Source organism: Xylanimonas protaetiae, assembly GCF_004135385.1.
Taxonomy (GTDB): domain Bacteria; phylum Actinomycetota; class Actinomycetes; order Actinomycetales; family Cellulomonadaceae; genus Xylanimonas; species Xylanimonas protaetiae.
The window spans coordinates 2,461,240-2,574,901 of record NZ_CP035493.1 but is presented as its reverse complement, the minus strand read 5'-3'; the positions used below and the strand labels follow the sequence as shown (position 1 = coordinate 2,574,901).

The window sequence follows — 113,662 nt, the reverse complement described above, 5'->3', positions numbered from 1 at the left end:
AACAGGCCGAGCTCCTCGCCGATGATGGCGTAGATGAAGTCGTTGTGCGCCTCGGGCAGGTAGCGCCACTTCTCGCGGCTGGCCCCGAGCCCGACGCCGAACAGGCCGCCCGTGCCGAGCGCGAAGAGGCCGTGCTGCGTCTGGTAGCAGATGCTCGTGACGTCGCAGTTCGGGTCGTAGGCAGCCAGGATGCGGCTGACGCGGTTGCTGGAGCCCAGGACGAACACGTAGCCGACGATCACCGCGGCCATGCCACCACCGAGGGCAAGCAGGCGGGCCGGTGCGCCCGCCACCCAGAACGCCCCGAGCACGAGCCCGCAGACGACGAGCGCCGTGCCGAGGTCGTGCCCGAGCAGGACGAGCCCGATGACGAGCACGGCGCCCGGGGCGGCGGGGAGCAGCGTGTGGCTCCACTTGCCGAGCATCCGCTGCTTGCGCCCCAGGACGTGGCCGAGCCAGATCGTGAGGGCGAGCTTGCCCACCTCGGCGGGCTGCATGGTGAAGCCGCCCAGGGAGATCCAGCCGGAGTTGCCGCCCTGCGTGCGGGCCAGCGCGGGGATCAGGGTCAGGGACTGCAGGCCGAGCGCCACGAGGAGCGCGGGCCAGGCGAACCGCTTGTACCAGCGCACGGGCAGCCGGGCCGCGACGATCATCACGGGCAGCCCCATGAGGAAGAACTGCCCCTGGCGCACGAACTCGGCGTACGGCGAGTGGCCCGCGGCGATCGAGGTGATGGTCGAGCTCGACAGCACCATGATCAGGCCGACGACGAGCAGCAGCCCCGTCGCGCCGGTCAGCGAGTAGTAGGACGTGACGGCGGAGTTCCACTGGCCGAGCCACTGCCGCTCGTGGGTGCCGGAGCCCGTGCTCGTGGTGACCGCCATGCTGACCTCTCCCGCTACCGCATCGCCTCCACCGCCGCGGCGAAGGCGTCGCCCCGCTGCGCGTACGAGCGGAACTGGTCCTGCGAGGCGCCGGCCGGGGCGAGGAGCACGGTGTCGCCCGGCTGGGCGAGGGACCGTGCCGCCTCGACGGCGCGGCGCATCACGGAGTCAGTCTCTCCGGGGTCGACCACGACCACGGGGATCTCGGGCGCGTGTCGGCCGAGCGCGTCTGTGAACGGCTCCGGGTCGACGCCGATGACGACGGCGGCGCGCAGCCGGTCCGCGCGCGAGGCGACGAGCTCGTCGAACCGTGACCCCTTGGCCAGGCCGCCCGCGACCCACACGACCGACCCCGCGGGGAAGCCCGCGAGCGAGGCCGCGGCGGAGTGCGCGTTCGTGGCCTTCGAGTCGTCGACGTACGTGACGCCGTCGATCGCGCCGACCTGCTGGATGCGGTGCCCGCCGGGGCGGAACGCGCGCAGGCCGTCGCGCACGGCGGCGGCGGGCACGCCGTGCGCCCGGGCGAGCGCCGCGGCGGCGAGCGCGTTGGCCACGACGTGCGGCGGCAGCGCCCCGCCGGGGGCCAGGTGCTCGAGGTCGGCGAACGTGCCGAGCTCGGCGGCATAGGTCAGCCGGTCGACGGCGTCGGCGGGCGCGTGGAACGCGCGGTCCACCAGCACGTCCTCGACGACGCCGAGCTGCCCGGGCGCGGGGGCGCCGAGCGAGAACCCGACCGCCCGGGTGCCGTCGGCGACGTCGGCCTCGCGGACCTCGTGCTCGGTGGCGGCGTCGGCGGCGTTGTAGACGCACGCGACGGTCGCCCGCTCGAAGATGCGGCCCTTGTCGGCGCCGTAGGCGGCCATGGTGCCGTGCCAGTCGAGGTGGTCGTCCGCGAGGTTGAGGATCGCCCCCGCCTCGACGGCCATGGTGTGCGCGAAGTGCAGCTGGAAGCTCGACAGCTCGACCGCGAGGACGTCCAGCGTCGGGTCGAGGGCCGCCTCGACGAGCGGGGTGCCGACGTTCCCGACCGCGCGCGTGCTCAGCCCGGCGGCGTCGAGGATCGCGGCCAGCATCTCGACCGTGGTCGTCTTGCCGTTGGTGCCGGTGACGGCGAGCCACGGGGCGGGGCCCCGGCCGTCGGCGCGGTCGACGCGCAGGCGCCAGGCCAGCTCGACCTCGCTCCACACCGGCACGCCCGCCGCGCCCGCCGCCACGAGCAGCGGGTCGCTCGGCTTGAACCCCGGCGACGTGACGAGCACGTCGACGTCGGCCAGCAGCGCGGCACGCCCGGCGTCGTCCGCGGGGAGCGGGACGTCGGGCTCGCCGCCACCCGGTCCGGACGGGGCGGTGGTGACCACGGACGCGACGTGCCCCGGGAGCGCGCCGGCCACGGCGCGCCCCGTGACGCCCAGCCCGGCGACCAGGACGCGCGCCTGCGCCAGAGGCACGCGCGGCTCGACGGCGCCGTGCTGCTCGAACGCCATTACGAGACCACCCACTCGGCGTAGAAGATGCCCATGCCGAGGGCCGCGAACAGCCCGGCGATGAGCCAGAACCGGATCACGATCGTGACCTCGCCCCACCCCGAGAGCTCGAAGTGGTGATGCAGGGGCGCCATCTTGAACACCCGCCTGCGGGTCATCTTGAAGAAGCCGATCTGGATGATGTCGCTCATCACGATGATGACGAACATGCCGCCGATGATCGCCGCGAGGATCTGCGTGCGCGACAGGATCGACAGCGCGGCAAGCGCGCCGCCCAGGGCGAGGGCGCCCGTGTCGCCCATGAAGATCTTCGCCGGGCTCGCGTTCCACCACAGGAACCCGAAGCACGCGCCGACGACGGCGGCCGCGACGATCGCGATGTCCTGCGGGTCGCGCACCTCGTAGCAGCGTGGCCCCGCCACGGCGAAGCGCTGGCACGACTGGTTGAGCTGCCAGATGCCCACGAGCACGTAGCCGAGGAACACCACGAGGGAGACGCCGGTGGCCAGACCGTCGAGGCCGTCCGTGAGGTTGACGGCGTTCGACCAGGCGGTGATGAGGAAGTTCGCCCAGATCACGAAGAGGATCAGGCCCACCGTGGCGCCCGCGAACGCGAGGTCCAGGTTGGTGTCGCGCAGGAACGAGATGCGTGTCGACGCGGGCGTGCGCCAGTTCGAGTTCGGGAACTGCAGCGCGAGGATCGCGAACGTGACGCCCACGAACCCCTGGCCGATGATCTTGGCCCGCGGCGTCAGGCCCAGGGAGCGCTGCTTGCGGATCTTGGTGAAGTCGTCGGCGAAGCCCACCAGGCCCAGGCCGGTCATGAGGTAGAGCGAGAGCCACACGGTCGCGCTCGGCCACCTGTCGCTCACCGCCATGGCCGCGCCGACGCCGATGAGCGTCGCCCCGATGATGACGACACCGCCCATGGTGGGCGTGCCGCGCTTGGTGAAGTGGGCCGTCGGGCCGTCCTGCCGGACGAACTGCCCGTAGTTCTTGCGGACCAGGAACCGGATGAACAGCGGCGTGCCGAACAGGGCCACGACGAGCGAGACGCCCGTGGCGACGAGGATCGCGATCACTGGGCGGCGCCCAGCGTGCCGGCGGCCAGCTCGTCGCCCAGGCGCCACAGCCCCGAGCCGTTGGACGCCTTGACCAGCACGACGTCGCCCGGTCGGACGAGCTCGTCGAGCGCGGTGCGCGCGGCGTCGAGGTCCGGCACGAACACGGTCTCCTCCCCCCAGGAGCCCTCCTGCGTGGCCCCCTCGTGGATGTGGTACGCCCCGTCGCCGACGACGACGAGCAGCTTGATGTTCAGTCGGACCGCGAGGAGCCCGATCTCATGGTGCGCCACGCGGGCGTTCGCGCCCAGCTCACGCATCTCCCCCAGCACCGCCACGGAGCGGCGCTCGCGCCCGGCCATGACGGCCAGGGAGCGCAGCGCGGCCCGCATCGACTCGGGGTTGGCGTTGTAGGCGTCGTCGACGACCGTGACGCCGTCGGGCCGCTCCGTGACCGCCATGCGGTGCGGGCTGCCCGGCTCGGCGGCCGAGAGCCGCTCGGCGACGACGGCGGGCGACGTCCCGGCGAGGATCGCGGCCGTGGCGGCGGCGAGCGCGTTGGAGACGTGGTGCTCGCCGACGAGGCGCAGCGAGACGGGCAGACGCAGGTCGTCGGCCACCTCGCCCGCCGCGGCGACGCGGGCGCGCACGCGCAGCGTGAACGAGGCGCGGCCCGTGGCGTCCACGGTGACGTCCTCGGCGCGGACGTCGGCGGCGGGCACGCGGCCGAACGTGACGACGCGGTGCCCCGCGGCGGTCGCACGCGGGGCGAGGCCCAGCACACGCTCGTCGTCCGCGTTGAGGACGGCGACGCCTCCCGGGACGAGCCCCTCCAGCACCTCCGCCTTGGCGTTCGCGATGGCGTCCTGGCTGCCGAAGAACTCGATGTGCGCCGTGCCGACCATGAGGATGACCGCGACCTGCGGCCGCACGATCGACGCGAGGTAGCCGATGTCGCCGGGCTTGTCCGCGCCGAGCTCCAGGACGAGCTTGCGCGTCGCCGCGGTGCCGCGCAGCACCGTGAGCGGCAGCCCGACCTCGCTGTTGTACGACCCGACGGGCGCGACCGTGTCGCCGTCCTGCTCCGCCACGAGCCTGCCCAGCAGGTCCTTCGTGGTGGTCTTGCCGGCGGATCCCGTGATGCTGAAGACCTTGACGGCCGGGTTCGCGGCCCGCAGGCGCTCCAGCACCACACGGGCCAGGTCACCGAGCGCCCGGGGCACGTCGTCGACGACGACGACCGGCAGGCCCCCGACCTCGCGCGACGCGAGCACCAGGGCGGCGCCGTCGGCGACCGCGCCGGCGGCGAAGTCCGCGCCGTCGACGTGCTCGCCCGGGATGGCCACGAAGAGCGCGCCGGGCTCCACCTGCCGCGAGTCGGCGACCACAGGCCCGGTCACCCGGACGTCGGGGTCGGCGGCCAGGCGGCCGCCCGTCGCCTGCGCCACCTCGGACGCGGTCAGCTGGATCATGCGGTCCTCTCGTTCAGTGCGGCACGGGCCTCGACCCGGTCGTCGAGCAGGACGTCCACGCCTGCCACGTCCTGGATGGTCTCGTGGCCCCGTCCCGCGATGAGCACGGTGTCCCCCGCGGCCGCCTCGGCGACCACCTGCCGGATCGCGTCGGCCCGCGGTGCCTGCTCGCGGACCTCCACGGTACGGGTCGCGGCCTCCCGCTCGGCGGCGGCACGCGCGCCGGCGAGCACCTCGGCGCGGACGGCGGCCGGGTCCTCGCCGTGCGGGTCGTCGTCCGTCACGACGACGACGTCGGCGCCCGCGACGGCGGCCGCCCCCATGGCGGGGCGCTTGCCCTTGTCCCGGTCGCCCGTGGCGCCGAAGACGACGACGAGCCTGCCCGGCGTGGTGGCGCGCAGCGCGCCGAGCGCAAGCTCGAGCGCCTCGGTGTTGTGCGCGAAGTCGACGACGACGCGCGGGTCGGTCTCGCTGCCCGCCCCGACGACCTCCATGCGCCCCGGCACGACGCCCGCCAGGCCGCCGCCCGTCGCGAGCGCCTCGGCCACGTCCTCCAGGTGCGCGCCGCCCTCGACCACCATGACGAGCGCGAGCGCCGCGTTGGCGACGTTGAAGTGGCCCGGGAGCGTGGTCGAGGTGCGCAGCGTGCGGCCGTCCGTGTGCGTGACGGTGAACGCGGAGCCGGTGCCGTGCGGCGCGACGTCGGAGACCGTCCAGTCGGCGTCCGGGCCGTCCGGGACCGTCCGCAGGGTGGCGACGGGCACCTGAGCGGCGTCGGCCATGCGCACGCCCCAGGCGTCGTCGACGACGACGACGGCGCGGCGCGAGTGCTCGGGCGTGAACAGGAGCGCCTTGGCCTCGAAGTACGACTGCATGTCGCCGTGGAAGTCCAGGTGGTCCTGGCTCAGGTTGGTGAACCCGGCGACGCCGTAGCGGACGCCGTCGACGCGGTGCAGCGCCAGGGCGTGCGAGCTGACCTCCATCGCGAGCGTGCGGACGCCGTCCTCGCGCATCGCGGCGAGGAGCGCCTGGAGGTCGGCGGCCTCGGGCGTCGTGAGGCGCGAGGGCAGCACGCGGTCCCCCGAGCGCATCTCGACGGTGCCGATGAGGCCGCTCGTGAAGCCGAGCGAGCGCAGCAGGTGGTCGAGCTGGTAGGCCGTGGTCGTCTTCCCGTTCGTGCCCGTGACCGCGAACGTGGTCAGGTGCTCGGCGGGCGAGCCGTAGACCCACGCGGCGACGAGGCCGAGGATCGCGCGCGGGTCGTCGGCGACGAGCACCGGCACGGTCATGTCGGCCAGGAGGGCGGCGCCGGCGTCGTCGGTCAGGACGGCCGTGGCGCCGCGCGCGACCGCGTCGGCGGCGAACCGGGCGCCGTGCGCGTTGGCGCCCGGCAGGGCCACGAACAGGTCGCCGATGGAGACCACGCGGTTGTCGGAGGCGACCGACGTGACGGTCTCCTCCCCCCACGGGCCCGTGGCCCGGAGGTCGAACGTGTGGGCGAGGTCCCGTACCCGGCGGGCCGCGGTGGCAGCGGGCCGGATCCGTTCGAGCGGGGTTGTCACGGAGTAGACCCTAACGGTTCCCGGAGCCGCCTCCGAGGCCCTCGACGTACCGCGCCACGCGGGGCGGCCAGGGCAGACGCGCGGGCCGTCACCAGGTCAGCGGGAGCGGGTCCGGGGCCGGCGCGCTCGGCGGGACGCCCTCCTTCTGGAGGACGAAGCTCATCACGTCGCGGAACACCGGCGCGGCGACGACGCCGCCGTAGATCGAGGTCCGCGGGCTCTTGAGGAACACGCCGACGGCGAACCGCGGGGCGTCCGCCGGCGCGACGCCGACGAACGACGACATGTACGTCGTCGCCTTGCCCGGCATGATGATCTGCGCCGTGCCTGTCTTGCCCGCGACGCGGTAGCCGGGGATCTGGGCGCTCGCCGCCGTGCCGTCCTCGCCCGTGACCTCCTCCATCATGTGCAGCAGCGTCGTGGAGGTCTCCGCGGAGATGACGCGCGTGCCGGCGGCCCGCGCCGTCGGCACGAGCTCGCCGCCGGGGACGCGCGTGCCCTTGACCAGCACCGGGGGCACGTTCACGCCGCCGTTGCCGACGGTCGAGAACACGTCCAGCGCCTGGACTGCGTTGACGGAGACGCCCTGGCCGAACGTGACGGCGTAGCGCGTGCGCCCGTCCCAGCGGTCCACGGGGTGCAGGATGCCGTTCGACTCGCCCGGCAGGTTGAGCCCCGTGGGCTGGCCGAAGCCGAACTTGTGCATGAAGTCGTACTGGACCTGCGGCGGGATCTTCTCGGCGACCTGCACGGTGCCCGTGTTGGACGACCGCGCCAGGATGCCCGCGAGCGTGAGGTTCCACGTCGGGTGGTCGTGCGAGTCGCGGAAGGACTGGCCGTTCGGCGTCGTGAACCGGAACGGCACGGTGAACTGGCTGTCGACCGCCCACGCGCCCGTCTCGAGCGCCGCGGCCATCGTGATCACCTTGGCCGTGGAGCCCGGGTCGAAGATGTCCTGCACCGCGCGGGAGCCGCGGGCGACGTCGGCGTTGCTGCGGTCGTTCGGGTCGACCGACCCGGAGTCCGCGATCGCCAGCATCTCCCCGGTCTGGAGGTCCACGACGAGCGCGATGCCGAACGCGGCCCCCGACCTGCGGACCATGTCGTCCAGCGACGACTGCGCCTTCCACTGGACCTCGCTGTCGATCGTCAGCTGGACGTCGCCGCCGGGCACGGCGGGGGTCGACATCGACTGGCCGCCCGGGATGCGGACGCCGTCGAGCGAGCGCTCGAAGGTCTCCGACCCGGCCTGGCCCGCGAGCAGGTCGTCGAAGGCGCGCTCGAGGCCGCCCTGGCCCACCTGGTCGGCGTCGACGAAGCCGAGGAGCGGGCCCGCGATGGTCTTCTGCGGGTAGACCCGCTGGGAGACGAGCTCGGTGCGGATCACCGCCGCCAGGCGCAGCGCGCTGATCTCGCGCTGCTTGTCCGGCTCCACGTTGCGGGCCAGCACCACGTACCGGCTGTCGCCGTTGATCTGCGCCGCGAGCTCGGCCCGGTCGCGCCCCAGCACGGGCGCGAGCAGCTGGGCGACGCCGAGCGCGCCGTCGGCCACGGGGCTGCCGGCCGCGTCGGTGCGGCTGCCGCCCCGGAACTTCTGGATCGCCCACGGGTCCGCCGAGATCGTGTACCGGTCCACGGACGTCGCGAGCACGACGCCGTTGCGGTCCGTGATGTCGCCGCGGTGCGCGGGCACGTTCACCGTGGTCATGCGCCCGTCACGGGCCTGCGCGGCGAGGCCCGGCGCCTCGAAGACCTGCACCTGGACCAGCCGGCCGACGAAGATCGTCACGACGACCGCCGCGAGGACGGTCAGCCAGCGCTGCCGCCGGACGGGGTTGGCCGGGGCCGGGACCCGGCGCGGCGGGCGCGGTGCCCGGGTCCGCTCGAGCGTGCCGGTGGACCGGGAGACGGCCGTCGCGCGCCCGGGGGTGCGGGCCTGCCGCGTCCGCCCGGTGGCCGCGGCGTCGCGAGCGGACGCCGGACGCGCGCCCTGTCGCAGCTGGCCTGCGGCGGCGCGGGCCGGTGCTGCGGCCTGCCGTGGGGGCGCGGCCTGGCGCTGCCGGGCAGCACCTGTCGCGGGGCGCGCCGACGAGGGCGTCGCCCGTCCGCTGCCTGCGCTCACCCCACGAGTCTGCGGGGCGCTCCCCTGCGTCGGGCGCGAGGCGCGCCCGCGTGTCGCGGGTGCCTCGCGCCCCGTCACTGCCCCGCCCCGCGTCCGGCTGCCCGGCGTCCGTGAGCGGCTGCCCGGCGTCCGTGAGCGGTGCGGCCGCGGCGAGCGCGCCCGTGACGTCGAGCATCTGGGTGCCCTCGCTCGGCACCATGCCGAGCCGTCGCGCCCGCGCGTCCAGGCCGTTCTCGGCGGTCCGGAGCGCCTGCTGCTTGACCTGGATGTCCTGCGCGACCCGGTTCGACTCGCCCCGCAGGCGCGACATCTCGAACGACCCGTACGCCATCGACGTGTTGAGCACGAGCACCGTGAGCAGGGCACCGGCCAGGAGCGCGCCGCACATGACCAGGAACGGGGTCGCCGAACGCGCCTGCAGGGGCGCGCGGACGGCGGCGAACCGCCGCCCCTCGACGCGCCCGCCGTCGAGGGCGGTCAGCCGGGTGCGGCGCGCCGGCGCTGCCGGACGGCTCGGAGCGTAGGCGGGGGCTCGCAGAGCGCTCATCGTCGGTCCTCCTGGCGGGTGGTGCGGGTGGAACGGGTCCTGCTGGTCGGGGTGGTGCGCAGGTGGTCGGGCGTCGGCCGCAGCCGGGCGGCGGCGCGCAGGCGCACGGACGCGGAGCGGGGGTTGCGGGCCAGCTCCTCGGCGTCGGCCTCCTCGGCGCCGCGCGTGAGCGGCTCCAGGTAGGCCTTGTGCGTCTCCGGCTCGACGGGCAGGCCCGCCGGTGCCGACGACGTCGTGCCGCGCGTGATGGCGCGCTTGACGATGCGGTCCTCGAGCGAGTGGTAGGACTCGACGACGATCCGGCCGCCCACGGCGAGCGCCTCGATCGCGGCCGGCACGGCCCGCTCGAGCACCTCGAGCTCGCCGTTGACCTCGATCCGCAGCGCCTGGAAGGTCCGCTTGGACGGGTTGCCGCCCGTCTTGCGCGTGGCCGCCGGGATACAGGCCCGCACAAGATCCGCGAGCTCGTACGTGCGCTCCCACGGCTTGTCGACCCGCCGCCGCACGATCGAGCGTGCGATCTTGCCCGCGAACCGCTCCTCGCCGTACTCGCGCAGGATGCGGGTCAGCTCGTGCTCGTCGTACGTGTTGAGCACGTCCGCCGCCGTCAGGCCCGTGGTCTGGTCCATGCGCATGTCGAGCGGGGCGTCCTGGGCGTACGCGAAGCCGCGCCCGGCCTCGTCGAGCTGGAGGCTCGAGACCCCGAGGTCCATGAGCACGCCCTGGACGCCGTCGGCGTACCCGAGGCGCGCGACGACGTCGCCGATCTCGTCGTAGACCGCGTGCACGGGCGTGAACCGGTCGCCGAACCGCGCCAGGCGCTCGCTCGCGAGCCGCAGCGCCTGCGGGTCGCGGTCGATGCCCACCACGCGGGCGTGCGGCAGCTGCTCCAGCACGCCCTCCGTGTGGCCGCCCATGCCGAGCGTGCAGTCGACGAGCACGCTACCCGGTGCGGACAGCGCCGGGGCGAGCAGGTCGATGCAGCGCTGGAGGAGCACGGGCAGGTGGCGGTCGGCCGTGCTGCGCTCGTCGTCGTCGGACATGTGCTCCTCCGTCTCTGTCCGGGTGCCTGCTGGTGGATGGCGCTAGGTGGCGCGAGGACCCCGTACCGCCAGGTCTCCCTCCGCGTCGTTCTGGCGTCGGGGAAGTACGCCAGACCCTCGCGGCTGGAGGCCTCGTGGTGCGGGGCCCTTGCGCGTCTCGTGCTGTGCAGCTGTCATGCGGGCTCAGAACGCCAGGTCCGGGAAGATCTGCTCGGCCGTGTCGGAGTACGCGGACTCCTGCTCGGCCAGGTAGGCCTCCCAGGCCGTCCTGTCCCAGATCTCGACGCGGGTGCCGGCGCCGATCACGGCGACGTCCCGGTCGAGACCGGCGTACTCGCGCAGGACCGGCGGGATCGAGACCCGGCCCTGCTTGTCCGGCACCTCGTCGCTCGCCCCCGACAGGAGCACGCGCAGGTAGTCGCGTGCCTGACGGGAGGTCACGGGCGCCTGCCGGACCTGCTCGTACATGCGGCTGAACTCGTCCATCGGCATGAGGAAGAGACAGCGCTCCTGCCCTCGCGTCATGACCAGCCCAGCAGCGAGTCGGGCCCTGAACTTCGCGGGAAGGATGAGACGGCCCTTCTCGTCCAGCCGCGGGGTGTACGTGCCCAGCAGAAGGCCTGTCCCGACGAACGAGTCCACCCCTGCCACGGCCTGCACCTCCCTGAGCGCTCCCGCGCGCTCCACGCTACTCCACTTCCCTCCACCGCTCCTGGCGAAATGACGCTGGACGCTCCACCAGCCCCGGCGCGAGCCCCCGTCGGCGCAGGTCAGGGCGGTCACGGGTGAAGTGGAGGGAGGTGGAGCGCCCGGCGTCCACGCAGGGACGTGTCATCACGGCCACGTCGCCTGTCCACTAGGCTCGAAGCACGCGCTCTCTAGGGCGCGACAGGCTGTCGTCCTCGACGTGGAGGTCCTCGTGCACCCCGAACCCGCCATCCCCACGCTGGCCGAGCCCGCCCACGCCGCACCGGACGACGGGCGGGCGGAACCCGGCGCGCTGCGCGCGGGCATCGGCGAGCTCGTGGAGGTGACCACGCGGGTCCGCGCGGCCGTCGAGTCGGTCGTCTCCGGCCGCCCGTCGCTGGCCTGGCTGACGGTCGCGGTGCTGCTCGCCGAGGGCCACCTGCTGGTCGAGGACGTGCCCGGCGTCGGCAAGACGACGCTCGCCAAGGCGCTCGCCCGCTCGATCGACTGCCAGGTGGGGCGCATCCAGTTCACGCCCGACCTGCTGCCGAGCGACCTGACGGGCGTCAACATCTTCCGCGCCCAGACGCACGAGTTCGAGTTCCGCCCGGGCCCCGTGTTCAACAACATCGTCATCGGCGACGAGATCAACCGCGCCTCCCCCAAGACGCAGTCCGCGCTGCTCGAGTGCATGGAGGAGGGCACGACGACGGTCGACGGCACCTCGCACCGCCTCCCGCACCCGTTCCTCGTCGTCGCGACGCAGAACCCGGTCGAGATGGAGGGCACGTACCCGCTGCCCGAGGCCCAGCGCGACCGCTTCATGGCACGGCTGACGGTCGGCTACCCGGACAACGCGGCCGAGATGCTCATGCTCGACCGCCAGGAGGCGTCCTCCCCGCTGGCCCACCTGGCCCCCGTGACCACCGGGGCGACGATGCTGCGCCTCGCGGAGCTCGTGCGGCACGTGCACGCCTCGCCCGCGGTCAAGCAGTACGTCCTCGACGTCGTCGGCGCCACGCGCACGCACCCGTCGCTGCGGCTCGGCGGCTCGCCGCGCGCCTCGCTCCAGCTGCTCAAGGTGGCCAAGGCGAGCGCCGCGATGGCGGGGCGCGAGCACGTGCTGCCCGACGACGTGCAGCAACTCGCCGTGCACGTCGTCGCGCACCGGCTCATCCTCACCACCGAGGCCCGCCTGGCCGGCATCACGACGCAGGACATCGTCGCGCAGGTCGTCGAGCGCACGCCCGTCCCGGCGGCGTCCCCGGGCTGGCGCTGATGCGCGCGGCGCTGCGCCGCATCGCGCGCGTGCGTGCCACGCGCCGGGGCCTCGCGCTGGTCGTGGCCGGCGCCGGGCTCGTCGCGCTGGGCGTCACGCTCGGCCTGCCCGACATCCTCGGGCTCGGCGCGGCGGCGGTCGCGGCGGTCGCCGTCGCCTGGGTCTCCCAGGGCCTCCAGCGGCTCGACGTCGGCCGTGGCGCGCTGAGCGTCTCCCGGCACGTCACGCCCGACCCCGTCGTGCGCGGCGAGCAGGCGTCGGTCCAGCTGCTCGTCGGGCCGGAGCGCCCGTCCCCCGTCGCGTTCGAGCGGCTCGCCCGCATCCGGCTGTCCGAGCAGGCGTCCCACGAGCTCGCCGGCCAGCACGGCGTGCGCGCCCGCGTGACCACGCAGCCCGACCGGATCCAGGTGCGCTACGGCGTCCAGCCGAGCCGGCGCGGGCGCTGGCCGCTGGGCCCGCTGCTGACCACGCGCTCCGACGCGTTCGGGCTCGTGCGCACCACGCAGCCGCTCGGCGAGCCCACGCTCGTCTCCGTGTGGCCGCGCACCACGGAGCTGTCGGTGCGCACCGGCCTGCTGGGCGACCTCGAGCACGCGGGCACGGGCGCGCGGCTCACCGCCCCCGACGACGCCGTGCTGCGCGAGTACGTGCCCGGCGACGACCCGCGCCGGGTCCACTGGCCGACCGCCGCGCGCCAGGGCCGCCTCATGGTCCGCACCGACGAGGCGGCCGGCGTCCGGCCCGTGACCGTGCTCCTCGACCGCGCCCTGCTGCCCGCCCCCGGGGAGCCGCGCGCCGTCGCCGGCACCGTGACCGCCGACGGCGAGTGGGCCGTCGAGCACGTCGCCTCGCTCGCCTGCTCGTTCCTGGACGCGGGCCACCCCGTCCGGCTCGTCGCGACGACCCGCGGCAGCCTCGGCGAGACCGCCGGGTTCGTCACGGGTGCGCGGACCGGGCGTGCTGCCCTGCTGGACGCGACGATCGACCTCGCCGGGCACCGCACGGAGGCGGACGCCGACGCCGCGACGACCGCCACGGCCAAGGCCCTGCGGGTCGGCCGGGCGCCCGGCGAGATCACCGTCGCCGTGCTGCGCCCCCAGCCGCCCGCCGTGCTGCGCGAGCTGGCCGCCCTGTCCACCGAGTCCGCCTCGTGCTGGGCGCTCGTGGTGTGCCGCCTGGCGTCGGACGCCGAGGCGACCGTCGCAGCCCTGGGCGCCGCCGGCTGGCGCGTCGCCACCGCGCAGGCGCGGGCGCCCCACGACCGCACCTGGGCCGCGCTCGCGGAGCGTGTCGCATGATCCCGGCCCGCACCCCCGCGACCGCGCGCCTCGCGCTCGCGACGGGGCTCGTCGTCGTCGCCGTCCTCGCCTCGATGCTCGCGCTGCGCAGCGTCGTGGCGCCGCCGTGGCCCGCGGCCGGCGTCCTGGGCGTGCTGCTCGTCGGCGCCGCGCTCGTCGTCACGCGCGGCATCATCGGCGGCCGCCGCGCGCGGGTCGCCGCCGCCGCTCGCGCGGGCGCCACCGTCAGCCGGCTCTCCGCCGACGACGGCGGCACGTCGTCCGCGTGGCCGACGGTCGTCGGCGCCGCGGTCGCGTCCTGGTACCTCCTCGCCCGGTTCGGCGGGCTCGGCGGCACGACCGACTGGATCGTCAGCCCGTCGTCCGTCGGTCACCTCGTCGACCAGCTCGGCCTCGCGGGCGAGATCATCCGTCAGGAGGTCGCCCCCGTCGCGGGGACGCCGCCCATCGCGCTGCTGTGCGTCGGCGGGTCGCTGCTCGTGCTGCTGGTCGCGGACGCGCTCGCCGTCGGCGCGCGCCACCCGCTGCTCGCCTCGGCCGCGGTGCTCGTGCTGTGGTTCCCGCCGCTCGTGCTGACCTACCAGATGCCGTGGACGAGCTTCGCCGTCACCGTCGTCGCGCTGCTGCTGGGGCTCACGCTCGACGGGGCGCCCGGGGGCCGGCGCGCCGTGCGCGACGCCGTCGTCGGCGCGCAGGTGCGGCGCGCGGAGCGGCGCCGGGCGGTCCGCACGACGGCGACCGCCGCGGGCATCACCGCGATCGCGCTCGTCGCCTCCACGGCGGCGGCCGGCGTCGAGGGCGTCGGCGGCGGCTGGACCAGCCTGTTCACCACGGCGTCCAAGGCCGCGCGGCTGGCCGACAACCTCGACATGTACCGGTCGCTGAGCACCCGCTCGGGCGCGACGGTGCTCACCTACACGACGTCGACCGGCTCGGACGTCGGCCCCCTGCGGCTCCTGACGCTCTCCCGGTTCGACGGGCGCAAGTGGGACCACGGACGCCCGCAGGGCGGCGACGGCTTCGGGCCGGACGAGGTCCTGTTCCCCTCCGGCGCCGAGCTCACCGCGGAGCCGACGCGTGTCGAGCTCACCGTCGGGTCGATGCGCGAGAAGGAGCTGCCCGTGGCGGTCGAGCCGCGCTCGATCGCCGACGCCGGCGACGGCTGGCGCTACGTCGCCGACCGTGACGAGGTGGTGGGCGACGACACGACGCAGGAGGGCGACACCTTCACGATGCTCGTCCGCCCGCGCGAGCTGTCGGCCGAGGTCCTGCGCGCGGCTCCCCCGGGCCGCAGCGAGGTCGACGACGCGTTCCTCGACGTCCCGCGGACCGCGCACGCGGACGACATCGCCGCGCTCGCCCGCCAGATCGTCGGGAACGCGGCCACCGACTACGACCGCGCCGTCGCGCTCCAGGCCTACCTGCGCTCGCCGTCGCGCTTCACGTACGACCCGCAGGTCCCGCCGGGCCAGACCGGCGACGCCGTGTGGGACTTCCTCCAGCAGCGTCAGGGCTACTGCGTGCAGTTCGCCACGACGATGATGGTGCTCGCGCGCACGCTCGGGATCCCCGCGCGGTTCGCGATCGGATACCTCCCCGGCACCGGGAGCGGCGACCCGAATACCTTCACGATCACTGGCCGCGACTCCCACGCGTGGCCGGAGCTCTACTTCACCGGCGTCGGCTGGGTGCGGTTCGAGCCGACGCCCGCCGTCCAGACCGGCGCCGTCCCCGCGTACGCGAACCCGCTGCTGGGCGGGCCCGGGCCGACGGTCGCGCCGACGCCGGAGGACGAGCTCCCCCGGCCGGGCGCCACCGGGGCCGCCGCCGCCCCGAGCGCGTCGCCCACGACCGGCACGACAGCCGGTCCGGGCGAGGACGACGTGACGCAGCGCTGGCTCGTCGGCACCGTGGTGCTCCTCGTGCTCGCGGCCGGCGCCGCGGTCCTCCTGCTGCGCCGCCGTGGCGCGCGGCCACCGCGCGACGCCGAGGAGGCGTGGTACCGGGTGGTCGGCGCGCTGACGAGGTCCGGCGTGACGCTGCCGACGGCGACGACGCCGCGGCGGGCGCCCAGCGAGACCGCGACGGCGTGGGAGGAACGCACGGGCGCCGAGCTGCCGTGGCCGGTGCGTGACGGCCTCACGGCCCTCGCCGGCGAGCTCGAGTCCGAGCGCTATGCCGCGCCGGCCGAGGTCGGCGACGAGGAACGGGCCGAGCGTCTCGAGCGGCTCGCGGACCTCACGCGCGCGGTCACGACGGGGCTGGCGACGGCGGGGAAGGCCGCGGGGCGGCACTGACCGCCCGTACCTGTCGGACCTGGACACGCACCGACACGCAGCAGAGCCGCAGCGGCTGCTTGTCGCTGCGGCTCTGACGTTCTCTGTTCTCGCCGTTCCCGGTTCGGGCTCAGGCTCCGCTGCGCCGCGCTCCCGGCGGACGCGTTGGCGCGGGTCCTCAGCGCCCCTGGTCGCGGCGGCGGTCCCAGCGGGCCTCGAGGCGGGACATGAGGCCCGGCCCGCCCGACGCGCCCTTGGTCCTGCCGCCGGCGGGACGGTGGCCCACGCGGCCGTCCGGTCGGACGACGCCCCCGGGTCCGCGCTTGGCGCGCGGCGCGAAGGCGAAGGCCCAGCCGACGGCGCCGAACATCACGGCGAAGCCGACGACTCCCAGCCACACGTTCGAGCTCGCCGCGCCCAGGACGAGCACGAGCAGGCCGACGGCGAGGCCGACCCCGGCGATGACGTAACGCACCACGGGTCGCCGACCCGACGACTGGAGCGTGTTGGCCAGACGGGGATCGTCACTCGTGAGCGCACGCTCCATCTGCTCCAGGACGCGCTGCTCGTACTCGGACAGAGGCATCGAGACCCCCTCGTCTGGTGAAGTTCTTCTTCCCTCCAGGATAGGCCCGCTCTTCGGCAATGGGGTAGTCGAGGCGATCGCGTCGCGCCGCTCACCCCGCCGGAGCGTGCCGCGAGTCGCGCAGCCGGTCGGCGTCCTCGAAGGCGCGCTGGCGCGCGGCGGCCATGCCGCCCGCCCCGAGGCCGATCGCGCTCGACCCGAACCGCTCGCGCACGGCGTCGAGCGCGAGCTCGGCCTCGCGCCGGGCCGACGGCCTCGCGGAGCTTGCCTCGTCCAGCGTGAGCTGCTCCGCGAAGCCGGCCCGGTCCTGGAGGTTCTCGGCGCGCACGCCCACGAGCCGCACGGGCAGGCCCCGCAGGTCGACCGCGGCGAGCAGCTCGCGCGCCACGCGGTACAGGTCGCGGGCGACGTCGGTCGGCCCGTCGAGGGTGCGCGACCGCGTCAGGGTGCGGAAGTCGTTGGTGCGCACCTTGAGCGCGACGGTGCGCGTCACCACGCCCGCCTCGCGGCACCGCCCTGCGACCTGGTCGCACAGCTCGAGGAGGCGCGCCTCGACGGCGACCAGGTCGTCCTGGTCGGAGCCGAAGGTGGTCTCGTTGCCGATGGACCGCTCCCGGTTCGTCGGGACGACGGGCCGGGGGTCGCGGCCCCAGGCGAGGTCGTGCAGGTGGGCCCCGGACACCCGCCCGACGGCCGCCTGGAGCGTCGCCACGTCGGTGTCGGCGAGCTGGGCGACCGTCGTGACACCCCAGCGGGCGAGCACGGCCTCGGTCTTCTCCCCCACACCCCACAGCGCCCCGACGGGCAGGGTGCGCAGGAACGGCACCGACGACTCGTCCGGCACGAGGAGCATCCCGTCGGGCTTGGCGTGCGTGGAGGCGAGCTTGGCCAGGAACTTGTTCTTGGCGATGCCGACCGAGCACGTCACGCCGTGCACCTTCTGGACGTGCGCCCGCAGCCGCGCCCCGATCGCGGTGGGCGGGCCGAGCCGGCGCCGGGCGCCCGAGACGTCGAGGAAGGCCTCGTCGATGCTGATCTGCTCCACGATGGGCGTGATCTCCGCCATCGTCGCCATCACGGAGCGCGAGACGTCCGTGTAGCGCCGGTGGTCGGGCGGGACGATCACCGCCTGCGGGCACAGCCGGACGGCCGAGACCATGGGCATCGCGGACCGGACGCCGAACGCGCGCGCCTCGTACGTGGCCGCGAGGACCACCCCGCGGCCCCGGCCCCCGACGATGACCGGCAGCCCGCGCAGCTCCGGTCGCCGGGCGAGCTCGCACGCCGCGAAGAAGGCGTCCATGTCGACGTGCATGATCGACGTCCGCGACTCGTCGGAGCCCCAGTCGCGGTACGCCGTCGCGGACCGCGGCGCCTTGCTCATGACGCCGCCGTCGCGGCCCAGCGCAGCGGCCGGGAGAACCCGGCGTCCGGGTCGACGAGCATCGCGACCTCGTCGCGGAAGTCCTCGGCGCAGGCGACCAGCTCCGCGGCGCGCGACGGGTCGACGACCTCGCCGTGCCCGGCGTCGACGGCGGCCCGCAGCCGCGCCCCCGCGGCGAAGTACACCGACCAGGCGGCCAGGGCAGGCTCGACCTTGGCGAGCATCTCCCAGACCGTCCGGGCGCCGGACCGCGGGCCGGGGCGGCCGCGCAGCTCGACGACGGCGGCGGCGCTGCGCAGCGCCGCCAGGTGCGCGTGCAGGAACCGGTCGGCCGGGTCGGCGGCGCCGGCCGCCTCGGCGAGCTCGGCGTCCGCCCGCGCGAGGAGGCGCTCGACGGCCGCCGGGACGACGGTGGTCGGGAGGCCCGCGGTGGGTGGCGCTGCGACGGCAGGCAACGCCGTCCGGCGTCGTGCCGTGTGCTTGAGAGTCATCTCGCACCTCCCGTCCGCGGGGTCCTCCCGCATCACCAGTGTCGAACACGTGTTCGAGTCGTGTCAACCGCGGCCGCCGTAGACTCCCGCCATGGCCCGCCGCAGCGTGCGCTCCTCGAAGCGACCCTCATCCTCCGCCGAGCCACCGACACTCCCCGTGGGGCCCGTGCCCATCGACACCGGCACCGCCGAGGTGGTCCCGGACCTCGACCACTCCGGCCGCGTGACGCTGCAGGTCAACGGCGTCCCGAGCTCCTACCTCGACCTCGACGACCCCGGCTTCCTCGCGTTCGAGTACATGCAGCAGATGGACGCCGTCGTCGCCGCGACCACCGACGGGCCGCTGCGCGCCCTCCACCTGGGCGCCGCGGGCTGCGCGCTCGCGCGACGCTGGGACGTGGAGCGACCGGGCTCGCGGCAGCTCGCGATCGACGTCGACGCGCGCCTCGTGACGCTCGTGCGCGCGTGGTTCGACCTGCCGCGCGCCCCGCGGCTGCGCCTGCGCGCCGACGACGCCGCGGCCGCCGTCGCGACCGCTCCCCCGGCGTCGTACGACGTCGTCGTGCGGGACGTGTTCGCGGGGGACGCGACGCCGGAGCACCTCGTGACGCGGCAGGTGGCCGAGCGCGTGGCGGCCGCGCTGCGGCCCGGGGGGCTGTACCTCGTCAACTGCGCGGACCGGCCGCCGCTCGACCGGGCGCGGCGCGAGCTCGCGACGCTCGCCGCCGCCTTCGGCCCGGACGCCGTCGCGAGCGGCCGGCTCGCGCTCGTCGCGGAGCCGGGCATCCTCAAGGGCCGCCGCTACGGCAACCTCGTGCTCGCCGCGGTCCGCCCGCTTCCCGAGGACGCCGCGGACACTGATGACGCCGACAACGCCGCACCCGATCTCGGCGCGCCCGCCCTGGCGCGGGCGCTGCGCGCCCTCCCGGTCCCGGCCCAGGTGCTCACCGCCGACGAGCTGGCCCGGTTCGTGGGTACGGCCCGCCCGTACTGAACGGGACGACCGGGGCCTGCACGGCCGTGGCCCGGTCTCGCAGACGAGACCGGGCCACGAGCCTGGGTAGATCAGAGCGGGACGACCTGCTCCGCCTGAGGGCCCTTGGGACCCTGCGTGATCTCGAACTCGACCCGCTGGGCCTCCTCGAGCGTGCGGTACCCGTTCGACACGATCGCCGAGTAGTGGACGAAGACGTCGGCGCCGCCGCCGTCCTGGGCGATGAACCCGTAGCCCTTCTCAGCGTTGAACCACTTCACAGAACCCTGCGCCATGCTGTTCCTTCGACCTTCCCTGCAGCCTTCAGGCGGACCTGCTGGTGCGCCGTCGGACCAGAGTGTTGCACGTCACAGCCTGGCACGTCACGGATTCTCCACAGACGCGCGGGCGTGTCTCAGTCGTCGTCCTGCTGGGCCAGGTAGCGCTCGAACTCGGCTCCCAGCTCGTCGGCCGTCGGGATCGGGGCCTCCTGGGCGAGCAGGCTCGGGCGGCCCAGGCGGCTGGCGAACCGGTCGTACTGCTCCTCGAGCGCCCGCACGACGGCGAGCACCTCGCCGGACTCGGCGACCTGCTTCTCCACCTCGATCGTGGCGTCGGCGGCGGCCGCTGCCAGCCGCCCCGTGAGCAGGTCCAGCCCGGTCGCCCGCTCGACGTGCTGCAGCGCGACGACGGCGGCCGGCGTGTACTGCGACTGCGCCAGGTAGTGCGGCACGTGCACCACGAAGCCGAGCGCGTCGTGCCCGGCCTCGCCGAGCCGGTACTCGAGCAGCGCGGAGATCGAGGACGGCACCTGGACCGAGCCGAAGAACGACGTGTAGTCCTCCGTGAGCCCGGCGCGCGTCCCGTGCGCGGTGAGCGTGATCGGGCGGGTGTGCGGCACCCCCATGGGGATGCCGTGGAAGCCGATCGTCAGCGAGACGCGGAACCGCTCGACCAGCCCGCGCACCGCGGCGATCACGCGTTCCCACTGCAGGTCCGGCTCGGAGCCGTGCAGCAGCAGGAACCCGGCGCCGTCGGCGTCGCGCACGTGGTCCAGCGCGAGGAACGGCTCGTCGTAGGCCGTCCACCGGTCCGTCTCGAAGGTCATGAGCGACCTCTTGGACCGGTAGTCGAGGAGCTGGTCGACGTCGAAGGTCGCCAGCCGCGTCGTGGCGAGGCTCTGGACCAGGTGCGCCGTCGCGATCTCGCCGGTGCTCCCGGCGTCGACGAACCCGCGCAGCGCGTGCAGCAGCACGGGGCCGCCGGCCTCGGAGGCCGGGCCCTCGGCGGTCAGGATCGGGCCGAGCGTGGCTGCCACGGCCGCCTCGTCGACGGTCACGATGCCCTGCGGGTCGAGCACTCCGGCTCCTCTCGGTCTGGCGGCGCGTCTCGCCGTCGTACCGCGTCAACCCGGACGGGACGCGAATGCTTCCCAGGCCCGCAGGCGCGTCAGCCCCGCAGGCGCGTCAGCGGGCGGGGAGCCGCACCACCGAGACGAAGAAGTCGTCGATCTTGCGGACGACCTCGACGAACTGGTCGAAGTCGACCGGCTTGGTCACGTAGGCGTTCGCGTGCAGCGAGTACGAGGCGACGATGTCGTCCTCGGCGTCCGACGTGGTCAGGACGACGACCGGGATGCGGGCGAGCGCCGGGTCGCCCTTGATCGCGCCGAGCACCTCGTGGCCGTGCATGCGGGGCAGGTTGAGGTCCAGCAGCACCAGGTCCGGCGTGGGGGCGCCCGCGTAGGCGCCCTGCTTGCGCAGGAAGTCGATGGCCGCGACGCCGTCGGGCACCACGTGGAGCTGGTTGGGCACGTGGTGGTCGTCGAGCGCCTCGCGCGTCATGAGGACGTCGCCCGGGTCGTCCTCGACCAGCAGGACCTGCACGACGCCCCGGTCGTCACCGCGTCTCACGATGGCCCCGCCCTCCCGACCCCTCCCGGCACGGCGAGCATCGCCGCAGGTCAGGGCCAACACAGGCCAGACTAACCGATCGACCCCGCCGCCCGGGAGTCGCCTGCGCGGCGTCTCACGCGCCGGTGCGGGAGCGTCCACGCCACGGTCGTCCCGCCGTCGGCGGCGGGCGCCACCCAGGCGCGGCCGCCGTGGTACTCGACGATGCGCTGCACCAGGGCCAGCCCGATGCCCGTGCCCGGATAGACCTCCTTGGGGTGCAGCCGCTGGAAGATCACGAAGACGCGGTCGGCGTACCGCGGGTCGATGCCGATGCCGTTGTCCGTGACGCTCAGGTGCCAGGCGTCGCCCGTGTCGCGGGTCCCCACGTGCACACGCGCCGGGACGTCCGCCCGCCGGAACTTCAGCGCGTTGCCCACGACGTTGGCCAGGACCAGGCGCAGCAGCGTGGGGTCGCCCTGCACGGTGGGCAGCGGGTCGTGCGTGACGGTCGCGTCCGCGGCGTCGACGCGCTCCGCGAGCTCGCCGAGCACCTCGGTCAGCACCTGCTCGAGGTCCACCGCGACGTCGCGGACCTCGGCGCGCCCCACGCGCGAGAAGAGCAGGAGGTCCTGGATGAGCTGCTGCATGCGCTTGGCGCCGTCGACGGCGAAGTCGATGTACTGGTCGGCGTTCTCGTCGAGCCGGCCGCGGTACCGCTTGCCGAGCAGCTGCGTGAAGCTCGCGACCTTGCGCAGCGGCTCCTGGAGGTCGTGCGAGGCCACGTAGGCGAACTGCTCCAGGTCGCGGTTGGACCGCTCCAGCTCGGCCGCCTGGGCGGTGAGCTGCTCGTGCGCCTCGGCCGTCTCCTCGTGCAGCGCGCGGAGCTCTTCCAGCTGCGTGGCCAGCTCCGCGCGCATGTGCTCGACGTCGGCCGCGAGCGCCGCGATCTCGCCCATGCCGACGCGCGGCACGGGCCGGCGCAGGTCGCCCTCGGCGGCCGCGCGCGCGGTGGCGGCCAGGGCGGCCAAGGGGGCGAGCACGTCGCGCTCGAGGGCCTTCCACACGAACGTCCCGAGCAGCACGGCCACGCCGGCGAGCACGGCCAGGACGACGATCAGGAGCCGCAGACCGCCGACGGCGTCGTCGTAGTGGGAGGTCTCGGCGGAGGAGCCCGGGTCCGGCCGGACGCCGTCGAGGAAGGCGTCGGCGCGGACCAGGACGAGCACGGCGACGGCGTAGACGACGGCCAGCAGGACGGCGCTGAGCGTGAGCAGGCGGGCGACGCGGCCGCGCAGCGAGGCGCCGAGCAGCGTGTGGTGGCCGAGCACGGACCGGCGGCGGGCGACGCCGTCGGGCGGCGTCATCGCGCCCACTCGACCGAGTCGGCGAGCGTGGAGGAGCGCTCCCCGGCGACGGCGTCGTCGGCGGTCCAGCCGACCGACAGCACGGCGGCGTCGTCGACGAGCGGGCCACCGTGCAGCTCGCGGACGCGACGCAGGACGCGCTCGACGACGCCGGTGACCTCGTTCGCGAGCTCCGCCTCGAACACGCGGAGCAGCCCCTCGACCCCGAGGCGCGGTACGCCGCGGCGCGGGAGGACGGGCGCGGCGTCGGGCGTGACCTCGGCCTCGACGAGGCCGTCGGTGTACAGCACGACGGAGAACGGGCCCTCGAGCTCGAGCCGCTGCGGCTGCCAGCCGCCCTCGACCGGGATGCCGAGCGCCCGCCCGCGCGCGCTCGGCACTACCGGCGCGCACCGCGCCCCGCCTGCCGGGCCGGTGATGAGCAGGGGTGCCAGGTGGCCCGCGAGGTACACGTCGACCGCGGTGCGGCCGGGCTCGATCACGAGCATGCACAGGGTCACGAAGACGTCGGGGCCCGCGCGCTCGGTCAGCAGCACCCGCTCGAGCAGCGGCAGGATCCGGGCGGCGGGGGTGTCGGTGAGCACGAGCGTGCGCCACGCCGTGCGCAGCGTGGCGCCGAGCGCCGCCTCGTCCGGGCCGTGCCCCGAGACGTCGCCGATGACCGACAGCACGGTGCCGTCCGCCCGCTCGACCGTGTCGAAGAAGTCGCCGCCGAGCAGGCCGTCACGTCCCGGCAGGTAGCCGACCATGACCGACACGTGCTCGTCGGCGACGAGCGGCGTCGGGAGCAGGGCCCGCTCGAGGCGCGCGGTCTCGGCCGCCCGCACCTCGCTGCGGAACAGGGCGCGGCGCTGCGTGACCACGTGGCGGCGCTGGAGGGCGTAGCGCAGGGACCGGCCCAGCAGGGCCGGGTCGGTCTCGCCCTTGACGAGGTAGTCGTCAGCACCCGCGGCGACCGCGCGCACGCCCTGGTCCACGTCGGCGTTGCCCGTCAGGACGACGAGCGCAGGCGGGTCGGCGCGCGCCGCGGCCAGGGCGCGCAGCCGTTCCACGGCGGTGAGGCCGACGGCGTCCGGCAGGCCGAGGTCGATCAGCAGGCACTCGACGTCGTCGCGGGCCAGCTCCGCCTCGGCCTCCTCGACGGAACGCGCCCGGCGCAGGTCGACGTCGATCGCCGCGTCGACGAGGAGCTCCGTGACCAGGAGCGCGTCGCCGTCGTCGTCCTCCACGAGCAGCACCACGGGAACCCCCTGACCCGCCACGCCGCTGACCATGGCAGGGATGGTAGACCGGCGCCCGGACCGCGGGCAGGGTCGCGGGGCGTGTCGCAGCCGGTGGCCCGCGCCCCGCGTGCCCACCCCTCGGCGAGACCGGGTCGTGCCCACCCCTCGGCGAGACCGGGTCGTGCCCACCCCTCGGCGGAACCGGGTCAGGACGGTCCCGCGGACCCTCAGGTTCGGCAATAATGGTCGGCCGACCCGTCCCGACGGGTCGCAGGTCGACGAAGGGCAGGGAGATCCGGTGGCGGGCAGGCAGGACGAGCTGGCGCACGAGCAGTCCGTCGTCGACGATCTCTACGCCCGCCTCGACGAGCTGCGGCGGCGGGCGCGGGGCCGGCTGACGGCGGTGCGACGCGAGGGACCGTCCGGGTCGCCGCAGAACCGCTCCGAGCGCGACGCCTTCGCGACCCTCTACGAGGACCGCGCGGCGCAGCTCGACGCCGTCGAGGACCGGCTGGCGTTCGGCCGCCTCGACCTCGACGACGCGGGCGTCCGCTACGTGGGACGCATCGGCCTGACCGACGACGAGCAGCGCTCGCTCCTGACGGACTGGCGCGCCCCGGCGGCCGAGGCGTTCTACCGCGCGACCGCCCTGCGCCCCGCCGGCGTGCGCCGTCGTCGGCACCTGGTCACGACCGGCCGCAAGGTGACCGGCCTCGAGGACGAGCTCCTCGACCTGTCCGGCGCCGACGACGACGGCGAGCTCGACGCGTCGGCGCTCTCGGGCGAGGGCGCGCTGCTCGCGGCGCTGGCGTCACGCCGCACGGGCCGCATGTCCGACATCGTGGCGACCATCCAGGCCGAGCAGGACCGCATCATCCGCTCCGAGCTCGCCGGCGCCCTCGTGGTGCAGGGCGGGCCGGGCACGGGCAAGACGGCCGTCGCGCTGCACCGCGCCGCGTACCTGCTCTACGCGCACCGCCGCACGCTCGAGAAGTCGGGCGTGCTGCTGGTCGGGCCGTCGCGCTCGTTCCTGCGCTACATCGACCAGGTGCTCCCCTCGCTGGGCGAGACCGGCGTCGTCTCGACGACGCTGGGCGACCTCGTCCCCGGCATCAGCGCCGCGGCCGTCGACGACGGCGTGGCCGCCGAGGTCAAGGGTCGCCTGCTGTGGGCCGACGTCGTCCGCCGTGCCGTGCGCGCCCGCGAGCGCGTCCCCGAGCGTGAGGTGCGCTTCCGCCTCGACGGGCACAGCCTCGTGATCCGCCCGCGCGACGTGCGCGACGCCATCGGGCGTGCCCGCCGCACCCACAAGCCGCACAACGAAGCCCGTGTGGGCTTCGTCCGCGACATGCTGGCCCGGCTGGTCGAGCAGTACCAGCGGGCCGACGGCGGCGACCTGACGCCCGAGGACCGCGCCATCGTCCTCGAGGACCTTCGCTCGCTGCGCGAGGTGCGTGTCGCGCTCAACCTGGCCTGGTTCCCCATCTCGCCCAAGAAGCTCGTCGACGACCTGCTCTCGCGCCCGCACCGCCTCGCGGAGGCCGCCCCGGAGCTCACCGACACCGAGCGCGCCGCGGTGCTGCGCGCGCCCTGGGCGCCGTGGACCGAGTCCGACGTGCCGCTGCTCGACGAGGCCGCAGAGCTGCTCGGTGAGGACGACGCCGTCGCGCGCGCCGAGGCCAAGGCCGAGGCCGCCGAGCGCGCCGAGGCGCTCGCGCACGCCCGGTCGGTGCTCGCCTCGGGCGCCGCGGCCGGGTCGATGATCCAGGTCGACGCCGAGACCCTCGCGGAGCGCTTCGCGACCTCCGGCCCGCGCCTGACGACGGCCGAGCGCGCCGCCGGGGACCGCGCCTGGACGTACGGGCACGTCGTGGTCGACGAGGCGCAGGAGCTCTCCCCCATGGCGTGGCGCATGCTCGCCCGCCGCGTGCCGACGCGGTCGATGACCATCGTCGGCGACGTCGCACAGACGTCCTCGCACGCCGGGGCGCGCTCCTGGGCGACCGCCCTGACACCCGTGCTGGGTGACGGGTGGCGGCTCGAGGAGCTCACCGTGTCCTACCGCACGCCGGCCGAGGTGGCCGACGCCGCGCAGCGCGTCGCCAAGGCGGCAGGCCTGCCGGCGTCGCCGCTCACGGCGGCACGCGAGGTGCCGGGCGCCATCGTCGACGTCCCGGTCGGCTCGCCCGCCGACGTCGCGGCAGCGGTGGCGTCGCACGCCGCGGCCTTGGCCGTCGAGTTCGTCGGGCCGGACGACGCGGGCCGTGTCGCCGTCATCGCGCCGGCGGCGTCCGTGGCGGCGCTGCGGGCGGCGCTCGACGCCGCGCTGCCGGGCGCGCTCGGCACCGCCGAGGCCGAGCGCCTCGCGGCGCAGCGCCTCGAGGACCAGCAGGTCACGGTGCTCGCACCGCGCGAGGTCAAGGGCCTCGAGTACGACGCCGTCGTGCTCGTCGAGCCCGCGGGCGTCGCGCGCGGGGCGGGCGGGTGGTCCGACCTGTACGTCGCGATGACGCGCCCGACGCAGCGCCTCGTCGTCGTGCACACGGAACCGCTGCCGGACGGGTTCTCCGGCTGAGCCGGCGTCGACACGTCCTGAGCCGGAGGTGCGGCGGAGTCCCGCCGGCGTGGTCTGACCATCGCGGCCCGGGGACCGTCCACGGCGAGCCAGGCGTGAGACGAGTTTGTCCGTGGCTCGGCATCGGGCGCACCATGGGGGCGTGCTGCGAGTCCTCCTCCTCGAGAACGTCCACCCTGTCGCCGTCGAGATCCTGCGCAACGCGGGCCTCGAGGTCGAGCTGCGCTCCGGCGCCCTCGACGAGGCCGAGCTGATCGAGGCGCTCGAGGGCGTCCACGTGCTCGGCATCCGGTCCAAGACCAACGTGACCCGCAAGGTCATCGAGTCGTCCCCCGAGCTCCAGGCCGTCGGGACCTTCTCGATCGGCACCAACCAGATCGACCTGGCCGCCGCCGCGTCGCACGGCGTCGCCGTGTTCAACGCGCCGTACTCGAACACCCGCTCGGTGGTCGAGCTCGCGCTGGCCGAGATCATCTCGCTGACCCGCCGCCTGCCCGTGCGCGACAAGGCGCTGCACGACGGCGTCTGGGACAAGACGGCCGACGGCGCGCACGAGGTGCGCGGCCGCACGCTCGGCATCATCGGCTACGGCAACATCGGCTCGCAGCTGTCCGTGCTCGCCGAGAACCTCGGCATGCGCGTCGTGTTCTTCGACGTGCAGGAGCGCCTCTCGCTCGGCAACGCGCACCGCGCGAAGTCGCTCGACGAGCTCCTCGCGATGTCCGACGCCGTCACGATCCACGTGGACGGCCGCCCGGGCAACGCCGGCTTCTTCGGGGCCGACCTGTTCGAGAAGATGAAGCCCGGCGCCATCTTCCTCAACCTGTCGCGCGGCTTCGTCGTCGACGTCGAGGCCCTGCGCGCCCACATCGAGTCGGGCCACATCGCCGGTGCCGCCGTCGACGTGTTCCCCACCGAGCCGAAGAAGCGCGGCGACCACTTCGACTCGCCGCTGCGCGGCCTGCCGAACGTGATCCTGACCCCGCACGTGGGCGGGTCGACCGAGGAGGCGCAGGAGGCGATCGGCGAGTTCGTGGCCGGCAAGCTGCGCGACTACCTCAGCACGGGGTCCACGATGCTCTCGGTGAACCTGCCGAACCTCCAGCTCGCCCCCACGGGCGTGGGCCGCATCATGGTCCTGCACCGCAACGTGCCCGGCGTGCTCGCGGCGATCAACCAGGTGTTCGCGGAGCACGGCGCCAACATCGAGGGCCAGATGCTCGCCACGCGTGGCGACATCGGCTACGTGGTCACGGACATCTCGGACGTCACCCAGCGCGGCTCGTCGGCCAAGCTCATGGAGATGGCGACGACGGTGCGCCTGCGCATCCACGACGCGTTCGACCGTCCCGAGTTCCCCCCGGGGCCGGCCGCCGGCGCCTGACCCCGACATGACACGAGCCCCGCTGCACCGATCTCGGTGCAGCGGGGCTCGTGTCATGTCGCGGCCGTCGGCCCTGCACGCGCCTTGTGTCCTACTCGTGCGGGTCCTACTCGTGCGGGCCCTACTCCTGCGCGCTCTCTGCGTCGTCCGGCACCCGGCCGGCGTGCTCGGCCCGCAGCGACGTGATGGCGGACTCGAAGTCCTCCAGCGACTCGAACGCCTGGTAGACGCTCGCGAAGCGCAGGTACGCGACCTCGTCGAGATCGCGGAGCGGGCCGAGGATCGCCAGCCCGATCTCGTAGGCGTCGATCTCGGCGCTCCCCTGCTGGCGGAGCGTCTCCTCGACCTTCTGCGCCAGGATCGCGAGGTCGTCCTCGCTGACGGGCCGCCCTTGGCACGCCTTGCGGACGCCCGCGACGATCTTGTCGCGTGAGAACGGCTCCGTGGACCCGGAGCGCTTGACCACCGAGAGCGTCGCTGTCTCGAGCGTGGTGAACCGGCGCCCGCAGGACGGGCACTGGCGGCGTCGGCGGATCGACGAGCCGTCGTCGGCCGTGCGGGAGTCGACCACCCGCGAGTCAGGGTGACGGCAGAACGGGCAGTACATGCCCGTGAGACTACCGGGCGCGAGCCATGGCGAGGGGACGTCCGTCCCGGTCAGGCCCGCGGGATGAGGATGGTCTGGCCCACGCGCAGCGCGCCCGAGGCCAGCTCGTTGAGGTCGCGCAGCTCCTCGACGACGTCGCGCACGTCCTGGCCGGGCGCGGCGATCTGCCGCGCGAAGCCCCACAGGGTCTCCCCCGGCGCCACGGTGTGGACGGTGACCTCGAGCGCCGCGCCGGGTTCACCCGCCACCGCGCGACCGCCCAGGCCCGCGAGCGGGAGGGCCACGAGCAGCGAGAGCACGACGAGGACGACGCGGCCGCGACGCGTCAGGCGGAGCCCGCCCAGACCGAGCAGGCCGTGCGGCTCGCTGCGCGCGGCACGGCCGGCGGGCGCACCGAGCACGGCGGGACGAGCACCCAGCACGGCGGGACGAGCGACGACGGCGGCGCGGTCGACCACGGCCGGGCGGACGAGCGTGAGCGTGGGGCTGGCGAGCGTGGCGGCCATGACATCCTCCGTGGTCGATCCCTGGGGACAGAACAGGCGTTCGTTAGAACAGTTGTTCGTTCGAACATCTGTAGCATGCCACGAGCCGCCGACAATGTCGAGACACGCGTCGAACACGTGTTTGATACTACGCCCGATCTGGCCTAGGGTGGGCCTACGACCAGGGAGAACGGTCGCACCACGGCACGGCGCCGGGCGCGGCGGACGACGACGGACGGAGGGGCCATGACGGGTCGCACGACGGGCAACGGCGACGAACCCGGGCTGGCGACGGTGAGCGAGCTCCCGGACCACGCCGGCGGCCCCGGCCTGACCCCGCGGCAGCGCCGGGTCCTCGAGACCATCCGCACGTCGGTCGAGACGCGCGGCTACCCGCCCACGATGCGCGAGATCGGCGAGGTCGTCGGGCTCGCCAGCCCGTCCTCCGTCAAGCACCAGCTCATGACGCTCGAGCGCAAGGGATACCTGCGCCGCGACCCGAACCGCCCCCGCGCGATGGAGGTCGTCGACCCCGGCGGTGCCGCTCCGACGGCGCCCGACGCCGCCGCGCCGGTGACGCCCGAGCCCGCCGTGCGAGCGGTCCCCGGGATCGACAACGAGCAGCTCGCGGCGCCGTCGTACGTCCCGGTCGTCGGGCGCATCGCCGCCGGCGGCCCGATCCTCGCCGAGCAGCTCGTCGAGGACGTCTTCCCGCTCCCCCGGCAGCTGGTCGGCGACGGCGAGCTGTTCCTGCTCAAGGTGCAGGGCGACTCGATGGTCGACGCCGCGATCTGCGACGGCGACTGGGTCGTGGTGCGGCGCCAGCCCGTCGCGGAGAACGGCGAGATCGTCGCCGCGATGATCGACGGCGAGGCGACCGTCAAGACGTTCAAGCGCGACCACGGCCACGTGTGGCTGCTGCCGCAGAACCCGAGCTACGCCCCCATCCCCGGCGACGAGGCCCAGGTCCTCGGGCGCGTCGTCGCGGTGCTGCGCGCTCTCTGAGCCCGCGACCGCCGGCCCCACATCGTCGGCCCCACGTCATCGGCCGCGACGTCATCGGCCGCAGGGCACCAGCAGTGCGTCGGCGGTGCACCGATCGGGTGCACCGCCGACGTCGTCAGGTGTCCCGCACGGCCCCCAGCGGGCCCCGCGGCGTCAGAGCCCGAAGCGCTTCTGCACCGCGCGCATCGAGTCGGCGGAGGCCCTCAGCCCGGCGAGCTCCTCGTCGGAGAGCGGCACGCCGAGCACGCCCGCCACGCCACGCCGGTCGATGACCGACGGCACCGACAGGCACACGTCGCTGATGCCGTAGTAGTCCTCGAGCTTGGACGACACGGTGAGCACCCGGTGCTCGTCCTTGAGCACCGCCTCGATGATGCGCGTCGCCGCGAGCCCGACGGCGTAGTTGGTCGCGCCCTTGCCGGCGATGATCCGGTAGGCCGAGTCGACGACCTCGTGGGCGATGCGCGTGCGGGCCGCCTCGTCGAGCGGGGGCTGCCCCGCGATGCTCTTCCAGTCGAGCAGCGGCACGCCGCCGATCGTGGCCGAGCTCCACAGCGGCAGCTCCGAGTCGCCGTGCTCACCGGCGATGTAGGCGTGCACGTTGCCGACCGCCACGCCGCAGTGCACGGCGAGGGCCGCCCGCAGGCGCGAGGAGTCGAGCACCGTGCCGGAGCCGAAGAGCCGCCCGGCGGGCAGGCCCGAGATCTTCTGCGCCGCGTAGGTCACGATGTCGACCGGGTTGGTCACCATGATGTACACGGCGTTCGGCGCGACCTCGAGCAGGCCCGGCAGGATCCGCTTCGTCAGCCCGATGGTCGCCTCGGCCAGGTCGATGCGCGTCTGTCCCGGCTGTTGCTTCGCCCCCGCGGTGACGACCACGACGTCGGCGTCGCGGCAGACCTCGACGTCGTCGCCGCCCGTGATCTCGGCCGGCGGGATGAACATCATGCCGTGCTGGAGGTCGAGCACCTCCGCCTCGACCTTCTGCTTGTTGACGTCGAGCAGCGCGACGGAGCGGGCGGTGCCGCGCGTCAGGGCGGCGTAGGCGAGCGTCGAACCGACAGCACCCGCCCCGACGATGGCCAGCTTGGTCGTGCCGCGGCGAAGCGGTGCGTTCACGGTGTTCTCCAGGGTCTGTCTCGAGGCGTCGTGGCAGGTAACAGGCTAGGCGGCCGTCCCGGACGTGGCGAGACGGCGTAGCGCCTCGCGCACGATACGCCCGTCCGTCGTCGGCCAGAAGTCGGGCATCGAGCGTGTGAGGAACGTCCCGTACCGGGCGGTCGCCAGCCGGGGGTCCAGGACGGCGACGACGCCACGGTCGGCGTCCGTGCGGATGAGGCGCCCGGCACCCTGGGCGAGGAGCAGCGCCGCGTGCGTGGCGGAGACGGACATGAAGCCGTTGCCGCCCGCCTTCTCGACGGCCCGCGCGCGAGCGGCCTTGACGGGGTCGTCCGGGCGGGGGAACGGGATGCGGTCGATGAGCACGAGCGTGCACGACGACCCGGGCACGTCGACGCCCTGCCACAGCGACAGCGTCCCGAACAGGCACGTGCCCGGGTCCTGCGCGAACTCCCTGACGAGCGTCGGCAGCTGGTCGTCGCCCTGCGCGAGGACGGGCACGTCGAGCCGTTCGCGCATGGCCTCGGCGACGGCGGTCGCCGCACGGCGCGACGAGAACAGCCCCAGCGTGCGGCCGCCGGCGGCCTCGATGAGCCCGGCGATCTCGTCGAGCTGCGCCTCCGTCGCGGGCTCGCGCCCGGGCGCGGGCAGGTGCCGGGCGACGTAGAGGATGCCCTGCCTCGGGTAGTCGAACGGGCTCCCGACGTCGACGCCGTGCCACGCGCCGCCGCCGTCGTCGGGGCGGCCGAGGCCGAGCGAGCCGGCGACGGCGTCGAACCGGCCGCCGAGCGACAGCGTCGCCGAGGTGAAGACGCCGGTCGACTCGGCGAGCAGACCGGCGCGGATGAGCCCGGCGACGTGCAGGGGCGCCGCGTGCAGCCGCGAGACGCCGTCGCCCCAGCCGGAGCCCGGGCCGTCGCCGGGGCGCGCGCACCACAGCACGTCGGACGACGAGTCCTCCGCGGCCATGCGCTCGGCCACCTCGAAGAGCACCAGCACGGCGGACTGCGCCATCTTGGCGCCGCCGTCGAGGGCCTCCTTGGCCTTGGCGGGGTCGGGCTTGAGCTGGGTCAGCAGGTCGCGCGCGGCGTCGCGGACGGCGCCGACGGCCGTGCGCAGCTCGTCGGGCAGGCCGAGCGGGAAGCTGCCCGCGGGCGCCTGCGCGACGAGCGAGCCGAACGCCTGGGCGGCGGCGTCGATCGCGGCGGTCTGGGCGCCGGAGTGCCGGCGCGCGAGCCGCACGGCGTGCTCGATCGACGTGAGGGACAGCTCGACGGTGGCCGAGGACGTGACCCGGTCGGCGAGCTCGTGCGCCTCGTCGACGATGACGACGCCGTGCTCGGGCAGCACGCCCGGGCTGCCCGACGCGGCGATGCCGAGCATGGCGTGGTTGGTGACGACGACGTCGGCCTCGCGGGCGGCCGCCCGCGCACGCTCGGGGAAGCACTCGGCGAGCAGCGGGCACCGCTGCCCGACGCACTCCATCGACGTGACCGACACCTGCCGCCAGGCCCGGTCCGGCACGCCGGGGACGAGCTCGTCGCGGTCGCCCGAGCCCGTCTCGCGCGACCAGGCGTGCAGGCGGCGCACGTGGTCGGCCAGCGTCGTGGCGCCGTCGTCGCGCGTGGCCCGGCTCGCGCCGGCGCCGGCCTCCGCGGGGTGGTCGGCGGCGTCGCCCGGCAGGTCGAAGAGGGTGGCGTCGTCGATCGGGTAGCCGCCGCTCGTCTTGTGGAGGCACAGGTAGTTGTGCCAGCCCTTGAGCAGCGCGATCTTCGGGGCGTGCGGGAGCTCGGGAGTGACGGCCTGCGCGACGAGCGGCAGGTCGCGCGTCATGACCTGCCGCTGGAGCGCGAGCGTCGCCGTCGAGATGATGACGCGCTCCTGGGCCAGCACGGCGTGCCGCACCGCGGGGACCAGGTAGCCGAGCGACTTGCCCGTGCCCGTGCCCGCCTGGACGAGCAGGTGGCGGCCCTGGTCGATCGCCTCGGCCACCTCGAGCGCCATCTGGTGCTGCCCCTGACGCCGCCCGCCGCCGAGCGCACCCACGGCGAGGTCGAGCAGCTCCTCGACACCCGGGACGTCAGCGGGCGCGGCAGCGTCGTCGGGCTCGGAGGTCACCGGACGATCCTCGCACGGCCCGCCGACACGCCCCGCGGGTCAGACGGCGACCCGCTCCAGCTCCGCGGCGAGCGCCTCGTCGACGCGGCCGCGCAGCAGCGTGCCCGTCGCGAGGTGCTCCTCGTGGTCGAGCTCGCCGAACTGGTGCACCCGGTTGACCAGGTCGCCGCGCGAGTAGGGCACCACGAGGTCGATCTCCACGTCGGGGCGCGGCAGCTCGTCGGCGATGAGGGCGCGCAGCTCGGCGATGCCCTCGCCGGAGTGCGCCGAGACCACGACGGTGCGCTTCTCGCGGCGCTGGACGCGCCCGACGACCTCGGGGTCGGCGACGTCGGCCTTGTTGAGCACGACGACCTCGGGGACGTCCTCGATGCCGGGGATCTCGGCGAGCACCTCGCGCACCGCGGCGATCTGCCCCTCGGGGTCGGGGTGGGAGGCGTCGACCACGTGCAGGAGCAGCGCGGCGTCGCCCACCTCCTCGAGCGTGGAGCGGAACGCCTCGACGAGCTGGTGCGGCAGCTGGCGCACGAACCCGACCGTGTCGGCGAGCGTGTAGACGCGGCCGTCGTCGGTCTTGGCGCGGCGCACCGTCGGGTCGAGCGTGGCGAACAGTGCGTTCTCCACGAGCACCCCGGCGTCCGTCAGCGCGTTGAGCAGCGACGACTTGCCGGCGTTGGTGTACCCGGCGATGGCGACGTTCGGGATGGCGTGCCGCTTGCGCTCCAGGCGCTTGGTCGCGCGTGCCGGGGCCATGTCCTTGATCTCGCGGCGCAGCTTGGCCATGCGGTTGCGGATGCGGCGGCGGTCCAGCTCGATCTTCGTCTCGCCGGGGCCGCGCGAGCCCATGCCGGCGCCCTGCCCGCCCACCTGGCCACCGGCCTGGCGGGACATCGAGTCGCCCCAGCCGCGCAGGCGCGGCAGGAGGTACTCGAGCTGGGCGAGCTCGACCTGGGCCTTGCCCTCCCGGGACTTGGCGTGCTGGGCGAAGATGTCGAGGATCAGCGCGGTCCGGTCGACCACCTTGACCTTGACGATGTCCTCCAGCGCGCGGCGCTGGGAGGGCGCCAGCTCGGTGTCGGCGACGACGGTGTCGGCACCGACGGCGCGCACCAGGTCGGCCAGCTCGGCGGCCTTGCCCGAGCCGAGGTAGGTGCCGGGGTCGGGCTTCTGACGGCGCTGGAGCAGGCCGTCGAGCACCTCGGAGCCGGCCGTCTCGGCGAGCGCGGCGAGCTCGCGCAGCGAGACGGACGCCTCGGCCGCGGCGGCCTCGCCGCCGGAGTACTGGCCGATCAGCACGACCTTCTCGAGGCGCAGCTGCCGGTACTCGACCTCGGTGACGTCCTCGAGCTCGGTGGAGAGCCCGGCGACGCGACGCAGCGCGGTGCGCTCCTCGAGGTCGAGCTGGTCGCCGTCGTGCGCGACGTGGACGGTGCCGCCCTCGGTGCGCGCGGTCCCTGCTCGTGCCAGGACCCGGGCGACGACGTCGTTCGCGATGGCCTGGGCGGAACGGTCCGCGGCGGCTGCGTCGTCGTGCTCCGTCGTCGGAGCGTCCCCGTCCTTCGGGGCGACAGGGTCCTGCGGGGGGTGGGTCAAAGCGTGGCCTTTCGGAGGGGGTGCGCCGGTGGTCCGGTGCTTCTCTGCCAACAAGTATCCCTCGCGGGATCGTCCCGGGCGCAGGGCATTTCCGACCGCGCCAGGTCGAGGGGTCGTCGCGCGCCCGCCATAGGATCGACCGGTGACCGACGCTCCCCTGCCTGACGTGCCCGAGCACTACTTCACGGGCGGTCCCGCCACGGACGCGGAGCGCCGCACGATGACGGTGCGCATCGCGGGGCGCGACGTCGAGGTCGAGGTCGCGCCGGGGGTCTTCTCCCCCGGCCGCGTCGACCTGGGCACCCAGGTGCTCCTGCGGGAGGTGCCCACGCCGCCCGCCCGGGGCGACCTGCTGGACCTCGGCTGCGGCTGGGGCCCGCTGACCCTGACCCTCGCGACCGAGTCGCCCGAGGCGACCGTGTGGGCCGTCGACGTCTCGGAGCGGGCGCTCGACCTCACGCGCCGCAACGCCGAGCGGCTCGGCCTGGGCAACGTCCGCGCGTGCCTGCCCGACGACGTCCCCGCCGACGTCGCGTTCGCGGCGATCTGGTCGAACCCGCCGATCCGCGTGGGCAAGGACGTGCTGCACGGCATGCTGCGGCACTGGCTGCCCCGCCTGGCACCGACGTCGGCGGACGGCGAGGGCGCGTGGCTCGTGGTGCAGAAGAACCTGGGCTCCGACTCGCTCGCCCGCTGGATCGAGGCGGAGCTGGACCTGCCGGTCGAGCGCACGAACAGCGCGAAGGGCTACCGGGTCCTGCGCGTCACGCGCTGAGTCACCTGCCTCCCGGGCTGGGTCACCTGCCTCCGGCGAGCCCCGCCGCGACCTCCGCGACGCCGGCCACGACCTCCCGGGTCCGCAGCCAGGTCCGGCGGTCCAGCCGCCCCGACACCCACCGGTAGGCCCGGTACGCGCCCCACTGCCCCAGCAGCACCGGCGTGATGACCGCGAGCAGCGGGAACAGGTACAGCAACGGCACCGGGACGAACGAGTAGAACAGGTCGAGGATCCCGGCCCCCTCGCCGCCGAACACGTACATGTAGTTCGCGCCCGGGTCGGCCACGGCGCGCAGCAGCAGCGTGACCGGCAGGACCGCCAGCCCCAGCCCGACGACGTAGAAGACCGACCGCACGGCGTCGCGCGCCGTCGGGCGGTAGATGCCGAGCGTCGCCATGAGGGCCGGGATCACGAAGTTGAGCCCGTGCGCGACGAAGAACCCCAGCTTGGGGTCCAGCAGGCGCTGCTCGAAGTACATGGGCTGCGCCGAGAACCAGGTGAGGAACCCGGCGAGCGCCCCGGGGAAGAAGCAGATCACCTGGAGCGGGCGCGCGTCCTTGAGCACGGCCGGCAGCACCAGGAACGACACGATCGTGCACAGGTGCAGGGGCAGGTTCTGCCACAGCGGGAAGTGCACGTCCGGGTCGGACAGGTAGGCCAGGTGGAACGACACCGAGGAGAGCAGGTCCACCACGGCCAGCACGGCCAGGCCGCGGCGCCGCCCGGCGAGGTCGCGCCCGCGCAGCAGGTGGTGGGTGCCGACGCCCACGAGGAGCAGGACGACGAGCGTCCCGGTCCAGGCGGGGCCGAAGAGGGTCAGCGTCATCGCGGGCCTGTCTGGTGCGTTCGGCGACGCCGGGACTCCGGCGGTCGGCGCGCAGCCTAGCGCCCGCCGCGCGGCGGGTGCCACGCCCTCCCGGAGGGCGGGGTGCCGGTGGTGCTACAGCGTGGTCTCGCCCGTGAAGACGAGCTCGGCCGGGCCGGCGAGCTCGGCGTGCCCGCCGGGCAGCGCGCGCACGCGCAGCAGCCCCCCGGGGACCTCGACGAACCAGGTGTCGACCGGCGTGCGGCCGCCTGCCGCCGCCCACGTGCGCACCGCGAGCGCCGCCGCGACGGCGCCCGTCCCGCACGACTGCGTCTCCCCCACGCCGCGCTCGTGCACGCGCATGCGGACGCGCCCGACGACGCCGTCGTCCGTCGGCGTCTCGCCCAGGGGCACCACGAGCTCGACGTTGGTGCCGTGGGGCGGCACGGGGGCGACCTGGGGCGCCTGGGTGAGGTCGAGGCCGGCCAGCTCGTCGACGGAGCCGAGCGCGACGACCGTGTGCGGGTTGCCGAGGTCGACCGACAGGGCGGGCCGCGGGGCGGTCCAGCCGCGCACGGCGACGGCGGCGTCGGCCCCCGCGGCCGCGGCGTCGTCGCCGCCGGGCAGGCGCCAGAGGCCCATGTCGACGGCGTACCAGCGCTCGCCGTCGGGGCCGGTGTCCTTGCGGACGCGCCTGACGCCGGCGCGCGTGCCGAGCGCGAGCTCGGTCGCGTCGAGGTCGACGAGCCCGAGCGACTCGGCGAAGGCGGTGAACACGCGCACGCCGTTGCCGCACATCTCGGCGACGGAGCCGTCGGCGTTGCGGTAGTCCATGAACCAGATCGCGGCGGGCTCCTCGGCGAGCACCTGGTCGGCCACGGTCTCGCCGGCGCGGGCGATCGAGGCGGTCGGCGCGAGCCGGATGACGCCGTCGCCGCCGATGCCGCCGCGGCGGTCGGCGAGCACGCGCACGCGCTCGGGCGTGAGCTCGAGGTCGCCGCGCGTGTCGGCGAGGAGGACGAAGTCGTTGTGGGTGCCGTGGCCCTTCGTGAAGCGCGTCGGCTGGCTCGTCATGAGCCCAGACTACGGCGGACGGGCTCCCGGCCGGGCTCCGGCAGGGTGCCGGCGTCGGCCGCCGAGACGACGTCGAGCGCCCGTCCGACCAGGTCAGGGGCGGCGGCGTCGAGCCACCGGACGCGCGGGTCGCGCCCGAACCAGCCCATCTGCTTGCGGGCCAGGCGGCGCGTCCCGGCGGTGATCTCGGCGCGGACGGCGTCGGCGGACGCCTCGCCGCGCAGCAGCGGCAGCACCTCGGCGTAGCCGACCGCGCGGGCGGCCGTCGTGCCGAGCCCGGCGCCCGTGCCGCCCTGCTCTGGGCTCGCGAGGCCGCGGACCTCGTCGACGAGCCCCTCGGCCCACATGCGCTCGACGCGCCCGCCGACGCGGGCGTCGAGCGCCTCGCGGTCGCAGTCCAGGCCGATCTGCACCGCGGGGCGCACGTACTCCTGCCGGGGCAGGTTGGCCGTGAACGGCTGCCCCGTGATGGCGATGACCTCCAGCGCGCGCACGATGCGGCGCGTGTTGTGCGGGCCGATGCTCGCGGCGGCCTGCGGGTCGAGGCGCTCGAGCTCGGCGTGCAGGGCACGCCGCCCCTCGCGCTCGGCCCGCTCCTCGAGGTCGGCCCGCACGGCCGGGTCCGTGCCGGGGAAGTCCATGTGGTCCAGCAGCGCCCGCACGTACAGCCCCGACCCGCCGACGACGACGGCGCGGGCGCCGCGCGCGGCGATCGCGTCGAGGTCCGCGCGGGCCGCCTCCTGGTACCGGGCGACCGAGGCGTCCTCGAGCGGGTCGAGCACGTCGAGCTGGTGGTGGACGACGCCGCGGCGCTCGGTCGCGGGGACCTTCGCCGTGCCGACGTCCATGCCCCGGTAGAGCTGGTAGGCGTCCGCGTTGACGATCTCCGCGGGCGCGCCCGGCACGCCGAGGGCCTGCGCGAGGTCCAGCGCGAGGTCCGACTTCCCGGTGGCGGTGGGGCCCACGACGGCGACGACGATCACGGGACCCACCGTACGTGGGGGGACCGTGTCCGCGGGCGGCCTGTCGGCCGAGTAGCCTGCGACCGTGCACCGAGGCATCCATCGCGGCGACATCGACGCCGACCCGTCCGCGGAACGGCTCTGGACCTCCGCCACCGTCGTCACGGTGGTGCGGACGGTCGTCTCCCTGGCCCTGTGCCTGGCGGCCGCGCGGTCGCAGGACCTGACGCTGCTCGTCGCCGGGCTGGCCGTGTACTGGGTGGGCGACATGCTCGACGGTGCCGTCGCCCGGTGGCGCGGCTGCGAGACGCGGATCGGCGCGGTGGTCGACGTGCTGAGCGACCGGCTCAACGCCGTCGGCTTCTACGTGGGGCTCGTGTGGCTGCGGCCCGAGACAGCGGTGCCCGTCGGGGTGTACCTGTTCGAGTTCCTCGTGGTCGACGCGTTCCTCACGCTCGCGTTCCTCGCCTGGTCGGTGCGCTCGCCGAACTACTTCTACGCCGTCGACCGGCGCATCTGGCTGTGGAACTGGTCCAAGCCGGGCAAGGCCGTGAACTCGGCGGCGTTCGCGGTGCTGCTGCTCGTGACGTCGTCGCCGTGGGTGGGTGCTGTCGTCGCGGTCGCGCTCCTGGTGCTCAAGTGCGTGTCGCTGGGCTGGCTCCTGCGCATCGGGCTGCCGATCCCGGCCGCCCCGGCGGTCGCCGCGGAGCCGGCGGACGCGACGCCGGCGGCATGAGGTGCTCGAGGCGCTGACGACCTTCGGGGTCTCGATCCTGTCGGCCGTGCTGCCGTTCGTGAACCTCGAGGTGTACCTGGGGCTGCTGGCCACCCGCCTCGACGGGGAGGTCGCCGCCGTCGTGACGTGCGCGGTGGTGACGGGCGTCGGCTCCGCCATCGGCAAGCTCGTCTGGTACCTCCTCGCGGCCCGTTCGATGGACACCCCGTGGGTGCGCAAGAAGCTCAGCAAGGAGTCGTGGCAGCGGCGGTTCGACCGCTGGCAGGCCGCTCTCGACGGCAAGCCGTGGCTCGCGGCCGCCGTGCTCCTCGCGGCGTCCGTGGTGGGCGTCCCACCGCTGCTCGTCATGGCGCTGGTCGCGGGCGCGCTGCGCGTGCCGATGTGGGTGTTCCTCCCCACGGTCACGGTCGGCCGCGCGGTGCGCGCGTGGCTGATCCTCGCCGGCGTGGGGTTCGCGCTGGGCTGGTGAGCCGGCGCCCGTGACCCAGGCTGGTGATACAGGGCCGGCAGCTCAGCGGGTGCGGCTGACCGTCACGCGGTAGGCGGGCGGCAGGTGCTCGTGCCGCTGCGGCACGTCGGTCACGTCCGTGGTCCAGTGCCCGACGGCGGTGAGCGCCTCGACGACGGCGTCGACCGCGGGCGCGGGGTGGTCCGCGACGACGAGCAGCGCGTCGTCGCGCAGGTGCCGCAGCCGCTCCACGACGGCCGTGACCTCGGCCGTCGACGCCTCGGGCGACAGCTCGACGACGTCGACCGGGCGGCGCGCGAGATCGGTCCCGGCGTCGGCGAGGGCCAGCAGCGCGACCGACGGGCCTGTGGACGCGAGGCCGTCCCAGGCGGTCGCCGCGTCGTCGAGGGCCGCGAGGATCGGCACCTGCCGGTCGGCGATGCCGGCGGCGCCGAGCGTGGGGCGCAGGCGCCCGGCCCGCGTCGTCGGACCCACGCCGAGGACCTGGACAGGGGCGTCGGCGAGGACGTCGCCGAGCTCACGGACCAGCACGTCGCGGACGACGGCGCGGACGCCCGCGAGGGCGTCGGTGCGGCCGGAGGCGCCCCGGACCAGCAAGGGCGTGGCGGGGACGACGACGACGCGAGGCACACGCCGAGGCTACCGGCGTGCGTCCCCGCGCGGGACGCACGCGGGCTCGCCGCCGGCGCAGCCGGGCGCCGACAGCAGGGCGGCGGCGGTGCCCACCATGTGGCACGCCGCCCGGGCCCGGCCGAGGTGTCTGGACCGGCCGGTATCGTGACGGGGTGAGGTTCTTCGGGTCACGCCGGGTCAGCGGCCGCTCCGGCCGCCCGGCGGCTCAGGTCGACGGCGGGGTCGCCGGGGGCGCGCCCGGCGCGGACCTCGACGAGCAGGAGCTGCGTGACCGCGTGGAGGCGCTGCTCGTGCGGGCCGCGACCGGCCCGCGCACCGCCCCGGGAAGGCCCACCACGACCCCCGACTCGTGCCCGTGCCCCTGTCCCGGGACCGCATCGTCGCGTGGCTGGAGCGGTCCGGGTTCGCCTACTTCGTCGACAACGACGGCGACGTCGGCGGGCTGTGGCACGGGCGCCTGTTCTCGTTCCTCGTGCTGGGCGACCACGACGAGGTGCTCCAGGTGCGCGCCCAGTGGCACCGCGAGGCCACGATCGAGCGGCTCGAGGAGCTGCTGGAGACCTGCAACGCGTGGAACGCCGACCACATCTGGCCGAAGGCGTACACGCGCGTGCGCGACGACGGCAGCGTCGTCGTCTGCGCCGACACGCCCGTGGACATCGAGCCCGGCGCCACCGACGACCAGCTCGACCAGCTGCTCCAGTGCGGCCTGACCACGGCGACGCTGTTCTTCGACAGCCTCGACGAGGAGTACCCCGACCCGCTGCGGGCGGCCCCGTGAGCCGCCCGTCCTGGCCGGGCAGGGCGCTCGACCTGGCGGCGCGTGGGCTCGTGCTGCGCCCGCGCCTGCGCCGCCGCGCCGGGCTCCCGGCGGTCGTCGCCGCCCCGCCGGCCCCCGCTCCCCTGACCACGCAGCGCATCGGCGACGACCTGACGCGCCGGGGCTACCGCTTCCGTCTCGACGACGACGGCGACGTCACGGGCACGTGGGACGGCAACCGGTTCTGGTTCCTGCTGCTGGGCGACCACGAGGAGATCCTCCAGGTGCGCGGCCGGTGGGCCGGGAACGTGCCGCCGCAGACGCGGCTGGCCGTGCTCCAGGCCGTCAACGACTGGAACCGCGAGCGCATCTGGCCCAAGGTCTACGCGCGTGACGAGGACGACGGCCCGGGCCTGTACGCCGAGGTGTCGGTCGACTTCGAGCACGGGGCCACCGACGAGCAGCTCGCGGCGACGGTGTCGTGCGGGCTGGTCACGGCGTCACAGTTCTTCGGCTCGCTCGCGGCGCTGAGCCCTGACGAGGCGGCCTGAGCGGCGGGCCGGGCGCGGCTCGCCGTGCGGCTCAGTCGTGCGGCTCGGTCGTCGAGCCTCGCCGAGGCCGGACGGCCGCGGTGCCGGGTCCCGCCTGACCGCGCGTGGTCAGGCGCGCAGCGTGGGCATACCCAGGACGACCGGCCCCGCCGGGGCGGGCGTGCCGTGCCCGTGGCTGTCCTCGCCGCCGCCCAGGCGGGTGCGCTCCCGCTCCGCCCACGCGTCGCCCGAGCGCGTGCGCCGGACGGCGTAGGCGCCGCCCGAGACGCCGGAGTCGGCGAGCAGGTGGTGCGGCGCGGCGTGCGTGACCTCGACGGTGACGAGGTCACCGGGGCGCGGCAGGCGCGCGTCGAGCTCGGCCACGGGGCGCAGGCGGGCGTCATCGAGCGTCGTCGGCTCCCCGGACGGGCTGCCGGCGGCGACGTCCGCGGGCAGCGCGAAGTGCACGAGGCGGTTGTCGGGGGCGCGGCCGGACAGGCGGTGGGTGGCGCCGTCCTTCTTGCCCTTGCCCTCGATGACGAGGAGCTCGAGCGTGCGGCCCACCTGCCTGGCGGCCTCCTCGGCGCTGACCCGCTCCTGGAGGGCGAGCAGGCGCTCGAACCGCTCCTGGACGACCTCCTTGGGCAGCTGGCCCTCCATGGTCGCGGCGGGCGTGCCGGGGCGCGGCGAGTACTGGAACGTGAACGCCGACGTGAAGCGCGAGGCCTCGACGACGCGCATCGTCTCGGCGAAGTCCTCCTCGGTCTCGCCCGGGAAGCCGACGATGATGTCGGTGGTGATGGCGGCGTCCGGCATGACGGCGCGCACGCGGTCGAGGATCCCGAGGAACCTCTCGGAGCGGTAGGAGCGGCGCATCGCGCGCAGCACGCGGTCCGAGCCGGACTGCAGCGGCATGTGCAGCGACGGCATGACGTTGGGCGTCTCGGCCATGGCGTCGATGACGTCGTCGGTGAAGGCGGCCGGGTGGGGCGACGTGAAGCGCACGCGCTCCAGGCCCGCGATCTGCCCGCACGCGCGCAGCAGCTTGGCGAACGCGCCGCGGTCGCCGAACTCGACCCCGTAGCTGTTGACGTTCTGCCCCAGCAGCGTGACCTCGACGGCGCCGGCGTCGACCAGCGCCTGCACCTCGGCGAGGATCTCGCCCGGGCGGCGGTCGCGCTCCTTGCCGCGCAGGTGCGGCACGATGCAGAACGTGCACGTGTTGTTGCAGCCCACCGAGATGGACACCCAGCCCGCGTAGACGCTCTCGCGGCGCGTGGGCAGCGTGGACGGGAAGACCTGGAGGGACTCCGCGATCTCGACCTCGGCCCGCTCGTTGTGGCGGGCCCGCTCCAGCAGCACGGGTAGCGCGTCGAGGTTGTGCGTGCCGAAGACGACGTCGACGTAGGGCGCCTTGGCGACGATCTCGCCGCGGTCCTTCTGCGCGAGGCAGCCGCCGACGGCGATCTGCATCCCGGGCCGCGCGGCCTTGATGGACGCCAGGTGCCCGAGGTTGCCGTAGAGGCGCGTCGCCGCGTTCTCCCGCACCGCGCACGTGTTGATGACGACGACGTCCGCGGTGTTCGCGGCGTCGTCCTCCTGGGACGCACGGACGTAGCCGGCCTGCTCGAGCATGCCGGCCATGTGCTCGGAGTCGTGGACGTTCATCTGGCAGCCGAGGGTGCGCACGAGGTAGGTGCGCTGCTCGGGTGCGGGCACGCCGGTGGTGGGAACGGTGGTCGTGGACATCGGATCTAGGGTACGGTCCCCAACCCTGGGCACGGAACGCGGCCGACGTCGGCGCAGGTCACGGAGATCGACCTGACCGACGGCAGCGCAAATCGTGACCGAAACGTAGCCGGACAGCGACGTCGGCCCACTGTTCCCCGAAACATGGGGCGGGGATGCTGGTCGTCGGGGACGTATCGACGGAGGGACCGCACGCATGGACGGGACAGGACCGGCGCTGGTCGAGCTGACGGGCGTCAACAAGCACTTCGGCGACCTGCACGTGCTGCGCGACATCGACCTGACGGTGCGCAAGGGCGAGGTGCTCGTCGTCGTCGGGCCGTCCGGCTCGGGAAAGTCGACCCTGTGCCGGGCGATCAACCGGCTGGAGACGATCGACTCCGGCACCATCACGGTCGACGGCGCCCCGCTCCCGGCCGAGGGCAAGGCGCTCGCCCGGCTGCGCGCCGACGTCGGGATGGTCTTCCAGTCGTTCAACCTGTTCGCGCACAAGACCGTGCTCGACAACGTGACGCTCGGGCCCCGCAAGGTGCGCGGGGCGTCCGGCAAGGACGCCGAGCAGGAGGCGCTCACGCTGCTGCGCCGTGTCGGCGTCGAAGACCAGGCGCGCAAGATGCCGGCGCAGCTCTCCGGCGGCCAGCAGCAGCGCGTCGCCATCGCCCGGGCGCTCGCCATGCACCCGAAGGTCATGCTCTTCGACGAGCCGACCTCCGCCCTGGACCCCGAGATGGTCCAGGAGGTGCTCGACGCCATGGTCGCCCTCGCCAAGGAGGGCATGACGATGATCGTCGTCACGCACGAGATGGGGTTCGCCCGCAAGGCCGCCGACCGGGTCGTCTTCATGGCCGACGGGCAGATCGTCGAGGAGGCGGACCCCGACACCTTCTTCACCGCGCCGACGTCGTCGCGGGCGAAGGACTTCCTCTCGAAGATCCTCGTCCACTGAGGATCTCGGCCACTGGGGATCTCGGCCACTGGGGATCCTCGTCCGCCGACCGGCACGACGCACGACCGCAGGACCCGCACGACCGCAGGATCGCAGGACCCGCTGATACCGCGTCCGGGGGGACGCACGACGAAGGGGACATCATGCGCAAGCACCTCACGGGGCTCCTCGCCCTGGCGGCCACCGCCGCACTGACCCTGTCCGCCTGTTCGAGCGGCGACGTCGGAGGCGACGGCAGCACCGACGCCGCCACGGGTGGCACCGGAACCGCCGAGGGCACCATCAAGATCGGCGTGAAGTTCGACCAGCCCGGGCTCGGCTTCCAGGACGGCGACAAGCACACCGGCTTCGACGTCGACGTCGCCACGTACGTCGCCGGGAAGCTCGGGTACGGCCCCGACCAGATCGAGTGGGTCGAGTCGCCGTCCGCGCAGCGCGAGCAGATGCTCCAGACCGGCCAGGTCGACATGATCTTCGCGACCTACTCGATCACCGACGCCCGCAAGGAGGTCGTCAGCTTCGCCGGGCCGTACTTCGTCGCCGGGCAGGACCTCCTGGTCGCCCAGGACAACACCGACATCACCGGGCCCGAGACGCTCGAGGGCAAGAACCTGTGCTCCGTCACCGGCTCCACCTCGGCGCAGAAGATCAAGGACCAGTACCCCGGGGTCAACCTGCTCGAGCGGCCCGGCTACGCCGAGTGCGTGACGGCGCTCGTCGCCGGCCAGGTCGACGCCGTCACCACCGACGACATCATCCTCGCGGGCCTCGCTGCGACCGACGCGAACAAGGGCAAGGTCAAGGTCGTGGGCAACCCGTTCTCGACCGAGCGCTACGGCGTCGGCCTGCCCAAGGACTCCGACCAGTGCGAGGCCATCAACACGGCCATCGGCGAGATGATCTCCGACGGCACGTGGCAGGAGCTGCTCGACAAGAACACCGCGGGCACCGGGTACACGCCGAACGAGGACGAGAACCCGCCGACGCAGGACCCCTGCTCCTGACCGACCCGCTCGACAGGTCCCGGCGGGCTCGACCCTCGCGGTCGAGCCCGCCGGCGCCTCCGCCCTGGTGGTCGCTCCTGCCCGGCCGCCCCGACCGAATGAGGTTCCGTGACGGAGCTCCTCGACCTCCTGCGTCAGTACGACGTGCTGGGCGCGTTCTGGCTCAACATCCAGCTCACCTTCTGGGGTGCCCTGCTCGCGCTCGTGATCGGCACCGTGCTCGCCGTCATGCGGATCTCGCCGCTCGCCTCGCTGCGCTGGGCCGGCACCGTCTACGTCGACATCGTCCGCAACACGCCACTCACCGTCATCATGACGTTCCTCGTCCTGGCGGTGTGGACCCAGCTCGGCGTCTCGCTGTCGACCAACTTCACGCAGAACTTCTTCAACTTCGCCGTCGTGGGCCTCGGGGTCTACCACGCCGCGTTCGTGTGCGAGGCGATCCGCTCCGGCGTCAACACCGTGCCCGTCGGGCAGGCGGAGGCCGCGCGGGCCATCGGGCTGCCGTTCCTCGCGACCGCCCGGATGATCGTGCTGCCGCAGGCGTTCCGCGGGTCCATCGCCCCGCTCGGCAACACGCTCATCGCGCTCCTGAAGAACTCCACGGTGGCCGCCGCGGCCTCCGTCGCGAACGAGACGGCCGGCACGATGAAGACGATGGTGGAGTTCCGCCCCGACTACCTGTGGCCGGTCTTCTTCACCTTCGCGATCGGCTTCGTGATCCTCGTCATCCCCATCGGCCTCGCGACCACCTGGCTGTCGAACAAGCTGGCGGTGAAGCGATGAGCTCCTCCGTCCTCTTCGACGAACCCGGGCCCCGCGGGCGCCGGTCCATGGCGATCGGCAACGTCGTCGGCGGCGTCGTGGTGCTCGGCATCGCCGCCTGGGTGCTCGTGACGCTGGCCGGGAAGGGCCAGCTCGACGGCGGCCTCTGGCGCGCCGCGACGAACACGCGCGCCTGGCAGTTCTACTACCTGCCCGGCCTGCGCAACACCCTCCAGGCCGCGGCCGTCGCCACCGTCGGGGCCGTCGTCTTCGGGATCCTCTTCGGCATGGGGCGCCTGTCCCACCTGCGGGTCGTGCGCTGGCTGAGCTCGGTCGTCGTCGAGTTCTTCCGCGCGGTCCCGGTGCTGCTGATGATGCTGTTCCTCAACAACCTCTTCGGCCGGTTCATGCGTGACCTCGTGGCCGACTCCGCGTACACCGCCGTGGTCGTCGCGCTCGTGCTCTACAACGGCGCGGTCATCGCGGAGCTCGTACGGTCCGGCGTGGTGAACCTCCCGCGCGGGCAGTCCGAGGCCGGGCTGTCCGTGGGGCTCACCCCGGGGCAGACGCTCCGCTCGATCCAGCTCCCCCAGGCGCTCATCGCGATGCTGCCCGCCGTGGTCTCGCAGCTCGTCGTCGTCCTCAAGGACTCGGCGCTCGGGCAGCTCATCGGGTACAAGGACCTGCTGCGCTCCGCGCAGATCCTCTCGTCCGGCGAGAGCAACCCGTTGCAGACCCTGTTCGTCGCGGCCGTGCTGTTCATCGTCGTGAACATCGCCCTGTCGTTCGCGGCGCACCGGCTGTCGCGGCGGCTGTCGTCCCGTACGTCGGGCAGGACGGCGCCCGGGCCCGGGATCGGGAACCCTGTCGCCGCCACGGCGGGCGTCGACGGCTGACGCGCAGCGTGCCGGCCGGGGAGCGGGTTCGGTCGACGCTCGCTCACCGGCCTGGGTCGAGGCCCGCTCCCCGGCCTCGGTCGAAGTCCCCCCGGCGCCGCGGACGCCGGGCCTCACGCCCTTGCGCCGGGTCTCACGCCTTGCGCCCCGACCTCACAGCGAGTCCGCGTCGCAGAGGTCCTCCGTCTCCTCGCCCTCGGCCGCCAGCGCGTCCTTGACGGCCGCGAAGGCAAGGCCAGGGCCGTAGCCCTTGCGCGCGAGGGCGGACGCCGCCCGCCGGACGCGGGCATCGCGGTCGAGGGTGCGCGTGCGGGCGACGAGCTTGCGGGCGAGCCGCGCGGCCGCGTCGCGCTCGTCCTCGTCGTCCACCTGCTCCAGGGCCTCCCCCGCGGTGTCGTCGTCGATGCCGCGGCGACGCAGCTCCATCGCGATCGCCCGGCGGGCCAGCCCGCGCTCGCCGTGCCGGGTCCGCACCACCATCTGCGCGTACTCCGCGTCGTCGACCAGGCCCACCTCGTCGAGGCGGTCGAGGACCGGAGCGACGACGTGCTCCGGGTAGCCCTTGCGGGCGAGGGACTGCTCGAGCTCGTGACGGCTCTTGGGCGCGGCAGTGAGGATGCGCAGCACCGTCTCGCGGGCGAGGTCGACGGCGTCGTCGGACGTGAGCTCGCCCGCCTCGATGCGCTCGGCGACGGTCTTGCGGGTCGCCCTCTCGCGCGGGCGCCGCTCGCCGGCGCCCCCGGGACGGCCGCGAGGGCGGCCGCGACGCTTCCCCGCGCCGCGACCGCCCTCCTCGCCCCATGGGTCTCCTGGCGTCGCTCCGGAGCCCCCCGGGGACCCCGAGGCGGCGTCCATCAGAACGGAGCCTTCTTGCCCTTGGCTGCCGTCGCCTTGGCCGGGGCCGCGTCCGCCGGAGCGTCCGCGGGCGCCGGGGCACCCTCGGCACCCGCGTCGGCCGGGGCGTCGAGGCGGGCGCCGATGCCGAGCTTCTCCTTGATGCGCTTCTCGATCTCGTTGGCGAGGTCCGGGTTGTCGCGCAGGAACTTGCGGGCGTTCTCCTTGCCCTGCCCGAGCTGGTCGCCCTCGTACGTGAACCACGAGCCGCTCTTGCGGACCAGGCCGTGGTCCACGCCCATGTCGATGAGGCCGCCCTCGCGCGAGATGCCCACGCCGTAGAGGATGTCGAACTCGGCCTGCTTGAAGGGCGGGGCCATCTTGTTCTTGACGACCTTGACACGCGTGCGGTTGCCGACGGCGTCGGTGCCCTCCTTGAGGGTCTCGATGCGGCGGATGTCCATGCGCACCGACGCGTAGAACTTCAGCGCCTTGCCACCCGTGGTGGTCTCGGGGCTTCCGAAGAAGACCCCGATCTTCTCGCGCAGCTGGTTGATGAAGATCGCGGTGGTGCCCGAGGCGCTCAGCGCACCGGTGATCTTGCGCAGCGCCTGCGACATGAGGCGGGCCTGGAGACCGACGTGGCTGTCGCCCATCTCGCCCTCGATCTCAGCCTTGGGCACCAGCGCCGCGACGGAGTCGATGACGATGATGTCGAGAGCGCCCGAGCGGATCAGCATGTCCGCGATCTCGAGCGCCTGCTCGCCCGTGTCGGGCTGGGAGACCAGGAGGGCGTCCGTGTCGACGCCGAGCTTCTTGGCGTACTCCGGGTCGAGCGCGTGCTCGGCGTCGATGAACGCCGCGATGCCGCCCGCGCGCTGGGCGCTGGCCACGGCGTGCAGCGCCACGGTCGTCTTGCCGGAGGACTCGGGGCCGTAGACCTCGATGATGCGGCCGCGCGGCAGGCCGCCGATGCCGAGCGCGACGTCGAGCGCGATGGAGCCGGTGGGGATCACCTCGACGGGGGCGCGGGACTCGTCGCCGAGCCGCATGACGGACCCCTTGCCGAAGCTGCGGTCGATCTGGGCGAGCGCGGCCTCGAGGGCCTTGTCGCGGTCTGCCGGTGCGGGCATGTCGTTCACCTTCGTCGTCTGGGCGCGGCGGGCGCGCGGTGCGGGGCGTGTCTGCGAGCTCATCGGTCGAGACCGTAGGCGCAGCCACCGACACGGACGCCTGCTCCGGCCCTCGCTGTGGACGAGGTTCCGAAATCCGTGCCTGGGGGCAGACACTACTCGCACATCTGTTCGAAGGCGACGACACGCCGGGCGTGTCGCGCCCGCCTGCAGAGCCCGTCTGCGTCAGCGCGACGGCGGCGGGGCCTGGCGGCGCACGTCCGCACCCCAGCGCCGGTCGTCCGGCACGTCGAGCGCGTCGCACAGCGCGTGCCACACGTCGCGGGGCGGCAGGCCCGCCTCGAGCGCCTCGACCGACGTCCGGTCGCCGAGCGCGTCCAGCACCTGCTCGCGCGCGAGGGCGCGGCCGTACCCCGGTCCGAAGACCTCGTCGACCAGCTGCCAGAACTCCCGCAGACGCATGATGCAAGCCTGCCATCTCCGGGCACGCCCCCGGGCACCGCGCGCGACGCCGGAGCGCCCCGGGCGTCCGCCGCGCTCCGCCGAGAGAGCGCGCACCGCGCCCGGCGCCCGGCCGGATGTCGGAGGCCAGGGACAGAATGGCGAGGTGAGCAGCCCCCCGGATCGCCCCGGCCCCGAGCCGACGCCCCTGGGCGCCTTCGGCGCCGCGACCCGCGACTGGTTCGCGGGCGCGTTCGAGGGCCCGACGCCGGCCCAGCTCGGAGCGTGGGACGCGATCGGGCAGGGCAAGCACGCCCTCGTCGTCGCGCCGACGGGCTCCGGCAAGACGCTCGCCGCGTTCCTCTGGGCGATCGACCGGCTGCACCACGAGCCCGTCCCGGAGCGGGCTCGCCGCTGTCGCGTCCTGTACGTCTCGCCGCTCAAGGCCCTGGCCGCCGACGTCCAGCGCAACCTGCGCTCCCCCCTCATCGGCATCCGTCAGGCCGCAGCGCGCGCGGGCATCGAGACGCCGCAGATCGACGTCGGGATGCGCACCGGCGACACGCCCGCGAACGAGCGCCGGGCGTTCGCCACGCGCCCGCCGGACGTCCTCGTCACCACGCCCGAGTCGCTCTTCCTCGTGCTGACGAGCCAGGCGCGCGCCGGCCTGCTCGGCGTCGAGACCGTGATCATGGACGAGATCCACGCCGTCGCCGGCACCAAGCGCGGGGCGCACCTCGCGCTGAGCCTGGAACGCCTCGACGCGCTGCTGGTCGCGTCCGGCGCGCGGCCCGCGCAGCGCGTCGGGCTCTCGGCCACCGTGCGCCCCGTCGAGGAGGTCGCGCAGTTCCTCGGCGGCCACCGCGCGCCCGACGACGGCGGTCGCGACGTCGTCGTCGTCCAGCCGGCGTCGGTCAAGCGGTGGGCCATCGACGTCGTCGTCCCCGTGCCGGACCTCGCCGACCTCGACGCCGTCGGCGTCGGCGGTGGCGTCGGCGGCGACGACGACGGCGCGACGACGCCCGGCATCCCCGACCTCACGGGCGACGCGACCTCGCCGCTGCGCAAGGCGTCCGTGTGGCCCCACGTCGAGGAGCGCGTCGTCGACCTCGTCGCGGACCACACCTCGACGCTCGTCTTCACGAACTCGCGGCGCGGGGCCGAGCGGCTCACCAACCGCATGAACGAGCTGTGGGCGCAGCGGCTCGGCGAGGTCGTCGCAGACCCGGGCGTGCTGTGGCCCGCGCAGGCGCCCGGGCAGTCGGGCACCGCAGCCGGGATCGCGCCCGAGGCGCCCGTCATCGCGCGCCCGCACCACGGGTCGATGAGCCGGGCCGAACGCACCCGCACGGAGTCGGAGCTCAAGGAGGGCCGGCTGCCCGCCGTCGTCGCGACGAGCTCGCTCGAGCTCGGCATCGACATGGGCGCCGTCGACCTCGTGGTGCAGGTGGGCTCGCCGCCGTCGGTGGCGAGCGGCCTCCAGCGCATCGGGCGCGCGGGGCACCAGGTCGGGGCCGTGTCGCACGGCGTCGTCTTCCCGATGCACCGCGGCGACCTCGTGCCGGCCACGGTCGTCGCGCAGCGCATGCGCGAGGGCGAGCTCGAGCCGCTGCACGTGCCGCAGAACCCGCTCGACGTGCTCGCGCAGCAGGTGGTCGCGGCGCTCGCACAGGACGAGTGGGACGAGGGCGAGCTGCTGGCGACGTTCCGGCGCGCGCACCCGTTCGCCCACCTGGGCGACGCGACGTGGCACGCGGTGCTGGACATGCTCGCGGGCCGCTACCCCAGCGAGGACTTCGCCGAGCTGCGCGCGCGGATCGTGTGGGACCGCGCGACGGGGCGGCTCACCGCCCGCGCCGGCGCGCTGCGGCTGGCCGCCACGAGCGGCGGCACCATCCCCGACCGCGGCCTGTACGGCGTGTTCATCGCCGGGTCCGAGGACGGGGAGCAGCGGGGCGGCAAGCGCGTCGGCGAGCTCGACGAGGAGATGGTCTACGAGTCGCGCGTCGGCGACACGTTCACGCTCGGCTCCTCGACGTGGCGCATCGAGGACATCACCCCGGACCGCGTGCTCGTCACGCCCGCGCCCGGTCTCCCCGGCCGGCTCCCGTTCTGGAAGGGCGACTCGCAGGGCCGCCCGGTCGAGCTCGGGCGCGCGATGGGCGCGTTCGTCCGCACCACGGACGCCCTGCTCGCCGACGACGCCGCCGCGGGCCGCGCGCGCCTGCGCGAGTCCGGCCTGGACGCGTGGGCGGCCGACAACCTCGCCGCGTACCTCACCGAGCAGCGCACCGCGACGGGCCGCGTGCCCGACGACCGCACGATCGTCGTCGAGCGGTTCCGCGACGAGCTCGGCGACTGGCGCGTGGTGGTGCACTCGCCCTACGGCGCGCGCCTGCACGCGCCGTGGTCGCTGATCCTCGCCGGGCGCCTGCGCGAGCGGCACGGGCTCGACGTCGCCGTCATGCACTCCGACGACGGCATCGTGCTGCGCCTGCCCGACGCCGGCGCGGCCTGGGACGACCTCGGCGCGGCGCCCGCCTGGGCGGGCGGCGGGCTGAACGTCGGCGAGGCGCCGCTGATCACGGCCGAGGACCTGCTCGTCGACCCCGAGGACGTCGTGCGGTCGGTGCGCGACGAGCTCGGCTCGTCGGTGCTGTTCGCTGCCCGGTTCCGGGAGGCGGCCGCGCGGGCGCTCCTGCTGCCGCGGCGTCGTCCCGACCGCCGCCAGCCGCTGTGGCAGCAGCGGCAGCGTGCGGCCCAGCTGCTCCAGGTCGCCTCGCAGTTCCCCGACTTCCCGATGACGCTCGAGGCCGCGCGCGAGTGCCTCCAGGACGACTTCGACGTCGCCGCGCTCACCGCGCTCATGACGGACATCGGCGCGGGCCGCGTGCGCATCGTCGAGGTGAGCACGCAGAGCCCGTCGCCCTTCGCGCAGTCCCTCCTGTTCGGCTACACCGCGCAGTTCCTGTACGACGGCGACGCCCCGCTCGCCGAGCGCCGGGCCGCGGCGCTGTCCCTCGACCCCGACCTGCTCGCGGAGCTGCTCGGCGACCAGGGCGCGACGGCGATCGCCGACCTGCTCGACCCGGCCGCCGTCGAGCGCACCGAGGCGGAGCTCCAGGCGCTCGCCCCGAGCGGCAGGCGAAGGACGCCGAGGGCCTGTGGGACATGCTGCGCCGAACGGGCCCCCACCCGTTCGAGGCGCTGGCGGAGCGCACGCGCGAGGAGGGCCGGGGCGAGGTGGCGGCGTGGCTCGCCGAGCTCGAGCGGGCGCGGCGCGTCATCCGGGTGCGCGTCGCGGGCGCCGAGCAGTGGGCGGTGATCGAGGACTCCGGGCGGCTGCGGGACGCGCTCGGCGTCGCCCTGCCCGTCGGGGTGCCCGAGGCCTTCACGGAGCTCGTGCCCGACCCGCTCGGCGACCTCGTGCGCCGGCACGTGCGCACCCACGGCCCGGTAGCCGCCCCGGACGTCGCGGCTCGCTACGGGCTCGGTGTGGCCGTCGTGCTGCACGCGCTGGCCCGGCTGGAGGCCGTGGGCGTGGTGGTCCGCGGCGCGCTGCGGCCCTCGTCGCTGGGCGGCACGGGCGACGAGTGGTGCGACCCCGAGGTGCTGCGCCTGCTGCGGCGGCGCTCGCTCGCGGCGCTGCGCGCGGAGGTCGAGCCCGTCGAGCCGCAGGCGCTCGGCGTGTTCCTGCCCCGCTGGCAGCAGGTCGGGTCGCCGTCCGCGCCGCGCGGCGTGGACGGCGTGCTGCGGGCCGTCGAGCAGCTCGCGGGCGCGGCCGTGCCCGCGAGCGCCCTGGAGACCCTGGTGCTTCCGGCGCGCGTGCCGGACTACTCCCCCGCGCTGCTGGACGAGCTGACGACGTCGGGCGAGGTGCTGTGGTGCGGGCACGGGCGGCTGCCCGGGTCGGGCGGGGGCGACGGCATGGTGTCGCTGCACCTGGCCGACGGGGCCGCGCTGACGCTGCGGCCGCCGGACCCGGTCGAGCCCGAGGGCCCCCTGGACACGCCGCTGCACCGGGCGGTGCTGGACCTGCTCACGGGGTCGGGCGGGTTCTTCCTGCCCCGCCTCGCGGAGCTCGCGGACGCGTCGACGTCGGCGACCCTCGATGCGCTGTGGGACCTGGTGTGGGCCGGCTGGGTGACCAACGACGGGCTCGGGCCGCTGCGCGAGGCCGTGGGCTCGGGGGCGGGCGGGGCGCACCGCGCGCCCCGGGCTCCGGCGCGGGCACGGCCCGTGCGGCACACGCGGTTCGGGGCGCTGGGCCGCCCGTCCGCCGCGACGGCGGCGGCGTCCGCGGCGGCCGTGGTGCGCACGGGCGGCGGGCGCTGGTCGGCGCTGCCCGCGGTCGAGCAGGACCCGACGGTCCGCGCGCACGCCCTGACGCAGGTGCTCCTGGAGCGGCACGGCGTCCTGACGCGGGCCGTGGCCCCGTCGGAGGGCGCGACGCGCGCGTTCCGGGACGTGTACCGGGTGCTGCGCGAGCTCGAGGAGCGCGGCGCCGTGCGGCGCGGGTACTTCGTCGAAGGCCTGGGCGGGTCGCAGTTCGCGCTGCCCGGCGCGGTGGACCAGCTGCGCACGGACGCCTCCGACCGGTCCCGGGCGCACGAGGGCGACGACGACGCGGTGTTCGACACCGCCCACGCCCGGACGGCACGGGCGCCCGAGGCGCTGCTGCTCGCCGCGACCGACCCGGCGAACCCGTACGGGGCGGCGCTGGCGTGGCCGCGGGCCTCCGAAGGTGCGGCCCGGGTGACCAAGGACGCCGGGACCGGGACCGACGGGTCGGGACGTGCGGCCGTGGCCGGGAGCGGAGCCACGGGGACCGACGTCGCGTCGCCCGACACGAGCAGGACCGAGGGCGCTGCAGCGCACCGGCCGGGACGCAAGGCGGGCGCCGTCGTCGTCCTGGTGGACGGGGACCTCGTGCTCTACGTCGAGCGCGGCGGGCGGACAGTGCTCTCGTTCGGCCCGCCAGGCCCCGGCGGCGGGCGGCGTCTCGGGGCGGCCGCCCGGGAGCTCGCGAGCGGGGCGCGCAGCGGTCGGCTGGGCCGCGTCCTGGTCCAGCGCGTCGACGGCGTCGCGGCGCTCACGGCCGCCCGCGACCGCACGCCGCTCGCCGCGGCCCTGCTGGACGCCGGGTTCGCGGTCACGCCGCGCGGCCTGCGCGTCGCGGGAGGCTGACGCGATGGCCTGGCACCTCCGCCCGGCCGAGCCGGGCACGACACGTGGACGTATATCCAGCACGACACACGGACGTATGTCCGACGGCACGCCGGGCCCGCTGCCTCGGCGCCCGCTCCCGAGCGCGCCGCGACCGCCAGGAGGTGCCCGTGCCCGAGGGTGACGTCCTCAAGCTCACCGCGGAGCGGCTCGGCCTCGCGCTCGGCGGGTCGCCGCTCGTGCGTGCCGAGCTGCGCTGGCCGAGCGTCGCCGCCGCCGACCTGCGCGGCCGCACGCTGCTCGAGTCGGTCGCGTACGGCAAGCACACGCTGCTGCGGTTCGACGACGGCCGCACGCTGCACACCCACCTGCGCATGGACGGGTCATGGACGGTCCGGCGCACCGGCACGCCGGAGGCGGCAGGACGCGCACCGGTGATCCGCGCGGTGCTGGCGACCGAGTCGTGGACGTGCCTGGGCTGGCACCTCGGCATGATGGACCTGGTCCGCACGCACGACGAGGCCACGCTCATCGGGCACCTCGGACCGGACGTGCTCGGCGACGGCTTCGTCGCCCCGCCCGCGGACGGCACGGAACCCGACGACGGCGCCGCCGAGGCCGCCCGTCGCCTCGTCGTCGACCCGGCCCGCCCGCTCTGCGTCGCCCTCCTGGACCAGCGCACGGTCGCGGGCCTCGGCACGATCTGGATGGCGGAGTCGCTCTTCGCCGAGCGCCTGTGGCCGTGGACGCCCGTCGGCGCCCTCCCGCCGACGCGGGTCAGGGCCCTGCTGGTGACGGCGTCGCGGCTGATCACGCACTCGGTGGACGTCGGGCGCCGCCAGGGCCTGGGCGCCGTCCCGTCCCGCGTGCACGGGCGGCACCGCCGTCCGTGCGTGCGCTGCGGCACCGCGATCGCGCTCGGGTCGACGGTCGGTCCGGACAAGCGCCCCGACCAGGGCGCCCTCGAGCGGGTCGTCTACTGGTGCCCGACGTGCCAGGCGCGACCGCCCGCGGCGGCAGCGTGACCGACCAGGCGGCAGCGTGAACGACGACGGGCGCCCCACCTCGAGGTGGGGCGCCCGTCGCGGGAATGTCTGGGTCAGCCGACCGGCGCGAGCTCCGCGCGCTCGCCGCCGCGGCCCAGGAGGCCCGCGACGAAGTCGGCAGGGATGGTGTCGGGGATCGCGAAGCCCTCGGCGATCGCGATGCGGTCGGAGACCTCGCGCAGCACGAGCGACATCGGGAGGTCCAGCGCCTCGCAGATCGAGGCGAGCAGCTCCGACGACGCTTCCTTCTGGCCCCGCTCGACCTCGCTCAGGTAGCCGAGCGAGACACGTGCCGCGGAGGACACCTCGCGAAGGGTGCGACCCTGTCGCTGCCGCGCGTCGCGCAGCACGTCGCCGATCTCACGTCGAAGAACGACCATCTCGCGCCCCCTCTCGTTGCTCGTCCGGTCCGCGTGACCGGAGGTCGACCTACCGTACACTGCACGGCCCGCGTCGGGGCGGGACTGTCGCATCGACGGCCGGCCGGTGGGTCTGGTGGTGATCACGACCTCTCCAACGTCGCCCCTCGGGACCTTGTTCCCTCCCGGGTCCTCCGAGTGACGCCCGTCACAGGTGACCATGCATCGAACCTCCCACGTCCGAGCACCACGCGCCAACCCGTGGCCCGAATCGTGACCAGGGATCACCCGCGGGCGAGGACCTCGAGCGCGAGGGAGAGCACGCCGTCGGCGGCCCCGGCGCGCACGGCGGCCCGGCCGCCCGGGAGGTCCAGCCGCCGCACGGTCGCCCGCTCCGGGGTCGCGACGGCGACATAGACGAGCCCGGGCGCCTTCCCGTCCTGCGGGTCCGGCCCGGCGACGCCGGTGGTCGCGAGCCCGACGTCGGCCCCGGTGGCCCGGCGGACGCCGCCGGCCATGGCGGCCGCGACGTCGGGGTCGACGGCGCCTCGCTCGGCGAGCAGGGCGGCGTCCACGCCGAGCAGCGACGCCTTGAGGTCGGTGGCGTAGGCGACGACGCCGCCGCGCAGCACCGCGGACGCGCCCGGCACGGAGACGAGCGCCGCGACCACGAGCCCGCCCGTGAGCGACTCGGCGACGCCGATCGACCACCCGCGCGCGGCCGCGGCCGCGAGGACGTCGGCCGGCGCAGGCGTCACGACGCGGGTGCGCGGTGCGCGTCGCGGGAGATCTGCCAGCCCTTGTGGGCGTAGTCGACACCCGTAACGACCGTGACGAGGATGGCCGCGGCGAGCACCACCCACGCGATCACCCGGATGAAATCAGGCAGGTGGTCCAGCGGCAGGAGGAACAGCAGGATGGCCGCCAGCTGCAGCGTCGTCTTGAGCTTGCCGCCCCGCGACGCGGGCAGGACGACGTACTTCTTGAGGAAGAGGCGCATCACCGTGATGCCCAGCTCGCGCACCAGCACGACGACGGGTACCCACCACGGCAGCTCGCCGAGCGGCACCCACAGCAGGATGAGCGCGGCGCCCACGAGGGCCTTGTCGGCGATGGGATCGAGGAGCTTTCCCAGGTCAGTGATGAGATTCCGCGACCGGGCGAGGTGCCCGTCGATGCGGTCGCTGAGCGCCGCGACGGCGAAGATGCCGGTCGCGACGAGGCGCCAGGTGATGGTGTGCCCACCCTCGGCGAGCAGCGCCCACGCGAAGAACGGCACGAGCACGATGCGTGCCATCGTCACCAGGTTGGCGGCGTTCCACGGGGAAGGGACTGCGTCGACCACCCGCCCAGCCTAGTTGGTGCCGGGGCGCAACGACTGCCTCGGCGCCCTCGTCCGCACGATGAGCAGGCTCGATGCCCTAGCGTCTCCCTGTGCGCAACCCGGCCTCCCCGCCGAGCGGGCCGACCGAGGGACGGCACCGCTCGCCTCGCCTGCCTCGGCACCGCCTGGTCGTCCCGCTCGTCCTCACCGGCGTCGTCGCCGCGCTGGTCGCCGGCGGGGTCACGGCCCTCAGCCTGCGGCACGGCTCCGACGACGACGCAGCCGCCGCCGTCGTCGTCCCGCCGCCGGACGCCGCCCCGGGGCAGGCGGCCTCCCCGACTCCCCCGCCTCCCCCACAGCCCGCCGTGTTCACGATCGTCGCGGCCGGCGACGTGCTGCTGCACAACGCGGTGACACGCTCCGCGACCCACGACGGCGTCGTCGACTACTCCACCCTGCTCTCCGGGCTCGACCCGTGGGTCCAGGGCGCCGACCTCGCGCTGTGCCACTTCGAGACCCCCGTCGCGCCGCCCGGCCAGGAGGTCACCACGTACCCCGTGTTCGGCGTCCCGTCGCAGATCGTCACCGACCTCCAGGAGCAGGGCTGGGACGGGTGCTCGACGGCGTCGAACCACTCGATCGACCGGGGCTACCCGGGCATCGAGGCGACGCTCGCCGCGTTCGACGCGGCCGGGCTCGGCCACGCCGGCACCGCGCGCAGCCAGGCCGAGTCGGACGCCCCGCAGCTCTATACGCTCGAGCGCGAGGGCCGCACGCTGACGGTCGCGCACCTGTCGATGGCGTACGGGCTCAACGGGTTCACGCTGCCTGCCGACAAGCCGTGGGCCGTCGACCTCGTCGACGTGCCCCGCACCGTCGCCCGGGCCACCGCCGCCCGCGCCGCCGGGGCGGACCTCGTGGTGGTGAGCCTGCACGACGGCACCGAGTACCGCGCCGACCCCATCCCCGACCAGCTCACCGTCACGCAGGCGCTCGCCGACTCCGGCGTCGTCGACCTCGTGCTCGGGCACCACGCGCACGTGCCGCAGCCCGTCGCGCACCTGGCGGGCGGCCCGGAGGGCTCGGGCATGTGGGTGGCGTACGGGCTGGGCAACATGGTGTCGAACCAGAGCGCCGACTGCTGCGTCGCGGCGTCGTCGAACGGGCTGCTGCTCACCGCGACCGTCACCGCCCAGCCGGGCGGGCCGGCGCGCGTGACGGGCGTGGAGTGGACGGGTCTCACCGTGGACCGCGCGGCGGGTCACCGCGTGCGTGCGCTTCCGGACGCGATCGCGGACCCCGGCGCGGGGACGCTGTCCACCGAGGAGCTCGCGGCGCGCGAGCAGCGGGTGACCGACGTCGTCGGGACGGCCGCACCGGAGCGCACGACGCCGCCGACGCCGACGGGCCCGCCGCCGACGGTGGTGGCCCGCGTCGGCTGACGGCCGCCGGGCCCCTGCCCCGGACGACGCGACGGCCTACCGCCAGCCGTTCTCCGGGTCGGTGTCCGCGTCGTCGTGGTAGTCCGTCGCCACCGGCGGGCGGTGCCCGTCGACGCCGTCGGCGTACGGGTCGGGCGCCGCGGCGGGCTCGGCCTGGTCGAACAGCTGCGCGGGCTCGCCGCGCAGCAGCGCGAGCGCCCCGGCGAGGTCGTCGGGCTGCACCAGCACCTCGCGCGCCTTCGAGCCCTCGGACGGGCCGACGATCTCGCGAGACTCCAGCAGGTCCATGAGGCGCCCGGCCTTGGCGAACCCGACGCGCAGCTTGCGCTGCAGCATCGACGTCGAGCCGAATTGGGTGGTCACCACGAGCTCGGCGGCCTGGAGCAGCAGGTCGAGGTCGTCGCCGATGTCGTCGTCGACCTGCTTCTTGGCCGCGGCCGGCGCGGTGACGTCCTGCCGGTACACCGGCTTGAGCTGGGCCTTGACATGCTCGACGACGGCGTGGATCTCGGTCTCCGTGACCCACGCGCCCTGGACGCGCATGGGCTTGGCCGCGCCCATGGGCAGGAACAGGGCGTCGCCCTGCCCGACGAGCTTCTCGGCACCGGGCTGGTCGAGCACGACGCGCGAGTCCGCGAGCGACGACGTCGCGAACGCCAGCCGCGACGGCACGTTGGCCTTGATGAGGCCCGTGACGACGTCGACCGACGGCCGCTGCGTGGCCAGCACCAGGTGGATGCCGGCCGCGCGGGCGAGCTGGGTGATGCGCTGGATCGACGCCTCGACGTCGCGCGGGGCGACCATCATGAGGTCGGCGAGCTCGTCGACCACGACGAGCAGGTACGGGTAGGTGGCGATCTTGCGCTCGGAGCCCGGCAGCGGCTTGACCTTGCCCGCGCGGACGGCGGCGTTGAAGTCGTCGACGTGCTTGAACCCGAACGCGGCGAGGTCGTCGTAGCGCGCGTCCATCTCGCGCACCACCCACTCCAGGGCCTCGGCGGCCTTCTTGGGGCTGGTGATGATGGGCGTGATGAGGTGCGGGATGCCCTCGTAGATCGTCAGCTCGACGCGCTTGGGGTCCACGAGCACCATGCGCACCTGCTCGGGGGTGGAGCGCATCATGATCGAGACGATCATCGAGTTGATGAAGCTCGACTTGCCGGCGCCCGTGGCGCCGGCGACGAGGATGTGCGGCATCTTCGCGAGGTTCGCGACGACGTACCCGCCCTCGACGTCCTTGCCGATGCCCACCACCATGGGGTGCTCGCTGCGGTGCGCGGCCCCCGAGCGCAGCACGTCGCCCAGCACCACCGTCTCGCGGTCGGTGTTGGGGATCTCGATGCCGATGGCCGACTTGCCGGGGATGGGCGCGAGGATGCGCACGTCCGCGCTCGCGACGGCGTACGCGATGTTGTTCGACAGCGACGTGATGCGCTCGATCTTGACCTTGTTGCCGACCTCGACCTCGTACCGCGTGACCGTGGGGCCGCGCGTGAAGCCCGTGACCTGGGCGTCCACCTCGAACTGGTCGAAGACGTGGGTGAGCGCCTCGACGACGCGGTCGTTGGCGGCCGAGCGGGTCTTGTGCGGGGCGCCCTTGACGAGCGCCTCCTCGTCGGGCAGCAGGTAGACGGTGTCGCCGTCGAGCATGGGCTGGATGGGACGGCCGATCGGCGCCGGGGCCGGCGTGGCGGGCTGGGCGACCGCCACGGTGGCCGCAGTCGTGCCCGCAGTCGTGCCCGCGGTCGTGCCCGCCGCGGCGACGGTGGTCAGGATCTCCGTGGCGGGGTTGGCCTTGCCCTTGGGCGCCTTGCCTGCGGCGGGGCCCTTCTCCAGCACCGCGGCCGTCTCGAAGGCCTCGTCGCCCGCGAAGCCGCCGTCGGGCAGGTCGAGGTCGCGCTTCTCGGCGGCCCGCTCGGCGCGCGTCTTGCGCCGTCGCTTCGGCTTGTCGTCCTCGCCGTCGTGGGCGGAGACGCCGTCGGCGAGCTGGAGCCCGTCGACCTCCGCGGCCTCCTCGCGGTGGTTGCCGGTCAGGTGGTCGTACAGGCCGCGCAGCCGCTCGGGGATGCGGTGCACGGGCGTCGCCGTGACGACGAGCAGCCCGAAGAAGGCGAGCAGCAGGAAGATCGGCACGGCGGCGTACGCCGTGAGCCCCGCGACCATGGGGTTCGCCGTGAGGTAGCCCACGATGCCGCCCGCGTCCTTCACGGCCTCGAAACCCTCGCCGGGGCTCGGCGTGCCGGCCGAGATCGCGACGAGCGCACACACCGCGACGACCAGCAGGGTCACGCCGATCCCCACGCGCGAGTTGGACTCCGGCCGCTCCGGGTGCCGCATGACGCGCACGCCCAGCCACAGCAACAGCACGGGCACGGCGACGCCCGCGGCGCCCACCGTCCCGGCGACGACGGCGTGGACCACGTCGCCGAAGACGCCGGGGATGTGCCACCACTCGCGCGCGGCCACCACGATGGCCAGCGCGAGGAGGAAGAAGGCGACGCCGTCGCGGCGGTGCTCGGGTTCCAGGTCTCTCGCTCCTCGGAAGATCGTGCGGACGGCGCCCCCGACGCCGTGCGCGACGCCCAGCCACAGGGCCCGTACGGCCCGGAAGGGCCAGGGTGCCCGCTTCGGGGCGGGACGCTGCGGCGTGCGCCGTGCGGCGGGCTTCGCCGACGGCTTCCCGCTGGTCCGCGCGGCGGCCGGCCTGCCGCCCGCACCGCGGGACGTCGACCGTACCGCGGTGCCCTGCGCCCGCACGACAGCCGTCCGCTGCGCGGCGCGCGACGCCCCGGCCGCACCGGCCCGGCTCGACGCCGCAGGGCGCGGCGCGCCGGCCGATGCCGACCGCGGGGTCGTCGAACGCGATGTCGTCGAACGCGAGGAGGGGGTCCGGCTCGGCATAGTGAACCCACGGTAGCCACGGACGGCGACGCGCACCGGGACCGACACGGCAGCGCACGTCACAGGGCCGAGCCGGCGTGCAAGCATGCGGGGGACGCGTCGAGACGGGCAGGGGTGGTCGCGTGCGGGAGCTGCGGCAGGTCGCGGCCGGCGTCTGGGTCGCGACGGCCGAGATCTGGACGTCCAACACGGTCGTCGTGGTCGACGACGACGGCGCCGCGCTCGTCGTCGACCCCGGCATCACGCCGACGGAGGTCGACGGGCTCGCCGCCGCCGTCGCCGCGCGCGGGTGGCGGGTCGCCGCCGGGCTCGCGACGCACCCGCACTGGGACCACGTGCTGTGGTCGGCCGCGCTCGGGGACGTGCCGCGGTTCGCCACGCCGACGGCGATCGCGGCCCTGGCCGGCGACGTCGAGCGCGGCTGGCAGGAGGCGTCGTCGGCCGCCCCGGGCCATGACCGGGCGCTGTTCGGCGCGCTCACCCCTCTCGGTTCCGCACCCGTCGGTGCCGACGTCCCGCTGGTGCCGCCGGCGCCGCGCGGCTGCCGCGTCGTCGTGCACGAGGCGCACGCGCCCGGGCACCTGGCCCTGGTGACGCGTGGCGTGCTCGTGGCCGGGGACATGCTCTCGGACCAGGAGGTGCCGCTGCTCGACGTCGGCCCGGGCGGCGACCGGGCCCGCGCGCCGCTCGACCCGCTGGGCGGGTACCGTCGGGCGCTCGCCGCGCTCGAGGACGCGGTCGCCCGCTACGACGTCGCGGTGCTGGTGCCGGGGCACGGCGCCGTCGCCGTCGGGCGCGACGCCGTCGCGGCCCGCTTCACCGCGGACCGCGCGTACCTGCACGCGCTCGAGCAGGCGGCCGCGCAGCCGCCGTCGGGCCACGCGGGCTGCGACGTGCCGCGTACGGTGCCCGACGAGCGGCTCGCCGACCGGTGGGTGGCCGGCGAGCACGCGGCGCAGCTGGACTTCCTGCGGGCCCGGCTCACCGGGCGGTAGGCCCCGTCAGGCGAGCAGCCCGACGGCGAGCGTCACCGTGCCGGCGGCGATCATCGCGCCCCCGAGCGGGAACAGCACCTTCCAGCGGTTCGGCGACGTCCGGCCCGGGCCCATCGCCGAGAAGAAGAACCCGCCCGGCAGCAGCACCGCTCCCCACAGCACGCCCGTCGCCGCGAGCCACCGCCAGGCCCCGGCGAGGTCGGTCGCCTGCGTGAGCAGCAGGCACACCAGACCGAGCGTCACGAGGACGCCCGCGTGCGCGTGCCCCGCGCGGAAGAACGCCTTCTGGAAGTCCGTGGCGGCGACCTTGCCGGTCACGACCCGGAACACGAACCCTCCGCCGGACTCGATGCCGACGATGGTCAGCATCACGACGCCCGCGGTGATCCGGGCGGCACCATCGATCTCGATCATCTCGTCCCCCGTGACCTCGCACGTTTGCGAACACTGTTATGAAACATCGTTCCCCAACACCCGTCAAGGCCCTACGATCGGTCCCATGGCACGACCCCGGCTCCATGACGCGGCCCTGCGCACCCGCCTGCTCGAGGTGACGTCGCAGGTCATCTCCTCCGACGGCGAGGCCGCTGTGACCGTGCGCGACGTCGCCGCGCGGGCCGGCACGAGCGCGTCAGCGGTGTACGCGCTCTTCGGGTCGCGCGACGCGCTCGTCGCCGCCGTGAGCGAGGAGGGGTTCCGCCGGTTCGGCGAGCGCCTCGCCGCCGCAGGCCGGACGGACGACGCCGCCGCCGACCTCCTCGCTCTCGGCGTCGCCTACCGCGTCAGCGCGCTCGCCGACCCGCACTTCTACCGGGTCATGTTCGAGCGCGCGGTGCCCCCGGGCGCAGGCGCTCCGCCGGCCGTCGAGCGCCCCACCTTCCTGGCGCTGCGCGACGCCGTGGCGCGCCTGCGCCCCGACGGGGCCACCGACGTCGCGCTCGCCCTGTGGGCGCTCGTCCACGGCCTCGTGAGCCTGGAGCTCGCCGGCCTCGTCCCCGGCGACGGCGGGGCGCGGGCGGCCCGCTACGACGCCACGCTCGCAGCGGCGGGACCTGCGCTCCTCGGTGGTGCGCCCCGCCGGTGACGGGGGGCTCAGCCGATGGACGCGAGGTGCCCCTTCTGCCATGCCGTGACGGCGCGGACGATGCGGACCCAGAGGACGAACGCACCCACGAGCGCCGCGGTGACGAGAGCCTCGAAGGCCGGGAGCGTCGACGGGTCGCGGGATCCCAGCCCCGAGCCGGCGATGACCGACTGGTTGGTCAGCCACATGGCCGCGAGCCAGCAGGCCCACCACCATCCGAGGGTGATCCGCAGCCGCGCGCCGGTCTCGCCCGCGACGTCCCGCACGACCTGGTAGGGGAACCAGAACGACACAACCGGGACGATCCACCCCAGCCAGAGCCACGCCGGCCCCCGAGGCTGGCGCACCATCGGCGCAGCGACCTCGGAGAACGTCCGGCTGCCCTGCAGCCAGAGGCAGACGACGACGTAGGCGGCGATCTGCACCGGGAATGTCAGGAAGCCCACGAAGTCATAGGTGGTGAAGGGAGCGATGGTGCCTGCCGCGTCCGCAGCAGCGAGCCGGTCGGCCGCCTCGAACGACGTTGCGAGGCTCAGAAGCTGCAGCCCGGTCCACACGCCCGCGAGCACAATCACCGCCGTGCCCAGGCCCAGCGGCGCCGACGGCAGCGGCGGGCGCCAGCCCTGGGGACCCCAGGGCGCCGGGGCGGGCGTCGCATACGGCGACGCGTGCCCACCGTAGGCCGGCATCGGGGCGGGCACCGCGGGGCCGGGCGCCGGGACCGGTGCCGGCGGCGGGACGTGCTGAGGCTCGCTCATTCACAACCTCCAGGAGGAACAGTTGCGCCAGGCTAGTGGTGTCGCGGCACCGCAGGCCACGGGCGCTCCTCGCCTGGAGGGCCAGACGGTCGACTTCACCCGCTGGAGGCGCGCACTCTCGCCCGGGTGGCCCACTCCTCGACCTCGCGCAGATGCTCCCGCACCCGGTCGGCCGGCAGGAACGACCCGGTGAACGACGCGGCCGCGAGCGCGGCCCGCTCGCGCGCCCCCATGCCGAAGGTGGCGGTCAGCGCGTCGTCGACGTCGTCCACGTAGCCGCCGAAGTAGGCGGGGTCGTCGGAGTGCACGGACACGTGCAGCCCTGCCTCGACCATGCGCGGCAGCGGGTGCTCGGCGAGCGACGGCACGGCCTGGAGCCGCACGTTCGACAGCGGGCACACCGTGAGCGGCACGCGGTCGCGGGCGAGGCGGGCCACGAGCGCCGGGTCCTCCATGGCCCGGACGCCGTGGTCGACGCGCTCGGCGCCCAGCACGTCGAGCACCTCGACGACGTTCGCGGGCGGTCCCTCCTCGCCCGCGTGCGCGGTGCGGCGCAGACCCGCCGCAGCGGCCCGTGCGAACACGGGCCCGAAGGGCGCGGCGGAGCCGACCTCGGCCGAGTCGAGCCCGACGCCGGCGATCGGTGCGCCCGTCGCGAGCAGCGCGTCGAGGACCGACAGCGCCTCCCCCGCGGGCCGGTCGCGCAGGAACGCGGCGATGAGCAGGGTCGAGACGCCGAAGTCCCGCTCGGACGTCACCAGCACGGAGGTGATCCCGTCCACGACGGTCGCCAGCGGCACGCCGCGCAGCAGGTGCGCCTGCGGGTCGAACATGATCTCCGCGTGCCGCACCCCGGCGGCCGCGGCGCGGCGCAGGTAGGCGCGGGTGAGCTCGGCGAAGTCGTCGGCCGTCCGCAGCACGGCCATGTTCGCGTAGTACAGGTCGAGGAACGACTGCAGGTCGCCGAAGTCGTACGCGGCCCGCAGCGCCGCGACGTCGGCGAACGGGAGCGCGACGCCGTTGCGCTCCGCGAGCGCGAACGCCAGCTCGGGCTCGAGCGTGCCCTCGAGGTGCAGGTGCAGCTCGGCCCGGGGCGGGCGGGCGCCCGCCCCGGGCCGGGGCTCCGTCGTCACCTCAGGCCTCGACCACGACCGGGACGATCATCGGTCGGCGCCGCAGGCGGCGGCTGACCCACTGCCCGATGACGCGGCGCATGACCTGCTGGAGCTGGTACGTGTCCGCCGCACCGGCGCGGATCGCGTCCTCGAGCGCCTTGACGACCTCGGGCTGGATCTCGTCGAACACCGCGTTGTCCTCGGCCATGCCGCGCGCGAGGATCTGCGGGCCGGCGAGCACCTTGCCCGTCGCGGAGTCGATCACGGCGAAGACGGACACGAAGCCCTCCTCGCCGAGGATGCGACGGTCCTTGAGCTCGGCCTCGGTGATCTCGCCGACGGACGACCCGTCCACGTACACGTAGCCGCACGGCACCGCGCCCACGACGGACGCCTTGCCGTCGACGAGGTCGATGACGACGCCGTCCTCGGCGAGCACCACGCGCTCCGGGGGCACACCGGTCCGGACCGCGAGCGCCCCGTTGGCGACGAGGTGGCGCACCTCGCCGTGCACGGGCATGACGTTCTTGGGCTTGAGGATGTTGTAGCAGTACAGGAGCTCGCCGGCGCTGGAGTGCCCGGAGACGTGCACCTTGGCGTTGCCCGAGTGGACGACGCGGGCGCCGAGCCGGGTCAGGCCGTTGATGACGCGGAACACCGAGTTCTCGTTGCCCGGGATGAGCGACGACGCGAGGATCACGGTGTCGCCGTGGCTGATCCGGACCTGGTGGTCGCCGTTGGCCATGCGGCTCAGCGCGGCCATGGGCTCGCCCTGGGAGCCGGTGGACATGTAGACGATTCTGTCGTCGGGCAGGTCGCCGGCCTTCTTGAGGTCGATGAGCACGCCCTCGGGCACGTCGAGGTAGCCGAGCTCGGCGGCGATGGCCATGTTGCGCACCATCGACCGGCCGACCAGCGCGACGCGGCGCCCGTGGTGGTGCGCGGCGTTGAGCACCTGCTGGACGCGGTGCACGTGCGAGGCGAACGAGGCGACGATGATGCGCTTGTCGGCCTGCCCGAACACGCTGTCGAGCACGGGGCCGATCTCGACCTCGGGCGTGACGAACCCGGGCACCTCGGCGTTGGTGGAGTCGACCATGAACAGGTCGACGCCCTTCTCCCCCAGGCGGGCGAAGGCGCGCAGGTCGGTGACGCGGCCGTCGAGCGGCAGCTGGTCCATCTTGAAGTCGCCCGTGTGCAGCACGGTGCCGGCGGCCGTGGTCACGGCGACGGCGAGCGCGTCGGGGATGGAGTGGTTGACGGCGACGAACTCGAGCTCGAACGGGCCGAGCTTCTCCGTCTGGCCCTCCTTGACGGCGAGCGTCACAGGCGAGATGCGGTGCTCCTTGAGCTTCGCCTCGACGAACGCGAGCGTGAGCTGCGAGCCCAGCAGGGGGATGTCCCGGCGCAGGCGCAGCAGGTACGGCACGGCGCCGATGTGGTCCTCGTGCCCGTGCGTCAGCACGACGCCCTCGACGTCGTCGAGCCGGTCCCGGATGTAGTCGAAGTCCGGCAGGATCAGGTCGACGCCGGGCTGGTTGTCCTCGGGGAACAGCACCCCGCAGTCGATGATCAGCAGGCGGCCGGCGTGCTCGAGGACGGCCATGTTGCGGCCGACCTCGCCGAGGCCGCCGAGGGCGACGACGCGCAGGCCGCCCGCAGGCAGGGCAGGGGGCAGGGTCAGCTCGGGGTGCGGGTGGCTCACGTGCTCTCCCGGGTCTCGCGGGTGGACAGGAACAAGGTCAGGCGGAGGCGAGGACGCCCGCGGCCACGAGGCCCGCGCGCACGGCGGCCGCCTCGTCGTCGGAGGCCTCGACGAGCGGGAGCCGCACGGTGCGGCCGCTGACCACGCCGAGCGCCTCGACGGCGGCCTTGGCCATGACGGCCTGGAAGCCGGCGCCGTTGAGCGCGGCGATCGCGGGCAGGGTCGTGCGGAACGCGGCGAGCGCGCCGGCGGTGTCGCCGGCGTCCCAGGCGGCGATCGCGGCGGCGAAGGCGGCGGGCACGGCGTGCGCGGCCACGGAGACGACGCCCGCGCCGCCGTGCGCGAGGAACGGCAGGAGCAGCGCGTCGTCGCCCGAGTACCAGGCCAGGCCGGTGCGCTCGGCCAGGCCGGCGGCCGCGGCGACGTCGCCCGTGGCGTCCTTGGTCGCGACGACGAGCGGGTGCTCGGCGAGGCGCGCGTACGCGTCGGCGGAGATCCGCACGCCGGCGCGGCCGGGGACGTCGTAGAGCATGACGGGCTTGCCGCCCGCGTCGGCCACGGTCTCCATGTGCCGCACCAGGCCCTCCTGCGAGGGGCGCGAGTAGTACGGCGAGACGATGAGGATGCCGTCGGCGCCGGCCTCGGCCGCCTGCGCGGCCATGCGGGCCGCGTGCGCGGTATCGTTCGACCCGGCACCAGCAACGACGACGGCACGGTCGCCGATCGCGTCCACGACCGCCGCGACGAGGTCGGCCTTCTCCGGCGAGTGCGTGGTGGGCGCCTCGCCCGTGGTGCCGTTGAGCACGACGCCGTCGCAGCCCTGGTCGACGAGCCAGGTCGCGAGCGTGCGGGCCGCGTCCAGGTCCACCGCACCGTCGGGGGTCAGGGGCGTCACCATGGCGGTGAGCAGCGCTCCGAAGGGGCGGGTGGGGTGGGACGTCGGTGCCATGGGATCACCGTACCGGCCTGCGCCACCGCGTTCCCTGCGGCGGGCAGGGTGTGGACGGGCGTGGGCGTGCGCGGCCCGTGCGGTGCATGCTCGTTGCATGACGTCGACCCTGTCCCCCGCGCTCGTCTCCCACCTGCCCACCGGCCTGCTGGTCGGCGGGCGCTGGGTCCCCGCGACGGGAGGCCGCACGTTCGAGGTGGTCGACCCCGCCACCGAGGAGGTCCTGTTCGACGTCGCCGACGGCTCGCCCGAGGACGGGCGCCGCGCACTCGCCGCCGCGCACGCCGCCGCCCCCGCCTGGCGGACGACGGCGCCGCGCGAGCGCGGCGAGGTGCTGCGCGCCGCGTACGAGCGCATCGTCGCCCGCACCGACGACGTCGCCGCCCTCATCACCGCCGAGTGCGGCAAGCCGCTCGGCGAGGCCCGCGCCGAGGTGCTCTACGGCGCCGACTTCCTGCGCTGGTACGCCGAGGAGGCCGTGCGGCTGCCGGGCCTCGACCGGCGCGCGCCCGCGGGCACCAACCGTCAGCTCGTGCGCCGGCGCCCCGTCGGACCGGCGCTGCTCATCACGCCGTGGAACTTCCCCATCGCGATGGCCACGCGCAAGATCGGGCCGGCGCTCGCGGCGGGGTGCACCGTCGTCGTCAAGCCGGCGCACCTGGCCCCGCTCACGACGATGCTCGTGGCCGAGGTGCTGCGCTCCGAGCTGGAGGCCCGCGGGCTGCCCGCCGGCGTGGTCAACGTGGTGCCGACGTCGCGGGCCGCCGACGCGACCTCTCCCCTCCTGACCGACCCGCGCCTGCGCAAGCTGTCCTTCACGGGCTCCACCGCGGTGGGCCGCACGCTGCTCGCGCAGGCGGCGGCGCAGGTGCTCGATGTGTCGATGGAACTGGGCGGCAACGCCCCGTTCCTCGTGATGGCCGACGCCGACCTCGACGCGGCGGTCGAGGGCGCGGTCGTCGCGAAGCTGCGCAACGCGGGCCAGTCCTGCGTGGCCGCCAACCGGTTCCTGGTGCACGACTCGCTCGCCCGGGAGTTCGCGCACCGGCTCGCCGCGCGCTTCGACGCCCTGCGCGTGGGGCCCGGCGCGGCGGACGGCACCGACGTCGGGCCGCTCGTCGAGGCCGCCGCCGTCGACAAGGTCGACGAGCTCGTCGTCGACGCCGCCGACGGCGGCGCCCAGGTGCTCGCGGGCGGCACGCGCCCCGAGGGCCGCGGCTTCTTCTACCGCCCGACGGTCCTCCAGGGCGTCACCCCCGACGCGCGCGTCGCGCGCGAGGAGATCTTCGGCCCCGTCGCGCCGGTCGTCGCGTTCGCCGACGACGACGAGGCCGTCACCCTGGCCAACGACACCGAGCACGGCCTGGCCGCCTACGCGTACACGACGTCGCTCGACCGGGCGATGCGGCTGTCGGACGACCTCGAGGCCGGGATGATCGGCATCAACCGCGGCATGGTCTCGGACGCGAGCGCGCCCTTCGGCGGTCTCAAGCAGTCGGGGCTCGGGCGCGAGGGCGGCGAGGCGGGCGTCGAGGAGTACCTGGAGACGGTGTACGTGGCGCTCTGACCGCGTCCCGGGCACCGCGACGGCGCCCGCGGCGCGTGTGGTTTCCTGGCCCGTATGACCCGCGACGCCGCCACCCCGCAGGTGCGGGCCGCCGTCCGGCAGGGGCTGTCCGTGGCGGTCGCCACGGGGCTGTACGGGATCTCGTTCGGGGCGCTGTCGGTCGCGGCCGGCGTGGGCGTGTGGCCCACCATGGCGCTGAGCCTGCTCATGTTCTCCGGCGGGTCGCAGTTCGCGCTCGTCGGCGTGATCGGGGCCGGCGGGTCGCCCGGCGCGGCCGTCGCGACCGCCGCGCTGCTCGGCGTCCGCAACGGGCTCTACGGGGCCGTCGTCACGCCCGTCGTCCGGGCGCGCGGCCTGCGCCGGCTGCTCGCCGCGCAGGTGACGATCGACGAGTCGACGGCCGTCTCCGCCGCCCAGAACGACCGCCGTGCGGCGCGCGTCGGGTTCTGGGTGGCCGGCGTGGGCGTCTTCGTGCTGTGGAACCTCTTCACGCTGCTGGGCGCGCTCGCGGGCGACGCGCTCGGCGACCCGCGCGCCTGGGGCCTCGACGCCGCCGCCGCGGCAGCGTTCCTGGGGCTCGTGTGGCCGCGGCTCGCGCCGCGTCGCGCGCAGCTCGTCGCGGCCGTCGCGGCCGCCGTCTCCGTCGCCCTCGTCCCGTTCGTGCCGCCCGGCGTCCCCGTCATCGGGGCGGCCGCGGCCGCGATCGTCGTCGGCCTCGTGGTGGGTGACGCCGCGCCCGGGCCCGACGACGGGCGGACGCAGCCCGACGACGACGCCAGCCCCGAGCCCGAAGGAGCCACCCGATGACCCCCGGCGTCGTCTGGGCGACCGTGCTGCTCGCCTCCCTCGCCTGCTACGCGCTCAAGCTCGTGGGCCACCTGGTGCCCGAGCACCGGCTCGCGGACCCCCGCGTCGCGCGCCTCACCTCGCTCGTGACGGTGGGGCTGCTCGTCTCGCTCATGGTGGTGCAGACCGTCGCCGACGGGCGGAGCCTCACGGTCGACGCACGCGTGCCCGCGCTGGCCGTCGCGGCGCTCGCCTTCGCGCTGCGCGCCCCGTTCGTCGTCGTGGTGGTGCTGGCGGCGGCCACGGCAGCAGGCCTGCGCGCCCTCGGCTGGGGGTGAGGTGCAGCGGAGGGTGAGGGCCGAGGAACGAGGCACTCGCCCGCAGCGGAGCCTCACCCCCAGCCGACATGGACGCTTCTGGGGGTGAGGTGCAGCGGAGGGTGAGGGCCGAGGAACGAGGCACCCGCCCGCAGCGGAGCCTCACCCCCAGCCGACATGGACGCTTCTGAGGGCGAGGTGCAGCTAGGGTCGCCGCATGGCCCTGTTCACGTCCGCCGACGGTGCGACCGCCGACGTCTCCGTGCGCCCCGCCGTCCCCGGCGACGAGGCCGCGGTGACGCGCGTGCAGACGGCCGCGTGGCGCGTCGCCCCCGCGCTGGGCGACGCCGTCGTGGACCTCGTCGACGACGACGCCGTCCGCGCCCGCTGGGCCGACGCCGTCACCGCCCCTCCCGGTCCCGGGTTCGCGGTGCTCGTCGCCCTCGACGGCCCGCGGCTCGTCGGGTTCGCGGCCGTCGCGCCCGGCCAGCTGCTCACGCTCGAGGTGGACCCCGCCCACCGCCGTCGCGGCCACGGCTCGCGGCTGCTCGCGGCCGCCGTCGACCGGCTGCGCGCCGACGACGCCCGGGAGATCGTCACGTGGGTCATCGAGGGCGACGCCGCGCGCGAGCGGTTCCTGACGCAGTCCGGGCTGGGGCCGGACGGCACGGAGCGGGCGCTCGCCGTCGGCGTGGACGACGACGGGGTGCGCAGCGTCGTCGAGCGGCGCTGGTCGGCCCTGATCTGACGGGCCTGCGCGCCCGGGGCGCCCGTCGCCGGCGCCGCACCTGCCACCGCCGCGCCGCGGGCTGGTTGACTACTCCGGTGACCTCGAGCGACACCTCCCTGTGGCGGACCCTCGCCCAGCTCCGCGGCAACCCGCGCGCCTGCGTGTGGACCGAGCCCCTCTGGGGCCTGTCCATGGCCCTGGTGCTGCCGTACCTGTCGGTGTTCATGCTCGCGACGGGCCTGCACGACGCGCAGATCGGTCTGCTGGCGAGCCTCGGCATGGTGTCGCAGGTGTTCTTCGGGCTGGCGGGCGGCATCATCACCGACCGCCTCGGCCGGCGGGCCACGACGGCGTGGTTCGACGTGCTCGCCTGGGTGATCCCCTGCGTGATCTGGGCGTTCGCGCAGAACTTCTGGTTCTTCCTCGCGGCGTCGCTCGTCAACGGGGCGATGCAGGTGACGCAGAACTCGTGGGACGCCCTCATGGTCGAGGACGCCGAGCGCGGCAAGATCACGCGCATCTACTCGCTCGTGAAGGTCGCCGCGGACTGCTCCGCGCTGTTCGCCCCCATCGCCGCGATCCTCGTGGCCCAGCTGGGCCTCGACCACGCCGTGCGGATCCTCATGGTCAACGCCGCCGTCGTCATGGGCGTCAAGATCGTCTGGCTGTACCTGTGGTCGCACGAGACGCGGCAGGGCAGGATCCGCATGGCCGAGACCCGCGAGCAGAGCGTCTGGCAGCTGTTCGCCGGCTACCGCGGCGTGCTCGGCATGCTCGTGCGGTCGAAGGGCTCGCTGCTGTCCCTCGCGATCATGGCCCTCGCCGCCGCGGTGTTCCTCGTCAACGGCACGTTCTGGCAGGTGGTGGTCAGCCAGCACCTGGGCGTGCCCGACGCCGTGCTGCCGTTCTTCCCGATGGTGCGCTCGGTGCTGTCGATGGTGCTGTTCTTCACGCTGATCCCGCGCCTGACGACGGCGGTGGACCTCAAGCGGCCCACGTTGTGGGGCATGGGCGTGTACCTCGCCGGGCAGCTGCTGCTCGTCGTAGTCCCGACGGCGTCGGGGACCGCGACCGTGCAGACCTACGTGTTCCTGGGGGTGTGCCTGCTGCTCGACGCGTTCGGCGGCGGCATGATGTTCATGCTCTCGGAGTCGCTCGTGGCGCTGCACGTCGACGAGGCGGAGCGCTCGCGCGTCATGGCCCTCCAGCGCACGGTCGTCATGCTGGCGGCGGCCCCGTTCGGCTGGATCTCGGGGTGGCTCTCGGGCATGAACCGCACCTACCCGTTCCTGCTCACGGCCGCGCTGCTCGTCGTCGGGATCGTGCTCACGTGGCGCACCTGGGTGCCGACGCACACCGACGTCGAGGCGGCCCTCGACGCCGTCGAGGGCGCGGCGGAGGCCGCCTGAACGGGATCGGGCCACACGAGAGCACGATGTCACGTGCCCGTCACACGGCGGTGACACGGCCCTAGCACCCCGGCCGCACGATGGGGTGATGGGGACGCCAGTGAGGGCAGCGATCGTGACCGAGTACTTTGCCGCGGCGTCCGACGACGTCGCGGTGCTCGCACTGCTGGAGCCCGACGGGCCGTCCGCGCTCGCGCAAGGCTCGGGCGAGCCCCTCTTCGACACCGTGACCCTGCCGTCGATCGAGCCGTTCGTCATGCTCGGCACGCTGCACCACCTGCTCAGCGGCCGCCCGTACCGCGAGTGCGCGGCGGACCTGCGGCACGGTCAGGTGGTCGGCGGCGGCGAGGAGGGCCCGTGGGTGGTCACGGTGTCCGAGGGCCTGGTGCAGGCGCTGGCCGAGACGACGCGCGGCCGCCTGGCCGACGTCGCCAGCCGGTGGGCGCGCACGCCCGAGCTGCGGCAGCTGGCGCACGAGCACCGCCCCGAACGCCTCACCCCGGCCGTCATCGCGCTCGCCGCGCTGGCGCACCGGGCCCAGGACGTGCGGCACACGCTCTACTGCTGGACGCGGCTGCCCGCCTGAGGGGCCGCGGCCCGGAGGGGCCTCAGTACAGCGCCGCCGCCTTGCGCAGGGCGGCGCGCGCCCGTTTGCGGTCGCCCGAGGCGTCGTACGCGAACGCCAGCCGGTACCAGGCCTGCCAGCTCTCCGGCGCGGCCTCCACGGCGTCGCGGTAGGCGCCGAAGGCGGCGTCCGCCGCGCCGCGGTCGATGCGGCCGCCGGGCGAGCGCGGCAGGTCGTCGACGGGCAGCTCGCCCGCCGCGGCCAGCTGGTCGGCCATGCGCTGCACGCGCGTGGCCAGGCGCAGCTCGGCGGCGATCAGCCCGAGCACGAGGAGCGGCAGCACCAGCACCGCGATGCCGATCCCGATCCCCACGCCGTTGCCCGTGCGGACCAGGCCGATGCCGCGGCTCACCACGACCGACCCGTACAGCGCCAGCAGCAGGAGGACGACGACGAGGCCGACGACACCGCGCGGCAGCCGTCGGCGGGCCGGCTCCCCCGCTCCGCTCACGCCAGGTCCAGCAGGTGCTCGAGCCCGACCGTCAGGCCGGGGCGCCGCACGACCTCGCGCACGGCGAGCAGCACGCCCGGCATGAACGAGACCCGGTCGAAGGAGTCCTGGCGGATGACCAGCTGCTCGCCGGGGTTGCCGAGCAGGACCTCCTCGTGCGCCACGAGGCCGCGCAGCCGGACGGCGTGCACGCGGACGCCGTCGACGTCGGCGCCGCGGGCCTCCCAGCCCTCCTCGGTGGCGTCGGGCATCGGGCCGAGGCCCGCGTCGCGCCGCGCCGCGGCGATCGCCGCGGCCGTGTGCCGGGCGGTGCCCGACGGCGCGTCGACCTTGTTCGGGTGGTGCAGCTCGACCACCTCGGCGGACTCGAAGTACCGGGCGGCCTTGGCGGCGAACTGCATCGCCAGCACGGCGGACAGCCCGAAGTTGGGGGCGATGACGACGCCGAGCCCGCCACCCACGCGCTCCAGGTGCTCCGCGACGCGAGCCTTGGACTCGTCGGTCCACCCGGTCGCGCCGACGACGGCATGCACGCCCGCGTCCAGCAGCGCGTGCACGTTCGCCTCGGTCGCCGACGGGATCGTGAAGTCGATCGCCACCTGGGCGCCCGACTCGCGCACGGCGGTGGCGACGTCGTCGCCCACGTCGACGCGGGCCACGAGCTCCAGGTCCGCGGCGGCCTCGACGGCCGCGCACGTCGTCGAGCCCATGCGGCCGGCGGCGCCGAGCACGGCGACGCGGATGGTGCTGCTCATCAGGTCCTCCAGATAACCGTCGTTGGTCTCCCCGTCGTCCGGCGCGCGGTCGCGGGGCCCAGCGTGAGCGGGTCCCGCGACCACGCGCAGGTGACGAGGGGCGGGTGGTGCGTCAGTCGCCGAACGGGCCGACGCGGACCACCGAGCGCGGGCGCCCCGCGAGGTCCGCGGCGAGGTCGCGCACGTCGTCGGCGGTCACGGCGCGGATACGCTCGAGCGACTCCTCCAGGCTGAGGATCTCCCCGAAGACCAGCTCGGCCTTGCCGAGGCGGCTCATGCGCGAGCCCGAGTCCTCCAGGCCCAGCACGAGCCCGCCCGAGAGCTGCCCGACCGAGCGCGTGAGCTCGGTGGCGGTGATGCCGTCGCTCGCGAGCCGGTCGAGCTCCTCGTGGAGCAGCTTCTCGACGACGTCGACCTTGGCGGGCGCGCAGCCCGCGTAGAGGCCGAACGTGCCGAGGCCGCCGTGGCCGGACGCGAACGAGTACGTCGAGTACGCCAGGCCGCGCTTCTCGCGGATCTCCTGGAACAGGCGCGAGCTCATGCCGCCGCCCAGGACGGCGTTGAGCACGCTCAGCGCGAAGCGGCGGTCGTCGGTCGCGGTCAGGCCCGTGCTGCCCACGATGACGTTGGCCTGCTCGACGGGCCGACGGACCGACAGCGCGATGCCCTCGGTGGGGACGCCCTCGACCTGCTCGGTGGTGGCACGCCGCTCACGGGGCGCGACGGCCTCCTCGAGCGACCAGCCGCCGTGCACGAGGGCCTCGGTCACCTGGCCCACCACCGTGTCGTGGTCGACGCCGCCGGCCGCCGCGACCACGAGGGTCTCGGGGCGGTAGTGCCAGCGGTAGTGCTCCCAGACGGCGTCGCGCGGGACGGCGTTGATGGTGTCGGGCGTGCCCCCGATGGGGCGCCCGAGCGGGTGCGTGCCGAGCACGGCCTGCGAGAACTCCTCGTGCACGACGTCGGACGGGTCGTCGTCGTTCATCGCGAGCTCTTCGAGGATGACGCCGCGCTCGGTCTCGAGCTCGTCGGCGTCGAGGCGCGCGGAGGTGACCATGTCGGAGATGACGTCGATCGCCATCGGGGCATCGGTGTCGAGCACGCGCGCGTAGTAGCACGTGTGCTCCTTGCCGGTGGCGGCGTTGGCCTCGCCGCCGACGGCGTCGAACGCCTCGGCGATGTCCATGGCGGACCGGCGCGCGGTGCCCTTGAAGAGCAGGTGCTCGAGGAAGTGCGTGGAGCCGAAGTGCCCGTCGACCTCGTCACGGGAGCCGACGCCGACCCAGGCGCCCACGGTCGCCGAGCGCTGGCCCGGCATGTGCTCGGTGAGCACGCGGACGCCGCCGGGCAGGACGGAACGACGGATCGTCGCCCCGTCCTGCCCGGCGGTCAGCTCGGCACCCGGCTCGCCTGCGGCGACGAGCGGAAGGTGCCACGTCATGCTCAGGCCTCGGAACCCTCGGCGGCAACCTCGGCCGGAGCCTCGGCGGCGTCGCCGTCCTCGGTCACGGCCACGAGCGACAGCTTGCCGCGCGGGTCGATCTCACCGATCTCGACCTGGACCTTCTGGCCCACGGACAGCACGTCGTCGACGTTCTCGACGCGCTTGCCGCCCACGAGCTTGCGGATCTGCGAGATGTGCAGCAGGCCATCCTTGCCCGGGGAGAGCGAGATGAACGCGCCGAACGACGTCGTCTTGACGACGGTGCCGACGAAGCGCTCGCCCACCTCGGGACGTGCGGGTTCGCGATCGCGTTGATCGCCGCACGCGCGGCCTCCGCGGACGGGCCGTCCGTGGCGCCGATGTAGACCGTGCCGTCGTCCTCGATCGAGATGTCGGCGCCGGTCTCCTCCTGGATCTGGTTGATCATCTTGCCCTTCGGGCCGATGACCTCGCCGATCTTGTCGACCGGGACCTTCACCGTGATGACGCGCGGGGCGTTCGGGGACATCTCGTCCGGGACGTCGATCGCCTCGTTGAGCACGTCGAGGATCGTCACACGGGCCTCGTGAGCCTGGGTCAGCGCGCCGGCCAGCACCGAGGCGGGGATGCCGTCGAGCTTGGTGTCGAGCTGGATGGCCGTGACGAAGTCACGCGTGCCGGCGACCTTGAAGTCCATGTCGCCGAGGGCGTCCTCGGCACCGAGGATGTCGGTCAGCGCGACAAAGCGAAGCTCGGGGCCGTCGGCAGTGTCCACGGTGTCGGAGATGAGGCCCATGGCGATGCCGGCGACCGGGGCCTTGAGCGGCACACCGGCGTTGAGCAGCGACAGGGTCGAGGCGCAGACCGAGCCCATCGACGTCGAACCGTTGGAGCCGAGAGCCTCGGACACCTGGCGGATCGCGTACGGGAACTCCTCGCGCGACGGCAGCACCGGCACGAGAGCACGCTCGGCGAGGGCGCCGTGACCGATCTCGCGGCGCTTCGGCGAGCCGACGCGGCCCGTCTCACCCGTCGAGTAGGGCGGGAAGTTGTAGTTGTGCATGTAGCGCTTGCGCGTGACCGGCCCGAGCGAGTCGATCTGCTGCTCCATGCGCAGCATGTTCAGCGTGGTGACGCCCAGGATCTGGGTCTCGCCGCGCTCGAAGATGGCGGAGCCGTGGACGCGGGGCAGCACCTCGACCTCGGCACCCAGGGTGCGGATGTCGCGCGGGCCGCGGCCGTCGATGCGGATCTGCTCGGTGAGCACGCGGCGGCGCATGAGCTTCTTCTGCACCGAGCGGAAGGCGGCGGAGATCTCCTTCTCGCGGCCCTCGAGCTGGGCACCCAGCTCGGCGAGCAGCTCGGCCTTGATCTCGTCGAGGCGGCCCTCACGGGTCTGCTTGTCGGCAATCTGCAGGGCCTCGGCGGCACGCGTGGCGCCGGCGGCCTCGACGGCCTCGTAGGCGTCCGGCTGGTAGTCCGGGAACAGCGGGAAGTCCTGGACCTCCTTGGATGCCTGGGCGGCGAGCGCGGCCTGGGCCTCGCACAGCGCACGCAGGAACGGCTTGGCGGCCTCGATGCCCTCGGCCACGACCTCCTCGGTCGGCGCCTGGACGCCCTCCTGGATGAGCTTCCAGGCGTCGTCGGTGGCCTCGGCCTCGATCATCGCGATCGCCACATCGACACTGCCGTCGTCGTCCGTCACGACTCGGCCGGCGACGACCATCTCGAAGACGGCGCGCTCCTTGTCCGAGTACTTCGGGAAGGCGACCCACTGGCCGTCGATGAGCGCGATGCGCACACCCGCGACCGGGCCCGAGAAGGGCAGGCCGGAGATCTGCGTGGACAGCGACGCGGCGTTGATCGCGAGGACGTCGTACGCGTCGTCCGGGTGGATCGCCAGGACGGTGACGACGACCTGGACCTCGTTGCGCAGGCCCTTGACGAACAGGGGGCGCAGCGGGCGGTCGATGAGACGGCAGGCGAGAATCGCCTCGGTCGAGGGGCGGCCCTCGCGGCGGAAGAACGAGCCGGGGATGCGGCCCGCGGCGTACATGCGCTCCTCGACGTCCACCGTCAGGGGGAAGAAGTCGAACTGGTCCTTGGGGTGCTTGCCGGCCGTCGTGGCCGACAGGAGCATCGTCTCGCCGTCCAGGTACGCGGCGACGGAGCCGGCGGCCTGGCGGGCCAGGCGGCCCGTCTCGAAGCGGACGGTGCGGGTGCCGAAGCGGCCGTTGTCGATGACGGCTTCGGCGAACTGGATCTCGGGACCCTCCACGGGTGCCCTCCTTCTCTAGCGACGGCGCCGACCCCGGCGGTCTTCGATCGAGGCCCACCGACGAGGCCCGCAGGAGCGGGGCGGTCGGGAGGCCACTACCGAGGACCGGGCGGAGGCCCGGCGCGAGTGATTCGTTCGGGTACTGCAGGGACCATCTCACCATTCCGGCCCGGCCCCTGCGCGAGGGACCGGGCCGGAATGGCGTGATGAGGTTGTCAGCGGCGCAGGCCGAGGCGCTCGATCAGGGAGCGGTAGCGCTCGATGTCGATCTTCTGGAGGTAGCCCAGGAGACGACGGCGCTGGCCGACCAGCAGGAGCAGGCCACGACGCGAGTGGTGGTCGTGCTTGTGGGCCTTCAGGTGCTCCGTCAGGTCCTTGATGCGCTGCGTGAGGAGCGCGATCTGCACCTCCGGCGAGCCGGTGTCACCCTCGTGGGTGGCGTACTCGGTCATGATCGCCTTCTTGGTGGCGGAGTCGAGCGGCATAGGGCTCTCCTTGGTGTCGTTGCGCGGTGCACCGGGGCTGTTCCACCGGGCGCTCTGGATCCGCGGCCGTCATACGGCCCGGTCATCTTACCAGCGCGGACGGGAGGGCCCGACCCGTGTGACGCGGTCCACAGCCGCGGGACGGCGGCCACGGGTCAGCGGCCACGGGTCAGCGCAGGAGCTCCCGCGCCCGGTCGACGTCGTCGTGCATCTGCCGCACGAGCGCGTCGACGCCGTCGAACCTCAGCGTCGGGCGGAGCCGGTCGACGAGCTCGACGACGACCTCCTCGTCGTACAGGTCGAGGTCGTCGCGGTCGAGGACGTACGCCTCGACGCGGCGGTCGACGCCGTCGAACGTGGGGTTCGTGCCCACGGAGACCGCGGCGGGCAGCACCCGGTCGGGGTGGTCCGGCGGGAGCGTGGGGCGCAGCAGACGGCCGGCGTAGACGCCGTCGGCGGGGACCATGCCGCTGATGCGGCCGAGGTTCGCCGTCGGGAAGCCGAGCTGGCGGCCACGGGCGTCACCGTGCACGACGACGCCGCGCAGGCGGTGGGGACGCCCGAGGATCGCCGCGGCGCCCGCGACGTCGCCCTCCGCGAGCAGGAGCCGCCCCGCGGAGCTCGACCAGCGGGCGCTGCCACCCGGCGTCCGCAGGCGGGACACGCCGACGTCATCGACCGCGACGACCTCGAAGCCGTGCTGGCCGCCGAGCTCGACCATCGTCGCGAGCGTGCCGCTGTTGCCCTTGCCGAACCGCACGTCGTGCCCGACGACGATCGTGCGCGCCCGCAGCGCCTCGACCAGGTAGCGCGTCACGAACTCGTCCGGCGTCAGGTCGGCGAGGTCGAGCGTGTACGGGACCACGAGGACGGCGTCCAGGCCCGTCCGCGCCAGCAGGTCGAGCTTGTCGGCGAGGCCCGTCAGGAGCGCGGGCGCGTCCGCGGGCCGGTGCACCTGCGCGGGATGCGGGTCGAACGTGACGGCCACCGCGGCGCGACCGTCGGCGCGGGCCAGGCCCACGACGCGGCCGAGCACGGCCTGGTGCCCGCGGTGCACGCCGTCGAAGTTGCCGATCGTCACGACCGACGACGTGTGCCCGTCCTGCCCCACCCCGGCGGCGAAGGCCTCCGCGGCCTGGCCCAGGTCATGCCACACCTGCACGCGCGTGCTCCTCGGTTCGTGCTTGCTCGCCGACGACTGTCGACGTCGTCCCAGGGTACGCAACGGGCGGCAGGGCCCGGCGAGTCCTGCGCACGAACCCCTGGTGCCTCAGGGGCGCTTCTCGCACCCCACGCCGTCGCTGTTCCCGTCGAGCTTGCCGTGACCGCTGGTGTAGCCAGGGTCGGTCGGCAGGATCGGACGGCCGATGGTCGCCCAGACGTCGGCGCAGTTCGCGTAGGAGGACTTGCCCTCGCCCGAGGAGCCGGATCCCTGCACGGCCGCAGCGTCGTCGGCGGCCTTCCTCTCGGAGGCGGCCTTGTCGGCTGCAGCCTTCTGCGCCGCAGCCTTGTCGGCCGCGGCCTTGTCGGTAGCGGCCTTGCTAGCAGCAGCCTTCTCAGCGGCCGCCTTCTCCGCCGCGGCCTTCTCCGCGGCCGCCTTCTCCGCCGCGGCCCTCTCAGCAGCAGCCTGCTCCGCAGCAGCCTGCTCTGCGGCCGCCTGCTCTGCCGCTCTCTTCTCGGCCACCGCCTTGCCCGCCGCGGCGTTCACGGCCTCGCTCGCGGCGCGCACGTCGTCGCCGGCGCTGCCCAGACCGGCCAGCAGCGCGACCGCGGCGGCGCGTGCCGTCTGCGCCTCCTTCAGGGACATGTCCGTCGTCGGGGGCGCGAGCGGCGTGGCGACGGTCGCCTCTGCCGCGTCGATCGCCGCGAGCAGCGACGCGCGGGCGACGGGATCGGCGTCCCCGCCCTCCTGGTCGGCCGCGGCGTGCGCCTCCGCCAGCGTCGCGCGGAGGTTCTCGGACGCGGTGGTGATCCGCGCCGACGTCGTCTGGGTCTGCTCGACGACGGCGGCGACCGCGGCCGCGTCGTCGCCGCCGAGGGCACTCCCGATGCTCAGCGCGACGACGAGCGCCGCCGTGCCGCCCACCGTCGTCAGGACCTTGTGCCGTCGGAACATGCCGAGAGGCTTGCGTTGCGCCGTTGCGTCTGCCATGGGCAGTTTCCTAGCAGCGGCGCGACCGCCGATCGAGAGCCTGGGCGGCGCCTGAGCGGACTTCACCCGCCGCTGTGCGCAAGGTCACAGCGACCTGCGAGCTCGTCCTGGTCACACCGCCGGGGCGAGCACCAGGACCGGCTTCGCCCAGGGCTGGCCCTGGCGTCGCGTGTCCTCCAGGAGCGCGACGAGGGCGCCGTCCGGTGCCACGGCTGCGACCGTGCCCTGCTGGCCGCTCGGGGCCACCCAGCGGCCGAAGCCCAGGTCACGCGTCTCGTCGTCGGTGAGCTCGCGGACTGGCAGGTCCGCGGCCGCCGCCTGGGCCATCGGGATCGTGGCGAGCGTGCCGTCGGCGTCGGCCTGCGCCTCCATCGCCTCCAGGGTGCGGGCCTGGTCGAGCGTGTGGCCGCCGACCCGCGTGCGGCGCAGGGCCGTGAGGTGCCCGGCGGTGCCGAGCGCGGCGCCCAGGTCGCGCGCGAGGGCGCGCACGTACGTGCCGGACGACACGACGACGGTGACGTCGAGGTCGAGGACGGGCACGCCGTCGGCCTCCGCACGGCGCGCGGCGTGGACCGTGAACTCGCTGACCGTGACGGGCCGGGCCTTGAGCTCGACCTCCTCCCCTGCCCTGACCCGCGCGTACGCGCGCCTGCCGTCGACCTTGATGGCCGAGACCGAGGTGGGGACCTGGAGGATGTCGCCGGTCAGGTCGGCGACCGCGGCGCGGATCTCGTCGCCGACCGGGTCCTGCGACTCCGCGGGAGACGACGCAGCGGGCGCGTCCGACGGCGGACGGGTCACGTCCGACGGCAGGTAGCCCGGGGTCGCCGTGGGCTCGCCCTCGGCGTCGTCCGTCGTCGTTCCGACCCCGAGGCGGATGGTCGCGTCGTACGCCTTGTCGGCGCCGACGACGTACGTGAGCAGCCTGGTGGCCCGCCCGACGCCGACCACGAGCACGCCCGTGGCCATGGGGTCGAGCGTTCCGGCGTGGCCGACCTTCCGGGTGCCCGCCAGCCGGCGGACCCGGCCGACGACGTCGTGCGACGTCCACCCGGCGGGCTTGTCGACGACGACGAACCCGTCGGCGGCAGTGGGACGCCGCGGGGGCCGGGCCCCCGCGGCGTCGTCACGCTGGGCAGGCCGCGACACCTCAGCGCTCGTCGTCGTAGCCGGCGAAGCCGGCCGCGTCGTCGAGCTTCTCGATCACGGCACCCGCGCCAGGCTGGGCGTTCCGCTCGGCGTCGTCGTACCCCGCGAAGCCGGCGGTCTCGTCGAACTGGGGCTCGCTCATGTCCGTTTCCTCCTCTTCGTGCGGTCTGCGGTAGGGGTCCGCATCGCCAGCGTAGGACTTTCCGGCGCGCAGCGAGGCGAGCTCGGCGTCCCGGCGTCGGGCGTCGTCCAGAGCCGCCGTGAGGTGCGCGGACGTCTCCGGGACGGTGTCGAGGTGGAACTCGATGGTCGGCGTGAGGCGGATGCCCGTCTGCTTGCCCACCTCGGAGCGGACCAGGCCCTTGGCGCTCTCGAGCGCGGCGGCCGTGCCGGCGCGCTCCTCGTCGGAGCCGTAGACGGTGTAGAAGACCGACGCCTGCTGGAGGTCGCCCGTCACCCGGACGTCGGTGACGGTGACGAACCCGAGGCGCGGGTCCTTGATCCGGGTGTCGAGCAGCTGCGCGACGATGACCTTGATGCGGTCGGCGAGCCGCTTGGCACGCGGGTTCTCGGCGTTCATGACCGTTCCTTTCTGCGTTATGACGGCGGCGGCCCGGGCGTCCAGAGGACTCCCGGGCCGCCGTCGTAGGTCAGACGTTGTCAGCTGCGCGGCTTCTCGCGCATCTCGAACGTCTCGATGATGTCGCCCTCGGTGATGTCGTTGTACGACCCGAGACCGATACCGCACTCGAAGCCCTCGCGGACCTCGGTGACGTCGTCCTTCTCGCGGCGCAGCGAGTCGATCGTCAGGTTGTCCCCGACGACCTTGCCGCCGCGCATGACGCGCGCCTTCGAGTTCCGTCGGATGGTGCCCGAGCGGATGATCGAACCGGCGATGTTGCCGAACTTCGAGGAACGGAAGACCTGGCGGATCTCCGCGGTCCCGAGCTGGACCTCCTCGAACTCCGGCTTGAGCATGCCCTTGAGCGACGCCTCGACGTCCTCGATCGCCTGGTAGATGACCGAGTAGAACTTGACCTCGACGCCCTCGCGCTCCGCGAGCTGCTCGACGCGCTCACCGAACTTGACATTGAAGCCGATGATCACGGCCGAGTCGACCGTGGCCAGGTTCACGTCGTTCTGCGTGACCGCACCGACGCCGCGGTGGATGACGTTGAGCGACACCTCGTCGCCGACGTCGATCTTGAGCAGCGCGTCCTCCAGGGCCTCGACCGCACCCGCGACGTCACCCTTGAGGATGAGGTTGAGGGTCTCGACCTTGCCCTGCTCGAGAGCCTTGGTGAAGTCCTCGAGGCTGATGCGCTTGCGGCGCTTGGCCAGGAGGGCGGCACGCTCGGCGGCCTCGCGCTTCTCGGCGATCTGACGGGCGGTGCGCTCGTCCGGGGCCACCAGGAACGTGTCACCGGCGCTCGGCACCGACGACAGACCCAGCACCTGGACCGGGCGCGCCGGCTCGGCGGCGGTCACGGACTCGCCGTGCTCGTCGAACATCGCACGCACACGGCCGTGGGCCGTGCCCGCGACGATCGCGTCGCCGACCTCGAGCGTGCCGGACTGCACCAGGACGGTGGCCACGGCACCGCGGCCGCGGTCGAGGTTGGCCTCGATCGCGACACCGCGCGCGTCCTTGTCCGGGTTGGCGCGCAGGTCGAGCGCGGCGTCCGCGGTGAGCAGGACGGCCTCGAGGAGGCTGTCGATGCCGATGCGGTTCTTCGCCGAGACGTCGACGAACATGGTGTCGCCGCCGTACTCCTCGGCCACCAGGTTGTACTCGGTGAGCTGCTGGCGGATCTTCGCCGGGTTCGCCGACTCCTTGTCCACCTTGTTGACCGCGACCACGATCGGCACACCGGCCGCCTGGGCGTGGTTGAGCGCCTCGATGGTCTGCGGCATCACGCCGTCGTCGGCCGCGACCACGAGGATCGCGATGTCCGTGACCTGGGCACCACGGGCACGCATGGCGGTGAACGCCTCGTGACCCGGGGTGTCGATGAACGTGATGGCGCGCTCGACGCCCTCGTGCTCCGTGCGGATCTGGTACGCACCGATGTGCTGCGTGATGCCACCGGCCTCGCCCGCGACGACGTCCGTGCGACGGATGGCGTCGAGGAGCTTGGTCTTGCCGTGGTCGACGTGACCCATGACGGTCACGACCGGCGGACGCGGCTGCAGGTCCTCGTCGCCCTCGGCCTCGAGCTCGGCGTCCAGGTCGATGTCGAAGGCCCCGAGCAGCTCGCGGTCCTCCTCCTCGGCCGAGACCATCTCGATCTTGTAGCCCAGCTCCTCGCCGAGGACGCCGAACGTCGCCTCGTCGAGCGACTGCGTCGCCGTGGCCATCTCACCGAGGTGGAACAGCACCGTGACGAGCGACGCGGGGTTCGCGTCGATCTTGTCGGCGAAGTCGTTCAGGGACGAGCCCTGACGCAGGCGGATCGTGGTCGAGCCGTTGCCGCGCGGGACGGACACGCCGCCCAGCGACGGCGCCTGCATCGCCTCGAACTCCTGGCGCTTCGCACGCTTCGACTTCCGCCCACGGACCGGACGACCGCCTGCACGGCCGAACGCACCCTGCGTGGAACCACGACCGGCACCACCGGGGCGACCGCCGCCGCCACCGGGACGGCCGGCGAAACCGCCGCCGCCACCGGGCGCGCCGCCGGGACCGCCACCACCGGGACGGCCGCCGTAGCCGCCGCCACCGCCGGGACGACCACGACCACCGGCGCCCGCGCCCGCACCGGCCGGGCGGTCGCCCGGACGCGGCATCGAGGTGCGGCCGGGCATCATGCCCGGGTTCGGGCGCGGGCCGCCACCGGGACGCGGCGCCGCGGGACGCGGGCCACCCGGACGGGGACCACCGGGACGGGGACCGCCCGGACGCTCGCCGGCACCGGCCGCAGCCGCGGGAGCGTTGTCGTTGCGGGCTGCGTCACGATCGGGGCGCTGGCCCGGGCGCGGCATCCCCTGGCTGGTCGCGAAGGGGTTGTTGCCCGGACGCGGGGTGCGCTCACCGGCACCGCCGGCACCGGGGCGACCGCCCTGACGGGGCATGCCCTGCGACGAGGCGAACGGGTTGTTGCCCGGGCGCGGGGCGCCGGGGCCGGACGGACGACCGCCACGGTCACCGCTCGGGGCCGCAGCCGGGCGCGGGGCACCCGGGCGAGGCGCGGGCGTGCCCGCGGGACGCGGCTGTGCCGGGCGAGCGGCCGGGGCCTCCTGCGCAGCCGGCGCGGGGGCCGGGGCAGGCGCGGGGGCCGGAGCCGGGGCGGCGGGAGCCGCCGCGGCCGGAGCCGCGGGAGCCGCAGCCTGGGGCGCGGGAGCCGGACGGGCCGGCGTCGGGACGGGAGCGGCCGGAGCCGCAGCCTTCGGCGCAGGAGCAGCAGGCGCCGCCGCGGGCGCAGCGCTGCTCTTGTGCTTCTCGCGCATCATGCGCTCGACCGGTGCCTCCAGCGTCGACGACGCCGACCGGACGAACTCTCCTGCGGACTTCAGATCATCCAGCAGGGCCTTGCTAGTCACGCCGAGCTCCTTGGCAAGCTCGTGCACGCGGACCTTCGCCACATCTCTCCTGTCTCGGCCCTCCCCGGGACAGGGTGGACCGTCGTTAGTACTGAGTACTCATCGCTGGGGACTCATCGGGTGCCCATCGGCTTCGAACCCGCTTCCTTCTCGACGTACACGTGGTGCGGCCGGGGCTCGGGCCCCGGTCGGGAATCGGTCAGCGCTCCAGGCTTTCCCGGACACGCGTCAGGTCCAGCGGGGCGGTCACGCGCAGAGCGCGCGGCACGGCCCGCCGTCGGACGGCGAGGTCCAGGCACGCGGTGGTGGGGTGGACCCAGGCGCCGCGCCCTGGCAGGGCCTTGCGCTCGTCCACCACGACCCGAGGTTCCTCGGGTCCGGCGTCCGGCACGAGGACCAGCCTCAGGAGTGCCGACCGCAGGTCACGCTCCCGGCATCCGACGCACGTGCGCACCGGGCCGGCAGCGGGTGCCGGTGAGGGGGTGCGGGAATGTGCAGGATCCTGGGCGCGCGGCCCGGTCGCCGACAGTCTAGCGCGCACCGGGGACTTCCCGGGCACCGGGACCGACGACGACGACGTCCGGCCCGCCTCCGTCACGAGGCGTCGGCACCCGCCGCGGGTGCCGGGTCGACGGCCTCGTCGGAGCGGATGTCGATCCGCCAGCCGGTGAGCTTCGCGGCCAGGCGGGCGTTCTGCCCTTCCTTGCCGATCGCGAGCGAGAGCTGGTAGTCCGGCACGACGGCGCGTGCGGCGCGCGCGTCCTCGTCGACGACGGTGACCGACGTCACGCGCGCCGGGGAGAGCGCCTCGCCGACGAACCTGGCCGGGTCGTCGTAGTGGTCGATGATGTCGATCTTCTCGCCGTGCAGCTCCGTCATGACGGCCCGCACGCGGGCGCCCATCGGGCCGATGCAGGCGCCCTTGGCCGACAGGCCCTGGACGCGCGAGCGCACGGCGACCTTGGAGCGGTGCCCCGCCTCGCGGGCGATCGCCGTGATCTCGACCGAGCCGTCGGCGATCTCCGGGACCTCGAGCTCGAAGAGCTTGCGGACCAGGCCGGGGTGCGTGCGGCTCAGGGTCACCTGGGCACCCTTCGCGCCGCGGGCGACCTCGACGACGTAGGCGCGCAGGCGCTCGCCGTGCACGTACTCCTCGGTGGGCACCTGCTCGTGCGGCGGCAGCACGGCCTCCGTGCCACCGATGTCGACCATGACGACGCGCGGGTCGCGGCCCTGCTGGATGACGCCCGAGATGACCTCGCCCTCCTTGCCGCGGAACATGCCGAGCACCTGGTCGTCCTCGGCGTCGCGCAGGCGCTGGACGATGACCTGGCGGGCCGTGGCGGTGGCGATGCGGCCGAAGTCGCTCGGCGTGTGCTCGAACTCGGGGCCGAGCTCGACGAGCGGGCGGCCCTCCGGGTCGGACGGGTCCGGGGTGCGGATCTCCTCGCGCGCCCACACCGTCACGTGGCCCGAGCGGCGGTCCACCTCGACGCGCGCCTTGACGTAGGCGTCGGGCGTGCGGTGGTAGGCGGACAGCAGCGCCGACTCGATCGCCTCGACCAGCACGTCCAGGCTGATGTCCCGCTCACGCTCGAGCAGCCTCAGCGTGGTCATGTCGATCTCCATGTCAGCCCTCCTGGGTGCGAGCGTCGCCCGCGTCGTCGTCATCAATCTCAGGGCCGAGGTCGGCGTCGTCGATCCGCTTGAGCTCGACCTCCACGCGCCCGCGGCGCACCGCGGCGACCGGCACGCGCGTGCCGTCGTCGAGCAGGAGCTCGTCGCCGTCCGGGCTCGCGGTCACGTCCTCGAGGCGGCCCGTGGCCTCGCCGCCGTCGGTCAGCGTGAGCGTCACGAGGCGCGTCCGCGCCCGCCTGAAGTGGCGCAGCTCGGTCAACGGCCGGGACGTGCCCGGCGTCGAGACCTCGAGCACGTACACACCGGGCACGACGTCGTCGGCGTCGAGCGCCGCGGAGATCGCGCGCGAGACGGCGTCCAGGGCGTCCGAGCCCAGCGAGCCGACCTCGTCCTCCGGCAGGTCCACCGTCACGCGGACCACCGAGCGCGCCCCGGCGCGGGACACCGTCACAGCCTCGAGGTAGAGCCCCTCGGCGTCGACGGCCGGCGCCACCACGCGGTGCACCGCCTCGGCGGTCGCGGAACCGGGTGAGCTCTTCCGCTCGTCTGGCGCTGCCATCGTCCTGCCTCCCGTCGGCCTGCCGGCTGGTCACTCCGGGTCGGGCGCGACCGGTGTGGTGTTGTGCGACGTCAAGCCTAACGGCCGCGCCCGGTCTCACGACCCGGAACAGCACGTCGCAGGCAGGCTCGGTACGCGACGTGGCACACACTGGGCGGGGGTACCCGGTGGGAGGATCGGGGCGATGGAACGCCAGCCTGCCCCGACCCGCCGCCGGCGACGGCCCCGCGCCCACGCTGCGCTCGTCGCCGCGCTGCTCGTCGGCGTGCTCGCCGGGTGCGGCGTGCGCCTCGAGACGCCCCCGCCCGCGGAGCCCGTCCCGGACGCCCTCGAGCAGGTGCGCCGCACCGCCGTCGCCGACGCCCTGGGCGTCGCGGACCTGGCGACGTCGGCCCAGCAGGCCGAGGGGCTGCCCGAGCCGGTGAGCGCCGAGCTCGCCCGTGTCGCCGCCGACGCGCACGCGCACGTGGACGCGCTGGGCGGACAGTACGAGTCGGGCATCGACCCCGACGACGACGCCGACCTCGATCCGTCGCCGGAGGCTTCCGAGCCGGAACCGCCGGCGACGCCCGCCGAGGTGGTGGGCACGCTGTCCGACGCCGCGGCACGCAACCGCACCGCCGCGACGACGACGTCGGGCGGCGACCTCGCGCGGCTGATCGCGTCCATCGGCGCGTCCCAGGCCGTCTCGGCGACGCGGCTCGCCGCGCTCGCGGCCGTCCCCGGGCCAGACCCGGTCGTCCCGACGATGCCCGCGCCAGGCACCACGACCCAGACGCCCGCCGCCAGCCCGACCCCGTCGCCCGTCGCGACCACCCCGCCCGGCGGCGAGCAGTCGGTGCTGCCCGCGGGCCTGACGGCGTCGGACTTCCGGGCGCTCGTGCTCGCCGAGGACGGCGCCCGCTACGCGCTCGAGGTGCGCGCGGCGCGCACGAGCGGCGACGACCGCGCCCGGCTCCTCGCGCGGTCGCGCGCCCACGGCGAGCGGGCGCAGGCGTGGGCCGAGCTGGGGTCGATCGCGGACACCGCGCAGGACCCGCGCCGCGTGGCGTACGCGATCCCGCGCGCCGACGACGACCCGACGCTCGTGCGCACGCTCGAGACAGGGCTCGGCACGAGCTTCGCGACGCTCGTCGGCACGACCGCGCCCATGACGCGCGGGCTGCTCGTGGACCTGCTCGTCGAGTCGGCGCTCACGCTCGACGCGTGGGGCGCTCCCCCGCTCGCCTTCCCGGGGCTGCCGGAGCAGCTGCCCTGACGCGCCGAGGGCGGCTCCGACCATGGTCGGAGCCGCCCTCGCGCTCTGCCCAGAGCTCTGTCCGGACGGTCAGGCGAGCAGCGCCTCGACCTGGGCCGTGACCGTCGCGACCGCATCCGCGACCGGCAGCTGCTGGGCCTCGCCCGCGCGCGGGCGCACCTCGACGACGCCGTCGGCCAGGCCGCGCCCGACGACGAGGAGCAGCGGCACGCCGAGCAGCTCGGCGTCGGCGAACTTCACGCCCGGGGAGACCTTGGGCCGGTCGTCGTAGATCACCTCGACACCGTTGTCCGCCAGCCCCGCGGCGATGGCGGCCGCGGCGTCGAACACCTCGGTGCCCTTGCCGGTGGCGACGACGTGGACGTGCGCCGGGGCGACGTGCGCGGGCCAGGCGAGGCCCTTCTCGTCGTGGTTGGCCTCCGCGAGCGCGGCCAGGGCGCGCGTGACGCCGATGCCGTAGGAGCCCATGGTGACGGTGACGGCCTTGCCGTTCTCGTCGAGCACCTTGAGGCCAAGCGCCTCGGCGTACTTGCGGCCGAGCTGGAAGATGTGCCCCATCTCGATGCCGCGCGCGAGCTCGAGCGGGCCCGAGCCGTCGGGGCGAGGTCGCCCTCGCGCACCTCGGCGGCCTCGATAGTGCCGTCGGCGGTGAAGTCGCGGCCGGCGACGATGTCGAAGACGTGGCGGCCGGCCTCGTTCGCGCCCGTGATCCAGCGGGTGCCGGGCACGACGCGCGGGTCGAGCAGGTAGGGCACGGCCGACGTCGTCGTGCCGTCCTCCGCCGTGACCTGCGGGCCCTGCGGACCCAGCACGGCCGGGCCGATGTAGCCCTTGACCAGCGCGGGGTGCTTCGCGAAGTCGGCGTCGCCGGCGGGCTCGGCCTCGGCGGGCGAGAGCGCCGCCTCGAGGCGCTTGACGTCGACCTCCCGGTCGCCGGGCACGCCGACGACGAGCAGGCCGCGCGTCCCGTCGGGCTGCGTCACCGCGAGCACCACGTTCTTCAGGGTGTCGGCGGCGGTCCACTCGCGGTCGGGGCGCGGGTGCTTCGCGTTCGCGAGCGCCACGAGCGTGTCGATCGTGGGGGTGTCGGGGGTGTCCTCCACGTGCGCGGCGGGGGCGTCGTCGTACGGGACCGCCTCCGGGACGGGCGTCACGACGGCCTCGACGTTGGCCGCGTAGCCGCCGGCCGAGCGCACGAAGGTGTCCTCGCCGATGGGGCTCGGCGACAGGAACTCCTCCGAGCGCGAGCCGCCCATGGCGCCCGACATCGCCGAGACGATGACGTACTCCAGGCCGAGGCGCTGGAAGATGCGCTCGTACGCGCCGCGGTGCGCGAGGTACGCGGCGTCGAGCCCCGCGTCGGTGTGGTCGAACGAGTACGAGTCCTTCATGACGAACTCGCGGCCGCGGATCAGGCCGGCGCGGGGGCGGGCCTCGTCGCGGTACTTCGTCTGGATCTGGTAGAGCGTCAGCGGCAGGTCCTTGTATGACGAGTACAGGTCCTTGACCAGCAGCGTGAACATCTCCTCGTGCGTCGGCGCGAGGAGGTAGTCGGCCTTCTTCCGGTCCTGGAGGCGGAACAGGTTGGGCCCGTACTCCTCCCAGCGACCGGTGGCCTCGTAGGGCTCGCGCGGCAGCAGCGCCGGGAAGTGGACCTCCTGGGCTCCGATGGCGTCCATCTCCTCGCGCACGATCGCCTCGACCTTGGCGAGCACGCGCAGGCCCAGCGGCAGCCACGTGTAGATGCCCGGGGCGGCGCGGCGGATGTAGCCGGCGCGGACCAGCAGCTTGTGCGACGCGACCTCGGCGTCGGCCGGGTCCTCGCGCAGCGTGCGGACGAAGAGGGAGGACAACCGGAGCAGATCGCTGGACTTGCGATGACGGGCCAGGGCAGACATGCGCCCAGGCTACCGGGACGACGCCGCCCGAACCGACGTCACGCTCCCACGCACAGGCACACGGGCTGATCGTCGGTTCGCGGTCTGATCGTCGGTTGGACTCGACGATCAGACCCCGAACCGACGACCAGAGCGCGGCCCGACGCCGGGCGGCGGGCGGCGGGCGGCGGGCGGTGGGCGGTGGGGTCGGGGAGGATGGGGGGCATGCCTGAGCTGCCCGAGGTCGAAGGGCTCGTCCGGTTTCTTCGCGAGCGGACGCGTGGGCGGACCGTCGTGGCGGCCGACGTCGGGAACATCGCCGCGCTCAAGACGTTCGACCCTCCCCTGGCCGCCCTCGTGGGCGCGACCGTGCGCGGGTGGGCGCGGCACGGCAAGTGGCTGGACATGGAGACGTTCACGTTCGACGACGACGCCGACCCGCACCTGCTCGTCCACCTCTCCCGCGGCGGCTGGCTGCGCTGGTACGACCAGGTCCCCGCGACGACGGTGCGCCCGCGCCTGGGCGGGTCGGCGCGCGGGGCCGTGATCGCGCTGCGGGTGCGGTTCGACGACGACACCGGCTTCGACCTGACCGAGGCGGGCACGCAGAAGCGGCTCGCCGTGCACGTGGTGCGCGACCCGCAGGACGTCCCGCAGGTCGCGAGCCTCGGCCCCGAGCCACTCGACCCCGCGTTCACGGCCGAGACGCTCTCCGGGCTCCTGCACGCCAAGAACCAGCAGGTCAAGGGCCTGCTGCGCGACCAGTACGCCGTCGCGGGCATCGGCAACGCCTACTCCGACGAGATCCTCCACGTCGCGCGCATGTCGCCCTTCAAGCTCACGAAGAGCTTCACGGCCGACGACGTCGAGCGCCTCTACGCGGCCGTCATCGCCACGCTGACCGACGCCGTCGCCGCGGCCGAGGGCAAGCCCGCCAAGGAGCTCAAGGACGCCAAGCGCGCGGGCATGCGCGTGCACGGGCGCACCGGGCAGGCGTGCCCCGTCTGCGGCGACACGGTCCGCGAGGTCTCGTTCGCGGACCGGTCGCTGCAGTACTGCGCCACGTGCCAGACCGAGGGCAAGCCCCTGGCCGACCGGCGGATGTCGCGCCTGCTCAAGTAGTCAGCGCGCGGGCACCACCATCGGGACCGCCCCCGTGACGGGGTACGGCTCCGGCTCGAGCGGCGTGAGGGCGAGGTAGTCGTCCAGGGTGCCGTCCTTCAGGCAGACCTCGATGATCGCCCGGCCCAGCGGGTCGAGGTCGTCGGTGAGGAACTGCTGGAGCTCGGCCTTGAAGAACTCCGTGATGATCCGGGCGCCCGCGTCGTACGCCGCGACGCCCACCTTGGACTGGAGCTCGGGCTGGAGCAGCGACGGGCGGATCTGCTGCCCGTCGAGCTTCATCTCCTTGAGCGCGTACCCGAACAGCGGGCAGCGCGCCGGGGTGAGGCGCTCGCGGCGCAGCGGCCCCTGCCCGCGGCGCGCGAGCCACTCGCGCGTGACCCACTCGGCGGCGAAGCCCACCTTGTACGCGCCGATGTGCTGGTTGGGCGTGAGCACGAACCGGGTGCGCGGCGCGGCGAGGATCTGGCGCAGCAGCAGGTTCGCCGCACCCACCTTGGTGTTGGTCGAGAAGGGCCAGAACGAGCCGACGCCCTCGGCGACCATGCCGCCGTGCGCGATGACGGCCGCCTCGGCGGCCGTCGCGCCGATCGACGGGTTCTTGTCGCCGCGCGGGGTCACGAGGCGCCAGAGCCACGCGAGCGCGGGCGGGATGACGTGCATGAGGCCCATGACGCCGTAGGTCGGGGCCGCAGCGGTGCACGCGGGCATGCGCACGCCGAACGTGCGGACGTCGACCTCCTCCGGCTCGTCGACGATGCCCTTGATCTGGTTGCGCGGGATGATGACGCGCGGGTTCGAGCAGGGCTTGCCGGCGTCGTCGGTGACGTGCTCCCAGGGCAGCGCCGTCGCGCCCACCTTGCCCTCGATGTTGAAGAACACCAGCGGCTCGTCCGGGTGGATGATCGCGCGCTCGAGGTGCGGGTCCTCGCCGTAGCTCGTGAGGTTGTCGACGCGCACGAACCAGCCGTCCTCGGCGTCGGCGATCGTCATCTTGCCGCTGGTGGGGCGCTGCAGCGACGGGTGGCACAGCGTCATGTCGTCCGTGACGGGCTCGAGGCGCGAGGCCTCGGACAGCGTGATGGCGTACGGCTCGTCGGTGACGACGTTGGTGCCGAGCAGGACGCGGCCGTCCTCCTCGCGGCGCAGGTCCTGGCACATCTCGGACTTGCCGCCGCCCGAGGCGCCCTCGTGCATCACGACGGTCTCGTTCTCGTACGGCGTCGTCACGCGGACGGCCGAGGCGTGCGCGGTGATCCAGCCCTCCTGCGTGCCGATGTCGAGCAACGCGGAGAAGACGCCCTTCTTGGCGCTCGGCCCCGGGTACAGGTTGTAGGCCCAGATCTCGTGCAGGGTCTCGGTGCGGTCGTGGACCACCACCTGCTTGCCGTCGAAGTGCGTGTGCCGGAACGGCGGGGCCAGGTAGAGGATCGAGCGCGGGGCGAACGGGCCCAGCTCGTCGAACGTGAAGAAGCCCTGGAGGTCCACCAGCGCCGTGCCGAAGAACCCGCAGTTCTTCGGGATGACGGCCAGGGACGGGCTGCCGAGGCGGGGGCCGCCGGCCTTGAACGGGACGACGATGAGGTCCTGCTCCGCGAGCCATGCGAGCGTGGCCGCCTTGACCGGGGCGAAGGGCCCGTAGTCGGCGGCGAAACGCGGCTTGTCCGAGGGGAGGTCGTCGCCGATGCGCATGCAGTCGGGGTCGCGACGCCGGATGTAGTCCTCGACGTAGTTGACCGAGATGCCGTTGCGGCAGCGGACGACGTCGCCCTCCTTGACGAAGCCGCGGCCCGGCACGTCGAAGCCGATGTCGAAGGTGTCGGCGCCGGCGCCGCCCAGGGAGAGCTCGTAGAGCTCGGCCCGGCTGGCCGGGATCGTGATGCTGCGGGCCGCCTCGAGGCATGCGGCCAGGTACGGGGGAGCGTGAGCTTCCGGAGCACGTCGTCCATTGCCCGATGCAACACTGCCTCGCCGGGTGCACGGGCGACGGTGTCGCGCTCCGATCGGTCACCGACCCAGGCGGCAGTGGAGGTCATACCTCACGACAGCACGGCGAGGTCAGAACAGGACAGTGGCGAAGGTCCCGACCTGTTCGAACCCCACGCGCCGGTACGCGCGCAGCGCCCGCACGTTGAACCCGTTGACGTACAGCGACACCACGGGCGCCACCCGGCGCCGGGCGTCGGCGACGACGGCAGCCATCCCGCCCTCCGACAGCCCCGTGCCGCGCACGGCGGGGTCCACCCACACGCCCTGCACCTGCGCGACGCCCTGCGCGACCGCGCCGAGCTCGGCCTTGAACTCGACGAGCGGGGAGACCCGCCGGTACGGGTCGCCGGGCGTCCCGGCGGCGAGCCGCACGTACGAGCGGCCCTCGGCCACGAGCGAGCGCACGCGCTCCCGGTAGGCGGTGCCTCCCCCGGCGACGGGCGAGTAGCCGACCTCCTCGGTGAACATCGCGACGCACGCGGGCAGCACGATGTTCAGCTCCTCGGGCCGCGAGAGGCGCACGCGCGGGTCGGGCTCGACGTCGGGGTCGCGCGCGATGGCGAGCGACGGCTGGTGCGCGCGGATCTCCCGGGCGCGCGGCCAGTGCCGCTCGAGGCTGGCCCACAGCGCGAGCGCCGCCCCCGACTCCCCCACGATCGACGACGACCGGCGGCCCTGGCCGCGGGCCGTGCGCGCGAACGCCTCGACGGCCTCCGCGGCGTCGTCCCCGAGGGACGCGGGGACGACGGGGACGAGGTTGGCGCCCGCCCAGCAGACCGCCTGCAGCGGCCCGACGGCGGGCCACCCCCACACCTGGCCGCCCGCGGCGGCCAGACCGGCCACGGCCGCGATCTCCAGGCGCGACGACGCGAGCACGGCGGCGACGGGGTCCTGCGCGCAGACGGCGAGCGCCGCGGGCAGGTCGGCGGCGCCGAGCACGCGCGCGAGCCGCACGACCGCCGGTCCGGCGGTGGCGGTGTCAGCGACGACCCGGTCCACGTCGACCTCGCGGTGTCCCGGTCTCAGCCGACCGTCACGAGCGGGCCGGGGCCGTCGCCCTCGGGCACCGGCATCGACTCGGCGATGCGCAGCGCCTCCTCGATGAGCGTCTCGACGATCTCGGACTCGGGGACGGTCTTGATGACCTCGCCCTTGACGAAGATCTGGCCCTTGCCGTTGCCGGAGGCGACGCCGAGGTCGGCCTCGCGGGCCTCGCCCGGACCGTTGACGACGCAGCCCATGACGGCGACGCGCAGCGGCACCTCGAGGCCCTCGAGCCCGGCGGTGACCCGCTCGGCGAGCGTGTACACGTCCACCTGGGCCCGGCCGCACGACGGGCAGGAGACGATCTCGAGCTTGCGCGGGCGCAGGTTGAGGGCCTGGAGGATCTGGTTGCCGACCTTGACCTCCTCGACGGGCGGGGCCGAGAGGGACACGCGGATGGTGTCGCCGATGCCCTTGCTGAGCAGCGCGCCGAACGCCGTGGCGGACTTGATGGTGCCCTGGAAGGCCGGGCCCGCCTCGGTGACGCCGAGGTGCAGCGGCCAGTCGCCGCGCTCGGAGAGCATCTCGTAGGCGCGCACCATGACCACCGGGTCGTTGTGCTTGACCGAGATCTTGAAGTCGTGGAAGTCGTGCTCCTCGAAGAGGGACGCCTCCCACACGGCCGACTCGACGAGGGCCTCCGGGGTGGCCTTGCCGTACTTCGCCAGCAGGCGCGGGTCGAGCGAGCCGGCGTTGACGCCGATGCGCAGCGAGACGCCGGCGTCCTTGGCCGCCTGGGCGATCTGCTTGACCTGGTCGTCGAACTTGCGGATGTTGCCCGGGTTCACGCGGACGGCGGCACAGCCGGCGTCGATCGCGGCGAACACGTACTTGGGCTGGAAGTGGATGTCGGCGATGACGGGGATCTGCGACTTCCGGGCGATGGTCGGCAACGCCTCGGCGTCGTCGGCGCTCGGCACGGCGACGCGCACGATGTCGCAGCCGGCCGCGGTCAGCTCGGCGATCTGCTGGAGCGTGGCGTTGACGTCCGTGGTGGGCGTCGTCGTCATGGACTGGACGCTGATGGGGGCGTCGCCGCCCACCTCGACCTTGCCGACCTTGATCTTGCGCGTGGGGCGGCGGGGGGCGAGGACGGGCGCAGCGCCGGGAGCAGCCGCGGAGGGCATACCGAGATTGATCGCAGTCACCCGCCCAGTATCCCCCTGTCGCGGGGGCTCGCCCGCGCCGTCCGAGCGCTGGTTACCGCGTCGTCAGAAGATCTTCACGGGGTCGACGACGTCGGCCACCATGAGCAGCACGCCCGAGCCGAGCAGCACCACGAACATCACGTAGGCCACCGGCATCATGCGTGCGACGTCGGCGGGGCCGGGCAGCGGGTGCACGCCGCGGAAGCGCGCGACCTGGCGCTTCGCGCCCTCGTAGAGGGCGTTGACGACGTGCCCGCCGTCGAGCGGCAGCAGCGGGATCAGGTTGAACACGAACAGGGCCATGTTCAGCGAGGCGAGCAGGCTGAGCATGATCGCGACCCGGTCGAGCACGGAGGCGTCCATGCCCGCGACGTCGGCGGCGGTGCGGCCCACGCCGATCACGGACATCACGCCGTCCGCGCTGCGCGGGGTGTCGGAGAAGGTCGACTGGGCGGCCTGCCACACCTTCGCCGGGAAGGTGACGACGGCCTCGGCGGTGCCGGTGAACATGCGGCCCACCTCGCCGGGGACCTCCCGCAGCGGCAGCGACTGGCGCGCCAGCGTGGGCGAGAGCCCGAGGAACGCCCCGCTGACGGTCTGGACGTTCCCGTCGGCGTCCGTGACCGGGGTGCCCGCGGCGTCGACGACGGCGCGCTCCGCGTCCACGGGCGTCACGGTGAGCGTGACCTCCTGCCCGGCGCGCTCGACGACGACGGGCACCGCACGGCCCGCCGTGCCGTCGATCGCCTCGAGCAGGGCGCGCCACGTCGTGGTGCTCTGGCCGTCGTAGGACACGACGCGGTCGCCCGGCTGGAGGCCCGCGGCCGTGGCGGGCGCCGGGTCGGCGGCGTCGCAGGGTGCGCCGGTCGCCGTCGGGACGCACGCGCTCACCGACGCGACCGTCGTCGTCTGCTGCGTGAGGCCGATGGCGAAGAACGACGCCGTCATGACGACCGCGAGGAAGAGGTTCATCACCGGGCCGCCGAGCATGACCACGAGCTTCTTGGGCGTCGACAGGTTGTAGAACGCGCGGTGCTCCTCGCCGGGGCGGATCTCCTCGACCGACTGGTCGCGCGTGTCCGCGATGACCTGCGAGAAGAAGCCGCGGCCGGTCCGGCGGGCGCCCGCGGGCGCCGGGGGCATCATGCCGACCATCCGCACGAACCCGCCCAGCGGGAACGCCTTGAGGCCGTACTCCGTCTCGCCCTTCGTCCGCGACCAGAGGGTCGGGCCGAACCCGATCATGTACTGGCTGACGCGCACGCCGAACCTCTTGGCGGGCACCATGTGCCCGACCTCGTGCAGGGCGATGGACAGGGCGACGCCGATGACGACGACCAGGATCCCGACGACGATGCTCACCCGCCCAGCCTAGGCGCCCGGGCTGACCGCCTCCTGGGCGGCGGGCGTGGCGACCTGCGGGGCGTCGCGTGCCGCCCGGTCCGCGTGGCGGCGGTCCAGCGGGGCGACCGCGAGCGTGAGCGCCCCGGCCACCACGAGCGCGGCCACGACCGCCGACCACCCGTTGTCGGCCGGGATGGCGAGCGCCGCCTGCGCCCGCCCCCAGGCCGTGCCCCACGCCGGCCACAGCGCGACGAACGTCGGCGTGACGAGCTCGAACGCGACGAACCCCGCCACCCACGGCACGAACAGCCAGGGCCGCGCGGGCGCCGCGGCGCGCAGGTCGTAGCGGCCGCGGCGCACCACCCAGTGGTCGACGACGAGCACCGCCCCGAGCGGCGTGAACACCGCGCCGATGAGCAGGAGGAACCCCTCGTACGCGTACCCGTCGTCGACCAGGACGCCCAGCGCGGTAGCGACCGCCCCCACGCCGAGCGCGAGCAGGCGGCGGTCGGCGCGCGGTGCGACGTTCTGCAGGCTCACGGCCGTGGAGTAGACGTTCGCGAACGCCTGGTCCACCTCGTCGGCGGCGAGGATCGCCAGGGCGACCGCGCCCGCCGGCACGGCGAGCAGCGCCGCGACCAGGTCGCCGTCGGCCGGGCGGTAGGCGAGCAGGCCGAGCGCCCCGACGCAGAAGAACGCCGCCGAGGCCAGGCCGTACCCGACGCCGACGGCGACGCCGGTGCCCCGCGCGGTGCCGCGCCGCGCGTGCCGGGTGTAGTCCGCGACGAGCGGGATCCAGGACACCGACATCGAGGCCACGAGGTCGACGTTGGTCCACAGCCCGCGCCACCCGCCCGCGCCGACGGGCCCGAGCGGGCGCCGGGCGGCGTCGACGAGGAAGTACGCCGAGCACGCGACGACGACGACGACCGCGGCGCGCCGCAGCAGCGCCGCCGACCCGAGGGGCCGCAGCGCCATCGCGGTGGCGACCACCCCGGCGGCCACGACGAACACCCAGCGCGGCACCTGCGGCCAGACGCCCGAGGCGGCGCGGCCGATGATCCACACCTCGAAGCACGCCCAGCCCAGGCACTGCAGCACGTTGAGCGCGGTGGGCACCCACGACCCGCGGGCGCCGAGCAGGCCGCGGAAGACGACCATGGCCGGCTCGCCGGTGCGGGCGCCGATCGCCGCGACCGCCCCGAGCAGCCCGCACCCGACCAGGGTGCCGACACCGATCGCGACGAACGTCGCGGCGAGCGACGTGGGCACGAAGTAGACGGCGACCACGGGCACCAGCAGGCTGACGCCGAGGCTCGCCCACAGCCCGAGGTGGTCGCGCCCGCGGTGCACGCGCACGGGCGGTCCGTCGAGCGTGACGGGGGCCTCGACGGAGCCCTCGGCGGGTGGTGCCTCGCCGGGGCCGTGGACAGGTTCGCGAACGGGGACGGCAGACGCCATCACGGTCCTCCCTACGCCGGTGTGAGCCGGACAGGTTCGATCGGTCGGCGGCACCCGGCCGCCCTCTCAGCCCGGCGGCCGCTGCGCGGATCCCGGACTCCCGTTGGACGCGGCCCCTGGTCAGGGGCGCAGGCACACCCTAGCCGCGGTTAGGGTGGGCGTCGGCGCGGGGCGCCGGACCTGGACGGTCCGGCTGAGATGCACCCGTCGAACCTGATCTAGGTAGTGCTAGCGAAGGGAACGCTCATGAGCACCGTCATGCCGTCCGTCCTCACCCCCGGCGACGTCGCCGGCGTGGTGACCGCCGTCCGGGCGACCGGCCCGCTCGTCCACTGCATCACGAACACCGTGGTCACGAACGTCACGGCGAACGTGCTGCTCGCCGCGGGCGCGGCGCCCGCGATGGTCGCCACGCCCGTCGAGGCGGGCGGGTTCGCGCGCGTCGCCGACGGGCTGCTGACCAACCTCGGCACCGTCGAGGGCGAGCAGCCCGACGCGATGCGCGTCGCCGCGCACGCGGCGGTCGACGCGGGGACGCCGTGGGTGCTCGACCCCGTCGCGATCGGGGCGCTGCCCCTGCGCACGGCCCTGGCGGCCGAGCTGCTCGCCGTCGGGCCCACGATCGTGCGGGGCAACGCGTCGGAGGTCGCGGCCCTGGCCGGCGGGCAGGGCGGGCGCGGCGTCGACTCGCTGGACACGCCCGACGGCGTGCGCGCCACGGCGCTGCGCCTCGCCCGCGAGTCGGGGGCCGTCGTCGCCGTGAGCGGGGCGGTGGACCTCGTCACCGACGGCGCCCGCGTGGTGCGCGTGCGTTCCGGCCACCCGCTGCTCACGCGCGTGACGGGCGTGGGGTGCTCGCTCGGCGCGCTCGTCGCGGCGTGCGCCGCGGTGACCGACGACCGGCTCCTGGCCGCGACCGCGGCGACCGCGTGGATGTGCGTCGCGGGCGAGCTCGCGGCCGCGACGGCACCCACGACCGGGTCGTTCGCCGTCGCGCTGCTCGACCGGATCGACGACGTCGAGCCCGCCGTCGTCGGCGCGCGCGCCGGGCTCGTGGCCGAGCCCGTGGGGGCGGCGGCATGAGCGCGGACCTGGCCGCGGCGGCCGTGAGACCGGGCGCCTCGCCCGCGGGACCGGGCGTGCGCGGCGCGTTCGACCCGGCCGTCTACCTCGTGACCGACACCGTGCGGTGCGGCGGTCCTGCGGGCGTCCTCGACACGGTGCGTGCCGCCCTCGCGGGCGGCGTCACCGCCGTGCAGCTGCGCGACCCGGGCGCGAGCACGCGCGAGCTCGCGGCGCTGGGCGAGGCACTGCTCGCGGTGCTGCGCCCGGCCGGCGTGCCGCTCGTCGTCGACGACCGGGTCGACGTCGCGCTCGCGATCGGCGCCGACGGCGCGCACGTCGGCCAGCACGACCTCGACCCCGTGGCGGCCCGCCGGCTGCTCGGGCCCGGCCGGCACCTGGGCCTGAGCGTCACGACGCCCGCCGAGGCCGTCGCCGCGGCCGCGCTCCCGGCCGGCACCCTCGACCTGCTGGGCGTCGGGCCCGTGCACGCGACGACGTCGAAGGCGGACGCCCGCCCGGCGATCGGGCTCGACGGGCTCGCCGCCGTCGCCGCGGCCGCCCGCGCGGCGGGCGCGCCGCCCTGCGTCGCCATCGGCGGCCTGCGGGCCGTCGACGTGCCCGCGCTGCGCGCGGCGGGCGCCGTGGGGTCCGCGGTCGTCTCGGCGGTGTGCGGCACGCCCGACCCGCGCGCGGCGACGGCCGCGCTCGCGCACGCGTGGCGGGCACGATGAGCCGGCCCGCCGCGGGCGGCACCGCGGCGGACGGGGCGAATGGCCGGCGCCCCGCCGGGCACCCCGTCGTCGCCCTGACCGTCGCCGGCTCCGACCCCTCGGGCGGCGCCGGGATCCAGGCGGACCTCAAGACGTTCGCGGCGCTCGGCGGCTACGGCTGCGCGGTGCTCACGGGCCTGACGGCCCAGTCGACCGTCGGCGTCACGCGCGTCCACCCCGTGCCGGCCGACATGGTCACGGCCCAGCTCGAGACGCTGCTGGCCGACGTCGCGGTCGACGCCGTGAAGATCGGCATGACGAGCGACGCCGCCGTCGCCGGGGCGGTCGCCGACGCGATCGAGGGGCTGCGCGCCATGGCCGCCCGGGCCGGGGTGGCGGCGCCCGTCGTGGTGCTGGACCCCGTCATGGTCGCGACGTCGGGCGACCGGCTGCTCGCCCGTGAGGCCGAGGCCGTGCTGCGCGAGCGGCTGCTGCCGCTGGCCGACCTCGTCACGCCCAACCTCGCCGAGGCCGCCGTCCTGCTGGGCGCCGACGAGGCCCGCGACGCGGCCGAGGCGGCCGACCAGGCCCGCGCGATCCTCGCGCTCGCGGCCGCGCAGGGTGCACCCGCGCCCGCGGGCGGCCGGTGGGCGCTGGTCAAGGGCGGGCACCTGCCGGCCACCGGGGCGCCCGAGGCGCCCGAGGCGCCCGAGGCGCCCGAGGCGCCCGAGGCGCCCGGCGAGGCTGCCTCCCGCGGCACCGGCGACCACGCGGCCGCCGCCCGCCTCGCCGTCGACCACCTGGCCGGGCCGGGCGGCGTCGTCGTCGCGCTCGCCGGCCCGCACGTCGCGACCCGCAACACGCACGGGACCGGGTGCACGCTCAGCTCGGCGTGCGCGGTGCTGCGCCCGGGCGCCGGCGGGTGGCCTGCGGCGGTCCGGGCGGCCAAGGACTACCTGACGGGCGCGCTGGCCGCCGGCCGGTCGCTGCACGTCGGCGGCACCGGGCTGCTGGGCGTGCCGGGCGCGCCGGGCGCCTGGTCGGGGCACGGCCCCGTCGACCACGGCTGGGCGGCGCGCTGAGCCGAGGCGCCCCTCAGGGGATGCTCGGTCTCAGCGCCGCGCGAGCAGCTCGTCCGCCCGGGCGCGCGCCCACGCCTCGGCGCCCTCGACGTCGGCGAGGATGACGGCGGCGGCCGCGACGCCGTCGTGCTCGCCGAGCACCCGCTCGACCGTGTCGACGATGTCCAGGAACCCGATCCGGCCCGCGAGGAACGCCGCGACGCCCTGCTCGTTGGCGGCGTTGTAGACGGCGGGGTGCGTCGCGGACGCGGCGGCGGCCGCCCGGGCCAGGCCGACGGCCGGGAACGTCGTCTCGTCGAGCGGCTCGAACGTCCAGGCGGTCGCCTGCGTCCAGTCGCACGGCGCGGAGACGGGATCGAGGCGGTCGGGCCAGGACAGGCCGAGCGCGATCGGCAGGCGCATGTCGGGCGGGCTCGCCTGCGCGATGGTGGACCCGTCGACGAACTCCACCATCGAGTGCACGACCGACTGCGGGTGCACGACGACCGTGATCCGCTCGACCGGGACGTCGAAGAGCAGGTGGGCCTCGATGAGCTCGAGGCCCTTGTTCATGAGGCTCGCCGAGTTGACCGTGACGACCGGGCCCATGCTCCACGTGGGGTGCGCGAGCGCCTGGTCGGGCGTGACCGCCTTGATGTCGTCGCGCGACCGACCGCGGAACGGGCCGCCGCTCGCCGTGAGGACCAGCCGTCGCACCTCGGCGTGCGTGCCCGAGCGCAGCGACTGCGCGATGGCGCTGTGCTCGGAGTCGACCGGCACGATCTGGTCCGGACGGCGCTGCGCCGCCTTGACGAGCGCCCCGCCGACGACGAGCGACTCCTTGTTGGCGAGCGCGAGCGTCGACCCCGCCGCGAGCGCCGCGAGCGTGGGCCGCAGCCCTACGGACCCGGTGATGCCGTTGAGGACGACGTCGGCGCCGCGCCCGGCGAGCTGCGTCGCGGCGTCGGGTCCGGCGAGCACCTCGGCCCGGGAGCCCGCGGCGGCGAGCGCCGCGCGCAGCGCGTCGGTCCGGGCGGGGTCGGCGACGCCGACGGCGCGCACGCCGAGCTCGGCGGCCTGCGCGGCGAGCAGGGCGACGTCTCCCCCGCCGGCGCTGAGGGCCTCGACGCGGAAGCGGTCGCGGTGGCGGCGGACGACGTCGATGGCCTGCGTGCCGATGGAACCGGTGGAGCCGAGGAGGGTGACGGAGCGCATGGCAGCCATCTTTCCAGGCGCCGGGAACGTGACGATTTCGTGCGTGTCGGTGCTTGACAACGGCCCGCGCCGATAACTCCCCAGGTCGCGGCCTTGCGTGGCCGTAATTACGTTCCTGTCATGGTCACTTGCGAGTTGCGGTCCCTGAGAGGGCCTCGGCGCCGGATCCTGACCGGCGTCGTCATGCTGCTGACGGCGGGCGCCACCGTGGCGTTCGCCTCCCCTGCCGCTGCCGACGCGAGCGACGGCAGCACGCACACGATCTTCGCCACGCGCGAAGGCCTGGTCGGCCGGACGACGGCGAACGGGCACGTCATCACGGAGAACGACCACTTCGTCGCCCTGCCCTCCACGAGCGCGCTCTCGGCGGACGGGACGGGCGCGTACTCGGTGCGCGTGTGCGCACCCTCGACGGGCCGGTGCGAGTACGCACCCGTGTGGGACGTCGGCCCGTGGAACATCGGCGACGACTACTGGTCCACCACCCGGCACTTCGCGACGGACCTGCCCGTCGGCACGCCCCAGGCGTCCGCGGCGTTCCGGCTCGGGTACGCGGGGGGCCTCGACGGGTTCGGGCGGCAGGTGCTCAACCCGGCCGGCATCGACCTCGCCGACGGCACCTTCCTCCAGGGGCTGCGCCTGACCAGCAACGCGTGGATCAAGGTCACCTACCTGTGGCAGGGCAACGCACCGAAGGGAACCATCGACTCGCCCGTGCAGCCGCTCACGGTCCGCTCCGGGCCCGGCACGGGGTACCGGGCCGTCGGGCTCGCCGCGAACACCGCGCAGGTGCCGCTGACGTGCCACCTGCGGGGGACGACGGTCACGGGGACGCGCGGCACCACGAACCTCTGGTACCGGATCGGACCGCGGAACTGGGTGTCGGACGCGTACGTCATCACCGGGACCGGGGAGCCCGTGGCGCCGCGCTGCTGACAGCCCCCGCTACGCGGCGGACCGCTCCGCCGTCCACTCCAGCGAGTAGCGGAACCACAGCCGGCGTCGCACGCGTGCCCCCGGCAGCACGCGTGCGGCGGCCTGGGCGACGTCCGTGTAGGTCTCGTCCGGGTCGCGCACCGGCATGCCCGCCTCGTTGCGGCCCGCCTCGGCGGGAGCCGCGCGCCGGAACGTCAGGCCCTGCGCCCGCTTGACGAGCCCCATGAGCGGGTTGAGCACCACGGAGACCATGTCGACGACGTAGTCCGCCGTCACGCTCGGCCTGGCCAGGCCGACGACGACGAGGCGCCCGCCGGGGGCGAGCAGCGCGCGGGCGTGCTCGAGGGTCGCCTCGAGACCTCGTTCGTGGGCGAGGTGGTGGAACGAGGCGATCATCGTCAGGCCGCGGACGCCGGCGGCGGGCACGAGGCCGTCGCCGCGCGCCAGGTCGAAGTACGAGGTGCGGGCGATCGTCACGCCGTCGTCGGCGGCGAAGCGCTCTGCGGCGGTGCGGGCCATGAGGTCGTCGGGGTCGATGCCCACCACGCGGCCGCCGCGGGCCCGCAGGGCTGCGACGAGCGTGCCGGCGCCGCAGCCGACGTCGACGACGACGGCCGGGCCCCGCGCCGCCCGGAGGCGGCGCAGGACCCAGCCGTGGAAGTGGTCGTTGTGGCTCCACCACACGTGGGCGTTGACCGCGTCGAAGCCGCGCGCGAGCTGGCGGACCACGACGTGGTGGGGCTTGCGACCTGGGCCGCGGACGATCTGCTGGAAGGCAGTCATGTCCGCGGACGCTACCGGCTCTCAGGCGGCAGCACGAGCCTCCTTGACCCACTTGGTGACCGTGGCGGCGGTGGAGCCGACGGTCGCGGCGACCTCCTTGGCCGGCAGGCCGGCCTCGACCGCCTCCAGGGCGGCGTGGACGGTCGCGGCGCGCAGGGCGTCGGCGAGCTCGTTCATGGCGCCGAGGCGGCGCAGGTGCTCGTCGTGGTTGGCGGCGGGGCCGGCCGACCAGTCCTGGTGCAGGTCGGCGAGGGCCTCGGTGAGGCCCAGGCCGGGCGTGGTCTGGCGGTCGGCCCAGGCGGCGACGGCGGGCGTGAGCTTGGGGGCGGTGGCGGGAGCGGACATCTTTCCTCCTGGTGGTTACGGGGACGTCGCGGTCGAACCTAGCGGCGGGCGGCCGGAGGACGGCCCCCGAGTCCTGAGATGTTCACCAGGTGTTCGCCAAGCGGCGCCGGACGACCCCGGGGAACGACACGAGGGCACCGCGGGAGCGACCCGCGATGCCCTCGTGACGTCTCTCGGGGACGCCGCCGGCGTCACTCGACGCCGAGCAGGACCTCCACGGCCCGCGCGAAGAACGCGTCGACCGGGCCCTCGGCGTAGGCGTCCTCGCCGCGCGCGGCGGCGAACGTCGCCGACCGCAGCTGGGCGGACGTCAGCGGCTCCTGACGGTCGAAGTAGCCGACCAGGCGGTCGCACAGCGCGTCGACATCGTCCTTGTCGTAGCCCTGCTGGCCGCGGTCCGCCGGGGCGAACTTGTCGCCGTCCGGGCGGCCCAGGCGGCCGTACAGCGTGCGGGCGCGCTCGGCGAGGGCGCCCATCCATGCGTCCTGGCCGTGGGCGCCGACGAACTCGGCGCGCTGCCGGGCGACGAACGCCGACTCCAGACGGTCCAGCGCGGCGTCCACCTCGTGCGTGTCATAGCCGCCGCGCACCAGGTCGAAGGTCGCCTGCTGGATCTCGGCGGCCGTCAGGGGCTGGGCCGTGCGGCCCTCGTACGCCTGGCGGGCGTGGTCGAAGAACTCGTCGACCTCGTCCTTCTCGTACCCGGTCTTCAGCACCGACACGGTGCCGAACAGAGAGCTGCTGCTCACTCGTCCTCCTCCTCGGCGGCCAGCTGCCCGCAGGCGCCGTCGATGTCCGAACCCCGGGTGTCCCGAACCGTCGTCGGGATCCCGTGCCCCCGCAGCCTAGCGACGAACTCGGCCTCCACGGCACGGTCCGACGCCGTCCAGATCGACCCGGGGGTCGGGTTGAGCGGGATCGGGTTCACGTGCACCCAGCCCCTGCCGCGGGCGTTGAGCTTCTTGCCCAGCAGGTCGGCACGCCAGGCGTGGTCGTTCATGTCCTTGATGAGCGCGTACTCGATCGACACGCGGCGGCCCGTCGCGTCGAAGTAGGCGCGGGCGGCGTCGAGCGCCTCGTCGACCTTGAACCTCGTGTTGATCGGCACGAGCTCGCTGCGCAGGTCGTCGTCGGGCGCGTGCAGGCTCAGCGCGAGCGTGAGCGGCAGGCCCTCGGCCGCGAGCTTCTTCATGCCCGGCACGAGCCCGACCGTGGAGACGGTGATGTTCCGGGCGCTCATGCCGAAGCCGTCAGGCGCCTCGGCCACGAGCGTGCGGATGCACGCCATGATCGCCTTGTAGTTGATGAGGCCCTCGCCCTCGCCCATGAAGACGAGGTTGTTGAGGCGCGTGGGACCGCCCGGGATCTCGCCCACGGCGAGCGAGCGCATGGCGAGCCGGACCTGCTCCAGCATCTCGGCGGTGGACAGGTTGCGGGTGAAGCCGAGCTGCCCGGTCGCGCAGAACGGGCACGCCATGCCGCAGCCGACCTGGCTCGAGATGCACAGCGTGGAGCGCCGCGGGTAGCGCATGAGCACCGACTCGATCCGGCTGCCGTCGTGCAGGCCCCACAGGGTCTTGACCGTGGTGCCCTTGTCGGCCTTGAGCGTCCGGCGCTGCGTCAGGAGCGTCGGGAAGAGCGCCTCGGAGAGCGCGTCGCGCGCGCCCGCCGGCAGGTCCGTCCAGTCGGCGGGGTCGGCGGTGTAGTGCGCGAAGTAGTGCGTGGCCAGCTGCTTGGCCCGGAACCCCTGCTGTCCCAGCTCCGTGACGGCCGCGACGCGCTCGGCGTGCGTGAGGTCGGCGAAGTGCCGCGGCGCCTTGACGACGCGGCGCGGCGCCATCTGGAGCGCGATCGGCTTGGTCTGGTCTCCTGGACGGACCTCGGTGGTGGCCATGCGGGACTTCCTTACGCTGCGGGACCCGACACGGCCACCGACAGGACGAGGTAGACGAACGGTGCGGTGACGAGGATCGAGTCGACCCGGTCCAGCACGCCCCCGTGCCCGGGGAGGAGCGAACCCATGTCCTTCAAGTCTAGGTCGCGCTTGAGCAGCGACTCCGCCAGGTCGCCCACCGTCGCTGTGACGGCCGTCATGAAGCCCAGCACGAGGCCGAGGACGAGCGACGAGCCCAGCAACGGGTGCCCCCCGTCCGGCAGGAACGGCTTGTCGAGCACGAGGTGGGCGCCGACGACGCCCACGGCCGTCGTCAGGACGACCGAGCCGGCCATGCCCTCCCAGCTCTTCTTGGGGCTGACGGTCGGCGCGAGCGGGTGCTTGCCGAACAGCACGCCGGCGATGTACCCGCCCGTGTCGTTCGCCACCGCGAGCAGGATGAACAGCGCCACGAGCCAGCGGCCGTCGTGCTGCCCGAGCAGCAGCACCACGAACCCGGCCAGGAACGGCACGTACGTCGCCGCGAACGCGGACGCCGCGACGTCGCGCGGGGCGTCCTTGCCGGGCCCGTCGAGGACGCGCCACAGCGCGGCCGCGGCCACCGTGAGCACGTACGACACGAGTAGCGCCTCCGGCCCGCCGACGTGCGCGGACACGGCCATGCCGACGCCGCCGACGACGAGCGGCCAGATCGGGAGCTGGATGCCGCGGCGCTGGAACGCCGCGCGCAGCTCCCACAGGCCCGCGCTGACCGCCACCGCCACGAGGGCGACGAACGGCTCGGCGCGGAACCACAGGGAGGCTCCGACCACGACGAGCAGGAGCACGCCGACGGCGATGGCCGCCGGGAGGTTGCGGCCGGCCCGCGGCGTGCGCTCGGCGGACGCGCGCCTGCTCGCGGGCGGGAGGGGTTCGGGGAGATCGGTCATCAGACCTCGAGCAGCTCGCTCTCCTTGCCCGCGAGAAGGACGTCGACCTGGTCGACGTGCTTCTTCGTCAGGGCCTCGAGCTCCTTCTCCGCGCGCGCGACCTCGTCCTCGCCGGCGTCGCCGTCCTTGACGAGCTTGTCGAGCACGTCCTTGGCCTTGCGGCGCAGGTTGCGGATCGTGATCTTCGCGTCCTCCGCCTTGGTCTTCGCGAGCTTCACGTACTCGCGCCGACGCTCCTCGGTGAGGGCGGGCAGGACGATGCGGATGGCGTTGCCGTCGTTGGACGGGTTGACGCCCAGGTTCGAGTCGCGCAGCGCCTTCTCGATCACGGCCATCGAGCCCTTGTCGAACGGCGAGATGAGCACCGTGCGCGCCTCGGGGATGTTGAACGACGCCAGCTGCTGCAGCGGGGTGGGGGCACCGTAGTAGTCCACGGTGATCTTGCTGAACATCCCGGCATTCGCACGCCCGGTGCGGATGCCGGCGAAGTCCTCCATGGCGACCTCGATCGCCTTGTCCATCTTCTCCTCGGCCTCGAAGAGGGTCTCGTCGATCACGGGGTGCTCCTCAGTCAGTTGGTCGGCTCGTCGGCCGTCATCAGTGTGCCGATCTTCTCGCCCAGCAGCGCGCGCGTCACGTTGCCCGCGCCCTCCAGGCCGAAGACGCGCATGGTCACGTCGTTGTCACGGCACATCGCGATGGCGGTGTTGTCCATGACCTGCAGGTTGTCGCGCAGCGCGTGGTCGTACGTGAGGTGCTCGAAGCGCGTCGCGTCCGGGTTCTTGCGCGGGTCGGAGTCGTAGACGCCGTCGACGCCGTTCTTGCCCATGAGCACCTCGTCGCAGCGCACCTCGAGCGCGCGCTGCACCGACACGGTGTCGGTGGAGAAGTACGGCATGCCTGCCCCGGCGCCGAAGATGACCACGCGGCCCTTCTCGAGGTGGCGGATCGCACGCAGCGGGATGTACGACTCGGCCACCTGGCCCATCGTGATGGCGGTCTGCACGCGCGTCTTGGTGCCGGCCTGCTCGAGGAAGTCCTGGAGGGCCAGGCAGTTCATGACCGTGCCGAGCATGCCCATGTAGTCGGCCCGGGAGCGGTCCATGCCCGCGTGCGAGAGCTCGGCGCCGCGGAAGAAGTTCCCGCCGCCGACGACGACGGCGACCTCGACGCCCTGGCGCACGGCCTCGCTGATCTCGGCGGCGATGCGGCGCACGACGCCGGCGTCGAGGCCCACGGAGCCGCCGCCGAACGCCTCGCCCGACAGCTTCAGCAGGACGCGACGCGGGCCCCCGGTCGTCTCGTTCGTCTTCTTGGTCATCCGCCACCGTCCTGGTCGTCGAGCGCTGCTGGGATCATGCCGCACCCGCGGCCGTCCGGGCCCGGGTGCACGTGCGGCCCGGCGCTACCAGTCGGTAGCGCCGGGCCGCACGGGTGCGTCAGTTGCCGACGCGGAAGCGGACGAAGCCGGTGAGCTGGCCGCCCGTGGCCTCGACGTGCTTGGCGACGGTCACCTTGGTGTCCTTGGCGAGCGGCTGCTCGACCAGGACGTTCTCCTTGAAGAAGCCGTTGAGGCGACCCTCGACGATCTTCGGCAGCGCGGCCTCGGGCTTGCCCTCGGCGATCGACACCTCGCGGGCGATCTCGCGCTCCTTGTCGACGACGTCGGCCGGGACCTCGTCGCGCGTCAGGTACTTCGGGGCCATCGCGGCGATGTGCTGCGCGACGTCCTTGGCAGCGGCCTCGCCCGCCTCGTCCGTGACGACGACGACGCCGATGCTCGGCGGCAGGTCCTTCGCGGTGCGGTGCAGGTAGGTCGTGACCTTCGGGCCCTCGACGCGGGCCACGCGGGCCAGGACGATCTTCTCGCCCAGGGTGCCGGCGGCGGCGGCGATGATGTCGGCGACGGTCTCGCCCGCGACGGGGGCGGCGAGGCCGGCCTCGGCGTCGGCGGCACCCGCGGCGGACACGGCGTCGAGCACCTGGTCGGCCAGCGCGACGAACTTCTCGTTCTTGACGACGAAGTCGGTCTCGGCGTTCAGCTCGATGAGCGTCGCGACCTGACCGGCGGCGACGTCCTCGACCTTGACGGCCACGAGGCCCTCGGAGGTGGCGTTGCCCTCACGCTTGGCGGCCTTGGCCAGGCCGCGCTTGCGGATGAGCTCGACGGCCTTCTGCTGGTCGCCGTCGGCCTCGTCGAGGGCCTTCTTGACGTCGGTCATGCCCGCGCCGGTCAGCGCGCGCAGGTCCTTGATGTCCTGGATGGTGTAGTTCGCCATGGTGCGCTCTCCTGTGTGCTTGAAGGTGCGGCGGCAAGGGAGCGGGCCGGGACCCCCTCAAGGATCCCGACCCGCGTCACCTCACTCGGACTTCTCGGCCTCGGTGCCCTCGGCAGCCTCGACCTCGACGGTCTCGGCGACGGGAGCCTCGACAGCAGCGGCCTCGACCTCGGCGGTCTCGGCGGCGGGCGCCTCGGCGGCGGGCGCCTCGGCGGCGGCAGCCTCGGCGCCGGCCAGGAGCTCGCGCTCCCACTCGGCCAGCGGCTCCGACTCGCCCTCGGCGGCCGCGGTCTTGCCGGAGTGGCGCTGCAGCAGGCCCTCGGCGACGGCGTCGGCGATCACGCGCGTGAGCAGCGTGACGGAGCGGATCGCGTCGTCGTTGCCCGGGATGGCGTAGTCGACGACGTCGGGGTCGCAGTTGGTGTCGAGGATCGCGACGACCGGGATGTTGAGCTTGCGGGCCTCGTCGACGGCGAGGTGCTCCTTGTTCGTGTCGACGATCCACACGGCCGAGGGGACCTTGGCCATGTCGCGGATGCCGCCGAGCGTGCGCGAGAGCTTGTCCTTCTCGCGACGCAGGACGAGGAGCTCCTTCTTCGTCAGGCCGGAGCCGGCGACGTCGTCGAAGTTGATCTCCTCGAGCTCCTTGAGGCGCTGGAGACGCTTGTGCACCGTGGTGAAGTTGGTGAGCATGCCGCCGAGCCAGCGGTGGTTCACGTAGGGCATGCCGACGCGCGCGGCCTGCTCGGCCACGGGCTCCTGGGCCTGCTTCTTGGTGCCGACGAAGAGGATCGAGCCGCCGTGGGCGACCGTCTCCTTGACGAAGTTGTAGGCGTTGTCGATGTAGGTCAGCGACTGCTGAAGGTCGACGATGTAGATGCCGTTGCGCTCGGTGAAGATGAAGCGCTTCATCTTCGGGTTCCAACGGCGGGTCTGGTGCCCGAAGTGGACACCGCTCTCGAGGAGCTGGCGCATGGTCACGACGGCCATGACACGTCCTTTCGCCGCGCGGGCCCGGATCCTCCGGGGCGTCGCGCGCATCGTGCTCGGCCGCAGGCCGAGCGGTACTCGGTTGTCGGTGCCCACCGGGTGGCGGCACCCCTGGCGTCACACCAGCCCGGCACCGTGCCCGCCTCCGGGTGGAGGAGGGCGTGGACCACAGCCGACCTGGTCGCGCTCCGCTCCCTCGGACGAGGTGGGCGGGGCGTGCCGTGACGCGCGAAGTCGACCGGGGCGGGCGCACCTGTCCCCCGCTGCCGGTCGCCCGGCGGGGAGGGTGTGGGTGCGAACGTTCCGATCGCCGCGGGAAGTCTACCTGACCGGGTGCCCGACCGGCGCCTCGGGGGCCGGGGGCCCGTGCGGCGGTCGTCACTGTGCCGGCGGTCGCGCGACGGCGGTCCACAGGGCAGGTCTCGCCGGGGTTGCGCACCGCCCGTGGCCGGCGGCCACGGGCACCGCGCGTCGGCCTGGGAGCGTGGCGTCGTGCCGACTCGTGCGAAGCTCGCCGCCGCCCTGTGGGCGGTCACCCTGGTGCCCGTGCTGGCTCTGCCGTCGACGGCGGGGGCCGTGGGCGTGGGGGGCGCGGGTGCAGGGGGCGCGGGGGCCGTGGGCATGGGCGCAGGCGGCGTGGGCGCAGGACCCGCCGGTGCCTCCGACCGGGGCGCGACGCGACCTGTCGGGCTGTCTGAGGCGGGGATCTCCCCTGCTGGGCCGCTTGAAGTAGGGCTGCCTGAGACAGGGCCGCTTGACGTAGTGCTGCCTGGGACAGGAGCGTCTGAGGCAGGGTCGTCTCTGACGGGCTGGTCGGCGTCGGCGGCGGCGTCGGCATCCGCGGCGGCGTCGGCATCCGCGCCGGCGGGGGCCGACACGCCGCGGTACGTCCCGCCCGCCCCGGGTCAGGTGGCGCGGGGGTTCGAGCCGCCCGAGCACGCGTGGAAAGCAGGGCACCGCGGTGTCGACCTGTGGTCGGCGCGCGGGGCCGTCGTCGTCGCGCCCGGGGCGGGCGTCGTGACTTTCGCGGGGTCGGTCGCGGGCAAGCCGGTCGTCGTCGTGACGCACCCGGACGGGCTGCGGTCGTCGCTGGAACCCGTGCAGGGCACGGTTCCGCGGGGCACGGCGGTGCGTGCCGGGGACCCGGTGGGCGTGCTCGCGGCGGCGCCCGGCGACGACGCCAACCCGGACCACTGCGCGGCCCTCGCACCGCCTACCGGCGCCGACGCGTGCGTGCACTGGGGCGTCCGACGCGGCGAGACGTATCTGGACCCGCTCTCGCTGCTCGGGGTCGCGCCGCCGATCGTGCTGCTGCCGCCGTCCTGAGGGTGGCGCGGCGGCCGGGTGCGTCGTCCGGTGGTCCCAGCGACGAGTGGCCGGTGGCGTCACCGAGCTCGCGTCAGCGCGGCCCGGTCTGCCGAGCGCGGCCGTGGCCGGCGCGCTCAGGCGCGCGGGAACGCCTGGGCGTAGACCTGCCGGAGGCGGTCGGAGTCGACGTGCGTGTAGCGCTGCGTCGTCGCGAGGTTGGCGTGACCCAGCACCTCCTGCACGCTGCGCAGGTCGGAGCCGCCCTGGAGCAGGTGCGTCGCGGCCGAGTGCCGCAGGGCGTGCGGAGCGACGTCGTCGACGCCCGCGCGGGCCGCGAGGCGGTGGACGGCCTCGCGCGCCTGCCGCTGGCCCCAGCGGCCGCCGCGGTCCCCCACGAGCAGGGCGGGGCCCGTGGCGGCGCCGGCGAGCTCCGGCCGGCCCTCGTCGATCCAGGCCGTGAGCGCCCGCGCCGCGGGGACGCCGAACGGGACCACGCGTTCCTTGCCGCCCTTGCCGAGCACGCGCACGAGCCGCTCGCGCACGTCGACGTCGTGGACGTCGACCGCGACGAGCTCGCCGACGCGGATCCCCGAGCCGTAGAGCAGCTCGGCGGCGGCCCAGGCGCGCAGGGCGGCGGGGCGGTCGTCGCCCTCGGCGGCGAGCGCGACGTCGCGCGCGGTGTCGAGCAGGCAGGCGGCCGCGTCGGGCGTGAGGACGGTGGGCAGCGTGCGGGGCACCTTGGGGCTCGCGAGGCGCGTGGACGGGTCGGTCTCGGTGAGGCCCGCGTGGTGCGCCCACCGGAGGAACGCGCGGGCCGCCGCGCCCCGGCGGGCGAGCGTCGCCCGCGCGAGGCCACGGTCCGCCTGGGCGCCGAGCCAGCCGCGCAGCACGGGCAGCTGGACGTCGTCGAGCCCGCGGGCGCCGTGGCGGACGGCGTAGCGCAGCAGCCCTGTGACGTCGGCGAGGTACGCCCGCCGCGTGTGCACCGAGTGGCCCCGCTGCGCGTCCAGGTGCTTGCCGAACCGCGCGACGGCGTCGGCCAGCTCCGCCGGGAGCGGCGGGAGGTCGGCGGTGGGGGCAGCCGCGTCGCGGGGGTGCGACGCGGGGCCCGACGGTGACGGGGCCATGCGTGCCAGTGTGCACGCGGCGGGCGCCTTCCCTGGC

100 protein-coding genes, 3 pseudogenes and 1 riboswitch (1 of these 104 cut by a window edge) are annotated in these 113,662 nt (G+C 74.5%); of the genes and pseudogenes, 34 read left to right on the top strand and 69 right to left on the bottom strand.

Going from position 1 to position 113,662, the window contains the following annotated elements:
- From ftsW to mraZ, 9 genes are all read right to left on the bottom strand, one after another.
- A protein-coding gene (gene ftsW / locus ET471_RS11870) for a putative lipid II flippase FtsW (RefSeq protein ID WP_129188583.1) crosses the window boundary here: on the bottom strand, positions 1-884 show its 5' portion. Its footprint begins 361 nt before the window's first position; the window shows 884 of its 1,245 coding nt (coding positions 1-884); the start codon lies at positions 882-884; the stop codon falls past the left edge of the window.
- Between the two features lie 14 nt (positions 885-898).
- A complete protein-coding gene (murD, locus tag ET471_RS11865) occupies positions 899-2,368 on the bottom strand; it encodes a UDP-N-acetylmuramoyl-L-alanine--D-glutamate ligase (RefSeq protein WP_129190954.1) in 1,470 nt (489 codons plus the stop codon).
- Positions 2,368-3,450, bottom strand: coding sequence for a phospho-N-acetylmuramoyl-pentapeptide-transferase (gene mraY / locus ET471_RS11860; RefSeq protein WP_129188581.1), 1,083 nt, complete (start codon positions 3,448-3,450; stop codon positions 2,368-2,370). The genes murD and mraY overlap by 1 nt, the downstream gene beginning before the upstream one ends.
- A complete protein-coding gene (locus ET471_RS11855) occupies positions 3,447-4,901 on the bottom strand; it encodes a UDP-N-acetylmuramoyl-tripeptide--D-alanyl-D-alanine ligase (RefSeq protein ID WP_129188579.1) in 1,455 nt (484 codons plus the stop codon). The genes mraY and ET471_RS11855 overlap by 4 nt, the downstream gene beginning before the upstream one ends.
- Positions 4,898-6,463: a UDP-N-acetylmuramoyl-L-alanyl-D-glutamate--2,6-diaminopimelate ligase gene (locus ET471_RS11850; protein ID WP_129188577.1), complete on the bottom strand. Its 1,566-nt coding sequence runs from the start codon at positions 6,461-6,463 to the stop codon at positions 4,898-4,900. Before ET471_RS11850 ends, ET471_RS11855 begins: the two co-directional genes overlap by 4 nt.
- An 88-nt stretch (positions 6,464-6,551) precedes the next feature.
- On the bottom strand, positions 6,552-8,252 hold the full coding sequence (locus tag ET471_RS11845) for a peptidoglycan D,D-transpeptidase FtsI family protein (RefSeq protein WP_242496270.1): 1,701 nt from the start codon (positions 8,250-8,252) through the stop codon (positions 6,552-6,554).
- Positions 8,179-9,132, bottom strand: coding sequence for a cell division protein FtsL (gene ftsL, locus ET471_RS18600; protein WP_242496269.1), 954 nt, complete (start codon positions 9,130-9,132; stop codon positions 8,179-8,181). The genes ET471_RS11845 and ftsL overlap by 74 nt, the downstream gene beginning before the upstream one ends.
- Positions 9,129-10,175, bottom strand: a complete 1,047-nt coding sequence (gene rsmH, locus ET471_RS11835; protein ID WP_129188575.1) for a 16S rRNA (cytosine(1402)-N(4))-methyltransferase RsmH — start codon at positions 10,173-10,175, stop codon at positions 9,129-9,131. Before rsmH ends, ftsL begins: the two co-directional genes overlap by 4 nt.
- Before the next feature lie 183 nt (positions 10,176-10,358).
- Positions 10,359-10,826 carry a division/cell wall cluster transcriptional repressor MraZ gene (gene mraZ / locus ET471_RS11830; protein ID WP_129188573.1) on the bottom strand — a complete coding sequence of 156 codons (468 nt, stop codon included), beginning with the start codon at positions 10,824-10,826 and terminating at the stop codon, positions 10,359-10,361.
- 268 nt (positions 10,827-11,094) lie between these two features.
- Between mraZ and ET471_RS11825 the strand changes: the two genes are divergently transcribed.
- Genes ET471_RS11825 through ET471_RS11815 form a run of 3 tightly spaced genes read left to right on the top strand, consistent with a single transcriptional unit; the run spans position 11,095 to position 15,736 of the window.
- Positions 11,095-12,141: an AAA family ATPase gene (locus tag ET471_RS11825; protein ID WP_129188571.1), complete on the top strand. Its 1,047-nt coding sequence runs from the start codon at positions 11,095-11,097 to the stop codon at positions 12,139-12,141.
- Positions 12,141-13,439 (top strand): DUF58 domain-containing protein, encoded by a 1,299-nt coding sequence (locus ET471_RS11820; RefSeq protein ID WP_129188569.1) that lies wholly within the window; start codon positions 12,141-12,143, stop codon positions 13,437-13,439. Before ET471_RS11825 ends, ET471_RS11820 begins: the two co-directional genes overlap by 1 nt.
- Positions 13,436-15,736 carry a transglutaminase TgpA family protein gene (locus ET471_RS11815; protein ID WP_129188567.1) on the top strand — a complete coding sequence of 767 codons (2,301 nt, stop codon included), beginning with the start codon at positions 13,436-13,438 and terminating at the stop codon, positions 15,734-15,736. The genes ET471_RS11820 and ET471_RS11815 overlap by 4 nt, the downstream gene beginning before the upstream one ends.
- A 157-nt stretch (positions 15,737-15,893) precedes the next feature.
- Here the strand turns inward: ET471_RS11815 and ET471_RS11810 are convergent, their stop codons facing one another.
- From ET471_RS11810 to ET471_RS11800, 3 genes are all read right to left on the bottom strand, one after another.
- Positions 15,894-16,301: a DUF3040 domain-containing protein gene (locus ET471_RS11810; RefSeq protein ID WP_129188565.1), complete on the bottom strand. Its 408-nt coding sequence runs from the start codon at positions 16,299-16,301 to the stop codon at positions 15,894-15,896.
- A gap of 91 nt (positions 16,302-16,392) precedes the next feature.
- A complete protein-coding gene (locus ET471_RS11805) occupies positions 16,393-17,685 on the bottom strand; it encodes a DNA polymerase IV (protein WP_129188563.1) in 1,293 nt (430 codons plus the stop codon).
- On the bottom strand, positions 17,682-18,176 hold the full coding sequence (locus tag ET471_RS11800; RefSeq protein WP_129188561.1) for an SAV_6107 family HEPN domain-containing protein: 495 nt from the start codon (positions 18,174-18,176) through the stop codon (positions 17,682-17,684). The genes ET471_RS11805 and ET471_RS11800 overlap by 4 nt, the downstream gene beginning before the upstream one ends.
- A 166-nt stretch (positions 18,177-18,342) precedes the next feature.
- Here ET471_RS11800 and ET471_RS11795 point away from each other — a divergent pair, with 166 nt between their 5' ends.
- Positions 18,343-19,170 (top strand): spermidine synthase, encoded by an 828-nt coding sequence (locus ET471_RS11795; protein WP_242496268.1) that lies wholly within the window; start codon positions 18,343-18,345, stop codon positions 19,168-19,170.
- Positions 19,171-19,241: 71 nt separating this feature from the next.
- On the opposite strand, the gene ET471_RS11790 is transcribed toward ET471_RS11795, so the two are convergent.
- From ET471_RS11790 to ET471_RS11770, 5 genes are all read right to left on the bottom strand, one after another.
- Complete coding sequence (locus ET471_RS11790; protein WP_129188557.1) at positions 19,242-19,445, bottom strand: cold-shock protein; 204 nt, start codon at positions 19,443-19,445, stop codon at positions 19,242-19,244.
- Between the two features lie 119 nt (positions 19,446-19,564).
- A complete protein-coding gene (locus ET471_RS11785; protein ID WP_129188555.1) occupies positions 19,565-20,509 on the bottom strand; it encodes a proteasome assembly chaperone family protein in 945 nt (314 codons plus the stop codon).
- Between the two features lie 106 nt (positions 20,510-20,615).
- A complete protein-coding gene (locus ET471_RS11780) occupies positions 20,616-21,062 on the bottom strand; it encodes a response regulator (RefSeq protein ID WP_425356555.1) in 447 nt (148 codons plus the stop codon).
- A 71-nt stretch (positions 21,063-21,133) separates the two neighbouring features.
- Positions 21,134-22,408, bottom strand: a complete 1,275-nt coding sequence (locus ET471_RS11775) for a sensor histidine kinase (protein WP_129188553.1) — start codon at positions 22,406-22,408, stop codon at positions 21,134-21,136.
- On the bottom strand, positions 22,405-23,682 hold the full coding sequence (locus tag ET471_RS11770) for a PP2C family protein-serine/threonine phosphatase (protein WP_129188551.1): 1,278 nt from the start codon (positions 23,680-23,682) through the stop codon (positions 22,405-22,407). The genes ET471_RS11775 and ET471_RS11770 overlap by 4 nt, the downstream gene beginning before the upstream one ends.
- A gap of 247 nt (positions 23,683-23,929) precedes the next feature.
- On the opposite strand from ET471_RS11770, the gene ET471_RS11765 reads away from it, so the two are divergent.
- Together ET471_RS11765 and serA are read left to right on the top strand one after the other, a co-directional pair.
- Positions 23,930-26,206 (top strand): HelD family protein, encoded by a 2,277-nt coding sequence (locus ET471_RS11765; protein ID WP_129188549.1) that lies wholly within the window; start codon positions 23,930-23,932, stop codon positions 26,204-26,206.
- Between the two features lie 142 nt (positions 26,207-26,348).
- Complete coding sequence (serA, locus tag ET471_RS11760) at positions 26,349-27,590, top strand: phosphoglycerate dehydrogenase (RefSeq protein WP_129188547.1); 1,242 nt, start codon at positions 26,349-26,351, stop codon at positions 27,588-27,590.
- Between the two features lie 121 nt (positions 27,591-27,711).
- Here serA and nrdR read toward each other — a convergent pair whose 3' ends face one another.
- Together nrdR and ET471_RS11750 are read right to left on the bottom strand one after the other, a co-directional pair.
- Positions 27,712-28,197: a transcriptional regulator NrdR gene (gene nrdR / locus ET471_RS11755; RefSeq protein WP_129188545.1), complete on the bottom strand. Its 486-nt coding sequence runs from the start codon at positions 28,195-28,197 to the stop codon at positions 27,712-27,714.
- Between the two features lie 50 nt (positions 28,198-28,247).
- The gene (locus tag ET471_RS11750; RefSeq protein ID WP_129188543.1) at positions 28,248-28,703 is read right to left on the bottom strand and encodes a LysM peptidoglycan-binding domain-containing protein; all 456 of its coding nucleotides are present in this window, start codon (positions 28,701-28,703) and stop codon (positions 28,248-28,250) included.
- Positions 28,704-28,928: 225 nt separating this feature from the next.
- Between ET471_RS11750 and lexA the strand changes: the two genes are divergently transcribed.
- Positions 28,929-29,687: a transcriptional repressor LexA gene (gene lexA, locus ET471_RS11745; RefSeq protein ID WP_129188541.1), complete on the top strand. Its 759-nt coding sequence runs from the start codon at positions 28,929-28,931 to the stop codon at positions 29,685-29,687.
- A 153-nt stretch (positions 29,688-29,840) separates the two neighbouring features.
- Here the strand turns inward: lexA and ET471_RS11740 are convergent, their stop codons facing one another.
- Genes ET471_RS11740 through hflX form a run of 3 tightly spaced genes read right to left on the bottom strand, consistent with a single transcriptional unit; the run spans position 29,841 to position 34,517 of the window.
- Positions 29,841-30,806, bottom strand: a complete 966-nt coding sequence (locus tag ET471_RS11740) for an L-lactate dehydrogenase (RefSeq protein ID WP_129188539.1) — start codon at positions 30,804-30,806, stop codon at positions 29,841-29,843.
- Between the two features lie 45 nt (positions 30,807-30,851).
- Entirely contained in the window at positions 30,852-32,924 is a 2,073-nt protein-coding gene (locus ET471_RS11735) for an ATP-dependent DNA helicase (RefSeq protein WP_129188537.1), read from the bottom strand.
- Positions 32,925-32,963: 39 nt separating this feature from the next.
- On the bottom strand, positions 32,964-34,517 hold the full coding sequence (gene hflX, locus ET471_RS11730; RefSeq protein WP_129188535.1) for a GTPase HflX: 1,554 nt from the start codon (positions 34,515-34,517) through the stop codon (positions 32,964-32,966).
- A 220-nt stretch (positions 34,518-34,737) separates the two neighbouring features.
- On the opposite strand from hflX, the gene ET471_RS11725 reads away from it, so the two are divergent.
- Positions 34,738-35,292, top strand: coding sequence for a class I SAM-dependent methyltransferase (locus tag ET471_RS11725; protein WP_129190948.1), 555 nt, complete (start codon positions 34,738-34,740; stop codon positions 35,290-35,292).
- A 22-nt stretch (positions 35,293-35,314) separates the two neighbouring features.
- Here ET471_RS11725 and ET471_RS11720 read toward each other — a convergent pair whose 3' ends face one another.
- The 3 genes from ET471_RS11720 to miaA all read right to left on the bottom strand — a co-directional run bounded on the left by ET471_RS11720 (position 35,315) and on the right by miaA (position 38,157).
- Complete coding sequence (locus ET471_RS11720) at positions 35,315-36,121, bottom strand: TMEM164 family acyltransferase (RefSeq protein WP_129188533.1); 807 nt, start codon at positions 36,119-36,121, stop codon at positions 35,315-35,317.
- A 114-nt stretch (positions 36,122-36,235) separates the two neighbouring features.
- On the bottom strand, positions 36,236-37,174 hold the full coding sequence (gene dapF, locus ET471_RS11715; RefSeq protein ID WP_129188531.1) for a diaminopimelate epimerase: 939 nt from the start codon (positions 37,172-37,174) through the stop codon (positions 36,236-36,238).
- On the bottom strand, positions 37,171-38,157 hold the full coding sequence (miaA, locus tag ET471_RS11710; protein WP_242496267.1) for a tRNA (adenosine(37)-N6)-dimethylallyltransferase MiaA: 987 nt from the start codon (positions 38,155-38,157) through the stop codon (positions 37,171-37,173). Before miaA ends, dapF begins: the two co-directional genes overlap by 4 nt.
- A 64-nt stretch (positions 38,158-38,221) precedes the next feature.
- On the opposite strand from miaA, the gene ET471_RS11705 reads away from it, so the two are divergent.
- Entirely contained in the window at positions 38,222-38,872 is a 651-nt protein-coding gene (locus ET471_RS11705) for a CDP-alcohol phosphatidyltransferase family protein (RefSeq protein WP_129188527.1), read from the top strand.
- Position 38,873: 1 nt separating this feature from the next.
- Positions 38,874-39,341 (top strand): VTT domain-containing protein, encoded by a 468-nt coding sequence (locus ET471_RS11700; RefSeq protein ID WP_165350481.1) that lies wholly within the window; start codon positions 38,874-38,876, stop codon positions 39,339-39,341.
- A 42-nt stretch (positions 39,342-39,383) separates the two neighbouring features.
- On the opposite strand, the gene ET471_RS11695 is transcribed toward ET471_RS11700, so the two are convergent.
- On the bottom strand, positions 39,384-39,971 hold the full coding sequence (locus tag ET471_RS11695; protein WP_129188523.1) for a hypothetical protein: 588 nt from the start codon (positions 39,969-39,971) through the stop codon (positions 39,384-39,386).
- Between the two features lie 358 nt (positions 39,972-40,329).
- Here ET471_RS11695 and ET471_RS11690 point away from each other — a divergent pair, with 358 nt between their 5' ends.
- Complete coding sequence (locus tag ET471_RS11690; protein WP_242496266.1) at positions 40,330-40,755, top strand: YbjN domain-containing protein; 426 nt, start codon at positions 40,330-40,332, stop codon at positions 40,753-40,755.
- Positions 40,752-41,285 carry a type III secretion system chaperone family protein gene (locus ET471_RS11685; protein ID WP_242496265.1) on the top strand — a complete coding sequence of 178 codons (534 nt, stop codon included), beginning with the start codon at positions 40,752-40,754 and terminating at the stop codon, positions 41,283-41,285. The genes ET471_RS11690 and ET471_RS11685 overlap by 4 nt, the downstream gene beginning before the upstream one ends.
- A gap of 108 nt (positions 41,286-41,393) precedes the next feature.
- Here ET471_RS11685 and miaB read toward each other — a convergent pair whose 3' ends face one another.
- Positions 41,394-43,013: a tRNA (N6-isopentenyl adenosine(37)-C2)-methylthiotransferase MiaB gene (gene miaB, locus ET471_RS11680; RefSeq protein WP_129188519.1), complete on the bottom strand. Its 1,620-nt coding sequence runs from the start codon at positions 43,011-43,013 to the stop codon at positions 41,394-41,396.
- A 217-nt stretch (positions 43,014-43,230) separates the two neighbouring features.
- On the opposite strand from miaB, the gene ET471_RS11675 reads away from it, so the two are divergent.
- The 4 genes from ET471_RS11675 to ET471_RS11660 all read left to right on the top strand — a co-directional run bounded on the left by ET471_RS11675 (position 43,231) and on the right by ET471_RS11660 (position 46,624).
- The gene (locus ET471_RS11675; RefSeq protein ID WP_207207396.1) at positions 43,231-43,959 is read left to right on the top strand and encodes an amino acid ABC transporter ATP-binding protein; all 729 of its coding nucleotides are present in this window, start codon (positions 43,231-43,233) and stop codon (positions 43,957-43,959) included.
- A 143-nt stretch (positions 43,960-44,102) separates the two neighbouring features.
- Positions 44,103-44,963 (top strand): glutamate ABC transporter substrate-binding protein, encoded by an 861-nt coding sequence (locus tag ET471_RS11670; RefSeq protein ID WP_129188515.1) that lies wholly within the window; start codon positions 44,103-44,105, stop codon positions 44,961-44,963.
- A 108-nt stretch (positions 44,964-45,071) separates the two neighbouring features.
- Positions 45,072-45,749, top strand: coding sequence for an amino acid ABC transporter permease (locus tag ET471_RS11665; protein ID WP_129188513.1), 678 nt, complete (start codon positions 45,072-45,074; stop codon positions 45,747-45,749).
- Entirely contained in the window at positions 45,746-46,624 is an 879-nt protein-coding gene (locus tag ET471_RS11660; RefSeq protein ID WP_129188511.1) for an amino acid ABC transporter permease, read from the top strand. The genes ET471_RS11665 and ET471_RS11660 overlap by 4 nt, the downstream gene beginning before the upstream one ends.
- A gap of 153 nt (positions 46,625-46,777) precedes the next feature.
- On the opposite strand, the gene ET471_RS11655 is transcribed toward ET471_RS11660, so the two are convergent.
- The 3 genes from ET471_RS11655 to ET471_RS11645 all read right to left on the bottom strand — a co-directional run bounded on the left by ET471_RS11655 (position 46,778) and on the right by ET471_RS11645 (position 49,053).
- Positions 46,778-47,479, bottom strand: coding sequence for a regulatory protein RecX (locus ET471_RS11655; RefSeq protein ID WP_129188509.1), 702 nt, complete (start codon positions 47,477-47,479; stop codon positions 46,778-46,780).
- Positions 47,479-48,591, bottom strand: coding sequence for a recombinase RecA (recA, locus tag ET471_RS11650; RefSeq protein WP_129190945.1), 1,113 nt, complete (start codon positions 48,589-48,591; stop codon positions 47,479-47,481). The genes ET471_RS11655 and recA overlap by 1 nt, the downstream gene beginning before the upstream one ends.
- A gap of 225 nt (positions 48,592-48,816) precedes the next feature.
- Entirely contained in the window at positions 48,817-49,053 is a 237-nt protein-coding gene (locus ET471_RS11645; RefSeq protein WP_129188507.1) for a DUF3046 domain-containing protein, read from the bottom strand.
- Between the two features lie 145 nt (positions 49,054-49,198).
- On the opposite strand from ET471_RS11645, the pseudogene ET471_RS11640 reads away from it, so the two are divergent.
- A pseudogene (locus ET471_RS11640) lies at positions 49,199-54,219 on the top strand (Lhr family ATP-dependent helicase).
- 149 nt (positions 54,220-54,368) lie between these two features.
- Positions 54,369-55,223, top strand: a complete 855-nt coding sequence (locus tag ET471_RS11635; RefSeq protein WP_129188505.1) for a DNA-formamidopyrimidine glycosylase family protein — start codon at positions 54,369-54,371, stop codon at positions 55,221-55,223.
- Between the two features lie 74 nt (positions 55,224-55,297).
- Here ET471_RS11635 and ET471_RS11630 read toward each other — a convergent pair whose 3' ends face one another.
- From ET471_RS11630 to pgsA, 3 genes are all read right to left on the bottom strand, one after another.
- A complete protein-coding gene (locus ET471_RS11630) occupies positions 55,298-55,624 on the bottom strand; it encodes a helix-turn-helix domain-containing protein (RefSeq protein WP_207207257.1) in 327 nt (108 codons plus the stop codon).
- Positions 55,625-55,887: 263 nt separating this feature from the next.
- On the bottom strand, positions 55,888-56,361 hold the full coding sequence (locus ET471_RS11625; RefSeq protein WP_129188503.1) for a CinA family protein: 474 nt from the start codon (positions 56,359-56,361) through the stop codon (positions 55,888-55,890).
- Entirely contained in the window at positions 56,358-56,948 is a 591-nt protein-coding gene (gene pgsA / locus ET471_RS11620; RefSeq protein WP_129188501.1) for a CDP-diacylglycerol--glycerol-3-phosphate 3-phosphatidyltransferase, read from the bottom strand. Before pgsA ends, ET471_RS11625 begins: the two co-directional genes overlap by 4 nt.
- A gap of 89 nt (positions 56,949-57,037) precedes the next feature.
- Between pgsA and ET471_RS11615 the strand changes: the two genes are divergently transcribed.
- The gene (locus tag ET471_RS11615; protein WP_242496264.1) at positions 57,038-58,369 is read left to right on the top strand and encodes a CapA family protein; all 1,332 of its coding nucleotides are present in this window, start codon (positions 57,038-57,040) and stop codon (positions 58,367-58,369) included.
- Between the two features lie 36 nt (positions 58,370-58,405).
- Here ET471_RS11615 and ET471_RS11610 read toward each other — a convergent pair whose 3' ends face one another.
- Positions 58,406-61,126 carry an FtsK/SpoIIIE family DNA translocase gene (locus ET471_RS11610; RefSeq protein WP_425356554.1) on the bottom strand — a complete coding sequence of 907 codons (2,721 nt, stop codon included), beginning with the start codon at positions 61,124-61,126 and terminating at the stop codon, positions 58,406-58,408.
- A 266-nt stretch (positions 61,127-61,392) separates the two neighbouring features.
- Between ET471_RS11610 and ET471_RS11605 the strand changes: the two genes are divergently transcribed.
- The gene (locus ET471_RS11605) at positions 61,393-62,265 is read left to right on the top strand and encodes an MBL fold metallo-hydrolase (protein ID WP_207207256.1); all 873 of its coding nucleotides are present in this window, start codon (positions 61,393-61,395) and stop codon (positions 62,263-62,265) included.
- Between the two features lie 6 nt (positions 62,266-62,271).
- On the opposite strand, the gene ET471_RS11600 is transcribed toward ET471_RS11605, so the two are convergent.
- A complete protein-coding gene (locus ET471_RS11600; RefSeq protein ID WP_129188499.1) occupies positions 62,272-62,679 on the bottom strand; it encodes a hypothetical protein in 408 nt (135 codons plus the stop codon).
- Between the two features lie 85 nt (positions 62,680-62,764).
- Between ET471_RS11600 and ET471_RS11595 the strand changes: the two genes are divergently transcribed.
- Positions 62,765-63,349, top strand: a complete 585-nt coding sequence (locus ET471_RS11595; RefSeq protein WP_129188497.1) for a TetR/AcrR family transcriptional regulator — start codon at positions 62,765-62,767, stop codon at positions 63,347-63,349.
- A gap of 8 nt (positions 63,350-63,357) precedes the next feature.
- On the opposite strand, the gene ET471_RS11590 is transcribed toward ET471_RS11595, so the two are convergent.
- The 4 genes from ET471_RS11590 to dapA form a co-directional block, all read right to left on the bottom strand.
- Entirely contained in the window at positions 63,358-64,107 is a 750-nt protein-coding gene (locus tag ET471_RS11590) for a DUF4328 domain-containing protein (RefSeq protein WP_129188495.1), read from the bottom strand.
- 95 nt (positions 64,108-64,202) lie between these two features.
- The gene (locus ET471_RS11585; protein ID WP_129188492.1) at positions 64,203-65,240 is read right to left on the bottom strand and encodes an adenosine deaminase; all 1,038 of its coding nucleotides are present in this window, start codon (positions 65,238-65,240) and stop codon (positions 64,203-64,205) included.
- A 1-nt stretch (position 65,241) separates the two neighbouring features.
- Entirely contained in the window at positions 65,242-66,927 is a 1,686-nt protein-coding gene (locus ET471_RS11580) for a ribonuclease J (RefSeq protein ID WP_129188490.1), read from the bottom strand.
- 37 nt (positions 66,928-66,964) lie between these two features.
- Complete coding sequence (dapA, locus tag ET471_RS11575) at positions 66,965-67,876, bottom strand: 4-hydroxy-tetrahydrodipicolinate synthase (protein ID WP_129188488.1); 912 nt, start codon at positions 67,874-67,876, stop codon at positions 66,965-66,967.
- A 97-nt stretch (positions 67,877-67,973) separates the two neighbouring features.
- Between dapA and ET471_RS11570 the strand changes: the two genes are divergently transcribed.
- The 6 genes from ET471_RS11570 to ET471_RS11545 all read left to right on the top strand — a co-directional run bounded on the left by ET471_RS11570 (position 67,974) and on the right by ET471_RS11545 (position 73,271).
- Positions 67,974-69,443 carry an NAD-dependent succinate-semialdehyde dehydrogenase gene (locus ET471_RS11570; RefSeq protein ID WP_129188486.1) on the top strand — a complete coding sequence of 490 codons (1,470 nt, stop codon included), beginning with the start codon at positions 67,974-67,976 and terminating at the stop codon, positions 69,441-69,443.
- 54 nt (positions 69,444-69,497) lie between these two features.
- On the top strand, positions 69,498-70,250 hold the full coding sequence (locus ET471_RS11565) for an AzlC family ABC transporter permease (RefSeq protein WP_129188484.1): 753 nt from the start codon (positions 69,498-69,500) through the stop codon (positions 70,248-70,250).
- Entirely contained in the window at positions 70,247-70,567 is a 321-nt protein-coding gene (locus ET471_RS11560; RefSeq protein ID WP_129188482.1) for an AzlD domain-containing protein, read from the top strand. Before ET471_RS11565 ends, ET471_RS11560 begins: the two co-directional genes overlap by 4 nt.
- A gap of 196 nt (positions 70,568-70,763) precedes the next feature.
- Positions 70,764-71,294 (top strand): GNAT family N-acetyltransferase, encoded by a 531-nt coding sequence (locus tag ET471_RS11555; protein WP_129188480.1) that lies wholly within the window; start codon positions 70,764-70,766, stop codon positions 71,292-71,294.
- A gap of 77 nt (positions 71,295-71,371) precedes the next feature.
- On the top strand, positions 71,372-72,685 hold the full coding sequence (locus tag ET471_RS11550) for an MFS transporter (protein ID WP_129188478.1): 1,314 nt from the start codon (positions 71,372-71,374) through the stop codon (positions 72,683-72,685).
- 115 nt (positions 72,686-72,800) lie between these two features.
- On the top strand, positions 72,801-73,271 hold the full coding sequence (locus ET471_RS11545; protein WP_242496263.1) for a hypothetical protein: 471 nt from the start codon (positions 72,801-72,803) through the stop codon (positions 73,269-73,271).
- Between the two features lie 22 nt (positions 73,272-73,293).
- On the opposite strand, the gene ET471_RS11540 is transcribed toward ET471_RS11545, so the two are convergent.
- The 13 genes and pseudogenes from ET471_RS11540 to ET471_RS11480 form a co-directional block, all read right to left on the bottom strand.
- Positions 73,294-73,761, bottom strand: a complete 468-nt coding sequence (locus ET471_RS11540; protein ID WP_242496262.1) for a tetratricopeptide repeat protein — start codon at positions 73,759-73,761, stop codon at positions 73,294-73,296.
- Entirely contained in the window at positions 73,758-74,516 is a 759-nt protein-coding gene (dapB, locus tag ET471_RS11535) for a 4-hydroxy-tetrahydrodipicolinate reductase (RefSeq protein WP_129188474.1), read from the bottom strand. Before dapB ends, ET471_RS11540 begins: the two co-directional genes overlap by 4 nt.
- 112 nt (positions 74,517-74,628) lie before the next feature.
- On the bottom strand, positions 74,629-75,957 hold the full coding sequence (locus ET471_RS11530) for a M16 family metallopeptidase (protein ID WP_129188472.1): 1,329 nt from the start codon (positions 75,955-75,957) through the stop codon (positions 74,629-74,631).
- A gap of 2 nt (positions 75,958-75,959) precedes the next feature.
- A pseudogene (locus tag ET471_RS11525) lies at positions 75,960-78,217 on the bottom strand (polyribonucleotide nucleotidyltransferase).
- 215 nt (positions 78,218-78,432) lie between these two features.
- Positions 78,433-78,702 carry a 30S ribosomal protein S15 gene (gene rpsO / locus ET471_RS11520; RefSeq protein ID WP_129188470.1) on the bottom strand — a complete coding sequence of 90 codons (270 nt, stop codon included), beginning with the start codon at positions 78,700-78,702 and terminating at the stop codon, positions 78,433-78,435.
- Between the two features lie 169 nt (positions 78,703-78,871).
- Complete coding sequence (locus tag ET471_RS11515; RefSeq protein WP_129188468.1) at positions 78,872-79,864, bottom strand: bifunctional riboflavin kinase/FAD synthetase; 993 nt, start codon at positions 79,862-79,864, stop codon at positions 78,872-78,874.
- 108 nt (positions 79,865-79,972) lie between these two features.
- Positions 79,973-80,854, bottom strand: coding sequence for an excalibur calcium-binding domain-containing protein (locus tag ET471_RS11510; protein WP_129188467.1), 882 nt, complete (start codon positions 80,852-80,854; stop codon positions 79,973-79,975).
- Between the two features lie 111 nt (positions 80,855-80,965).
- Positions 80,966-82,003, bottom strand: a complete 1,038-nt coding sequence (locus ET471_RS11505) for a tRNA pseudouridine synthase B (protein WP_129188465.1) — start codon at positions 82,001-82,003, stop codon at positions 80,966-80,968.
- Between the two features lies 1 nt (position 82,004).
- A complete protein-coding gene (gene rbfA, locus ET471_RS11500) occupies positions 82,005-82,583 on the bottom strand; it encodes a 30S ribosome-binding factor RbfA (protein ID WP_242496261.1) in 579 nt (192 codons plus the stop codon).
- A gap of 80 nt (positions 82,584-82,663) precedes the next feature.
- Positions 82,664-85,585, bottom strand: coding sequence for a translation initiation factor IF-2 (infB, locus tag ET471_RS11495; RefSeq protein ID WP_129188463.1), 2,922 nt, complete (start codon positions 85,583-85,585; stop codon positions 82,664-82,666).
- Positions 85,586-85,742: 157 nt separating this feature from the next.
- Positions 85,743-85,934 carry a YlxR family protein gene (locus ET471_RS18595; RefSeq protein ID WP_242496260.1) on the bottom strand — a complete coding sequence of 64 codons (192 nt, stop codon included), beginning with the start codon at positions 85,932-85,934 and terminating at the stop codon, positions 85,743-85,745.
- Between the two features lie 203 nt (positions 85,935-86,137).
- On the bottom strand, positions 86,138-87,172 hold the full coding sequence (gene nusA, locus ET471_RS11485) for a transcription termination factor NusA (protein ID WP_129188461.1): 1,035 nt from the start codon (positions 87,170-87,172) through the stop codon (positions 86,138-86,140).
- Between the two features lies 1 nt (position 87,173).
- On the bottom strand, positions 87,174-87,740 hold the full coding sequence (locus tag ET471_RS11480) for a ribosome maturation factor RimP (protein ID WP_129188459.1): 567 nt from the start codon (positions 87,738-87,740) through the stop codon (positions 87,174-87,176).
- A 184-nt stretch (positions 87,741-87,924) separates the two neighbouring features.
- Here ET471_RS11480 and ET471_RS11475 point away from each other — a divergent pair, with 184 nt between their 5' ends.
- Positions 87,925-88,998: a DUF4439 domain-containing protein gene (locus tag ET471_RS11475; protein ID WP_129188457.1), complete on the top strand. Its 1,074-nt coding sequence runs from the start codon at positions 87,925-87,927 to the stop codon at positions 88,996-88,998.
- A gap of 69 nt (positions 88,999-89,067) precedes the next feature.
- On the opposite strand, the pseudogene ET471_RS11470 reads toward ET471_RS11475, so the two are convergent.
- Positions 89,068-90,896, bottom strand: a pseudogene (locus tag ET471_RS11470) (proline--tRNA ligase).
- Between the two features lie 204 nt (positions 90,897-91,100).
- Here ET471_RS11470 and ET471_RS11465 point away from each other — a divergent pair.
- Positions 91,101-91,997 (top strand): Fpg/Nei family DNA glycosylase, encoded by an 897-nt coding sequence (locus ET471_RS11465; protein ID WP_129188455.1) that lies wholly within the window; start codon positions 91,101-91,103, stop codon positions 91,995-91,997.
- Here ET471_RS11465 and ET471_RS11460 read toward each other — a convergent pair whose 3' ends face one another.
- From ET471_RS11460 to ET471_RS11440, 5 genes are all read right to left on the bottom strand, one after another.
- Positions 91,998-93,908: a DUF4914 family protein gene (locus ET471_RS11460; protein WP_242496535.1), complete on the bottom strand. Its 1,911-nt coding sequence runs from the start codon at positions 93,906-93,908 to the stop codon at positions 91,998-92,000.
- A 147-nt stretch (positions 93,909-94,055) separates the two neighbouring features.
- Positions 94,056-94,985 carry a GNAT family N-acetyltransferase gene (locus ET471_RS11455; protein ID WP_242496259.1) on the bottom strand — a complete coding sequence of 310 codons (930 nt, stop codon included), beginning with the start codon at positions 94,983-94,985 and terminating at the stop codon, positions 94,056-94,058.
- A gap of 23 nt (positions 94,986-95,008) precedes the next feature.
- On the bottom strand, positions 95,009-96,157 hold the full coding sequence (gene ispG, locus ET471_RS11450; protein WP_129190929.1) for a flavodoxin-dependent (E)-4-hydroxy-3-methylbut-2-enyl-diphosphate synthase: 1,149 nt from the start codon (positions 96,155-96,157) through the stop codon (positions 95,009-95,011).
- An 84-nt stretch (positions 96,158-96,241) separates the two neighbouring features.
- The gene (locus ET471_RS11445) at positions 96,242-97,540 is read right to left on the bottom strand and encodes a M50 family metallopeptidase (RefSeq protein ID WP_129188451.1); all 1,299 of its coding nucleotides are present in this window, start codon (positions 97,538-97,540) and stop codon (positions 96,242-96,244) included.
- Positions 97,541-97,549: 9 nt separating this feature from the next.
- Positions 97,550-98,983 carry a purine-cytosine permease family protein gene (locus tag ET471_RS11440; protein WP_129188449.1) on the bottom strand — a complete coding sequence of 478 codons (1,434 nt, stop codon included), beginning with the start codon at positions 98,981-98,983 and terminating at the stop codon, positions 97,550-97,552.
- 157 nt (positions 98,984-99,140) lie between these two features.
- A riboswitch (TPP riboswitch) is annotated at positions 99,141-99,241 on the top strand.
- On the opposite strand from ET471_RS11440, the gene thiM reads away from it, so the two are divergent.
- The 3 genes from thiM to thiD all read left to right on the top strand — a co-directional run bounded on the left by thiM (position 99,230) and on the right by thiD (position 101,840).
- On the top strand, positions 99,230-100,066 hold the full coding sequence (thiM, locus tag ET471_RS11435; protein WP_165350480.1) for a hydroxyethylthiazole kinase: 837 nt from the start codon (positions 99,230-99,232) through the stop codon (positions 100,064-100,066). (Overlaps the previous riboswitch by 12 nt.)
- Entirely contained in the window at positions 100,063-100,779 is a 717-nt protein-coding gene (gene thiE, locus ET471_RS11430) for a thiamine phosphate synthase (RefSeq protein ID WP_129188447.1), read from the top strand. Before thiM ends, thiE begins: the two co-directional genes overlap by 4 nt.
- Positions 100,776-101,840 (top strand): bifunctional hydroxymethylpyrimidine kinase/phosphomethylpyrimidine kinase, encoded by a 1,065-nt coding sequence (thiD, locus tag ET471_RS11425; RefSeq protein WP_129188445.1) that lies wholly within the window; start codon positions 100,776-100,778, stop codon positions 101,838-101,840. The genes thiE and thiD overlap by 4 nt, the downstream gene beginning before the upstream one ends.
- Positions 101,841-101,870: 30 nt before the next feature.
- On the opposite strand, the gene dxr is transcribed toward thiD, so the two are convergent.
- On the bottom strand, positions 101,871-103,034 hold the full coding sequence (gene dxr / locus ET471_RS11420; RefSeq protein ID WP_425356553.1) for a 1-deoxy-D-xylulose-5-phosphate reductoisomerase: 1,164 nt from the start codon (positions 103,032-103,034) through the stop codon (positions 101,871-101,873).
- A 120-nt stretch (positions 103,035-103,154) separates the two neighbouring features.
- Between dxr and ET471_RS11415 the strand changes: the two genes are divergently transcribed.
- The gene (locus ET471_RS11415) at positions 103,155-103,970 is read left to right on the top strand and encodes a hypothetical protein (protein ID WP_129188441.1); all 816 of its coding nucleotides are present in this window, start codon (positions 103,155-103,157) and stop codon (positions 103,968-103,970) included.
- Between the two features lie 9 nt (positions 103,971-103,979).
- On the opposite strand, the gene ET471_RS11410 is transcribed toward ET471_RS11415, so the two are convergent.
- The 9 genes from ET471_RS11410 to rpsB form a co-directional block, all read right to left on the bottom strand.
- Positions 103,980-104,753, bottom strand: a complete 774-nt coding sequence (locus ET471_RS11410) for a class I SAM-dependent methyltransferase (RefSeq protein WP_129188439.1) — start codon at positions 104,751-104,753, stop codon at positions 103,980-103,982.
- 21 nt (positions 104,754-104,774) lie between these two features.
- Positions 104,775-105,098, bottom strand: a complete 324-nt coding sequence (locus ET471_RS11405) for a hypothetical protein (RefSeq protein ID WP_129188437.1) — start codon at positions 105,096-105,098, stop codon at positions 104,775-104,777.
- Between the two features lie 191 nt (positions 105,099-105,289).
- Positions 105,290-105,847: a DivIVA domain-containing protein gene (locus tag ET471_RS11400; protein ID WP_242496258.1), complete on the bottom strand. Its 558-nt coding sequence runs from the start codon at positions 105,845-105,847 to the stop codon at positions 105,290-105,292.
- Complete coding sequence (gene rlmN / locus ET471_RS11395) at positions 105,844-106,992, bottom strand: 23S rRNA (adenine(2503)-C(2))-methyltransferase RlmN (protein WP_129188435.1); 1,149 nt, start codon at positions 106,990-106,992, stop codon at positions 105,844-105,846. Before rlmN ends, ET471_RS11400 begins: the two co-directional genes overlap by 4 nt.
- 11 nt (positions 106,993-107,003) lie before the next feature.
- A complete protein-coding gene (locus tag ET471_RS11390) occupies positions 107,004-107,921 on the bottom strand; it encodes a phosphatidate cytidylyltransferase (RefSeq protein WP_129188433.1) in 918 nt (305 codons plus the stop codon).
- On the bottom strand, positions 107,921-108,478 hold the full coding sequence (frr, locus tag ET471_RS11385) for a ribosome recycling factor (protein ID WP_129188432.1): 558 nt from the start codon (positions 108,476-108,478) through the stop codon (positions 107,921-107,923). The genes ET471_RS11390 and frr overlap by 1 nt, the downstream gene beginning before the upstream one ends.
- 14 nt (positions 108,479-108,492) lie before the next feature.
- On the bottom strand, positions 108,493-109,242 hold the full coding sequence (gene pyrH, locus ET471_RS11380) for a UMP kinase (RefSeq protein ID WP_129188430.1): 750 nt from the start codon (positions 109,240-109,242) through the stop codon (positions 108,493-108,495).
- A gap of 118 nt (positions 109,243-109,360) precedes the next feature.
- The gene (gene tsf, locus ET471_RS11375; RefSeq protein ID WP_129188428.1) at positions 109,361-110,200 is read right to left on the bottom strand and encodes a translation elongation factor Ts; all 840 of its coding nucleotides are present in this window, start codon (positions 110,198-110,200) and stop codon (positions 109,361-109,363) included.
- 81 nt (positions 110,201-110,281) lie between these two features.
- Positions 110,282-111,190, bottom strand: a complete 909-nt coding sequence (rpsB, locus tag ET471_RS11370; RefSeq protein WP_129188426.1) for a 30S ribosomal protein S2 — start codon at positions 111,188-111,190, stop codon at positions 110,282-110,284.
- A gap of 909 nt (positions 111,191-112,099) precedes the next feature.
- On the opposite strand from rpsB, the gene ET471_RS11365 reads away from it, so the two are divergent.
- Positions 112,100-112,516, top strand: a complete 417-nt coding sequence (locus tag ET471_RS11365; RefSeq protein WP_242496257.1) for a peptidoglycan DD-metalloendopeptidase family protein — start codon at positions 112,100-112,102, stop codon at positions 112,514-112,516.
- A 116-nt stretch (positions 112,517-112,632) separates the two neighbouring features.
- Here ET471_RS11365 and ET471_RS11360 read toward each other — a convergent pair whose 3' ends face one another.
- A complete protein-coding gene (locus tag ET471_RS11360) occupies positions 112,633-113,625 on the bottom strand; it encodes a tyrosine-type recombinase/integrase (protein WP_129188422.1) in 993 nt (330 codons plus the stop codon).
- Positions 113,626-113,662 lie beyond the last annotated feature (37 nt).

What these genes read in the sequence shown, in the direction of transcription:
- murD (WP_129190954.1), bottom strand. Translation starts at nt 2,368, where the DNA reads ATGGCGTTCGAGCAGCACGGCGCCGTCGAGCCGCGCGTGCCTCTGGCG.
- ET471_RS11855 (WP_129188579.1), bottom strand. Translation starts at nt 4,901, where the DNA reads ATGATCCAGCTGACCGCGTCCGAGGTGGCGCAGGCGACGGGCGGCCGC.
- ftsL (WP_242496269.1), bottom strand. Translation starts at nt 9,132, where the DNA reads ATGAGCGCTCTGCGAGCCCCCGCCTACGCTCCGAGCCGTCCGGCAGCG.
- rsmH (WP_129188575.1), bottom strand. Translation starts at nt 10,175, where the DNA reads ATGTCCGACGACGACGAGCGCAGCACGGCCGACCGCCACCTGCCCGTG.
- ET471_RS11820 (WP_129188569.1), top strand. Translation starts at nt 12,141, where the DNA reads ATGCGCGCGGCGCTGCGCCGCATCGCGCGCGTGCGTGCCACGCGCCGG.
- ET471_RS11815 (WP_129188567.1), top strand. Translation starts at nt 13,436, where the DNA reads ATGATCCCGGCCCGCACCCCCGCGACCGCGCGCCTCGCGCTCGCGACG.
- ET471_RS11810 (WP_129188565.1), bottom strand. Translation starts at nt 16,301, where the DNA reads ATGCCTCTGTCCGAGTACGAGCAGCGCGTCCTGGAGCAGATGGAGCGT.
- ET471_RS11805 (WP_129188563.1), bottom strand. Translation starts at nt 17,685, where the DNA reads ATGAGCAAGGCGCCGCGGTCCGCGACGGCGTACCGCGACTGGGGCTCC.
- ET471_RS11800 (WP_129188561.1), bottom strand. Translation starts at nt 18,176, where the DNA reads ATGACTCTCAAGCACACGGCACGACGCCGGACGGCGTTGCCTGCCGTC.
- ET471_RS11790 (WP_129188557.1), bottom strand. Translation starts at nt 19,445, where the DNA reads ATGGCGCAGGGTTCTGTGAAGTGGTTCAACGCTGAGAAGGGCTACGGG.
- ET471_RS11775 (WP_129188553.1), bottom strand. Translation starts at nt 22,408, where the DNA reads ATGACGCCGCCCGACGGCGTCGCCCGCCGCCGGTCCGTGCTCGGCCAC.
- ET471_RS11770 (WP_129188551.1), bottom strand. Translation starts at nt 23,682, where the DNA reads ATGGTCAGCGGCGTGGCGGGTCAGGGGGTTCCCGTGGTGCTGCTCGTG.
- nrdR (WP_129188545.1), bottom strand. Translation starts at nt 28,197, where the DNA reads ATGTACTGCCCGTTCTGCCGTCACCCTGACTCGCGGGTGGTCGACTCC.
- ET471_RS11750 (WP_129188543.1), bottom strand. Translation starts at nt 28,703, where the DNA reads ATGGCCGCCACGCTCGCCAGCCCCACGCTCACGCTCGTCCGCCCGGCC.
- lexA (WP_129188541.1), top strand. Translation starts at nt 28,929, where the DNA reads ATGACGGGTCGCACGACGGGCAACGGCGACGAACCCGGGCTGGCGACG.
- ET471_RS11725 (WP_129190948.1), top strand. Translation starts at nt 34,738, where the DNA reads ATGACGGTGCGCATCGCGGGGCGCGACGTCGAGGTCGAGGTCGCGCCG.
- ET471_RS11720 (WP_129188533.1), bottom strand. Translation starts at nt 36,121, where the DNA reads ATGACGCTGACCCTCTTCGGCCCCGCCTGGACCGGGACGCTCGTCGTC.
- dapF (WP_129188531.1), bottom strand. Translation starts at nt 37,174, where the DNA reads ATGACGAGCCAGCCGACGCGCTTCACGAAGGGCCACGGCACCCACAAC.
- miaB (WP_129188519.1), bottom strand. Translation starts at nt 43,013, where the DNA reads ATGTCCACGACCACCGTTCCCACCACCGGCGTGCCCGCACCCGAGCAG.
- ET471_RS11670 (WP_129188515.1), top strand. Translation starts at nt 44,103, where the DNA reads ATGCGCAAGCACCTCACGGGGCTCCTCGCCCTGGCGGCCACCGCCGCA.
- ET471_RS11660 (WP_129188511.1), top strand. Translation starts at nt 45,746, where the DNA reads ATGAGCTCCTCCGTCCTCTTCGACGAACCCGGGCCCCGCGGGCGCCGG.
- ET471_RS11655 (WP_129188509.1), bottom strand. Translation starts at nt 47,479, where the DNA reads ATGGACGCCGCCTCGGGGTCCCCGGGGGGCTCCGGAGCGACGCCAGGA.
- recA (WP_129190945.1), bottom strand. Translation starts at nt 48,591, where the DNA reads ATGCCCGCACCGGCAGACCGCGACAAGGCCCTCGAGGCCGCGCTCGCC.
- ET471_RS11645 (WP_129188507.1), bottom strand. Translation starts at nt 49,053, where the DNA reads ATGCGTCTGCGGGAGTTCTGGCAGCTGGTCGACGAGGTCTTCGGACCG.
- ET471_RS11630 (WP_207207257.1), bottom strand. Translation starts at nt 55,624, where the DNA reads ATGGTCGTTCTTCGACGTGAGATCGGCGACGTGCTGCGCGACGCGCGG.
- ET471_RS11600 (WP_129188499.1), bottom strand. Translation starts at nt 62,679, where the DNA reads ATGATCGAGATCGATGGTGCCGCCCGGATCACCGCGGGCGTCGTGATG.
- ET471_RS11595 (WP_129188497.1), top strand. Translation starts at nt 62,765, where the DNA reads ATGGCACGACCCCGGCTCCATGACGCGGCCCTGCGCACCCGCCTGCTC.
- ET471_RS11590 (WP_129188495.1), bottom strand. Translation starts at nt 64,107, where the DNA reads ATGAGCGAGCCTCAGCACGTCCCGCCGCCGGCACCGGTCCCGGCGCCC.
- dapA (WP_129188488.1), bottom strand. Translation starts at nt 67,876, where the DNA reads ATGGCACCGACGTCCCACCCCACCCGCCCCTTCGGAGCGCTGCTCACC.
- ET471_RS11570 (WP_129188486.1), top strand. Translation starts at nt 67,974, where the DNA reads ATGACGTCGACCCTGTCCCCCGCGCTCGTCTCCCACCTGCCCACCGGC.
- ET471_RS11565 (WP_129188484.1), top strand. Translation starts at nt 69,498, where the DNA reads ATGACCCGCGACGCCGCCACCCCGCAGGTGCGGGCCGCCGTCCGGCAG.
- ET471_RS11560 (WP_129188482.1), top strand. Translation starts at nt 70,247, where the DNA reads ATGACCCCCGGCGTCGTCTGGGCGACCGTGCTGCTCGCCTCCCTCGCC.
- ET471_RS11555 (WP_129188480.1), top strand. Translation starts at nt 70,764, where the DNA reads ATGGCCCTGTTCACGTCCGCCGACGGTGCGACCGCCGACGTCTCCGTG.
- dapB (WP_129188474.1), bottom strand. Translation starts at nt 74,516, where the DNA reads ATGAGCAGCACCATCCGCGTCGCCGTGCTCGGCGCCGCCGGCCGCATG.
- ET471_RS11530 (WP_129188472.1), bottom strand. Translation starts at nt 75,957, where the DNA reads ATGACGTGGCACCTTCCGCTCGTCGCCGCAGGCGAGCCGGGTGCCGAG.
- rpsO (WP_129188470.1), bottom strand. Translation starts at nt 78,702, where the DNA reads ATGCCGCTCGACTCCGCCACCAAGAAGGCGATCATGACCGAGTACGCC.
- ET471_RS11510 (WP_129188467.1), bottom strand. Translation starts at nt 80,854, where the DNA reads ATGGCAGACGCAACGGCGCAACGCAAGCCTCTCGGCATGTTCCGACGG.
- rbfA (WP_242496261.1), bottom strand. Translation starts at nt 82,583, where the DNA reads ATGAACGCCGAGAACCCGCGTGCCAAGCGGCTCGCCGACCGCATCAAG.
- nusA (WP_129188461.1), bottom strand. Translation starts at nt 87,172, where the DNA reads ATGGAGATCGACATGACCACGCTGAGGCTGCTCGAGCGTGAGCGGGAC.
- ET471_RS11480 (WP_129188459.1), bottom strand. Translation starts at nt 87,740, where the DNA reads ATGGCAGCGCCAGACGAGCGGAAGAGCTCACCCGGTTCCGCGACCGCC.
- ET471_RS11475 (WP_129188457.1), top strand. Translation starts at nt 87,925, where the DNA reads ATGGAACGCCAGCCTGCCCCGACCCGCCGCCGGCGACGGCCCCGCGCC.
- ET471_RS11465 (WP_129188455.1), top strand. Translation starts at nt 91,101, where the DNA reads ATGCCTGAGCTGCCCGAGGTCGAAGGGCTCGTCCGGTTTCTTCGCGAG.
- ispG (WP_129190929.1), bottom strand. Translation starts at nt 96,157, where the DNA reads ATGCCCTCCGCGGCTGCTCCCGGCGCTGCGCCCGTCCTCGCCCCCCGC.
- ET471_RS11440 (WP_129188449.1), bottom strand. Translation starts at nt 98,983, where the DNA reads ATGGCGTCTGCCGTCCCCGTTCGCGAACCTGTCCACGGCCCCGGCGAG.
- thiM (WP_165350480.1), top strand. Translation starts at nt 99,230, where the DNA reads ATGAGCACCGTCATGCCGTCCGTCCTCACCCCCGGCGACGTCGCCGGC.
- thiE (WP_129188447.1), top strand. Translation starts at nt 100,063, where the DNA reads ATGAGCGCGGACCTGGCCGCGGCGGCCGTGAGACCGGGCGCCTCGCCC.
- thiD (WP_129188445.1), top strand. Translation starts at nt 100,776, where the DNA reads ATGAGCCGGCCCGCCGCGGGCGGCACCGCGGCGGACGGGGCGAATGGC.
- dxr (WP_425356553.1), bottom strand. Translation starts at nt 103,034, where the DNA reads ATGCGCTCCGTCACCCTCCTCGGCTCCACCGGTTCCATCGGCACGCAG.
- ET471_RS11415 (WP_129188441.1), top strand. Translation starts at nt 103,155, where the DNA reads ATGGTCACTTGCGAGTTGCGGTCCCTGAGAGGGCCTCGGCGCCGGATC.
- ET471_RS11410 (WP_129188439.1), bottom strand. Translation starts at nt 104,753, where the DNA reads ATGACTGCCTTCCAGCAGATCGTCCGCGGCCCAGGTCGCAAGCCCCAC.
- ET471_RS11405 (WP_129188437.1), bottom strand. Translation starts at nt 105,098, where the DNA reads ATGTCCGCTCCCGCCACCGCCCCCAAGCTCACGCCCGCCGTCGCCGCC.
- rlmN (WP_129188435.1), bottom strand. Translation starts at nt 106,992, where the DNA reads ATGGCCACCACCGAGGTCCGTCCAGGAGACCAGACCAAGCCGATCGCG.
- ET471_RS11390 (WP_129188433.1), bottom strand. Translation starts at nt 107,921, where the DNA reads ATGACCGATCTCCCCGAACCCCTCCCGCCCGCGAGCAGGCGCGCGTCC.
- pyrH (WP_129188430.1), bottom strand. Translation starts at nt 109,242, where the DNA reads ATGACCAAGAAGACGAACGAGACGACCGGGGGCCCGCGTCGCGTCCTG.
- tsf (WP_129188428.1), bottom strand. Translation starts at nt 110,200, where the DNA reads ATGGCGAACTACACCATCCAGGACATCAAGGACCTGCGCGCGCTGACC.
- rpsB (WP_129188426.1), bottom strand. Translation starts at nt 111,190, where the DNA reads ATGGCCGTCGTGACCATGCGCCAGCTCCTCGAGAGCGGTGTCCACTTC.
- ET471_RS11360 (WP_129188422.1), bottom strand. Translation starts at nt 113,625, where the DNA reads ATGGCCCCGTCACCGTCGGGCCCCGCGTCGCACCCCCGCGACGCGGCT.